The following is a 115,343-nucleotide window of genomic DNA, read 5'->3' on the forward strand; positions in this document are numbered from 1 at the left end:
AGCTTTACCGGGGCTATGCCAACGCTGCCGGAGAAATCGGCTATCTTGTGACTGACAAGAATGATATGAAGAACGAATTTACACCGATTTTCCACCGCTACGGCTATCTTGAAAGTGTTGCCGGCGGTAAAGCAATCGGGAGAGTGTTCACGGAGGAAATCAGGAAAAACCCGGAGCATCCCCTTTATGAACAAGCCCAGAAAGGCGAACTTCCCGGCGAATCTGCCTTTTTACAGGCGAAAGCCGGAGATCCCGCTGCGCTGAAGGTGATTGACAACGCCATTGAGCATCTCGCTTACGGCGTCATCAATACAGCATGTATCCTCAACCCAGAAGTAATCATTTTTGGAGGAGGTGTCTTTAAATCATACGACTATATCTTGCCAAAGCTCAGTGATATCGTAAATCACTATGTTCCCAGTTCAGTAGAGTTGAAGCTCTCCAAACTGGGTCAAAATGCCGGAATACTCGGCGCCGTCTCCCTCTTTCTGCGGGAGCATGAAAGCATCATCCAATATTAAGATTAAGGGGGAAATCATCTTGAAAAAGAAATTGTCTGTATTGACTGCACTGTCTTTGTCCGCGGCACTCATCCTGTCCGCTTGCGGCGGCGGTGGCGGGGAAAAAGAGAAGGCTGGTTCAAACAAGCCGGCCGAAGGGGATAACAAAGATCTTGAAAACAAAGTGGTCGTCTATTCCCCGCATGGAAAAGACATCCTCTCCAAGTTTGCCCAGGAATTCCAGGATAAAACCGGCGTCCAAGTAGAATGGCTGGATATGGGCTCACAGGAAGTACTCGACCGGATCCGCTCGGAAAAGAACAATCCACAGGCGGACGTTTGGTGGGGCGCTCCATCCACAAACTTTGACCAGGCAAAAGATGAAGGTTTATTGAAAGAATACAAGCCGACTTATGCTGATCAGCTTGATGATATGTTCCATGACCCGGACTGGAACTGGACTGGAACAAGCCAGACTCCGGAAGTCATCATGTACAACAGCCAAAAGGTTACGAAAGAAGAAGCACCAAAGGACTGGGATGAGCTGCTTGATCCAAAATGGAAGGATCAGATCATCATCCGCTACCCTCTCGCTTCCGGAACAATGAGAACGATTTTCTCGGCAATGATTTACCGCGACTTTAAAGATTCAAATGACACGGCAAAAGGATATGAATGGCTGGAAAAGCTTGACGCGAATACGAAAGAATATGCCGCCAACCCTGAGATGATGTACAACAAAGTGGCAAAGGGTGAAGGCCTCCTTTCCGTTTGGGCTATGCCGGACGTTGTCATGCTGAAAGAAAATAAAAACTATCCGTTTGAATTCATCGTCCCTGAAAGCGGCACACCTGTCCTGACAGAAGGGATTGCACTTGTGAAAGACAGCCCGAACCCGAAAGCGGCTGAAGCGTTCTATGAGTTCGTCAATACACCTGAAGCGGCAAAATTGCTTGCCGAAGAGTTCTACCGCATTCCGACGCGCAAAGATATAACAGACCTGCCTGACTGGATTACCGACACGGAAATCAAGAGCATGGACATCGACTGGAAAGTATTCCAGGCAGAGAGCGACGGCTGGATGAAATATTGGGATGAAAACATCAAGAACAGGGAGAAAGAAATCAAAGAATAGGAAGTGTAATGGTATGGCGTCAATTCGAATTGAAAATGTCCAAAAAGCATTTGGAAAAGTCATTGCAGTCGATCATCTTGACCTGGATATCAAAAACGGGGAATTCTTCACCTTTCTTGGCCCGAGCGGCTGCGGAAAAACAACGACATTGAGGATGATCGCCGGATTCTACTATCCTACCAAAGGGGTCGTCCGCTTCGGCGATAAGGACATGACGCGTGTACCTCCTGAAAAAAGAAATACGGGCATGGTTTTCCAGAACTATGCCCTTTTTCCTCACATGACCGTCTTTGAAAATGTTGCATTTGGCCTAAAGGTGAGAAAAATTTCTGCTTCTGAAGTGAAAACACGCGTACAAGATGTACTTGAAAAGGTAAGGCTCGGCAAGTATGCAGACCGCCAAGTCAGCCAATTGAGCGGCGGACAGCAGCAGCGGGTCGCTTTGGCGAGGGCCCTTGTCATTGAGCCGCAAATCCTTTTGTTGGATGAACCGCTCAGCAACCTCGATGCCAAGCTTCGGGATGAAATGCGGAATGAAATTCTCCGTCTCCAGCGCGATTATCAAATTACAACCATTTACGTCACTCATGATCAAAGTGAAGCCCTTTCGATGAGCGACAGGATTGCCGTGTTCAATTTTGGTGTCTGCCACCAGGTCGGCACTCCCCTGGAAATTTACAATGAACCTTCAAACAGCTTTGTCGCCAGCTTCATCGGCGAAATCAACATGCTTCCTGTGAAAGTGGAACATGGAGACGGGACGCAAATACACGGGGCTGTCCAGTTCGGCAGCGAGAGCAGAGATCTGGTCATTGACAATAAGCCCTACAATTACAAGAGCGAGTATGCCGGCGATCTCGTCCTCTCTCTTCGCCCGGAATGCCTGAAAGTTACAAAAGAGGATGAAGGGAAGCCAAATACACTACCTGGCATAATTGAAAACATCCAGTTCTTCGGTTCTGTCATTGAGGTCAATGTAAATGTTCTTGGCGAGCGGATTCAAGCCAATCTGTTCAATAATGACAAATCATTCGACCTGAAGACGGGTTCGAAGGTATTCGTAGAGTTTCCTGCGGACCAGCTGCGGGTCATTCCTGTTGTAAGCGGTGATGCGTCATGATTAAGAATCGCGATACGAGGTTTACGATTCTCCTCCTGATTCCGGTCGTTCTTGTCTTGATTGCATATGTCCTGTATCCTTCGCTGAAAACATTAATGGAAAGCCTCCAGCAAGGCGGCAGTCTAACGTTCGCGAACTACTCCGATTTCTTTACGCAGGAATCGAAAACGAACTTGGAAGCACTATGGAATTCTGTCTATATTTCGATTTTGAGCGTATTGCTAAGCGCATTGATCGGTATTCCGCTTGCCTTTATCTTTAACCGCTTCGACTTCCCGGGACGGGGCTTTTTCTCAGCTGCGGCCATCATGCCGATTGTCCTCCCATCCCTCGTTGGAGTCATGGCGTTCATGTTCCTTTACGGCGAATCGGGTCTTGTGCCGAATGCCATCAAAGACCTGTTCGGGCTTGAAAAGGTCCCGTTCAGCATCGGCGGCGTTTCCGGCATCCTAATCGTCCATGCATACACGATGTACGTTTACTTCTACATGACAGTGTCATCCGCGATCAACAAGATCGATCCGTCGCTTGAAGAGGCGGCCTATAATCTCGGCGCCAGCAGGTTTAAAGTGTTCTGGCAGGTTACCTTCCCGCTTTTGACCCCTGCAATTGTCGCCGCATCGCTGCTTGTATTTATGATTTCAATGGCCTCGTTCAGCGCACCATTTCTGCTGGCCGGCGGATACCGCGTCCTGAGCCTGCAGATCTATTTCTCAAAAATCAACGGGGACATGGAAGTGGCCGCAACACAGTCCGTCATCCTGTCCATCGTCTCGATCTCCTTCCTGCTGTTTATGCGCTGGTATCAGAATCGCAAAGACTATAGAATGGCAACAAAGGGGATTGGCGCCCATCGGAGCGAAGTGAAAAATCCAGTTCTGAAGTGGATTATGGTCATCATTGGCGTTCTGGGTGTCATCGTCCTTCTGCTCCCGCACTTTACGATTTTGCTTCTTTCACTCGTGCCGGACGGAACGTGGACATGGCAGACCTACCCGTCTGTATTCAACTTTGAAAACTACCGCCTGCTCCTGCAGGATCCGAATATATTCAAGCCGCTGAAGAACAGCTTGCTTCTGGCCGTCATTGCCACTGCAGGCAACCTCGTCTTCGGAGTGCTTGCATCCTATGTATTGGTAAAACGGAAATTTGTCGGCAAAAGCTTTGTTGACATCCTCGTGATGATCCCATGGGCCCTTCCGGCCACGGTCATCGGGATGAACCTCGTCTTTGCCTTTAACGAGCCGAACGTCTTCTCATTCGGAAAAATACTCGTCGGAACCTTTTGGATCCTGCCGCTCGCCTATTTCGTCCGTCATATCCCGCTCGTCGTCCGGTCGACAAACGCCGTCCTCGAGCAGCTGGATGACTCGATTGAAGAGGCAGCAAGGAATCTGGGGGCAAAATGGTTCTATACGTTCAGGAAAGTCATCTTGCCAATCATCATGCCCGGCGTTCTGTCCGGAACGCTGCTCGCGTTCGTTGAATCGGTTGGTGAGTTCCCTACATCTGTCCTGCTGTATACAATTTCGAACAGGCCGATTTCAATTGAAATCATGAATCAGCTTCGCATGTTCAACATGGGGCAGGCAGCAGCGTACGGAATGATACAAGTTGCGCTCATCGCGCTCGTCATCTTTTTTTCCAACCGGTTCCTCGGCGTCAAGGCGGAAAATTCTTTGTCTTAAATTGGAGATGGTAACATGGATAAATTTGAAGAATTCATCAAAAATGAAGGAGCGTCTTTTCCTGGCAAAACCTATGTGACAGAGCTGCTTCAGCCGGTATTCAACGACCAGCGCGATTATCTGTTCGAGGCGATGTTTGAAATCCATCGGGCCCATGTTATCATGCTGGCAGAACAGGAGATCATCCCTCAAGAAGAAGCAAAAACAATGCTTGCCGGTATCAACAAGGTTGCAAAAACAGACATCGCCAACATTCAATACCATCCTGACTTTGAAGATTTGTTTTTCATGATGGAGGCCCGGATTGGCGAGGAAATCGGTGAGGAGCTGGCAGGCAAGATCCATATCGCGCGGAGCAGGAATGATATGGGGATCGCAATGTACCGTCTCGTTCTCAGGAAGCATCTATTGGAGATTATCGGCCATGCCAATGGTCTGAGCGCTGCGCTGCTCCGGCAGGCGGAAGAGCACGCCGATACAATCATGACTGGCTATACTCATACCCAGCCGGCCCAACCGACAACATTGGGACACTATTTGCTTGCGGTCTATGATGTGCTGCAAAGAGATATCGGCCGGTTCTGGTCTGCCTATAACACAGTAAACAATTCGTCACTCGGCGCAGCAGCCTTAACGACCACCGGTTTTCCAATCAGCCGCAGCCGCACCGCTGAACTGCTCGGATTCGACGGCATCATCGAAAACTCGTATGATTCGATTGCCGGCGCGGACTATCTGCTCGAAACCGCTTCTGCTCTGATGACTTGTATGGTGAATACCGGCCGCTGGATTCAGGATTTCCTCCTCCATGTCACGAGGGAGTTCGGTTCCTTCCTTGTCGCCGATCCATATGTGCAAGTGAGCAGTATTATGCCGCAAAAGCGGAATCCGGTATCGATCGAGCACTCTCGCTCCATCGCCAGCAGTGCATACGGTGAAGCCCTTACCGCCATGAACATGGTTCATAACACACCATTCGGCGACATTGTCGACACGGAGGATGATCTGCAGCCGCATCTTTATCGGTCTTTTGCCAATGCCGGCCGAGTGATGAAGCTGATGTATGCCGTCATTACGACACTGCATGTTGATAAAGAGCACCTGAAAAAGAAGGCTGCAACTTCAAGCATCACAATTACAGAGCTTGCGGATACTTTGGCAAGGGAGTACGGTGTTCCTTTCCGTAAAGCCCATGCAATCGCAAGCACCATTTCGCGGAAGACCGTCGGAGAAGGAAAGGAACTTTACGATTGGGAAGCCGGCGAAATTAACGAAATGATCCAGCCTTTTGCCGATGTCACCCTGACGGACGAAGAATGGAAGAAGATCATTTCACCTGAATACTTCGTCAAAATCAGGAAGATCCAAGGCGGTCCGAGCCCTGACGAAGCAAAGCGGATGATCCGCTTGCGCAAAGAAAAATGGGAAGAGGAATTTACTGCCTACACGGAAAAAGTCAATCAGCTCGAAAAGAAACATGAATCGCTGATAGCATTCACCTTCTAAACAGAAGCCCCGTCTTGTTATGAAAGAACAGGATGGGGCTTTTCTGGGCGCATAATCCCGGGCCGGAAAGCAAAAAGTATCAGTACGCCCGCTTTTTGGGCTGCCAACGACCTTACAGGAGGTTTTCTTTATGTCTAAAAAGCAGAAACAGCAGAAAGAAACAACGCAGCCTGAGCCGATGAGCGGCTCCCATAAGGTAAAACAAAAAAACCACTCAAGACAGAACAAAAACCCCGGTCACGGCATGTAGCAAGACCAAATAAGCGGGCTTCCCCGGAAGCCCGCTATCTCTGTCATCATTTGCTCAATTCATCATGGATGAGATTGATGTTGTAGATCAAGTATTTAATATACGTATCCACTTCCTCGCCCTGTTTCCCGATTTCATCCGAATAGATCGGCTTCTTGCTGAATGGAATGCCGGTTTCTTTGGAGACCGTCTCCATTGGGCGTCGGTCAACGTTGGACTCGATAAAGAGGACAGACACATTATTTTCCTTGATAAACCGGATGAGCGCTTTGATTTGTTCCGGCGATCCATTTTCCTCTGTATCTATCGCCCAAATATACCCCTCCTTCAAGCCATAATGGTTCGCCATATACTGGAAGGCGCGCTCGCTAGTTACCAGAACACGCTTCTCCTCCGGAATTTCATTGATCCTTTGCTCGTACTCCGCATCCAATTCCTTCAGCCTGCCAATATATGTTTCTGCTCTTTTTTCATAATTCGCCTTCCGCCCAGGATCCACTTTCACATACGCATCCCGCATATTTTCCGCCATTTTGATGCCGACTGCCGGGTCGATGAACGCATGGGGATTGATCTCCTCTTCCTTTCCGTTCTGGGAGGTTAAGTACATGGGCTCAACCCGCTCTGTCAGATTAAAAACGTTCTCTTCTTTCTGTCCGACGGAGTTGATCATTTTGAAGAACCAGCCATCCTTCCCGCCTTCAAGATTCAAGCCATTATAAAAAAGGATATCAGCATCGCTCGCTTTTTTGATGTCGTTCGGAAGCGGCTCATACTCATGCGGATCCGTTCCTGTCGGCACTAGATTGTGGATTTCCACATCGTCGCCGCCAATTTCCCTGGCGATGTCCTCAATGATGGTAAAAGACGTAACGACTTGAAGCTTGCCGTCTTTTTCGGCATTCTCTCCCCCAGTGCTATCTTCCTTGCCGCAAGCAGCGAGCAGAATCACGGCCAAGCTCGCCATGAGAAATGAGGAAATAACTTTTTTCAATGGTGTTCTCCCCTTTGCGTTTTTTACCTTTATCGAAAGATCATTTTTTTGCTTTTAAATAAGCGCCAAACAAGCCCTTGTTTCGGCGAGAAAATAAATGCGGCCAAAAAGATGGCAGTCGTTGCCAAAGCGATGACGGGACCTGACGGCAAATTGTAAACAAAGCTGAAATACAAGCCGATGACCGATGACAATGCACCAAAAAGGGAAGCGAGTATAATCATGGTGGAGAGGCGGTTGGTCAGCAGATACGCTGTCGAAGCTGGGGTAATCAGCATGGATACAACCAGGATGACACCGACCGTCTGCAAGGAAGCAACTGTCACGAGCGTCAGCAATACCATAATCGTATAATGGATGAATCGCGTTTTCAGCCCATACGCGGCAGCCATCGTCTCATCAAAGCTCGAAACGAGCAGCTCCTTGTAAAAGAGGACAACGGCCAAGATGACAACAGCTCCAATGGCAAGGGTCAGCCACATATCCGATTGCCTTACAGAGATGACATTTCCGAAAAGAATCTGGGTCAGATCAGTCGCACTGCCCGCCTGTGTAATGAGAATGATCCCAAGGGCAAAGGCCGCCGAAAAAACGATTCCGATGGAAGAATCATTTTTAATGCGGCTGTTCTGGCTGATTGCCCCGATTCCGAGAGAAGCCAGCACTCCGACCGCGACGGCACCGTAAAAATAATTGATGCCTAACATGTATGAAATGGCAACCCCCGGGAGAACAGCGTGCGAAATGGCGTCTCCCATCAAAGCCATGCCGCGCAAAACGATGAAGCTGCCGATAATTCCGCAGATGATTCCGACCATGACAGATGTGATCATCGCTTTTTGCAAAAAACCATAATTCATCAGATCGTGGATGAATTCCATCACACACCTACCCCCAATCTCCAAAGCATGGACAGCGGAGATTGGTATGCCGCTTGCATCAGCTCAGGCTGGAAGACATCGTCAACTGGACCCGCGCCGATCAATTTCTTATTAATCAGAATGAGGTCGTCAAAGTAGTTTTCCACCTTGGATAAATCATGGTGGACAACGAAAACGGTTTTCCCCTCGTTTCGCAAGCCCCTGAGAATATCGATGATGACTTCCTCGCTCGAAACATCGATTCCAACAAATGGTTCATCCAGGAAGAAAAACTCTGCTCCCTGCGCCAAAGATCGGGCAAGAAAGACTCGTTGCTGCTGGCCGCCGGATAACTCACCAATCTGGCTTTTCGCAAATTGCTCCATCCCCACCTTCTCAAGACATTCCATTGCCCAATCTTTGTCAGCCTTTTTGGGACGGTGGAAAAGGCCAAGATTTGGATAAGTTCCGAGAAGGACCGTATCTTTCACAATGATTGGAAAATCCCAGTCAATATTCGACCGCTGGGGGACATAGGCAATTTTCTTTCTCATATCAGTGATTGGCTTCCCGTTTATTTCGACTCCGCCCCGGTCTTTCGGAATCAGCCCGAGCATTGCTTTCATCATCGTTGATTTACCTGCACCATTCGGCCCGATAATGCCGATTAATTTCCCCGTTTCCATGGAAAAACTGATATCCTGCAGTACTTCGTTTCCGTAATAGGAGACATGCAAATGCTCTACTTTTATCGCTTCATCCATCATTGATGACCGCCTTCCATTTGTTTTTTTATATAAACACAGATAGCCCAGCGCAAATAGTTTAGTCCTAGTTTAAAATGTTTCCCTAGCGCAACTTATTAGTTATAATATACAACTTTATTCTCGATGTAAACCATTCTTTTTGTTTTTTTCACTTTTCCGCTCTTTGATCAGAATGGTTCAAAATTCGCGCAACAAAAAAATGCCTCCATGCAAGGAGGCATTTTTTTGGCAAACTTATAGATTGTTGGCGCTGAATGTATCTCCGCCGTCAATGGTTCCAAGTTCATATCCTTTCTCAAACCAACGCTGGCGCTGAGCTGCTGTTCCGTGTGTAAAGCTTTCCGGTACAACATAACCCCTTGCCTGCATCTGGATCGTATCATCACCAACAGCGCTCGCCGCTGTCAGTGCCTCATCGATATCCCCTGGCTCAAGCAAGTCCATCCCTTCGGCATGATTGGCCCAGACACCTGCAAAGTAATCGGCCTGCAGTTCCAGGCGTACAGAGTATTTATTGTATTCCTCTTCGCTCACGCGATTCCGAAGGCTTGCAACCTGGTCGGATATTCCCAATTGCTTCTGCACATGATGCCCCACTTCATGGGCAATGACATAGGCCATCGCGAAATCTCCGGGCGCATGGAACCTCTGGCTTAGCTCATTATAAAAACTTAAATCAATATACAGTTTCTCATCTCCCGGACAGTAAAAAGGCCCCATTGCCGCACCTGCAGCCCCGCAAGCCGACTGGACGTTTCCCGAGTACAGCACAAGCGTCGGCGGTCTATAGGTCATCCCATTCTCCTGAAAAACCTCTGTCCACACATCCTCGGTATCTTTCAGCACTACCGAAACAAACTGGGAAAGCTCCTTCTCCTGCTCTGTTTCCACATAGGCCGATTGACTGCCGCCCGTGTCGTATCCCGACATGCCTGTACCATTGATGATTTCACCCGGATTGCCGCCTAAAAAAGTGAAGATCAGGAGCAGAATGATGCCGCCGATACCGCCGCCCATCACCATGCCGCCACCGCCCATGCCCCTGCGGTCTTCCACATGTGTGCTTCCTGCTTGTCCTTGCCACCTCATTCGATTTCCCTCCCAGCCGCTGCTATCATGTATTTTATATACCCGATTCCCGAATGAATAACAGCTGAAAAAAAAGAACCTCTCAAAGACTTGAGAGGCTGTCCAAATTAGGATTCTATTTTTTTTGCTTGGACAATGAATCGATATCGGCTGGAATTTTCCGGATAACAAGTAACGAGCGAGAGGAGGGAGATGCCCTCCTGCCTGTCCAATACGTGAACGTCCTCCGGTCTGACGATTTTGACCGAAAACACTTCGTATTGCTGAACCTCGGCTTTCGTTTGGAAGGTGAACCTGTCCCCTTCCTCCACCTCATACAAGCGGTTGAAGAAGTGTCCGAACAGGTGGGACTGATGTCCGGCAATGGCATAGCTGCCGTTTTCGGCACCCGGCTTGTCCAGTCCCTCGATTGCGCCGAGAGCAACATCAAGCTGTTCTTTCCCCGCACCTGCCAGTACAGGGGACTCAAGATCAATCTTCGGGATTGAAAGGATCCCTTCGACACTTTCATCCAGGGCAATCTGCCCCTCAGCGTGAACGGTTGAGCCGTTGCCCGCCGAGGCTGCCTGCACTGCTCTAAATGCCTCGAGCAGTTCCTTTTCCTTGCTGCTCTGATGCTGGACGCCGTAAAACCAAAAAGCAACCAGCCCAATTGCCGCAAGGATCAGTACATTTCCTATCATCCTTCTATACGATTTCACAGCCCTCACCTTAACCGTTTCTGCGCAGTCTCATACCTCCGGCCAATAGAACAAGAGCAAGAATAATCAGCATCGCCCCATTCAATATTCCGCCTGTTTTCGGAAAGACGGATGGACTGTTTGGATCGCCGATTTTCTGGTTGCCCACATGTTGGACAGCAACTGGTGAAAACAGGCTGCTCTGGCCCAAACTCCCACGTGAGAGCGAGCCAGAATTTCCTGCGCCAATGACAACAGATAGATCAGCGGTTTCCCCAAGACTTCCTGCTATGCCATCTAATCCGCCAGTTTGATTTCCATCGCTGTCCAGAGGATTCTCGGCGTTGCCATCGACATTCACATCAGGCTCCGTTCCTATGCCTTCAGTATTTCCGTTATTGCTGACATCCCCGCCAGGTGCTCCGTCATTCTCCGGGTTGTTCCCATTTTGGCCAGGAGTTCCATCATTTCCGACTATAGGATCGGACGGCTGCCCTGCAGAATTTTCATCGCCGGGATTTTCCGGCAATCCAGGTACTGTTGGAGTTTGCGGACCGGCTGGGTTCCCCGGATCATTCGGTACGGAAGGATTTTCGGGGTTGCCAGGAGTTTCAGGGTTTTCGGGTGCATTGGGGTCAGGAGTTCCAGTTTCAGGATCTTCTGTTCCCGGCCCGTTTGTCCCATCCTCAATGCCCGGTGTTTCGGTTTGATTTGGAACATAGGACCGGGTCGGAAGAACGACTGCATTGAGTAAATCCCTGTTCGTTCCGGGTACCTTCAATTTGATTGAAGCGGTATCTCCCGTTTCCGTTCTTCCGTTTTCATCAAAGGATTGTTCTCTTCCAACAACACTGACATCTGCACCGTCGAGAAGGCCGTTTTGGCTGTCGACTTTTACAAGCGCACTGCTGGATGTTCCTTCGTTTTCATTGCCTGTTAGATGCTCATCCAAAACACCAATATGAGAGTCTTCAAGAATAGGGAAGCTGTCCGTCATAATATCGAGCAGACCTGAATCTGCCCTATAGGATGAACCGTCTTCCGCTGCACCGGACAAAAGCACATCAGCTTGGAGATTGCCCAAGTTTTCATCTTGAAGCCCGAGGGATACTAACGATTGCCTGTTTTCTTCGCCGTTATCAGAGGACTGGGTCTCCCGATCAAGAAGGGAAACTGACAGCCCATCAACAAGCAAATCTCCTAGACCAAGGTTTAGCAAAGAACCTCGTTCCATAGCTGTATTGCCTTCTCTAGACTGACTTTCCAGCAGTCCCACGTGGATGTTTTCCAAGCCCAGAAGGGGTTTCACATCTAAAGCGAGAACACCCGAATGTTTGGCATCTCCCTTTTCATCCTTGGCGTTCTTGTTAAAAAGAACAGACAGCCCCAGATTGTCGACTAATAAGTTATCCAAAGCAACATCAGCAACAGAGGATGTATCGGAGCTTTCCGATTCGCTAATGGAGTTCTGTTTCGCCAAGACCTTTGCGTCAACACCTTCGCCTAGTATCGTATTTTCAGCTGAGATGTCGACGGCTGCAGAGGATGAACTCACGCCTGTCTCATTCGCCTCCTGCTTTGTCGACAGCACTTCCGCATTTACGCTTTCGCCTAGAATTGTATTATCAGCAGAAACGTCGGCTACTGCGGAAGATGAACTCGCTCCTGCTTCATTCGCTTCTTGCTTTGTCGACAGCACTTCCGCATTTACGCTTTCGCCTAGAATTGTATTATCAGCAGAAACGTCGGCTACTGCGGAAGACGAACTCACGCCTGCCTCATTCAATTCCTGCTTTGTCGACAGCACTTCCGCTTCTACGCCTTCGCCTAGTATCGTATTTTCGGCTGAAACGTCGGCCACTGCGGAAGACGTACTCGAACCTGTCTCATTCGCCTCCTGCTTTGTCGACAGCACTTCCGTATTTACGCTTTCGCCTAGAATTGTATTATCAGCAGAAACGTCGGCTACTGCGGAAGACGAACTCACGCCTGCCTCATTCAATTCCTGCTTTGTCGACAGCACTTCCGCATTTACGTCTTCGCCTAGTATCGTATTTTCGGCCGAAACGTCGGCTACTGCAGAAGATGAACTCACGCCTGTCTCATTCGCCTCCTGCTTTGTCGACAGCACTTCCGCTTCTACGCCTTCGTCTAGTATCGTATTTTCGGCTGAAACGTCGGCCACTGCGGAAGACGAACTCGAACCTGTCTCATTCGCGTCTTGCTTTGTCGACAGCACTTCCGCATTTACGTCTTCGCCTAGTATCGTATTTTCGGCCGAAACGTCGACCACGGCAGAGGAAGAAGCAATCCCTTCCTCAGTATCTGTTTTATCCGCAGACAGTACTCGGGCATCGAGCTGTTCTCCTGCGATCGTATGGTTCCCCGTCACATTCACCAGTGAAGAGGATTGCCCTCCATTTTCTTGACCGTTCAGCACTTTTACGCTGAGGTCCTCTCCCAAAATCGAATCGGAGAGGGTCACATTTGCAAGTGATTCTTCTCTCTGTCCATCCTCATCCTGTTTTTTCGGAATGGACACACTGATATCGCCGAGGATAGGCAGATTTTGCAAATTTATATCGAGGAGGCCTGACTGCTGCGCAGCATCCTCCCCTGACGCGGCTGATTGCGCTGCATACGCACGGTCGCCTGGTGAACCAAGTGAAGTGAACGCCAAACCGAGTAGAACTGCCGACACTGCTGCTATTTTTTTCATTATAAATCCGCTCCTTTTTTTATTGTTTTTAGCTTATAAAAAAAGGAGCAAATTTCGGTGGTTTTCGGAGTGCGGGCGGCTTCCACAGCTGAGCAGACCGTTCCTGGACCCATCCCCAGTCAATCTTTCCTAATTCAATGCGCTGGAAAAGATCAAGGAGTATGCCGCTGCTTCCCCATTGCGACGCCTTGCTTCCGTTAATCGACATTCCCGATTGCTGGACAGGAGGCTGGCTGATGACAACAGGAGGCGTTTCCTTTTTCCCTTCACTCTTTAACGGAGCACCAGGAACGGTTTGTGCTTCCTTATTTGTGTCTGGAGCTCGTCTTTCCTTTGTCCTATCAGCGTTGGGCTTAACTTTCCTTTCTTCCAAAATCGTAAAGAGAGCCGGCTCTGTCATTGCTTGATCCGGTATCAGATCGTTCCTTTCATTTTGAAAAGAATCCGGCTTATCCGGGTTTGCATCTTCTTCTTGCTTAACTGCCGGTTCCTCAGGCTTTTCAGACTGAATCGGAGCCTTCACTCGTTCTTGCTCACTTTCTCCCGGAGTTGCGGGGATTGGCTTCACCGGCATAATCTTATTTTCCTCCGTTTTCTGTCCAACCTGCGGAGCATCCTCCTGCTGTCCGGCAGGGGTTTCCAGCACGGCCTGCGGAGGATTTTTCACCTGTGGAACCGAAGTCTCGGCATCAGGAGCCGTTTCCTCTATATCGGGTGACGGCTGCAGCGGCTTTACCACATGATCAACTGTTTCTTCCAACAGCCCTCCTGCACCTTTCACCGTTCCCTTTACCGCCTCACTTACCCCTCCGACCGTTCCTTCCAGTACGGCACTCGTACCCTCGACTGTCGTTTGTACAACTCCTGTCAGTTCTTTCGAGGAGCTATGTACTTCTTTTACGACAGGCGTGACAACAGGAATCTCCGGCAATGCCTCTGTAACAGAATCGACAGATGTATGGACAGTGTTAACAGTTTCAGAAGTGACGGTCTGGACCGTATTATTCACTCCTTGTACAGCTGTCTCAGCGGTTGGGAGCGTATTGTCCACTGTATCGTCCACTAATTTATTTGTCCGCTTTAAGGCGGAAGTGATTGGTTTGCTGGTCAGCGGTTGAGATAGGTCATTGACCGTTTCCACTGTAAACTCAACGGTATTGCCTACAGTATTTGACAGGCCTTTCGTTGTTTCAGCGGTCACCTTTCCCACTGTTCCGCCAGCTGATTCCAGCGTCTTGCCGACCGTTTTTCCGACCGATTCCAACGTTGTTCCTAGTGCGCTCGCTGTCCCTTTAAGCAGCCCGGGCCGCGGTTCTTCCTTTTCCTGACCATGAGCGGCCACCGGTACTGCTGCCAGCATCAGGATCCCGAGCAACAATGAAGACATCATTCTGCTCATCGTTCTCACCTCCTTCCAGCTGTACATACACCGGTCCTTTTTCCTCTACCCAACTTCCCAACCATAAAACTGACTATTCCTTCTTTTTATAAAATACATGGTTCAGGCTGATTTTCTCTCCTATCTCAAGTACACCGAAAGAGTATTGCTCCTGCCTCCGCTTATCTGTCGGGGAACCCGGATTAAAGAGGATGCAGTCCGCTGATTCCTTTAAAACCGGAATATGAGAATGTCCAAATACAAGCAGATCGATACGGTCGTCCTGAAAAACATCGAGCGCTCGTCTTTCCGTCGTTTTCCCTTTCCCGTCGCCATGCGTGAGGCCAATCGCAAAGTCCCCGATCCGGATGATTTTCTCTTTGCCGAGCATTTCGATCAGCTCTTCGCTGTCGACATTCCCTGCCACTCCCTCTACAGGCCCGTATGAACAGAATTCCTCATACACGTCCATCGTCTGCCAATCACCTGTATGAATGATCAAATCGGCTGTTTTCAATTCTTCGACTAGACGTGAGGGCAGCGCTTTTGCCCTCTTCGGCATGTGGGTATCTCCTGTAATGATAATTTTCATTGACAATCCCCCTTTCTCTTTCAATTCCTTTACCCTTTTGCCGTACAAAAAAAGAGCGGATCATCCGCTCTTCGTTCATTCCACTTTGAATTTTGCCAGACTGCCGATGATGTCGCTCTCTCCCTTCGGCTGGGCGATATAAGCCGTGTTCGAATCATCGCTCCATTTGCCGCTCATTGACACGACTGCATAAAGATCTGCATTTTCCATGATTCTCACCGTATTCAAAAGTTCCCCGTCGACGATTTCCCCCATGTATACATTTGTTTTGTATTCATTCTCCACCTGGACGGGTGTATCGAATAAAATTTTTGTTTCATCAGGAGACAAACTGTATGTCGGAATCCATTCTCCTTCTTCATCCCGGCCGCCTGCTACAAGGCGATTTACCTTCTTGCCATCCTTATCTGTCAGAAAAACGCCGCTTTTCCCTTGATAACTTCCCCCGAATAGAATGGTTCCATCCTGAAGAATATCGTATTGATGGAGAGAAGCATCTTCCTTTTTAAGCGCTACTGCCGTCTTGGGCACTGTGCCCCTGGCAATCTGGTAAATCCCATACTCTCCGTCCTTATTCTCCGCGGCAAAATAGAGCGATCCGTCTTTTTTCAGTGAATTGTAGGTGAAGCTGTTCAAGGAAAAGAAAGAACTGAGATCCCACTCATCTGTTTTCCCGGTTTCCGGGTCGAACAGATCAAAAACAATGCTGTCTTTCTCATCTTCTTCAGAGGAGCGCCACTCCAGCGTGGCAACTGTCCCGTCTTTGTCGGTGAAGTACGTTTTATACGTTTCGTTCCGGGATCCTTTTGTGACGAATTGCTTTTTCCCTGTTTCAAGATTTTGAACGTATATTTCCTCTCCCTTGGAAGAGAGCGCCATTTTCCCCGAATCCAGCACCTCGTATGCCTCCATGTCCGCAACCTTTTCTGTTTCGCCTGTCTCGGCATTCAGCCAGTGCAGCGCACCATTTTCATTGTAATACAGGTCCTGGCCCTTGAATCCCCAATAGGTTGCATTTTTCGACACTTCGAGGTCATCCTCCCGCTGTACGTTCAGCCGGCTGTCGGCAAGTGAGCTTTCAAGCTGCATATCCTCATTAAGGATGATCGTGCTCTGTGTTTGTGCTTCTCCCTGCAATGAACAGCCTGCCCCAAGTAACCCCGCCAATACGATAAGTCCCATTCCTTTTATTCGCATTTCTTTCTCCTCCTTACGTTGATGTCTCCATCATAGCGGGCGGATGTTGCCGATTACCGATCAGATATTGCCATCTTGTTGCCAAGGCGGAAGTCGAACAACAAGGATTGTTTCCCCGTTTTCGTATCCGATTGATACGGTCCCATTATGTGCTGTAACAATTTCACGGCAGATATACAGCCCTAACCCATGGTTGCCGTTTTTTTTCGTATAAATAAAGGGCTCAAAGGCATGTTCGAGCATATAGTCCGACAGCGGGCTGCTCGGGTTCTTCACTGTAATAACGCCTTTTTCAGACTCGACGTTTATGACCCCGCCCCGGGTTCCATGCTTGATCGCATTGTCGAGAAGATTAATGAGTACTTGCTGGACCTGATCCCGGCTTCCGCATACCATCCAATCTGATCCGCTGATCGAAATGCTCACTTCCCTTTCCTCTGCCTGCATCTCCAAGTCCTCACAGACGTCTTTGATAAGCGGTAATATTGGAAGTGGATGATGTTCCTCCAAACCGGCTGCAGCCTGTTTTTTTGCAATGCCGATCAGTTCGACGACCATCCGGTTCAGCCGCTCGCTCTCCTCCGTAATTTTTCTCGCTGCTTTCTGGAGAAATGCCGGATCATCGAAATCCGGCTGTCCCAAAATTTGTGCATAGCCGGAGATGCTCGAGAGCGGAGTCTTTAATTCATGGGTTACATGCTGGAAAAAGGCTGTCCGGTTTTTTTCCAGATGAAGCACTTTCTCCTTCTCTTCTTCCGCCATATCAATATGGTCCTTTACACTTTTCTTCATTCTATTAAAATTGTCGGCCAGCTCTTCCAGCTCATCACCGGTTTTTACAATGACCTCATCCTCATAGTCTCCCTGTGCAACTCTTTTCGTAGCCTTAGAAAGCCGGATCAGCGGCCGGATGATTTGGCTTGTAAGCAAAAAGGAGATGATGAAGATTCCAATCAACAGACAGACGGCGAACAATGAGAAGGACTGAAGGATCCGGTCATTTTGCTGAAATAAGGCTGTGTAGTCTCCAGTAAACCGTACCACCCCGTAAAACTCCTCGTCTATATATAGAGGATAGGCAAAGTAAACAAAAATCCCATGATCATTTTTCTGCAGGGACAAAGCCGACTTGTTATCAAAAGCGGCAGACAGTTCAGGCGCATCGCTGCTGCCCAGATTCTTTTGGAACTGTTGATTCTCCAAGAGACGAGTTTGCTCAATCGGCAGCTCCTCATATAAAAAACGGCCGTCCGTTCCGTAGAGGGCAACGCCGAGATTCTGCAGCCTGCTTAAGTCACGGGCGATGTCTATTCCATAATCTGCAAATAAATGATCATTTGATTCTTTAAGCTTGGAAAACTGTTTGATATGCTCCCTTGTTGTATGCTGCAGCTTTGTCATTTCCGCCTCAATCTGCGCCTGGCTATTCGCCTCCAATGATATTTTCATAAATTGGTGGATAATCAATGCCGCACAGACAAATAACAGGAGATAGCTAAGGAAAAACTTCTTTCGGATTTTCAGTTTCATACTTGCCTTCTCCCCAGCTTATAGCCGACGCCAAACACCGTTTCAATTGAATCCGAACTCCCAAGCTTTTTCCGAATCCGTTGGACATGGACATCGACCGTCCTTACATCTCCTTCATAATCAAAGTCCCACACGGTATCAAGGATTTCCTCACGGGAAAAAACACGGCCGGGATTCTGGGCGAACAAGAGCAGCAGCTCATACTCCTTCGGCTTGAGAGAAAGGGCTTCATCCCCTTTATAGACTGAATGAGAACGAGGCTCGATCCGGATGCCCTCGCCGAGAGAAATTGAGACAGACGCGCTTTGCCCAGAACGGCGGAGCAGTGCTTTCAACCGGGCATTTACCTCTCTTATATCAAACGGCTTTGTCATGTAATCATCTGCTCCAAGCTCAAAGCCCAAAACCTTGTCGACAATATCATCCCTTGCCGTCAGCATCATGACGGGGGAACTCCCTGACTCCTTCATTTGCCTGCATAGATCAAAGCCGCTCGCATCGGGGAGCATCAAGTCGAGAATGACAACGTCCGGATCTGTTCCGGCCGCCAAACGCAGCCCATCCTTCCCCGTCTCTGCACAAAGCACCCGGTATCCCTCCTTCCGCAACGAATAGGAGAGAATCTCGCGAATCGAGTCCTCGTCCTCTATGATCAAAACCGTCCGGTCCATAGCCGTTTCCCCGCTTTCATCTTTTCTATCTATTATTCTACCGGAAAGTTATTGCCGAAATATTGCTGGATGAATAAAAAGGGCATTGCCTGTCCGGCCATCCTCGAAAATTCGAAGAGCTATGCGCTGAAACCGAACGGAAAAAAAGAGCCTATAAATAAGCTCCCTTTTTAAACACTATTAAACCGTTTTAGCATAATAACGAACAATCAGTAACCAAAATTTCATTTACAAGGCGATCCCTTTGAGCATGATGCCCGAAAGAGAGGTTAGGCGTTGTGAGACTTCCACATGATCCCTCCTCTTCCCTTTATTCATACTGAGACCCACCTGACTAGCGACGGTTTCCAGATTCTTATGGACTTCTGCAAAAGAATTGAAATTTTTCTCCTAGTAAACCCGTTATACTGGATGAAGAGAAAACGAACATGCGCATGTTCAGGAAAAACAGGAGGCCGGTATGCAAGAGGAAATCCAATGGGTCGAAGAAATTCTTTCAGGCAATAAACAGGCATTCGGTCTCATTATCAATAAATACAAAAATCCGCTGTACGCCACCGTTCTCCGGATGACAAGGCATCCCCAAGATGCCCAGGATCTCGTCCAGGAGGCCTTTATCAAAGTATACAGCCAGCTCGACAAATATGACCGCCAAGGTTCATTCTCAAGCTGGATGTACCGGGTCGCAATCAACCACTGCCTTGATGAATTCCGGAAGAAACGGTTTAAAATGTCGCAAATCGAAGTGACCGAGGATCTGATGGAAAACAAAGACGGACCGGAAGTCATTTTTTTAAAAAAGGAAAAAAGCCGCCAATTGGAAAAACTGATTTCCATGCTTCCCGAGGATGAACGGATGATCATTCTGCTGCGCTATGCGAATGAACTGAGCTATGAAGAGATTGGGACGCTGCTGGACATCCCGCTCTCGACGGTGCGAAATAAACTGCACCGGGCGAAAAAGAAAATGCGCAGCCAAGTGAAACGCGAAGGAGGGTATTTTTATGACATGTCCAACGGCCGATAAGCTCTCCCGCTTCTATGACGGATTGCTCACTGAGGAAAGGGACGAGTTGGCATTGCATATTGAGCACTGTGCATCCTGCCGCCTCATCCTTGAAGCATTCGGGCAGGAAGATGAATTCATGAAAGACACTTTACAGGCACCTGCTTTGCCTGACGATTTTGCCGATGGCATCCTTGCAGGACTCGATCCCTATCCGCGAAAAAAACAGCGTTCCCGCTTACTATTTTTGAAAAGGACAGCGGTTGCGGCGGCTGGATTGTTCCTAGCGGCCGGAATCATGAGTGCTTTCAACCCGGCATTCGCCCAATGGATCGGCGGGTTCTTCTCTTCTGTCAATGTAGACGAAGGGATACAGATTGCGGTAGAAGAAGGGTTCGCCAAACGAATCGATCAGTCGGTCACCGATCAGGGCCTGACCTTCAAGGTGGAAGATGTCGTTGCCGATTCATCAAGAATCGCTCTCTCCTATCAGTTGCTCGATGCGAGGGGCAAGCGGAAGGACCACGAACTGGAGATTGGGGAGGACTTCAACAAGCTTTATCTTTTGGATGAGCAGGGCAAGGAGATTGAAAGATCCGGACTAAGCTGGGGACGGCAGGATGGTTACGGAACGATTGAATTCTCGCTCCGTGACCAAACATTGACCGATACAATCACGGTCGGCTTTGACTTGACGGAGCTCGCGGGAAAAAAGGGCAGCTGGAAGCTTGAAATCCCTCTTGATATGAAGGAGACGCTGCAAGCAACAAAGGCTCATGACTTAAGCGGCTTCACCCATGAAGCAAACGGGATCGTAATCAAAATGAAAGAAGCGCGCTTCGCCCCGTCTTCAAGTGAAATCTTCTATGAAACAGGTTTTTCCAAGAACCTGCTTCGTGAAGTGGAGAAAAAAACGGAAAGCCTGGAAGCCAAATACGGAAAAGAGGTCGTAGAGCCATTCTCAACCCCTGGTACAGAGATTCAATATCATATCGAAGATGAGAAGGGCCTAACAGTCTACCGCCACTCCAATTATATCGGTGCCCCTTCCTCCGACGATGGCCTGATCCAAGGTACTGGTGATCGTCTAGGTGCGCTCGGCCAAACTGCATGGAATGAATCATTTATCCCTCAAAGAGGTGAGCGGAAGCTCCAATTCGTTCTGGATGGGGTGATCAAGACCGTACCAGCTGACTTTTCCATCACCTTTGAGCCGAAAAAGTTGGGCAAGCAGCCATTAACATTCAAATATGAAGGAAATGAGATGACCATCACAGCAGCTGAGATGGATACTCGGCTGCATTTGAAAAAATCCCTGATGCCGATCGGAGCAGAGAAAACGTTCCAGATTGAAATGGAAGGAAGCAAAACGTTGCTTGCTCCAGAAATGGTGTCATGGGTGCTTGTCGACAGTACAGGAAAGGCGTACGAAACATACCGAAGCGGAGGACGCACACACCCCGACAAGGACGGACGCCAGGAGACGACAACGCTGCTGACCGTCTACGGACTCGAGAAAGCACCAGAAAAACTGACATTGCGCCTGCTGTCAGAAACACGCTATGAACCGCTTGAAAAAGAATGGAGAATCCCGATCAATTAATCGGAGGGCCGCTCTCGATTCGGGGCGGCTCTTCCTTTTGAAAAAACAGCTGTTATGGGCACATTCGAATGTTATAATACTGGAAGCAAATGTTTGAGGAAGAGGGATGCAGATTGAACGAATTGCTGACAATTGACCATATTGACAAGGAATTCGAGAAAGACAGCTTTCTTTTCCAGGAAGGGGATCTGGCGGACACCGTCTATTTCCTTTATTCAGGCAAGGTACGGATCAGCCGGCTGACACCGGATGGCCGGGAAATCACCTATCGGATCTGCGGAAAAAATGATTTTATCAGCGAGCTCACGCTGTATTGCACTCCGCAGAAGTATGCTGTCCATGCAAAAGTGCTGGAGAGCGGCAGCTGTGCGAAGATCAGGAAAGAAGACCTGGAAAAAGGGCTATTGGAGAACCCCAAGCTGAATATCGAATTTTTGAAGCAGATGGGAGAGTACCAGCAAAAAACCCAATCCAAATTCCGCGACCTCGTGCTGCACGGGAAAAAAGGCGCCTTATACTCCACCCTCATCCGCCTTACCAACAGCTATGGCGTTAAAAAAGAGGACGGCATCCTAATCGACATGGCCTTCACAAACCAGGAGCTTGCCAATTTTTGCGGGATGAGCCGTGAAGTTGTAAACCGCCTGCTTGGCGAACTGAAAAAAGAAAGCATTCTTTCCATTAGCGGGGGCAAAATCTCCGTCCATAATGTTCAATATCTTAAGGATGAGATCCACTGTGAGAATTGTCCTGTCCATATATGCAGAATTGATTAATAGATCCGCAAAAATCACCCATGGCCGGGTGATTTTTTTTTGCCCGCTCCCCTTCCCTCCTGCTCTTTTTGTCTATTTTTTGAAAGCATAGGAATCTACCAGCCGATTGTGACATTTATCACAGTAAGCGGCATGTCCAAAGATGTACGCTTTTTACATAATAAAGTGGGAGGTTGCGAGATGGGCAAGAAGTCGAAAGGTTCCGGGGAGCCGAATTTGAAGGGTACCTTCATTAGTGTGCTCGCGGTCGGGGTTTTAATCGCTGCCATGTGGTTCAGTGTTTACGGTATGTACGTAGCAAGATAAAGAAAGCGGGGTGGAGAAAATGCATCTTCATAAATATGAAAAGATTTGGCTGACATTCGGTATTTTATCATTAGTTATTTTTCTAAGCATTGTTGGCGTTACAGCCTTTGCGCAGGGACATACCCCTGCCGGCGGGATGGACACGGTTGATCCTGAAAAACTTGATGAGACTGCTCCCTTTGACGAACCAGGGGTAAGGCAGCTTGATAAAAACACATATGAGGTGGTAATGGTCGCAGAAGCGTTTGGCTACAAACCGGCAAATATTAAAGTTCCGGCCGGAAAAGAAATTATTTTTACATTAACTAGCCGCGATGTCGTCCACAGTTTTACCATTCACGATACGAAAGTCAACATGATGGTCGTGCCCGGCCGGGTAACAGCGAAAAGCTACACGTTCTCTAAACCCGGAAAGTATATGGTGATTTGCAATGAATATTGCGGCACTGGCCACCATTTTATGCAAACAGAGATTGAGGTGTATGAACCATGATCGGTAAACGTGATCGCAATCTGGCGTTATGGAATGTCGGGGTCGCTTATACGGCGTTCCTGATCGGTACGTTCTGCGGATTGCTGCAAGTTTTTATTCGAAATGATGCGTTGCAGCTGCCCGCCTGGCTTGATTATTATCAGATCCTGACAGCGCATGGCGTCTTGCTTGCACTCATTTTCACAACTTTTTTCATCTTTGCCTTTTTCATTTCCGGCATGAGCAAGACACTCGGAAGCTTCGGGCCGAAAGTATGGCTGTTCTCTTGGATCGGCTTCCTCGTCACATTGGCAGGTACAGTATTGGCTACAGCAATGATTATTGCTGGCAAGGCATCAGTCATGTATACCTTTTATGCACCACTAAAAGCAAGCGGCTGGTATTATGTCGGGCTAGCGTTGTTTGTAGTCGGTACATGGATCAGCAGCTTTGCGCTTGTCGGCCATTATATGGTCTGGAAAAAAGCGCATAAAGGTGAATTGAGCCCATTGTTCGCCTTTATGACGATTTCAACGATTATTCTTTGGATCATTGCCTGTCTCGGTGTTGTGGCCACTGTAGTGTTCCAGTACATCCCATGGGCATTCGGATGGGTGGATACAATCAATGTAGAGCTGAGCCGTTCCCTCTTCTGGTATTTTGGCCATCCGCTCGTCTATTTCTGGCTGCTGCCGGCCTATATGGTTTGGTATGTGGTCGTGCCAAAAATCCTCGGAACGAAAGTGTTCAGCGATTCATTGGCCCGTTTTTCCTTTGTTCTGTTCATCTTGTTCTCAATTCCGGTCGGCTTCCATCACCAGCTGACTGAGCCTGGGATTTCAAGCTTCTGGAAGTTCCTGCAGGTTGTCTTAACGTTCATGGTCATCATTCCGTCCTTGATGACAGCCTTCTCGATGTTCGCAACGTTTGAAATCTCCGGGAGGAAAAAAGGCGGCACTGGGCTGTTCGGCTGGTTCACGAAACTGCCATGGAAGGATGTCCGTTTCACCTCCATTTTTATTGCAATGGCCTTTTTCATCCCGGGCGGAGCCGGCGGTATCATCAATGCCAGCTTCCAATTGAATGAGCTCATCCACAATACGCTTTGGGTTGTCGGCCACTTCCATATCACGGTCGGAACCCCTGTTGCCATGACGTTCATGGGCGTTTCATTCTGGCTCATCCCTTATTTGACGGGCCGGACATTTACGAAATCCCTGCAAAAGTTGGCGTTCATCCAGATCATCACCTGGTCCGTCGGCATGCTGCTTATGTCGACAGCACAGCATATTCTCGGCCTGCTCGGTGCACCAAGAAGAACAGCGTATTCGGGCTACAATGGCAATTCAGCCGCATTGGAATGGTTCGACGGCATCCTGTCCAACCATGTCACTATGGCGGCCGGCGGCATGATCCTGTTTTTATCTGCGATGCTGCTTATCTACATCGTCTGCAGCTTGGCGTTCGTTGCTCCTCATGCAAAGACAGAAGAAGAGTTTGAAGAATTTCCAATTGGGGTGAGCGATGCTTCCGCCACACCGAAATTCCTGGAGAATTGGTGGATCTGGATTGCAGTTGCCGTTGCCTTGATTCTTATGGCGTACGCGTTCCCGCTGAGCCACATGATCCAGCACAGCCCTCCGGGTTCCAAAGGCTTTATTACATGGTAGGAGATGATACGCATGTTTTTGCCGATTTTATCAATCATGATTGTTGCGGTTGTAATGACTGTCATACTGGTGGAACTGCAAACTGTTGAAGACGGGGAATAACAAACCGCCTGGCTCTTTTTGAGCCAGGCGGTATTTGATTATACGACGGCAAGGGTGGACCTATTCTTTAGCCAGCAAGGACATGACGGTGTCCAGCAGTACGTTGACTCCCCTTTCGCAATCCTCCCATGGGGTGTACTCTTCCTCGCAATGGCTTTTGCCGCCGATGCTTGGCACAAAGAGCATCACAGCCGGAAGATAGCTTGCCAGGAATTGGGCATCATGCCCGGCGCCGCTTACCATCCGGCGGTGAGAGTAGCCGAGCGACTCTGCGGATTCCTCGTATAGTCCGCAAAGCTCTGGTGAAAACCAGACGGTATCCCGGCCCCATAATTTTTTCGCCTGGATTGTGACTCCGTCTCCTCCCGCTTCCCCCAGCCCCCGGATCACTTCTTCGACGGCTTGGATGACGTCCATATCTTTATGCCGCGCCTCCAGTGAGAAGACGACACGGTTTGGAATGACGGTATGAATATTCGGGTAGACATTCAACCTCCCCGCCGTATAGACAAGGTCAGAATCGAGCGCGTCCAGTTTGCTTCGGATTTCATTCAGCAGATCATTGACCTTGAACAGGGCATCCTTCCTCATCGGCATCGGGGTTGTGCCGGCATGGTTTGATTCACCGATCACCTCGATTTCATAGCAGACCATGCCGACTACGCACTCCACAACACCGATTGAAATTGTCTCTTGCTCGAGGACTGGTCCTTGTTCAATATGGAGTTCAAGGAAAGCCTCCGCCTTTTTCAGCCGGTTGGCCGGATCACCGGCGAAGCCGCTCGCCTGTAATGCTTCTTCGAAAGTGGTTCCGTCCGGATCGCGCTTTTGCAGCATCTCTGTCTTTCCAAACTTTCCCGACAGGACGCCTGAAGCCATCATCGAGGGTTCAAACCTTGCCCCCTCCTCATTCGTGATGTTTACAACAGTGACCGGAACCCGCGGGGTGATATTGTGATCCACGAGTGTCCTCACGACTTCAAGACCGGCTACCACACCAAGAACACCGTCAAAACGGCCGCCCTTTTTTACGGAATCGAGATGAGAGCCCATGACGATCGGCGGTCCGTCCTCCTTTCCAGGCAAGGTGGCATACATGCAGCCCATATCATCAACGGCAACCTTCATCCCGAGCTCTTCACAGCATGAAGCAAAGTGTTTGCGAACTGCAATATCCTCTTCCGACAGGGCAAGCCGCGTCACTCCGTTATTTTCCGTCCTGCCAAAGTCTGCAAATCTCTCAAGCTCCTGTTTCAATCTTTCCCCATTGATCAACAGCTTCTGCTTTTGCATTCCTCATCCCCCTTTGCATACTGGCCGGTTACATTGTAAGCGCAATCATTTTAACGGTGTTTTTATGGACTATTATACAGGGGAGGGATTGAAAGTCATTGGACAGAACATCAAACAGCGCAGCAGGATCATTGGATGTTTTGTAACATGCAATAAAAACAGGGGACGCACCCTGGCGTCCCCTGTCATCTATCAAACTTCAATTTCAATCAGTTTAAACTGAGTAACATCCACAAGTCCCCGGTTTGAGATGCGGATCTCGGGGATGACCGGAAGTGCAATTAGCGAGAAGGTCATAAATGGTGCGTTCAAGGAACAGCCGAGCTCCTGCCATGCCTTTTCGAGCTGCTGCACTTCTTCCACGACCGCCTGAAGAGGCTTGTCCGACATCAGGCCGGCGATTTTCATCGGCACCGCGGCCAGGACCTCTCCATCCTTGACAGCGATCATGCCCCCGCCAATCTTCGCCAGCTCGTTGGCAGCGAATGCCATATCCGCAGGGTTTGCACCCATTACGAGCAGGTTGTGGCTGTCATGGGCAACGGTCGAGGCGACCGCACCTTCTTTCAGCCCGAAGCCGTGTGCGAAGGCAAGCGAAATCTGTCCCGATCCTTTATGCCTTTCAATACAGGCCAGCTGCAAAATATCTTTCTCGATCGATGGCTGGATGACATTGTCGTGCACATCCAGTGTTGCTGTCATTTTCGCCGTTCTCGCACTGTTTTCAATCACGTCGATAACGTTCACTTCCGTCTGGCCGCCCGTCCTTTTCGACTTAAACGCGAAGTCCGCCGGAGTCAGCTCCGACTTCAGGTTGATTGAATCCAGAATATGCGGCGGGTACTGGAATGCCGGGAAGTCGATGGCAAGCCCGCCATTTTCATATACAACCTGTCCATCTGCTATGACCGTCACTGGTGTGATATCCTGCAGGCTCTCAACAAGCAGAATGTCCGCTGCCTTCCCTGGTGCAAGCGAGCCGAGGTCACGATCCAAGTTATAGTATCTGGCTGTATTAATCGTTGCGAGCTGGATCGCCGTAACGGGATCGACCCCTTCTGCGATCGCCCGGTTGACAACATGGTTCATATGGCCGTCTTCAATGATCGTCTGCGGGTATGCATCGTCTGTGACCAGGGTGATATTGCTCGTATCCACTTTATCCTCTGTAATAACCTTAATGACTTCCTTCACATCTTGCCAGGCAGACCCTTCTCGGATCATCACGTTCATGCCGAGACGAAGCTTCTCCAATGCCTGTTCACGAGTCACGGTTTCATGGTCGGAATCAACGCCGGTTGCAATATAAGCCTGCATCATATGCGGATCTTCTGCTGGAAAATGACCGGTCACCGCTTTGTCCGCCCGCAATGTTGCCTCGATTTCCCCAAGCATGAGCGGGTCTCCATAGGCCACTCCCGGAAAGTTCATCACTTCGCCAAGCCCGGCCACGTTGTCCCAAGCCAATCCTTCTTGAATATCGACGACGCCGAGTGCTGCGCCTGCATCTTCCAAGTCGATGGTGGCAGGAACACAGGATGGAATCGTCGTGAACACTTTCAAAGGAAGCTGCTGGCCTTCCTCATGCATAAGCCGCACACCCTCCATGCCAAATACGTTGGCGATTTCATGCGGATCCATGAAGATGCCCGTCGTCCCTTTTGGCAGTGCAGCCTTCGCGAATTCAGTCACAGACAGCATCGTGCTCTCCACGTGCATATGGGCATCAAGCAGCCCGGGAACGAGATATTTTCCGCCTGCATCAATTATGGCCGTTTCTTTACCAATCGTATGGTCAGCGTTTCCCACGTAAGCGATTCTGCCTGCACTGATTGCAACATCTGTATGTTCGATCAGTTCTCCAGTGAACACATTAACAAGGATGCCGTTTTTCAAGACGGTATCTGCTTTTTCAATCCCTCTTGCTACTTTCGACAGCATTCCGCTCACTTCATAAAGCTGCTTTCTATTCGACATTGAGACCACTCCTTTTTTTGAAAAAAAACAGGGAACGCCCATTTAACTGAACATTCCCTTCCAAATTTGATCAAAAATGCTATACAGCCCAACCCAGGTAGGCGACAAATACGAAGAACAGCACATACATAATCGGATGGACTTCCTTCAGTTTCCCCTTAAATACCATCATCAACGGATACAGAATGAAACCTAGGGCAATCCCGGTTGAAATGCTGTATGTCAGCGGCATTGTCACGACGGTCAGAAATGCAGGAAGGGCATACTCAAGTTCTCCCCATTTGATCGATGCGAGCGATGAAGACATAAGCACGCCGACGATGATCAAGGCTGGAGCCGTCACCTGAGGGGTTACGACACTCAAAAGCGGCGAGAAGAACAGCGCAACAATGAACAATCCAGCTGTGACAACCGATGTGAAGCCGGTTCTTCCTCCTGCGGCTACTCCTGATGTGGATTCAACGAAAGATGTTGTTGTCGATGTACCGAGTACAGCTCCAACCATTGTAGCAACAGAGTCGGCGGAGAGGGCTTTGCCGGCACGCGGCAGCTTGCCGTCCTTCAGCAGTCCCGCTTGTCTCGTCACCGCGAGAAGGGTTCCTGCCGTATCAAAAAAGTCAACAAACAAAAGCGTGAAGATAACAACGAGCAAATGCGGATTCAAAATATCGCCAAAATGGCTGAACATGACGCCGAATGTCGGCGAAAGGCTTGGAACCGAAGAGACGATTCCAGTCGGAAGCGGAATTTGTCCAAAAATGATCCCAGCAACCGATGTAGCGATCATTCCGTAGAAAATGCCACCCTTGAAGCCTTTGATCATGAAAAATGCTGTAACGATCAGTCCGAAAAGAGCCAATAGTGTTGTCGGTGCCGTAATGTCACCAATCGTAACGATCGTAGTTCCCGGCTGTGCCTCTGCCACAATTCCTGCGTTCTGGAAGCCGACAAAAGCGATGAACAGGCCGATACCAGCTGCAACCGCGAGCTTAAGCTGTTCCGGGATCGCATTGATGATCGTTTCTCTGATTTTTGTAAGTGTAAGAATAAAGAAAATAAAACCTGAAATAAACGTTCCCGCCAACGCAGTCTGCCATGGAATTCCCATCCCAAGGACTACAGTGAACGCGAAGAATGCATTGATTCCCATTCCCGGCGCCAAGGCAACCGGATATTTTGCAAATACCCCCATAATAAGCGTACCAATCGCTGAAGCGAGCGCCGTTGCCACATATACCGCACCCTGATCCATACCAGTTGCGCTAAGGACAGTCGGGTTGACGAATAAAATATACGCCATTGCCAAAAACGTTGTCAGCCCGGCAACCGACTCTTGGCGGTAGCTCGTATTCAGCTCTTTAAATTGAAAATAACGATCCATTTGGACTCCTCCTGAATTGTGTTTAAATGCAAAAAACCTGGGCGACTTGTTCCACCCAGGTTCCAAAACTCATTCAGGATTGCACCATGCGTCCGGGAAGAGAGGAAATACTCCCATCCGAAGCCTGTCCCTGAATGTAGTCGGGTATTTTACGGTTACCTGGTAGAAACGCTTGAGCCATATTCCCAAGCATATACATTCATAATTTTATTTATAAATTCGATACTCTATTAATAGCATAAAAGTCCTACCACCGTCAACGGAAAAAGCGAACATTTACGCATGAAATTCTTCCTAAGTTCGTCTTCGGCTTATTTCAGCTTTTGCAGAATGACAACCTTCAAGTAATTGAATTCCGGGAAATCGCGGTTCGTACGGAAATCCTTCGGCAGTGACGATTCTTCAAGGATTTTGTATTTTGAGCCTGCTTCCTCAAATGCTTTTTCAATAAAGGTTTTAAATTTCTTCATGCTAAAACTAGCGTTATTCGTAGAGGCGACGATAATGCCGTTTTTTTCTGTAATGGTGATCGCGTCCATCAGCAGAGCCGGATAATCCTTCGCCGAGCTGAACGTATGCTTTTTCGAGCGGGCAAAGCTCGGCGGATCCAGCACGACCATACCGAACTGCAGCTCCTTCCTTTTTGCATAGCGGAAATAGTCGAAAACATCCATCACCCGAATGTCCTGCTGCTCGTAATCAATCCCATTTACGCTGAATTGCTCAATCGTCTTCGGCAAGCTTCGTTTCGCCAGATCGACACTTGTCGTTTTTTCCGCACCGCCGAGAGCAGCAGCCACAGAAAAAGCTCCGGTATAGGAGAACGTGTTCAGCACCTGTCTCCCTTCCGCATACTGATCACGGATCGCCTTCCGGACATCCCTCTGGTCAAGGAAAATTCCAGTCATGGCACCGTCGTTGAGATCAATCGCAAATTTCATGCCGTTTTCTTTAATAATAATCGGAAAGTCACCCGGTTGCCCTTTTACAAAGTCATCCTGTTCAACGTACTGCCCCTTGCCGTCAAACCGTTTCTTTTCGTACACAGCTTTGTACTCCACAAGTTTATCGAGGACACCATACACATGATGCTTCAAGGAATAAATACCTTCGCTGTACCAGCTCACCATATAATAACCGTCAAAATAATCAATCGTCAGCCCGCCGATCCCGTCTCCTTCTCCGTTAAACACTCGAAAGGCGGTCGTGTCCGGATTTTCGAAAAACGATTCCCGACGCTTCAAGGCAGCTTCAATCTTTTTTTCAAAAAAAGAAAAATCGATCGCCTCTTCCTGATCACGGGTCAATACCCAGCCGATCCCTTTGTTCTGATTGCCATAGTACCCTTTTGCGATAAATTTCCGGTGCTTGTCAAGCAGACGGATGATCGCGCCTTCTTCTTTAAGCACATCCGGATTGAGCACGGCATCCTTCAAAATTAGCGGATACCCCTTTTTTATCGCAGCGGCGCTTTGCGCATTCACTTGTATATCAATATTTTTTGTCATAGTTTCATCCCTTACAGATCATTTTTCCCATTATCGCATGGTTTGCGGTAAAATGCGAAGGCTGACAAAGACAAATAGGGCTGACCGCCTGTTGGCAATCACCCCTGCACCCGATTTCAATCGTCCCGGCCATTCATTGTCTTATGGGAAAGTGCCGGAGCATGCTGTCCTTCCTGGATGGTAAATAGAAGGGCATTCTTTTACCATCCATATTGACGAGCACTGGGGTTCCCGCAGTTACGCCGTAAACCATTTTTCCCTTTTGATGGGTATGTGCCCTTTATCATCCCCCGATGCTTTTTATACAACAGCACCGGGTTCCTGGTTCATCCGAGAACCAATCCTCAGCATTCATTCAGGCGCTTCATGAATTCTTCCATGGCGCTGTAACCTTGCTGCTGCAAATACCAATTGTTCGCAGCCGCTTCAATCAGGCCGGCGACATCACGTCCGGGCTGAAGCTGGATTTCAAGGTGGGGAATACGGACGCCCATGTATTCAGCAAAGTCTGGCTTCACTTCCAGCTCGTTATTCAAGGAATCCTCCTTCCAGCGAGTCAGTTCAATATCAAGGGCAATCCGAGTTTCATCCTGGAACGCCTTCCGGCCATACATCCGGACGACATTGATAAGGCCAACGCTTCTCAGTGCCAGAAATTCCTTGTTTTTTTCGTTGTGGCTGCCAAGCAATGTATGCGGCCCCAGTTTGCGCAGGACGACGAGATCATCCGCCACCAGCCGATGCCCGCGGTGAAGGAGGGTGTGGGCCGTCTCGCTTTTGCCGACGCCTGATGCTCCCCTCAGCAATATCCCGATTCCCGATACGTTCACGCAAACCCCATGCTCCGTCATTTCCGGTGCAAGTGCTTTTGCCATGAACACATCAAACTTTGCAATGAATTCAGCTGTCCGCTCATCCGTATGCAAAAGCGGGATCCTTTCTTCGGTACAGTATTTGACCAAATACTCGAGGCCGCTTTGGCCGGAGGTGACAATGAAACATGGCGGATGATATTTCACGATATTGCCGATGCGTAGTTTTCTCTCCGTGTTATCAAGCTTATGAAGGTATGTGATTTCTTTCGTTCCGAGCACCTGTACCTGCTCCATCGGAAAAAAGTCGAAATAGCCGATGAACTCCAAGCCAGGACGGTGCGCCTGGGCATGTGTCACCCTCCGCTTGAGCTGATCCTCCCCGGCCAGAACTCTCATTGCAAACTGCCGGACCAGATCTTCTACCGTAATTGTTTTCATTCCCGTTGCACACTCCTCTCTTTTCTATAACGGATTGTATTCCTTCCGTCTTGCGCAGATGCGGGAATTTCCGTTTCTTCCGTTTCTATAGTATGAATGTTCCACAGCCTGATCTGCAAATCATATGAAACCTTGTTCCATGAGTCTGAGGACAGCCAGTTCCTTCTCTTTTGCCTCGACCATCACATCGGCGTCTTTCCCGTTCAGCTCGTCCAGCAAACGCTCAAAATCCTCCGGCCGGATAAAGTCTGCATGCCGCCTGTCCCTCTCAGATTCTCTGCCGGAGCTGATATGCACCTTCGGCAGACCGGTTCCGCGCCATGATTCCCAAACGTCGGGTAGCAGCGAAGAGAGCTCCTCATCCGCCGGATTACAGAAATGATGGTGAATATCAAAGCAGGCGGGAATACCGGTCTGGCTGCAGACATCAAGAACGTCGCGGAGATTGAAAACCTTGTCATCGTTCTCAAAGCGAAGTTTTGAACGAATCGAGGCGGGCAAGCGATTTGTTTCGCTGACGAGCCGCTTCAGTGACTCCTCTCGATTTCCATATTTCCCGCCAAGGTGGAGAATCATATCGCTTGCACCGGTCAGCTCCATTAAATTCGCATGATAGCTGAGGTCCGCAATCGTATTTTCAACCACCTCATTCCGCGGGGAATTCAACACGGAATACTGGCCCGGGTGCATGGACAGACGGAGATTGTGGACATCCTTCAGGCTTTTGATGCTTCTGCAAATCTCCTGCACCTGATCATCTTTCTGCCAGTCCCACGTATTGACCGGGTGAGTGGCCAAAACAACGATATCACTGCTCATTCGGTAAAACCGGATACCCTGCTCAATATTCCATTCGATGATCCTTTTCGTCAATTGCAGATTCTCAATTGTAAGGGCTCTCAATACTTCAATCCCTTTGCTCTCCGCTGTCGCCACCCGGCAACTGCGGAATTTCTGCCCCAATGTTACATTAATGCAAGCATACCCAATCCTCATCCCCTGCACCTCCCTAAAAAATTTTCCATCCTTCAGGCAATAATAAGCCCATTATACACAGAATCTTACCTGCTCCGCATCTTCGGAGATATCCGTAATGCTGCACAGCATTAACAGGTCAGGTGAAAATTACCTTACGGTTGGATAGTATTCCCTCAAAACGGGTAAAGAGATTGTAATACACTTGATTAAAAGGGGCCATATTTCTATCCGCAGCCCTTCTTCGGGCATCTGCTTCTTTGCCCCAGCAATTGACCTTCGCTGTTGGATATCGGGGTAATCCCCGGACAGCTAAGGTCAACTCCCTTTAAAACGGTTTTCTTAGCATTCCTGCAACTTGTTCGTCATAGGTTTGAAATATAGCAATTTAGTGAATGATGAACAAAAAGAGGGTTTGGGCAGCATGTAGTCAGTTTGAACTAGTTTAAATGCGGGTACAAAGTTGTATGAGGGGGAGAAATATGGAAAATCCATCCGAGAACTTTTTTCTAGAGAGAGAACTCCAACATTTAACAAAGGAATACCGGCAAGCACCCGACCAACTGAGACCCATCATTCTTGATGACATCCAGCTTATAAAAAGAGCCATTCACAAACTAATTGACCAATAAAAGAGGCCTTGTTCCGCGATGCGGAACCAGGCCTTCTGTTTTTTTGGGTCTTCCCCTTGTTCTTCATAAGCAAAATGGAGGAAAATTCCTTAATAGTTCTCATATGACCTGAATTTCAGGATGGCAAACTGGAGAATGGCCAGGGTCAGCAGGACGAAGGCAACAAGCATCAAGAAAAAGAAGTCATCCCATTTCCCTGTCAGCAAATAATGAGTCGCCTGCCCTTGGGCCGCAGCTGGAGTCCAGCCCATGAATCGGGGGAAGAGCGAGCCGCCCAAAGCGACGACCGCCAAAGTCACCAAGCTCACTCCGGCAATCCCGCCGGTCTTCCGGATGAATACTCCGACTGCCAGCGTAATCGTCAGGGTGAAAAGCATCCAGATTCCATATACAGCCAAGCTCCCCCAGAACCTGGCCGGCTCCACATTATTGAATAGCAGATTCGTATAATAATAGCTGAGTCCATAGGCAAAGAGGAAAGAGCCGAGCAGGATGACTGCATTGGCCGCCCATTTGCTTGCAATATACTGAAGTGGCTGAACAGGGCGTGCCATCACAAGGGAGAGTGCCCCGCTATTCCGTTCCTGCGCGATGATTCCCATCATGCTCAGCACTGCAATTGCCGTTCCAAGCGTGCTAAGCTGGGAAAGCGTACCGGCAAGTACTTCTTCTCCTGTCGGCGTGGGAATTTCGATAACCGTCCCTTCAGGCAAATTCCCAGCCATCTCCATAATCTCCGGTAAATAATATTGTGTGATCGGCTGTGATATCGCCAGCAGCGCCAGGACAACCGGCAGCCAAATCAACTTCTTGTCCCTCCAGGCCTCCTGCCATTCCTTCAGTACAAGCACTTGAAAGATTTTCATCGGCTCATCACCTCCATATATGCATCTTCGAGTGAATCATTCTTCTTCTCAAAGCGGTCAATCACCGCTCCGCCCTCCAGACAATCCTTCAAAAGAAGCGTCCGATCCTTTGCACTCTGCAGAACAAACTCACCCTTTGTCGGAGACAGAGGACGAACCTCCTTGATATACTCTTTTTGCTTCAGCCAATCAGGCAGCGGATGGTTTGTCGTCAAAATAAACGTCTCTTTATTCTGCTCGCTGACCAAGTCTCCCAAGGAGCCTGACCACCTCAACTCGCCATCCTTCATAAGGAGGACACGGTCACAAACCTGCTCGGCGTCATGCAATATATGGGTCGAAAATAAAATCGACATCCGTTCTTTCAGTTCCTGCATCATCTGGAGTACATCTTTCCTACCTGAAGGATCCAGTGCAGAGACCGGCTCATCGAGGAGCAACAATTTCGGTTCGTGCAGCAGCGCTTGCGCCAACCCGAGTCTCTGCTTCATTCCACCGGAAAATCCGCTGACCCGTTTGTTCATCGCGGCGCTTAATCCTGAAAATTCCAACATTTCCTCACATTTTTTCCGCAGCTTCGATTTATCGACCCCTGAAAGCCTTCCGGCAAACTGCATGTATTCCAGAGCCGTCATCCAAGGGAAAAATGCCGGATATTGAGGCAGGTAGCCGATATCCCTGCGGTCGACCTTTTTTTCTCCCATAAAAAGGATCTGCCCGGAAGTCGGCGTAAGCAAGCCCGCGAGCATATTCAGCGTCGTTGTCTTTCCTGATCCATTCGGTCCTAACAAGGCAACACATTGACCGTCTTCCATCTCCAAGCTGATGTTATTGACCGCCGTATGGGAACCATACTCTTTCCGTAAATTTCTGACCGACAGCATACCCTTCACCCCTGTTTATCTCTTTTTTCCAAAACTAAAATAAATGACTGGCCCGATAATGGAGATCCCTACAATCACAAGGATCCATACCCATTTAGGCCCATTAGTTTCCTCTTCCTTCAAAAGGCTGACCAAAGCCGACACCAACAGAATCAGTTGTAAAATAATGAGCGGAGCAATCAATCCCCATGAAATACTCATCTGTTCATTCCTCCATTCTTTTTTTCGCCCGGTATGGCCGGATTACTGCAAAGTAATAAATAATCGTCATCATCGGAAAATGAATCAGTCCGAGCAATCCCCATGCCCATGCATAGGCTCCCTTTTTCTTTGCATCAATGAACAGGAGGATGCTCTGTGTCAACAAGATGGGGGCCGCGAACAAAAGAGCAACCAGCGTTTCATTCGCCATCCCAGGTCACCCCATTCCGTCTCCGGATCTGTCTTCTCTCCGCGATGAACAGAACCGGAAAAACAAGGAGAGTTGCGCCCTGAATCCAAAGGAAGGCCGGCGGCAATTTCATCACGATCGTAAAATAGCCGGCCAAGATTGTTAAAGCAGTGGCCAAAAATGCGAAAAGCTCCCGTTTGAATGCCTTTTTTCTCTCAGCTTTGAACTGGTTTAATGTATCCATCAATTGATATTGAGTTGGAATGCCGGGTTCATGAGCAGAATCGATGTTTTCAAGATCGATTTTCAGCTGGCTCAGCCACTCTTCTTCCTTGTGTTCTTTCATTCATGACCACTCCTTTCGTATCTTTTTCAACCCATGATGCACCCGGGTCTTTACTGTTCCTTCTTTCAGATCGAGCATCGATGCAATTTCCGCATAAGTGAATTCATAATAATGCCGGAGAAGGATGGGAGTGCGCACTTCTGGTTCGAGAGCTGCGAATTGGTCCATGTAATCCGACCATTCCTCTCCGTTGAAAGCCGCCTTCCATTTCATCGAGCGGATCGCCTCCTCCTTCACCTTCTCCACCCGTTTCCGTTCCCGCTTTTCCTTGCGCTGATGATCGAGAAAAACCCGGGAGGCGATTGACAGGAGCCATGTGGAGAATTTGGCCTCCCCTTTAAAGGCTGGAAGATTCACATACGCTTTTAGCATCGTTTCCTGGGTTAAGTCTTCCGCCAGATCCGGCCGCAGGCTGAGCTTCAGCAAATACTTATATAAAAATGAATAGTGCTGGCGAAATAGCATCGTAAATGCTTCATCGCTCCCCTTCTTTGCCAATGCAACGAGCTTTATCTCATCGGCCTGATCCATCGGAAGACCCCCCTTTCTTTCTGCTCTACCTATGTGACGTCGCAAGTACGCAATTCGTTCAAAAAAAATAAATAAAAAAATCGGGGCCTGTCCCCCGCTTTAATACAGCACCGCTTCGAGAGACCGCGCCCTTCCAGCTCATGGTTCTTTGCCTGAATCAAGCAGCAAGGTTTCTTTTGTCACAGCAATCGTATTCAGAATCGACCCTGCAGCCTGAATCCAGCTCCCGCAGAATTCAATACGCTCCGCCTCCGGGCTGTCCCCTCCAGTTTGTTCCACTACCCTTTTCTCTAATGCTGCAGCATAAGCCTGCATTGAATTGCCGATCATCTGCAAAAGATTGCCGACTGCGTACACACCGTCAAAGGGTTCATCTTCCCCTTCAAAAGAATCGGCAAATGAGACTCCGCCGCCAACTGCCTGAACAGCGTTCCCATTGCCGAATAACGTTAACTTTGTCTCTCCTTTCAATGGCAGGACAATGGCGGCCACAACAATTGTATTCCCTGTCGCTTGTATCCAATTGCCGTGCATATCAAGTGTCACCTCATCGAAAGTGTCCGCGATAAGGGAATTGCCGCCTGCCTGGAGAACATTTCCCCATAGCTCCAATGAGAGCAGGAACTCCTCGCTCAACCACTCGCCAGGTATCGTGGCAAGGGCGGCAGTGACCGTTCCAATGGACTGAATCCAAGAACCAATTAGCAATTTCATCCGCCCCGCCCCCCTGCCTGCATCGTTTACAGCATCGTATGCCGGCCGGCAATCTCTTGAGCAGGCAATCACATGAAAAAGGGCCCTGCCAGACATCCGGCAGGACCTTTGCATTGTACTTATTTTGTTAAAATGACCGGCCCGTCCTTTGTAATCAGCACTGTATGTTCAATCTGTGCCACAAAGCTTCCCTCTGTCAAAAAGGTCCAGCCGTCACCCTTCTCATAAACTTCTTCTTCATCGGTGGAGATGAACGGTTCGAACGCAACGACCATTCCTTCCTTCAGCAGCTGGTCATCCCATGGTTCATAATAATTGAACACATGATTCGGAGCCTCATGAAGGGAGCGGCCGATGCCATGGCCCGTCAGGTTTTTGATGACGGTAAAACCGTTATCGAGCGCTGTCCGGTGAACAACCTTTCCGACGCCGCTTAGCTTTGCGCCGACCTTCAGCTTGGCAAGTCCCGCTTCGAACGCTTTTTTCGCTGTATCGCACAGTTCCTCGAGTTCCGGATCGCCCTTTCCGACAACAAACGAAAGCCCGGTATCAGCGAAATAGCCATTTTTCGAGCCTGATACATCGATGTTGATCAAGTCTCCTTCCTTGATCACCCGGTCCCCGGGAATCCCGTGAGCCACTTCTTCATTCACACTGATGCAGGTAAAGCCAGGAAAGTCATATTCGGCTTTAGGGCCCGAAACGGCGCCCATCTGCTCGAACAACTCTCCGGCATAATCATCCAATTCCTTTGTTGTGACGCCTGGCTTCGTTCTCTGAATCATGGCGTCCCTGATTTTCCCGACGACTTGGCCCGCTTCTTTCAGGCCATTGATATCCGCTTCTGTTTTTGCAATCACAGATGTTCCTTCTTTCCTATATTTTTATCCTATGGCAATAGGAGAATCGATCGGCTGTGATCCGGCTATTGCTTGGGTTTTGTTCCTGTGTCTTATTATACTACGAAAGGACGTCAAACGTTTGGGAACCGTCCTGGCCATTATCGGTAGGTTGCGTAATAAAGCACGAACGCATGCGGCGACTGGCAGCAAATGCACAGGTGCTTTCCAAAACAAATAAAGCATTGTTGCTTAATTCTCCAGTCAGCCTAGGACATTAATTCTCTAATCCGGGAACAAGCCTCAATCTTTGCGGACTTTTCCCATCAATCCGCTGAAGGACTCCTCTAGCCTCCAAATCAAGCTTGACCGCTGTACAATACCAGGACGGCGAGCCCTGAAATTCAGGAGGAAGATACTGGGGGGATCTCCTCCATCAACTCTTTGAACGTGACCATCCTGTGTTCCTGAAGAACCGTTAAAATTGCTTGTTTGACGGTCTCATATTTCTCCAATCCGATGACGGCCCCCTTCTTGGCCGTATCGGGGTTGAGAAGCTGGATCTTTTCTCCCATTCCGTCACTCCAGTCTCATTCCGCTGATTTTTTATAGCCCTTCTATATGAAAAAATTAGTCTTGGCATGGATATTTATATATGAGGAAGCGCTCGTTTTCGTTTCTTTCATACAATCCGGGTACCGGAACCTCTTTTTCCAGACTGAACGGCGTATTTTCATCCAGAAAGTGAATATAATCCGCAGTCGGGTAATAGAGGATCAGGTCTGCCCTCCGGGGATTTTTCTCCACAGAGAGCAAAATGCGATGAACCACCTTCATGAAAATCTGGACAGAAAAAGGATTGAAGAAATAAAAGCGGTTCTCTCCCGGCCTGATGTCATACTGCTCGGCAGCCATCCGCGAAAAATGGATAGCGCCTGTACGCTGTTTTGTTTTCCGCATATAGGCGGCCTGATTTTCCAGCGCCTCCTGATAAAGCTGCCCGTTAAACTCAATTCCCGTTCCGCTGATGCCGAAGCGATGATGCAAGTAAAAAAGGAGCCGGCCTTTCCCGCAGCCAAAATCAACAGCCTCGTCACTTTTTTCTATTTCATATTCATTAAAAAGAGCATCCAGCGCTTCATAGGGCGTTGCCTCATAACGGTTGTAATGGGCGAGCTGGAGCGGGAATTCCTTCGTGCCCGCCGTTTGAATATGAAGCAGCCGGTCATACTCACTCTCTGTCATTGTTCATTCTCCCTAAACAGACGTAAAAATTCTCCGTATCCCTCTTCAATCAAGTCTTTTTTCGGGATAAACCGGAGTGCGGCGGAGTTGATGCAATACCGGGCCCTATCAGGTCCCGGGCCGTCGTCAAAAACATGGCCGAGGTGGGCATCGGATGTTTTCGTCCTTACCTCAATTCTCCTCATCCCCAGCGACGTATCAAAACGCTCTGTCAGCTCTGTCCGCCGCAGCGGTTTTGTAAAGCTGGGCCAGCCGCAGCCTGCGTCGTATTGGTCTGTTGAGCTGAAGAGCGGCTCACCGGATATAATGTCCACATAAATGCCTTCTTCTTTATTATCCCAGTACTCATTCTGGAAAGGGGGCTCTGTCGCATTCTGTTTCGTCACTTCATATTGGAGAGGTGTCAAATCCCTGCGCAGCTCCTCATCGCTTTTCTGCTTTTTCCAGTGCTCACGGATAAAACCGGCCCGGCCGGAGCCTTCCCGGTACATCTGGTAATGGAACGGGTTCTTTTTATAATAGTCCTGGTGCTTTTCTTCCGCTTCATAAAACGGCCCTGCGGGAAGGATCTCAGTCGCAATCGGCTTTTTGAAGCGGCCGCTTGAAGCTAATTCCGTCTTCGATGCTTCGGCAAGGCGCCTTTGTTCCTCGGTATGATAAAAGATTGCCGTCCGGTATGAAGACCCCCGGTCGCCGAACTGGCCGCCGGCATCTGTCGGGTCAATTTGCTGCCAAAAGAGCGATAGCAGCTTTTCATAAGGGAAGACAATAGGGTCGTACGTGATCTGGACTGCCTCATAATGGCCGGTCGTATCCGAGCAGACTTCTTCATATGTCGGGTTTTCCGTCGCTCCGCCCGTATAGCCGGACACGACCCGTTTGATCCCCGGCTGCTCATCAAAAGGTGAGACCATGCACCAGAAACAACCTCCGGCAAACGTTGCCAACTGTAATTTCTCATCAGCCATACCTATCATCCTCCTCTTTTTTTATACCATACCATTCTGCTCGGAAAACCTCACCTGCGGTGAACTGGTCCGCCTCTCCATCGCGGGGTCAGATTCCAAGGAGAATTTTGAGTTGATCGTCGGTGATCTCTCCCGGATTGAGGAGCTGCTCGGTCATCGATTTTTTTTGAGATTGTAGTTCGTTGATTTTTTCTTCAATCGTGCCGCGGGCGATCAGTTTGATCACTTGGACGGTGTTCGTCTGGCCGATCCGGTAGGCGCGGTCTGCCGCCTGCTCTTCAACCGCCGGATTCCACCACAGGTCGTACAGGACAACGGTATCCGCCCCTGTCAGGTTCAGTCCCGTTCCGCCCGCTTTCAGGGAAATCAGGAATACATCGCGCTCGCCGCTGTTGAAACGGTCACAGATGGCGATCCGCTCCTCGGCCGGCGTCCCCCCGTCCAGGTAGAAGAAAGGAATGCCCTGTTCCGCCATCTCGCGGCCGATCAATTCCAGCATCTTCGTAAACTGTGAAAAAACGAGTATTCTTCTGCCTGAAAGTCTCGCTTCTTTCAGCAGCTGTTTCAGCTGCTCGAACTTGGCCGAGCCGCCCTTATACCCATCCACAAATAGAGCAGGATGGCAGCAGATTTGGCGCAGTCGCGTAATCCCTGCCAAAATCCGGATTTTGTTTTTTCGCCATGTATCTTTGTCCAAATGCTTGAAGGCATCATGGCGCAGCTTCGCTAAATAAGCCGTGTACAGCTTTTTCTGCTCCGGCAGCATGTCTGCGGTCTCTATCGACTCGATTTTCTCAGGCAGCTCCGGCAGAATATCCTTTTTCATTCTTCGCAGCAAAAAAGGCCGTATTCTTTCGGTCACCTCTTTCCGCGTCAGGTTGCTATATGCCTTCAGGTTGGAAAAAAGCTCAGGAAACACGATATGGAAGATGGACCATAGCTCCTCAGGTGCATTTTCAATCGGGGTTCCCGTCAGGGCGAACCGATGCTCCGCATTGATTTTCCGCACGGCCCGCCACGTTCTTGTTACAGGATTTTTGAACGCATGGGCTTCATCGAAAAAGACGGTATGGAACGACTGCTTTTCATACCACTCTATGTCTGCCCGCAATAATGGATAAGAGGTGATGACCACGTCTCCCTCCATTAGCGCATCCCTTTTCCCTATCCTTGCCTCCCGGCTTCCGTCCAAGACAGCTGCTTTCACTTCGGGTGCGAATTTACCGAACTCTGCGAGCCAATTGTAGGTCAGAGAAGACGGGCAGACGACGAGCATCGGCAAACTTTTCCCGCGGGCCGCTGGAAGTTCCGAGACGATATAAGCGATACTTTGCAGTGTTTTTCCCAGTCCCATATCATCGGCCAGAATACCCCCGAACCCGAGAGCCGCCAGCGCCTTCACCCATCTATAACCGGCTGCCTGATAATCACGCATCACTGCTTTAAGCGAAGGAGGAACTTCCTCCCTGACCTTTTTCCGCTCCATCCTTTCACTCATCAGCTGCTGCATCGCACCCGCAAATTCGATCGTACTGCCGCTCCCCGCTTTGTCGAGCAGCCGAAGCCCGCTCGCCAGAGGAAGCAACACTCCATTGCCCAAATCGGCATTTTCATTCGGCAAGGCTTGCAGGAACTGCTGAATTTCGCGAAACTCCCTCGTCTCAAGCGACAGCAGGGAACCGTTCCGCAGCCGGTAATATTTCCTCTTTTCTTCTAAAGCGTGCAAGACATCGCGGATCTGCTTTTCCGGTATATCGTCCATCTCGAATTTAAATTCGAGCCAGTTCGTCCGCTCCCGCTTCGCCTTTATCGATATTTTCGGCGGAACAGCGGTTTTGACGACCCGGCTCCGGACAGCGGAGGTCGCATAAACTCGGACCATCTTTTCAAGCTGCGGGACAAGATAATGGAGGAATTCATATTCAAGCTCCTCATGATGCAAAAAATAACCGCTATCCGTTTTTGTAAAAGATCCTTTCTCCATCAGCGCCAGTATTTCTTCTTCCTTATCCCGGTCGCGCACAGCAAGGGCAGCCCCTCTCGTCATCTTATCCTCGACCGGATTGATGACAAGACGGCCGTAATGGAACTCAAGACTTGCAAGAAGACGATCCTTCACCCGGTCCAAGTAAAGCTTGGCGATAAGCGGTTCCTTCACAAACTGGTCAGTTACAGACTTTGATACTTTCACCTCGCCGAGTCTGCGCAGCTGAGGGATGACACTTTGCAAAAAGATCGGGCCCTTCTCGATGCTGATTGGAATCCTTCCTGTCCCAGAGACGAACAGCAGCCTTTTCAGCTCTGCCAGCCGCCGGCAGTCGCTTTTTTCCAACTGCCAAACCTTCCCGCTGATGACAACGACTCCATACCGCTCCATGATCCTCGCACCATCCAGCCCGGCGGCTTCCAGAACGTATCCAGCGTCTTCCAGGCTGTATTGAAAGCGGAGAAGCGGGAGTTCTTCAGAAAGGTCCAGCGGCATTGCGGTTTCATCCGCCCCCCATGTTACCGTCACTGCCGGGGCGGCGAGCAGGAGAGGGAACAGCCGGTCCCATACAGAAGGGGGAATCGGCAGCTGCCTCTCCTGCCCGTAATCGGTTTTCAGCATTTCTCCATCTTCGGCAATCCCTATCAGCTTTTCGATGACTCTATCCTCAGCCTCTTGGAAATAATGGAGTGCCGGATCATATGAGAACTCTGCGGAGAGCGGATAAGCGTCTCCCTCTTTTACAGCCATCAAGAAACTGCAGATTTGTTCCACCCGGGACGGACCGATCTTAAGAGCGATGGAAAACTGTTCACCGGCTCCCTTCAGTTCGAACTCAACATGAAGTCTTTGCCGGTCCTCAAAGTGGAGCTGCTCCCGGCTTGACCGACTCTGATCCCTTTGGAACAAGTTCAGCAAATCAGCAGCGAGACGATCCTCTTTCATCTCCTCACGACGTTCCTTGGAAAGCGCAATAAGGACGGCCGCGATATGCTGGCAGTCATGTTTGACAGAAGCAAGCTTCGGGCAGCTGCAGGAAGTGAAGATATCGCCTTTTTCATCTATCCGGACGGCCACTTCAAAATCCTCAGCCCCTTCTACCGTTGCCCGCCAAAAGCCGGGATCAGAAGAATGCCATTTCACTTTCCCCGCACGATAAAAAGAATCCCCTCTTTTGAAGGAGACCTGGCCGCACCTGTCAATTATCGATTTATTGTTCAGTTTCTCTTGCATCCTGCTTCCCCCTCACTCAGAAGCGTGTTTAGTTACCATCTTTTCTGTAGAGTTCACGGCTTTTATATCCCGCCCGCAAAATGTCCTTCATCTCGCTGCGGCGCTTTTCTCTCGTCGCCTCCTGCTTCGCGCTGTATACATGGCGTGCCCAATCTTTTTGGTAGCCCGGCGTCAAGGAACGGTAAAACGAAAGCAACTCCGGCTCATCTTCCAAGTCCTTCTCGATATCGGCAATCTTTGTCTCATAGTCGCCTACCCGCTGGCTTGCCTTAGCTGCCTTCTTTGCTTTCCGCGGCTCATGCTTCAGACCGACAACCGTAAAAATATCGTCCAGTCCGACCATTCTGGCAAATTTCACGTCACTGTTGCCGATATAGCCGTCAGCATCCGCCCTCAGTCCGGCAAATAATTCATCGCGATGGATGAAGCCGGGATACACTTTATTGCCCTTCTTTGGATAGGCGATGTAAAGATAGCCGCCAAGAGCAAGCCGCCCATCGCCGACTACACGCCCGACCGTTTTCTGAAGCCCGTCCATATCTGTAACAAAAGCAAAGACCAGATCATATGCCGCCTCTGAAAGCTCCGTATCGAACTGCAAAAGTTCAGGGAAATAATCCATCTCTTCCGGCATATCCAAAATGGCCGCCTTCTCGTATTTTTGTAAATTGAGCTTTTCCACAATCGTCTTTGCCATCATTCAACCGCCTTCCATCGGATACTTCCCTCAATTATACCTTATTTTAAAAGTGGAATCTTGACGGTGAATACGCTGCCTTCGCCAACCTTGCTGGCCACGTCAATCGTCCCGCCATGTGACTCCGCTATCCATTTGGCGATGGAAAGGCCAAGACCGTGACCGCCAATTTTCCGTGTCCGCGCTTTATCCGCCCGGAAAAATCGTTCAAAGATGCGAGCTTGATCCTCAGGCTTAATCCCGATGCCCGTATCCCTCACCTTGATTACGAGCGCATTTCCGCTGTCTTCCAGTTCCAGCATTGCCTCACCGTCTTCTTGTGTGTATTTGATGGCATTGTCCAGCAATATATACAACAATTGAGTCAGCCTTTCTGAGTCTCCCCGGACGACCAGACGTTCAGGTGCCGCCAGAGTCAGCCGCACCTTTCTTGACGCAGCAAGGGGCTGGATGGTTTCCACCGTTTTCTCGGCAAATGAGCGGAAATCAAATACCTCGTCAAACCTCTCGGCCAGACCCGAGTCGGAACGGGCAAGTGTCAACAGATCACTGACGAGCCTGTTCATTCGCTTCACTTCAGCCTTCATATTGGACAGCAGCTTGTCAGAACGGGTCTCTTCTTTTTCCTCCAAAGTCATCTCCATAGCATTGATGGACGACAGCAGAACACTGAGCGGAGTCCGGAGCTCATGCGAAGCATCTGCAACAAATTCCCGCTGACGGTTGAAGGCGAGAAGGATCGGGGCCATCGCTTTCTTGGCCATCCGATTGCTGACAAACAATGCCAGACCCGTAAAGAGCAAAGCGAGCACAGCCAGAATCGTTACAAGCCTTTGAAAAAGCTGATGGGCAATGGTGATATCTATCCCGACATAGACCATGCCAACCCTTTCCATGCCGCTGCTAATCGGATACCCAGACATCATAATTTGCCGATCCCGGTTCTCCGGGGAATTCCGGAAGCCGTGCCGACCCTTTTTGCCTTGCATATCCATACGGGAAAAGTCGATGTGGACCTTTCTTTTTCTCGTCTGGTTCTTTTGAGGATCCCAGCCTTGGACATAGCTAAGTAAATCCGCCCTCAGGCCGCCGATCGTTTCATCTCCCAAAATAAAATTGCCCGACGAATCTGTAATATAGTAGAAAAATTGGTCCGGATCTGCAATCGAAGGTTCCTGATTTCGGAGTGACGACAGATTGCTGAGGTGATACCGAGAAAGATACGTTTCAACGGCCTCAGCCTCCTGACTCACCTTCATCAATAGATCTCGCTCTTGATCCTTGAAGATGAAAGCATACAGCAGAGAATAGACAGCGGCGATAAAGAGGACCAGGAAAATCATGATCAGCCCCGTGTATTGGAGAGTAAGCCGGTACTCTGTTTTTTTGAATACGTCTGTCTTCCTCCACTTTTTTGCGAGGGATAGCCGTTTAACGATCAAACTTATATCCCACCCCTCTGATGCTTTGAAGAAGGTCTTGCTTGCCGAATACACCTAGTTTTTTCCGGAGTAATTTTACTGTAGCATCTATGATTTTCATCGAGACATCTGCATCATAGCCCCAAATCCGGTCCATGATGACGTCCCGAGGAAGCACCTGTCCTTTGTTTTGCACAAGTAAATTGAGGAGCTGGAACTCCCGGGGACTTAGCTGCACCTCCTTGTCTCCTTGGCAGACGGACTGGCTCGTCCTGTTCATCGTCAGCCCGTGAAACGTAAGGGTATCCTCTAGAATCGGAGCATAGTTCCTGCGCATAAGTGCCCGGATCCGTGCGAGCAGTTCGTCGATTTCAAACGGTTTGATCAAATAATCATCTGCTCCAGCATCCAAACCTTCGATCCGGTCTTGGACAGCATCCTTCGCTGTCAGCATAAGGATTGCACCAGAATAACCATTCTTGCGCAAATTTCGGCAGACTGAAACTCCGTCCCCTGCCGGCAGCATCCAATCGAGAATCAGCACTTCATAATGTGAAGCAGAGGCATAATCAAACGCATCTTCGCCCGTCGTCACCCAATCGACCGTGTACGGGCCTTTCTTTTTCAGCATAAACTCGACCAATTCGCCCAGCTGCTCATCGTCTTCAGCCAAAAGTACATTCATCCGATCCCCTCCAGTCAACCCGTAGTTGAATTATATAACAACCGGAAATCTCCCGCGAAAAAACGATTTGAAAAAGGGACGGTGCTCTGTCCGTCCCTCTCCTTATCAGTTGAATTTCCCGAATGGAAGGTGGTCTACTCCTAAATCCTTCAGCTCGGTTTCAGCTTCATCGAGTAGCGCCTGTGCTTTTTCCTTTGTTGCATCGCCCACACCGGCGAACAGATCGCCCCGGCCATGGCCCTTGCCTTCAGGGAGCGTCACACCCAGCGCTTTCAGCTGTGTCTTCGCTTCTTCTCTCGTAATTGTGCCGGCTTTCTCCTTCTCCATAATTGCCTGCGCCTTCTCTTTTGTGGCGTCATCCAGATTGGCAAAGAGGTCGCCGCGGTCATGGCCTTTGCCTTCAGGGAGCGTCACACCCAGTGCTTTCAGCTGCGTCTTTGCTTCTTCTCTCGTGATCGTACCAGCTTTCTCCTTCTCCATAATTGCCTGCGCTTTTTCTTTTGTGGCGTCATCCAGATTGGCAAATAAATCGCCGCGGCCGCCTTCCCGCTCCGGAAGCGTGATGCCCAATGCGGACAATTTTGTTTTTAGTTGGTCCATGATTTCCTGCGCCTTCTGCTTTGTCTCCGTGCTCAGAGAAGCTTTTCCTTTTTCTCCTTGCTGAAAGGCTGCAGCGGCTGTATTTCCGCTCGTCGGCGTGGCCGCAAATGCAGGAATTCCTGCAGCCCCTAAGGCTCCAAGAGACAATGCTCCTGTCAGTACATATCCGGCTAATCTGCTATTCTTCTTCATATTTGAATCCTCCTAGTAAACGAATTTGTCTTGCACCTTCTACAATACTGATCGAAAGTGAAAAAACGGTGAAAAGGAAAAGCCGGCGTCCCTTCCATCGTTCGGCGGAGGACAGACTCCAAATTCCTCTGGCACATGGAAGTTTTCTGGTTTATGATGTGGAAAAGATATGATTATGCACGTTAGGCGGGAACAAGATGTGGGATTTATTTTTAACAATGATTGAAAGACTCGGGATTATTGTCACGATTGCTTTTGTACTGACACGCTTTCCATTTTTCCGTGAGATGGTGTATCAGGGGCAGCTCCACCGCCGCCAAAGGATCAGCGCCATGTGTTTCTTCGGCTTCTTCGGCATCATCGGTACTTACACCGGCCTGAGCTTAAGCACGGACAGTCTCCAGTTCAAAAGCTGGTCTTCCGCCCTCTCCTCTGATGAAGCTCTCGCCAACTCTCGGGTAATTGGGGTTGTGCTCGCCGGCCTGCTCGGCGGATACCGTGTCGGAATCGGAGCCGGCATCATCGCCGGTCTCCATCGGTTCACACTGGGCGGCTTCACCGGCATCGCCTGTGGGGCTTCCTCCATGATTGCGGGCGTCCTGTCCGGGGCTTTCCACAAACGGCAAGGCCAGATTAACTTGCCTTCCGCCTTTCTCGTCGGTTCCCTTGCAGAGACGGTCCAAATGCTTGTCATCCTGCTCATCTCCCGCCCGTTTGAAAAGGCATCCGCGCTTGTCGAAATCATCGGCCTCCCGATGATTCTTGCAAATGGAACCGGCTGCGCACTGTTCCTCCTAGTCATCAAAAGCGTCATTAACGAGGAGGAAAAGGCAGGTGCGCTCCAAGCACAGAAAACATTGCGAATCGCCGATCAGACACTTGCCTATTTGCGCGGCGGACTGACGGAAAAGTCCGCAGAAGCGGTCTGCGCAATCATCCTGAAGGAAATCAAAGCAAGTGCCGTCTCCATCACGAACAAAAGTGAAATTTTGGCGCATGTCGGACTCGGGTCGGATCATCACCGGCCGAACAGCCCGATTCAAACCCAGGTGACAGCGGAGGTTCTCAAAGAAGGGAAAATAATTGTCGCTTCCCGGCACTCCATCCATTGCCGGGAAGAAGGATGCCCGCTCGGCGCAGTGGTGATCGCCCCGCTCAAACAGAGGGGGAAGACGATTGGTACGTTGAAATTTTACTTCCGCAGCGAAAAGGAGATTTCCAATGTCGTGATGGAGCTGATTACAGGTCTTAGCGTCATGATCAGCAATGAATTGGAAATCGCAGCTGCCGACCAGGCCCTTCAGCTGGCAAAGGAGGCGGAGATTAAGGCCCTGCAGGCACAGATCAGCCCACATTTCCTTTTTAATTCGCTAAATACCATCATTTCGCTTGTCAGGATTGATCCGGCGAAGGCCCGTAAGCTGCTTGTTTCTCTCTCACACTATTTACGGCAAAACTTGTCCGTTACGACACATTGCGTTACTGCCCTTGAGACGGAATTGAAGCATGTGAAAGCATACCTAGCCATCGAAGAGGCAAGATTTGTCGAGAGGCTGGAAGTCATTTACGATATAGATGAACAAGCGCTTTTAAAAAAAATCCCGCCCCTTACCTTGCAGCCGATCGTTGAAAATGCAATAAAACATGGTTTTCAAAACAAGGATACCCAATGCACCGTGACGATTTCGATCCAAAGACGCGACCGGTCGACCGTCATCAAGGTGGTTGATAATGGACAAGGGATGCCGCAGGAGCAGGCAGAACAGCTTGGCAGTGAGCTGTTTGATTCACAAGAAGGCGGCGGACTTGCCATCTATAATGTGAACCGCCGGCTGACGATGATGTTCGGTGAAGTGGCGGCCATAAGGATAAAAAGCAGACCGGACGAAGGGACAGAAGTGGTCTTCGTCCTTCCCGACGAGAAGGAGACGATATAGTTGGAGCAAACCATCCGAGCGTTGATTGTTGACGATGAATTGTATAGCCGCGATGAGCTGAAGCATCTGTTGAAACCATTCCCGGCTATTCAAATTGTCGGGGAGGCAGACACCGGCGAGGCGGCCGTCATGAAAGCCTTACAGCTTCAGCCTGATGTTGTATTTCTGGATGTGGAGATGCCGAAAATGAATGGCATGGAGGCGGCGAAGGCTCTGATGGAACTGAAAAAACCGCCGGCCGTCGTATTCGCCACCGCCTACTCCCAATTCGCTGCAGAAGCGTTTCGCTATGACGCGGTCGACTACCTGCTGAAGCCCTATGACGAGGAGCAGCTGCAAGAAACAATCGCCAGGATCGAGAAGAAGCTCAGCATCACAAAAGAGGCCGCCCCCGTACGTCCTTCGGGCAAGCTGGCCGTGGAAAGTGAAGGAGAGATTTTTTATCTCGATCCGGCCGAAATCCGCTATATTTTCAGAGATGATAAAGTAACGAAGATTATGGCCAGATCCAGGGAGTATGAAGTGAAGACCCCCCTCAAGGAACTGGAAAACAAGCTCCAGCGGTTTCACTTTTTCCGCATCCATAAAAGCTATCTTGTCAACTTGCATTATATTTCAAGAATGACACCTTGGTTTAACGGCGCCTATCACCTTAAGCTCGAGGACGTGGAGGAGATGCTGCCGGTCAGCCGAAATTATGTAAAAGAACTGAGAGCGCGCCTCGAACTTTAACGTGCATCTTAATCGTCGATTTGAACATGTCAGCATGGGATTTTCGCCTTTTGGACGAATTCCCCTCTTCCTTCCCTCTCTTACTTTATAATCATTGTAAACGCATTCATTATCTGTGAGGGGGAATACTATGTATACATTTCTAGCTGGAATTGTACTCTTAATTGTCGGTTATTTTACGTACGGAAAATTTATCGAGAAAATTTTTGGGGTACGGGAAGAGCGTGCGACCCCTGCCTATGTCAACAAGGACGGTATCGACTATGTGCCGATGAGCACTCCGAAAAACTCCTTGATTCAGCTCTTGAATATCGCAGGGACCGGTCCTATTTTCGGGCCGATCATGGGGGCGCTTTATGGGCCCGTCGCCTTTATTTGGATTGTCGTCGGCTCAATTTTTGCCGGAGCTGTCCATGACTATTTGACTGGTATGATTTCGATTCGCAACCGTGGAGCTCACTTACCGGAATTAGCAAGTAAATTCCTCGGCAAGGTCATGAGACATGTGGTTAATGCCTTTGCCGTGCTGCTGCTGCTTTTGGTTGGAACCGTTTTTGTTTCCACACCGGCAAGTCTTCTGCATGTGCTGATGAACGGAAAAATTGCTCTGGGCATTATTGTTGCCGCCATTTTCATTTATTATATTTTAGCTACACTATTGCCCGTTGATAAAATCATCGGCCGCCTCTATCCTTACTTCGGCGCCTTGCTTATCATCAGCGCGGTCGGCGTTGGAGTGGGCATCATTGTAACCGGCGCACCGATTCCTGAATTGTCCTTAAAGAATTTCCATCCTGACAACGCACCGGTCTTCCCGCTGCTGTTCTTTACCATCACATGTGGGGCACTTTCAGGATTCCACGCTACACAGACGCCAATCATTTCCCGGACAACTCAAAAAGAGAGCCAAGGCCGGAAAATTTTCTACGGAATGATGATTGCAGAAGGCATTATCGCCATGATTTGGGCTGCAGCCGCAATGAGCCTGTTTGACGGGTATGGCGGCTTGAACGAAGTATTAGCCGCCGGCGGGCCGGGCGCTGTCGTCAGCCAAGTATCGACTTCCATGCTCGGTGCAATTGGCGGAACACTTGCCGTGCTGGGCGTCGTCGTTTTGCCGATCACTTCCGGAGACACGGCGTTCCGAAGTGCAAGGATGATCATTGCCGAATATTTGAATATCGCACAGAAGAAGTTCTCCAGCCGCCTCTGGATTGCAGGGCCGTTGTTCATCATTTCCGTCCTGCTGACGCAGATTGACTTTAATATTCTTTGGCGGTACTTCAGCTGGGCAAACCAGGCGACCGCCGTTATCGCACTGTTTGTCGGAGCTATGTACTTGTATATTGCCAAGAAAAATTATTGGGTATCGCTTGTTCCCGGTACCTTCATGCTTGTCATGGTGATTACCTACATTTTGAACGCTCAAATCGGATTCGGACTCCCGATGACCGCATCCTGGATTGGCAGCTTCATCGGCACCGCCGTCCTGCTCTTCCTTTTCTTCCGTGCAGCCCGGAAAGCGCGAGAAAACGAACTGCCCCTTGAAGAGGACATCTCTGGATGGACCGATGTCGCCTAATTTATTTTGACCTGGTCCCCGCTGCATTGTTATTGCAGCGGGGACCAGGCTTTTTTTCTGAACTTTTATGTAATAGATTGTTCATTTGTTGTTAATGTTGCTAGGATAGGATGATAGAGTAAAAATTTTTGGAGCCATGTTTTTTGAACTGCATGAACTCGGAATAGCGTCCGGAAATAGGCTGTATAAGATAACAGGAAGAAAATCTGCAACATAATTGATATTCAGGGCTAGGAGATGAATCCTTGTATGGCAGATGCAGGTAACAAGAAAAGGAAGGGTTTCGGTTTTTATATTCTCTTGATCGGCGTCTTCATGGCTGCGCTCGACAACGGAATCATCAGTGCGGCGTTGACGACGATCAATACATCCTTTGACGTGTCAACGAAGCTCGGTTCCTGGGGAATCACTCTTTACACCTTAGGACTCGCCGTCACCACTCCGATTGTCGGGAAACTCGCAGACAGATACGGACGCAAAAAGTTATTTATCATCGAAATTATCATCTTTACCATTGGTTCTCTTGGCGTCGCTTTCAGCCCGAACTTCACCTTTTTCCTTGCTTCCCGCTTATTCCAATCTCTAGGCGGCGGCGGAATCTTCATTATTGCCAGCTCGCATGTGCTGAGCACTTTCTCTAAAGATCGGCAAGGCAGCATGCTCGGCCTGCTTGGGGCCATGAACGGGATTGCATCGGTTCTCGGCCCGAACATTGGCAGCTTTTTGATCGACCTGACAGGCAATTGGCATTGGTTGTTCTTGATTAATATCCCGATTGGAATTCTTCTTGTCGTAGCGGGGATCTTCTTTCTGCATGAGACAAAGGAAGCAGCCATGTCGAAGATTGATCTTCTTGGGATTTCTCTATTGTCATTCAGCATTCTGAGTATCATGTTCGCTGTTAACAATCTGGAGACCGGCGGGCGGTTGCTCAATAGCGCCCTAGATCGGAGCGTCCTTGGGCTGCTCATCCTGGCTGTCATCGTATTTGCCGCATTAATTTTTGTGGAAAAACGCAATGAAGCAAAAGGGATCGACCCGATCCTGCCCTATAGCTTAATCAAGAAGCCGACATTTTCCATGACGCTCATCATGGGCCTTCTGTCCGGAACATTGATTGGTGCCGTCATTTTCATCCCGTCATTTGTCGAGCAAATCCTTGGGATCCCTGCGGCTAAATCAGGCTATTGGATGACGCCGCTCGCACTCGCATCTGGCATTGGCGCCGGCGGCGGCGGTTACTTCGTCGATAAAAAGGGACCTGTCAAAACGCTTGTACTGTCTGGTATCATTTCACTGATCGGCTTTGGCGGACTCGGTTATTTTGCCGATACAAAACTGACATTCATTGTTTTTTCCGTTCTTGCCGGTGTCGGTTTCGGCTTTGTCCTTGGTGCGCCACTGACTGTTCTCACATCCAATGCTGCAGGACGTCAAAAGGGATCGGCTATCGGCACGCTGTCCGTGGCCCGGCAAGTAGGACTCACCATCTCGCCGACCATTTATGCGACCTTTATCCAAAACGGTTTCAGCAAAATTGGCAGTTTCATACCGGAGAAACTGAAGGAGCACGGCATCAATCCTGCCGAGATGCCAAAGGATGCCATGATGCAGCTCGGTAACGGCAGCGCCACAGCGAACCTGCAGGAACAGATTGATAAAATCCCTGTTCCGGAAGTTCGTGCCGCCTTGGGAGAAGCGTTCCGCGAAGCGGCCCATGCAGCCTATGAACCGATTTATCTTTTCACCGCCGTCATGGCCATCCTGATCAGCGTAATTGCCATCTCCTTCCGCAAGCAATTCCAGCGGGATGAAGAGCTGTCGGATGAAAATGAAATGTCATCCGCAAAATAATAGAGGAAAACGGCCTTCTTTGTCTAAAGGGATTAAAGAAGGTCTTTTTTTAGGCAAGTTGCATACTAGCAACCAGAGGAACCATTTTGCCTGACACTTTGTCCATTGCGGACAGGAATTTGTCTCGATATAGTTAATGAAAACGTTTACACAAAAGGAGGATGACCATTTGTTCAATTTGCCGGCGGAAACATTCTGGTGGATTGTCCCTTGGCCTATTATCTGGGTCTGTCTCGGAGTGATCATGTATTTCAAGCTGAAAAAGGAAGATGATAGGGAAGAAGATGACCAAGTTGAATAAGGAGGGGGTTCTTAGATGAATTTAGATGCCATTATCTTTGTTCTTTACATACTGACATTGCTCGGGATCGGGCTCTGGTTCTCCCGCCGGTCCTCCCAGTCCACGGAGCAATATTTGCTCGGAGGGCGATCTCTCGGGCCTGCCGTGACGGCGATGACGATGCAGACGACGGCAATGAGCGGCTATATGTTCATGGGGGCGCCGGCGCTTGCTTTCCAATACGGCTGGTATGCGGTCTGGTACGCTATCGGTGATGCTGGCGGATCGATCATCAATCTCTCGGTTCTTGGCAAGAGAATGCGGCGGATGTCCGAGCTGCTTGGCGCCCTCTCCCCGATCGAGTATTTGGAGAAACGGTTTGAAAGTGCCAGCGTCCGTGTTGTCGGTTCGGTCATTTCGATTGTCTTCCTCTTCGCCTATGTCTGCGCCCAATTTATCGCAGCCGGCAAGGCGATGGCGACACTGACCGGGTTCTCTTATGAGCTTTCCCTTATCATCGGCATCAGCGTTATCATCATTTACACAGTCGCCGGAGGGTATTTGGCCGTTGCTTATACCTCGTTCGTCCAAGGCATCATCATGGTGCTCGGTGTTGCCGGAATCGGCTTTCTGGCGCTCTTCCGCGTCGGCGGTCTCAGCGGGCTGAATGCATCCCTGGCAAAGCTTGATCCCACCTATTTAAGCATTTGGGGGAAAGGGCTGGCCTTTTACGGACAGTGGGGTGTTGTGCTCGGCGCCATTCTGATTTTCTCTATCGGATATATGGGCCTCCCTCACGTCGTTGTCCGCCATATGTCGATGAAGAGTACAAAAACAGTAAAAGGCGCCATCATGGTGAGTGCCATCTGGAACCAGTTCTTTATTTTTATCCCGTACATTTTAGGAATGGCGACCATCATCCTCCTTCCGAACATCAGCGATCCTGAACTCGCCATCACAGAGCTGGCCTATACATTATTCCCGGGGATTTTTGCGGCACTGCTCTTATCCGCTGTGATGTCGGCAGTAATGTCCACCGCCGATTCCTTGCTGATGCAGGCCGGAACGATCCTCTCCCGCGACGTTTATCAGCGTTTCATCAATCGCAATGCGTCCCAGAAAACGACCGTGCTTGTTTCCCGTCTCTGCATCTTCGCAGGCGGTATTGTCGGGATCATTGTGGCGATTTATGAGCCCCCGACCGTTGTCGGTCTTGTCGTATTTGCCTTCGGAACATTGGGGAACAGCTTTCTCGTTCCATATGTTGCCTCCGTTTACTCGAAAAAGGCGACAAGTCTCGGCTGCCTGCTCGCCATGATCGGCGGTGCCGTTACAAACATCACCTGGACATCACTGGAACTTGATGCAACGACCGGTCTTCATCCGTTCCTCGCAGGATTGCTTGTTTCGATTTTTGGGATGGTGATCGGCAGCTTCATCGGAAAGAAACCGACTGCACCGATCATCGAGATCTTTGAAAAGTCGAAAGGCAGCAGGAACTACTCCAAGAAGTTTGATAAAAACATTGCCAGAAACCTGGCTCCGGAAGCGAAAAACATTTCGGAGTTCCTCGCGAAAAAACCAGAGGAGGCCGTACTGAAATGAGTGGAATGATAATGCAAAGGCCACTGTTTTCAAAGGATGAAGTGTTAGCCGGCTTAAGGCAAATGGACATAACAAAGGAAGCAAAGATCGAACAGATGCTTTTGTATCCCTATTATTTTTTTGAATTCAAAATCCAGGCCGCGAGCCTGCTGAAGCTAAATGGAAGAATGGCCTGCACGATCGATGCGGTAAGCGGACAGGGCGCAGTGGTCGATGTCCAGCCCGATCCTTTCAACCAGAACAGGGGCACTGGAGAGCCGCTGCCTGTTAAGGTTGAAAGGATGGAAGCGGAAGAAGCTGCAAAACGGTTTATCAGCCAGACCCTTTCCCAAAAAGCAAAGTTCCTTACCGTCCCTTCACTTCGGCTGATCAAGCTATCACTCTTTTACCGTCCCTATTGGCTGGTCCGATTTTCAGAAGTCGAGACGGGGGAACCCCAGCAACAGGTGATTGTGGACGCTATAAGCGGCAGCTATCACCCTCTTTAGGTTAAAAAAAGGATAGCTTGGCATCTCTGCCCGGCTATCCCTTTTTCACAAATTCCGATTTTAGTTTCATCGCTCCGAACCCGTCGATTTTGCAATCGATGTTATGGTCCCCTTCAACCAGACGAATATTTTTCACCTTTGTCCCGATCTTTAAAACGGAAGAACTGCCCTTCACTTTCAAATCCTTGACGATGGTAACAGTATCTCCGTCTTGCAAATGGTTTCCGTGCGCATCCTTGACGACCAACTGATCATCATCGCTTGCAGCCTCTGTCTCCCCATTCCACTCATACGCGCACTCCGGACATACAAACATCCGGCCATCATCATATGTATATTCAGACCGGCACTCTGGACAACTCGGCACACCCATCTCCCACACCCCCATCCTGAGAAAGCAATCACTAAATAATTTGCTGCCTCCCCCTCATCCTACCATGGACTGCAAATAAACAGAAGGGCCCGTCCACGGCAAGAGGACAGGCCTGCTGAATCGCTGTTATAGTGCTTCTTTGATGACTCTTTTATAGTAGAGGACGGATAAGAAGCCGAAGATTGAGTAAAGGGCGGTATAAAGAACCATGACAATGAAAATCGGCGTCCACAATTCGCTCCCGAACAGGAACCAGCCCGATTGAACAGCAAAATAACTATGGCTCAGCCCGATAATGAGCGGGATTCCGAAGTTGAACAGCTGCTTTCGCTGAATCCCTTTCAATAAATCATTCTGTGTGTAGCCCAATTTCCGCAATATCGTATAATTTGGCCTCTCTTCCTCTCCTTCGTCCATCTGTTTAAAATAGAGAATACAACCGGACGTGATCAAGAAGGTCAGACCCAAAAATCCGACGATAAACATGGCAAGCCCCATGTTTTTCTTTTGTATTTCCGTGCTTCCCAGCCGAGTATCATTCCCGGCCCCTTCCATAAACCCTGACGCTTGAAAAAGTTCATTCGCTTTTTTCAGCATTTCTTTATTTTCAATATCGATTCCAATATATTTCGAGATCGGCTTTTGAATTGCAGGATCCGCTTCTTTTTTCACCTCATCAAAAATCTCTTGGCTGACAATGGCGATCGGTCCTCCACTGGTAAAGTAAACGGAAATAAAGTGCTTTTTCTTCATTCCTAAATAGGAAAGGGGAATATCCAGCGTTTTTCCTTTTATTTTTACTTCACCTTTATCCTTCAAGGGCATCATTTTCCCCAGAAAATCGGAATAACCGGAAAGGACAACCTCATCCTTTGATAGAGGAGACCAGCCAACGGAACTATCGCTGACAACTGCCGTTTGCATCGTATACGGATCAGCCCCGCCATCCTCTATTTTGCCTGTCATGATGTCTTTCAGGTAAAGCTGTGCCTGTACGGTTTCAATCTCTATTTCCTTGTAGCCGATTCCGTTTCTTTTTAAAATCACTTCAAACTTCTCAGCATCATCGGCTCTTTTCAAAGTGAAATCATTCGGCACATACTGTTCAGCCATTTTTTCCGCGGAGTAATAGGAGATATAGCTTAGCGACAGCAGCCCGATCGCAAGTGCAGAAACCGTTGTAATGACGGTGAGCAGCACTGCATTGGACTTCATCCGGAACATGATGGAAGACAGGGACAGCACATCATTGATGTTAAGATAGCCGCCTTTCCTTTTGCGGATCACGTTGGCTATGAACGAAACAGAGCCTTTATAGAAAAGATAGGTGCCGAGAATGACAGACGCCAGAATAAAGGCCATTGCCGCAAATAAACTGGTCATGGAGATAAAATCTCCTCCGAATAATCGGGTTGAGACATAGTAGCCCAGTGCAATGAATAAAATGCCGGCTAAGCCAATGGCCACTCCCCAGAATGACATCTTGTTAATTTTTCCTTCTGTAGACGATGTCACCCTGAACAGCGAAAGAACTGTCTGTTTTCGTATAAACAAATAATTCATTGCCATGATAAACAAGTAAATCAAAACAAATACGATGATCGTTTGCACGAATGCCTTTGTAGAAAAATGCAGTGAGGCGACTTCGTTCACCCCGGTCACCTTGAACATGATCATCATAACCAGTTTGGAAAAAGAGAAGCCGATAAAGACTCCGACAAGCATCGATCCGAAGTAGAGAAGGAAATTTTCCGCGGTCAAGATTCCGAAGATCCTGCTTTTCGTCATGCCGATCAGCTGGAAAAGGCCGATTTCCTTGCTTCTCCGCTTGATAAAGATCGTATTGGCATAAAGCAGAAAGATCGTCACGATCGCAATGAGCAAGACGGACGCTGCTCTAATTGCCGCTCCGCCTTTAATGCTGCCCTTCGCTTCATTCATAGCCGGATCGTATTGAAGGGTGACGAAAGAAAAGTAGAGCCCGACACTGAAAACAAGAGCAAATACGTAAAGAAAATAGTTTTTCAGATTCTTTTTCAAGTTGCGATAGATGAGCGTATTAATGTTCATGCTGTACCCCGCCTAACACCGCTTGCGTCTTCATGACATCCTGGAAAAATTCATTCCTTGACTGATCCCCCTTGATCAATTGTGTATAGATTTGACCGTCCTGGATAAAAATGACCCGACTGCAAAAACTTGCCGCTACAGGATCATGCGTGACCATTACGATTGTCGATTCCCGGTTTTTATTGAGCTCACTCAATTTTGTCAGCAGATCGGAAGCCGCTTTGGAATCCAATGCCCCCGTCGGTTCATCGGCGAAAATGATGTTGGGCTCGTGAATGAACGCCCGTGCTGCAGATGTCCGCTGTTTTTGCCCGCCGGATATTTCATTCGGATATTTGTCGCGCAAATCGTAAATGCCCAGTTCCTTTGCCAACGTTTGGAACATCTCTTCAGCCGCCCGTCTCGGCGTCCTCGTAATCGAGAGGGGAAGCATGATATTTTCTTTGACCGTCAGCGTGTCGAGCAAGTTATAGTCTTGAAAGATAAACCCGAGATGATTCTTGCGAAACTCTGCCAGTTGCTTTTCTTTCATGCTCGTCATTTCTTTCTCCTGTATTTTTATTGATCCGGTACTTACCCTGTCAATCGAGGACAATACGTTTAAAAGCGTTGTCTTGCCGGAACCGGATGCCCCCATGATGCCGACAAACTCCCCTTTTTTAATTACAAGGTCTATTCCCTTCAATACCTCCTGCCGATTCAATTTATTTCCGTAGCTTTTATGAAGTTTGCTTGCTTCTAATATGTTCATAGCCTCGCACTCCTTACCGTTGTTAGCTTCATTATAAAAAGCGGGCTGGCGTTTTGCCTTCGATTCAACGAACAATTGCGATATCAAAGTGACATTTCTGTCACATCAGATGTAAGAAGAATGGACATGAGACAAAATGTCACATGTCCATAACCTTTGAAAATTCATTTCTCTCAGCAAAAATCAATGCCGCCGTTGTCCCTTTTTCCAGCTTGGAGTCGATTTCAATCTCGATTCGGAGGGGGAAAGCTGCCTTCCGTGCCAGGTAAAGACCCATCCCCGTTGCCGCTTTGTCGTATCGGGTTGTGGAAGTAAATCCTTTTTCAAATATTCTCGGCATATCTTTCGGATCTATGCCCTTCCCGCTATCCCGAATTTCCAGAATGACGTTTTGTTCCTTGAATCGGCTTGAAATGATAATATCCGAACCACGGCTATATTTCACAGCATTGGATAAAAGCTGGCGGAGGATGAAAGACAGCCATTTTCCATCACTGATCACTTCGGTCACTTGCAGGTCGATTTCAAAACCGATTCCTTTTTGGATACACCACGAACGCAATGTTTTAATCTCATTGAAAATGAGGGATTCCAGGTCGACCTTTTCGATATAAAGATCATTCTCCATAAAAGCAATCCTTTTTTGGTGCAATTGCTGATCCAAGAGTATATGTATACGAAGCCATTCATACAGCAGGTCGGACTTTAATGCCCCGTCATCCATCCGCTCAATCATCAGGTGCATCGCGGTAAGCGGTGTTTTCACCTCATGAATCCACGACAGCAAATCGTCCTTCTCCTGCTCCAGTTCCGTTTGTTGATGTGCCATGTTCTGTTTCAGTTGTCTCGTTTGTTCAATAATCCGTTTTTCAATCAACTCTTCAAACGGGCTGGAAGGCTCGGTTACAGATGAAAGGTCCAGATCGTTTTGCCACTCATTTATACTTTTATAAAATGCCGTTTCTTTCCTGTAGCGGAGAATGAGAAACAAGATGAATAGGATCAACGATAAAAAGACGACATATAAAATCGGCCTTATCGGAATCGCAATGTCCAGAAAGGATAAGAAGATCAGCAAGCCAAGCCAAAAAACAAAAAATGTGATCCAGCTTCGCCTTTCCTTGAGGAAGAGCCTAAACATCGCTGCTCTCCTTTTCTAATGCAATGTACCCTTGTCCGACCTTTGTTTCAATCCACTGGCCAAGCCCGATTTCATCCAGGCGTTTACGCAGCCGATTAACATTCACCGTTAACGTGTTGTCACTGATAAATCGCTCGTCATCCCATAAGCTGTTGATCAGCTTCTCCCGCGTGACAATCTTATTTTTCTGCTCAACCAGCAGCTTTAAAATGAATGTTTCATTTTTCGTCAGCTCTACTGAACCGATCTCATTCTCCACTGTGTTTTTTTCAAAATCAACAGCGGCCCCGCACCATGTCCTGAGGTTTGGTTGTTCTGTACTGTAGTTATACACCCGGCGCAAAATTGCCTGGATCTTGGCGAGGAGCACGTCGAAATGGAACGGCTTTTGCACAAAATCATCCCCACCAAGCTGCATCGACATTACCATATCGGTCGGATGATCTCTAGAAGAGAGGAAAATAATCGGCACATTGGAATGGGCCCGGATGATCCGGCACCAATGAAAGCCGTCGTATTTTGGCAATTGAATATCGACGATGACCAAGTCCGGTTTGATCTCGGTGAATTCCTGCAGCACTTTGTCAAAGTTCTTGATCCCACGGACATCATAGGACCATGAGGACAAGCGATCCTGAAGCTCCGCGAACAATGTCTCATCATCCTCAATTAACAACAATGTAAACATCCGACCACACCCATCTTCACATTTGTACACCAAGTTTAAATCAAAAACTCATATTCCGCTACATAGGAAAAGAGGGCAGAATGCCTCTGACCCTAGCCGCCAATTCTTTGTTTAACCGATCAGTCTTGGGGAATGGTAATTGTATTGATCCAATATCTCAGAGAAGGAGGGCTGAATAATGGCAAAAATAGCTGTAGAACAACCTTTTTCTGATGTAAAGCAAGCGCTTGAGGAAAAAGGCTATGAAGTGAAAATGTTTGAAAGTGATGAAAAGGTGCAAGGGTATGATGTAGGAGTCGTGCGTGCTTTGGGCGATTCGAACGTCGATCAGTTCGACTTCCCTGTCGTTAGCATGGAAGGAAACTCCATTAATGACGTGCTGCAGGCTGTAGAGCAGCGCTTGAACCGATAACAAACGGAAGACCGGCTCCCTGTGTGGAGACCGGTCTTTTTTCTTATTTTATCTCGATGCTTTGGACGATTTTTTCGGCTAAGAGGTGGGTTTGGAGATCTTGCTCTTTCACATTTTGCCCGCGTTCGCCCGTCTGCACAGCTTCCAGGAATGCCGCAACCACATCATAGAAGCCTCTTTTTTTCAACGTCGGTTCCCAATCGTCGCTTCCATAAAGGAGAATATTTTTATCGGCATGTGAGCGGGTTTCATTAACATTGAGCACAGTCCGGGTCTCACCTTCACTCATCACTTCCACTTTTTCCTCTGTTGTACCGGCTTCTCGGTTCATAATCCCGATTGCCGTTCCTTCCGCTGCTTCAAGCTGGAGGACCACATGATGAAGCTTTCCATCTTGTTGATGACCGCGGATCCGGACATCCTCAATCGCATAAGGGAATAAGGTAAGCAAAGTATCAATCACGTGAATAAAATCATCGAAAACAAACGTCCGTGCATCACCCGCCTGATGGCCGCGGTTTTTCTGCATAACAATCATGTTCGGACGCTCGACCTCTTTCAGTTTTTTATATGGCAGGGCATATCTCCGATTGAAGCCGGCCATCAGGATCAAGTTTTTCTCTTCCGCTTTCTCCAAAAGCCGGCGTGAGGATGCGCCGTCGTATGTAATCGGCTTATCCACATATACATGAATGCCCCGATCCAAAAGCTGATCAATGATCGATTCGTGCGACTCCGTCGAGGAATGAACAAATGCAGCCTCAATCCCGCTTTCCATCCACTCCTCCATATTGCTGTATAAATGATGAAGCTTATACTTTGCCTCGATTTCCGACAAGGTCGCCTCATTTCTTGTACATACGTAAAGTTCAACCCCCGCAATCTCCGTTAACACTGGCAGATACGCCTTCTTGGCGATATCACCGATCCCAATCATTCCGACCTTCATCTAACCCCATCCTCCCTTAGAACATATACGAATTTCCATCCATCATACCCCATAATGGGCACCCGCGAAAGTAATCCCTTTTCGTTTCCTCGCCCTGTTACGTAACTGCTTAAAGCGATTCCTTTGTCACTTTTGGACAATGGCCAAGGGAATTTGTTGTATGGAGCGTACATTGTTACGGGGATGGTTCGGTTGTAAAATGAGGTGGAAGCGGTTTCAAATGTCGTTTTCCGCTTATGCCTCCTGTGTGAACACGGAATGACAATCAAATATAAGAGGAGTATGGCTATGGCACTATTAAAGGATGTTTTTATCGGCTTGTCCCAGAATCAGTTTTTAAACAGCGCTGCAAAAAAATATGGTTTAAAGCTCGGTGCTCAGAGCGTTGTGGCCGGCACGAATATTGAAGAAACGATTCAAAGCATCAAAGAGCTGAATGCTCACGGGATCTCCTGTACGGTTGATAATCTCGGAGAGTTTGTATATAAGCGGGAAGAAGCAACGGAAGCGAAGGAGCAGATCCTGGCTGTCATTGAGGCGATCCATGAAAACGGAGCCGATGCCCATATTTCTCTTAAGCCGACACAGCTCGGCCTCGACATTGATTACCGTTTTTGCTTGGAAAACCTGACGGAGATTGTTGCGAAGGCGCATCAATACGATATGTTTATCAACATCGACATGGAGGATCATGGCCATCTTCAGCCATCCTTCGACTTGCTTGAAGAACTCTCCAAGGAATACGACAATATCGGAACAGTCATCCAGGCTTATTTTTACCGAGCCGAGGATGATTTGAAAAAACATAAAGACTACCGGCTCCGGATTGTCAAAGGCGCCTACAAGGAGCCTGCGGAATATGCCTACCAGAACAAAAATGAAATCGATGCCAATTTTATCAGACTGATCGAATGGCACTTGCTGAACGGAAAATTCACGTCCATTGCCACCCATGATCACAACGTCATCGAGCATGTGAAACGATTCGTGGCAGCCCACAACATTCCGAAGGATACATTCGAATTCCAAATGCTGTACGGCTTCCGCAAGGAGATGCAGCTTGAGCTTGCCAAGCAGGGTTATAACTTCTGCACCTATGTACCGTTCGGCAAAGACTGGTATGGGTATTTCATGCGCCGCCTCGCCGAAAGGCCGCAAAACTTGAACCTTGTCGCAAAGCAGGTATTCAACAAAAAGACGAACACCGTTATCGGTGTCGCTGCCGGAGCTTTCCTGCTTGGCAGATTGACAAAGAAAAAATAGATTACGTGAGGAGAATGCAAACATGATTCCATATAAACACGAACCCTTTACTGACTTTTCAAAAGAGGCAAATATGAAGGCGTTCCAGGAAGCTCTAAAGCAAGTGGAAGGCTATCTTGGCCAGGACTATCCACTGACAATCGGCGGAGAGAAAGTCACGACTGAAGATAAAATTGTTTCCTACAATCCTTCCGACAAAAAGGAAGTGATCGGACGTGTATCGAAAGCCGGACGCAAACATGCCGAGCAAGCGATGGATGCAGCGGTGGAAGCCTTTGAAACTTGGAAAAAAGTAAGGCCGGAAATCCGCGCGGACATCCTATTCAAAGCGGCAGCCATTGTCAGACGGCGCAAGCACGAATTCTCCGCCCTGCTCGTAAAAGAGGCAGGTAAACCTTGGAACGAAGCAGATGCGGATACAGCGGAAGGAATCGACTTCCTGGAATATTACGGACGCCAAATGCTCCGCCTGAAAGACGGCATGCCTGTGGAAAGCCGTCCGGGCGAGTACAATCGCTATGACTATATCCCTCTCGGCGTCGGCATCGTCATCTCCCCGTGGAACTTTGCATTTGCCATCATGGCGGGGACAACGGTAGCCGCTCTTGTTTCAGGCAACACGGTGCTGCTGAAACCGGCTTCCACCACTCCGGTCGTTGCTGCAAAATTCGTCGAGGTACTGGAAGAAGCGGGCCTTCCGAAAGGCGTGCTGAACTTCGTGCCGGGCAGCGGGGCGGAAGTCGGAGACTACCTTGTCGACCATCCGAAAACACGCTTCATCTCCTTCACGGGCTCCCGTGATGTTGGCATGCGTATTTACGAGCGCGCGTCAAAAGTAAATGAGGGACAGATCTGGCTTAAGCGCGTCATTGCTGAAATGGGTGGTAAAGACACCATCGTTGTCGACAAAGAAGCAGATCTCGAACTGGCTGCCCAATCGATCGTCAAATCCGCTTTCGGCTTCTCCGGCCAAAAATGCTCCGCTTGTTCACGTGCGGTCATCGTGGAAGACGTGTATGACCAAGTATTGGAGCGTGCGGTAGAGCTGACGAAGGAGCTCAAGGTCGGCAATCCGGTGGATCTCGGAAACTTCATGGGACCGGTGAACGATCAGGCTTCCTTTGATAAAATCATGGGCTATATGGACATCGCAAAAGAAGAGGGAAGAATTTTGACAGGCGGTACTGGGGACAGCGAGACAGGCTACTTTATCCAGCCTACAATTGTCGCTGACGTGGATCCGAAAGCACGGCTTATGCAGGAAGAAATTTTCGGCCCGGTCGTCGCCTTCGCAAAAGCGAAAAACTTTGACGAAGCAATCGAGATTGCGAACAATACGGAGTATGGTTTAACGGGCGCTGTCATTACAACGAACCGTCTGAACATGGAAAGAGCACGCGAAGACTTCCATGTCGGCAACCTGTACTTTAACCGAGGCTGCACAGGAGCAATTGTCGGCTACCAGCCATTCGGCGGATTCAACATGTCCGGCACTGATTCAAAAGCGGGCGGCCCGGATTATCTCCAGCTTCACATGCAAGCAAAAACAACGTCAGAGACATTCTGATCGAGACAGAAAAGGCCCAAGGCAAGGGTATTCCCCCCTGCCTTGGGCCTTTTTTCTTCCGTCTATACTTCCTCTCTTTTTATCAGTATGATAAAAGAATAGAAACGATCTTTTTGCGGAGGGGGAGCCTGATGAGCAAGCTGCTGGATTCGATATTCGCATCGTCGGATATCAATGAGATTACAGAGATGGTAAGCACGCACTTAAAAAAACCGATCGTTGTTGAAAGCGGCCAATTCTCCCTGCTGGCCTACAGTTCCTACTATATTGACCATTTTGACGAAGCAAATCAGCAGACAATTTTTGCAAAACGGTGGCCGATCCCGATATTGGAAAAGTTCATGGACGAAGGGATTGTGGAAAGACTCAGGAGTGCAGAAGGCCCCTTTCGCCTGCCGAAAATCGAAGATATCGGATTGAACCCGCGCGTGGTCGCCAGTACAAAGCATAAAGGTGAGATTTTCGGCTATATATGGGTGCAGGAGACGGATCCGCCACTGACGGAGGAGGAAATGGACTTCCTTACTGAAGTATCCCTCCATATCGGCAAGCTGCTGTATCGGGAGAATCAATTGAAAACCTTGAATGATGAAAGAAAAACCCGCTTTTATAAAAATGTCTTCGATGATATGTACAAAACGGAGAGCCAGATTAAATGGGAGGCAGCCAATGCGAATATCGTTCTTCCGTCGTCCTTTATTGTGACCGCCTTCACCGCTGCCAACCAGGATGAGGATCTATTTCTGGAGCTGGCGGAGACAATCAGGCTTTTCGTTAATGCCTTGAACCGACCTTCACATGTTTTAGTAGCTGAGATGAAAGTCATTGTCATTATCGGTAGCAGCCTGACAGGAGACACTACCCTAACAAGGAGTGCCAGGCAGCTTGCGTCAACGGTGCTGAGCCAGTTCAAACCGTTCACCCTCTATGCCGGCATTGGCAGCCAGTACTCCTCCATTCCGGAACTGCGAAAAAGCTATCAGGAAGCACTGAAAGTCATTGAAACAGCGAAGTTCCTCGGAACTCCCGCTATTCCAGACATTGAATACAGGAATCTTGGCGTCTTCCGCTATTTGGAAGCAATTGCCCGCTATGACGGTGGAAAACCGGAAATCCACGAAGACCTGCTCAAGCTCCAGCAGAAGGACAAGGAAAACCAGTCCAGCCTGCTGCAAACCTTGGAAGCCTACCTGCAGAACAATTGCCGGATCAAACCGACGGCCGAACAGCTTTTCATCCACCCAAACACATTGAAGTACCGGCTCAAACAAATCGCCGACACCACTTCCATCCGGTTCAATAACTTCAACATGAACTGCCGGCTCTATATTGATCTCCAACTCATGAAACGATAAGGATGAAAAATCGAGACTGAAAAAACTCCGGAACAAGAGCCCTGTGTCCCTTGTTCCGGAGTTTTTATTAGATTTTTATCGAGCCGGAAGCTTTGCGGCCGAAAAATAATTCCCGGCAGGCAATTTCCAATGTAGGGACGAATTCACACGGCCAGTCCTTCTGATACTGGTTCATCTGCCTGGAATGCTCCGGCTTCACCCCGGCAATTTTCAGGACAGGCTTGTCCATGCAGCTCAAAATTTGAAAAAGCTCCAACAGCCTTGATATGCCTGAAAGAGTGATCTCGTCTACAGCTGTGAAATCAAACAAAAGTGTCGACTGCTGGCCTTCATATGCTTTTTGGACTACCTGTTCCGTGATGGCCTTCAGGGTCTCTTCGGACAAATCCCCGAACAGCGGGATGAGCGCGATTTCTCTCGAAAGGGCGATATAAGGCCCAGATAATTTTCGCAGCCTTTCCATCGTCAGCTCAAGCTCTTCCTTCTTCTCAAACAGCTCGAAGTTTGTGGACTCGAGCCTCTGGTGCAAAGATAGCAGCTGATCCTCCAGTTTGGAAATCCGGTCCTGCTTGGCAAGAAACACAATTTGCCCATGCTCCGAGGAATCCCAAGAAATCTGCACATCAAAAGCAGCTGCAGGATGATGCTTTGTAATCAAATTTAACTCCAGCTCGCTTGTTTCGCCGGTCTGGAACCCATACCGTAAAAATTTCCCCATGCTTCCTTCGTCGATTAAAGCACTGATATGAGCGGCCGGCAGCGAAAACTCCTGCTTTGCTGCAGCAGAATAGGAAAGGATATTCCCTTCTGCGTCAATTTCTACATAAGGTACTGGTAAAACACGCTCATGAATTGACATTGTCGGCCTCCTGTACATTTGCCGTTTTTAACCACGTGTTCAGTGTGCTGATATCATGCAAAATCACCGTTTGCTCATTGCAATAAGGCTTCAAATCATAAAGACTTGCCAGCCTTCCCCCGACCATGACCAACGGCCGGTCCGGCAGCGAGGATAGTTCGTTCACGTAAGCTTTCAGTTTGATAAGATGATAGGCGATGGACACGGAAAGCGCAACTACATCCGGCTTCCAGCCTGCCGCTGCCTGCAAGGCATACTCAAGCGGGAGATTGGGCCCGAAATACCGGACCTCCCAGCCCTCTTCCAAAAACACATTGCTGGCCATTTTCAAACCGAGATAATGCTGTTCCCCTTCCAGGCAGAGAAGCATTACCTTTTTCCCGCCATATCCCTCTCCGCCCTGCCAATTGTAAAACCGGGACATGGCCATATCGCAAACTGCGGTAGCCAAATGTTCATCCGCTACGGTAATCTTGTTTTCTTCCCAAAGTTGTCCAATATATTGCAATGCCGGTGTGACAAGTTGATGATGAACCTTCCATGCCGGCTCATGCTGTCTCTCAGCCAGCTTCTTCAAGACAGCCCGCTGATCACCCGCCAGTAGGCTTGCGGCCAGATCACGCGCTTCATTTTCCATCAACAGCGCCCCCTCATTGCAGATTAATAGATTGAAGTTCTTCTATCGCTTCGTCGAGAAACAGCCGATAACGGTGGCATTCTGCATGTTCCAACGGTAAGATTTCGCGAATAATGGCGAAGTTTTCAACAAGATGCCTCGTTTCCATTCCATGTTTTATAAGAATCCCGTTAAGCCAAATTGCATAATCGGTAAAAAACTGAGAATTGCCCAACTCATGGGCTGTCCTTAATTGTCTCATATGATGCTCATTATCCTCAAGGCATTTTGCTTTCCCTTTCGTACCGAAACGTTCAAGCAGGGATGGATCTCGCTCATACATGAGGTTTGTCGCCTTTTCAGCCATGCCCAAAAGTGATATAGCTGTCATGTCGCCACCACCTGATATTGGCGGACCTTTGGCACTACCGCAGCCAGTTCCTTGTTTGGATACTTCTTCTCCAAATCATGAATTCTCTTAAAGTCACTGCTTCGCACCCAATTCAGGTATTGCTCCTTTGTTTCAAATACAAGCTGAACGGTCAGTTCCCCCGGCTTCTTGTCATTTTGCAGGAGGAGGAAATCAAGGAAGCCCTCAGCCTTATCAACTGACCGGGACCGACTTTTATAGATGCCGATGACTTCATCCGCCTGATGGTCATCGACTGAAAATGTAGAGTGGACAATATACAAGCGAATTCCCCCTTCGTATATGAAAAATTGCTTCTCCCTTTTTGCAAATTATACACTTTATAAAATGAGAAACAACTGCAAAGCCGATCTCCGGATGTCACAATAGCAGCCAGGCGACGATGGTGCCGACCGATCCATACAGAAGCGCAAACGGCAGATTCAACAAGGTGATTTTATACGGACTCTGCTCTGTGTTCATCGAGGTGAGCGTAACAACAAGTCCATATGTCCCGACCGTCAAGGTGGCAATCGAACTAGAAATCAGGACGATGGCGATGCTGAGCGGGTTCATAATCTCAAGCAGAATCGGGACCACCCCGCCAAGAATGCCGATTGTAGCGACCGGATGCACTCCGAACATGCTCATGAAGATGAAGAAAATCTGGATTAGAAAGAAAATAAGCAACGGATAGTCCGAGAATGCGAGAATCGGTTTCTCCAACATGTTCATAAATCCCGAACCATTCAAGCTATTGCCGAAAAATGCAAGAGAAATAAAAAGCACGACAAAATTCTGCATGCCGTTTGTTTTATCTTTCCACGCACTCCACCCTTCAGCCAAAAAGCGCCGGCCCCTTTTCATGACACCCGACCAAAGGAACGAAAATGGGAAAATCAAAATGGTCACAGCAAGCAAAAAGCCGAAATCAAACCAATTGCCAAGCAAGATGACAAGAAGGAGAAACAGAGCGAGTGCGGCAATCAGATGAACGAGCCGAAGCACTGTCTTTTTCGTCATTACCTGTACATTTTCCTTAGACTCATAGGGATGCCTGCGAAACGCCAACCGCCCCCAGATGGAGTCCGTCATAAATGTCACTGCGGAAATCAGCAAAAGCGATGGCAATAAGGAAACATAATCAACCCCGGTAGTAAAAATGCTGACAGCAAGCAGCAGCTCAAGCGGGCTCCAGAGCAGAGCGAGCGTAAAGCCGCGGAGAGTCGCCGAGGAAATGAACGAATCTCTCAAGCTCTTCGGATATTTCGATAAATTGTTCTTCAGCACATCTTGGGATATGGTAGCAGCGGACAAATTCAAGAAAGCGGCGAGGACGGTTGTCGTCGCCGAACTGCGTGGATAGAGCTGCCCCAAATCCTTCACATTCGCTTCCAGCATTGAAGTGATCGTCCGGTCGAATCCTCCGACCTGAACGGCACTGCTCATCCATGGCAGCATCAGCAGCAGGGCTAGAACCGACAAATTCGAAATCATCAGTTCCGGAATGGCAGAGATCTCCTGCCCTGAGGCAAGAAAAACCCCGGAGCCGATCGTGATAAAAGCCCCGCTCAAAATCTTAAACAGGCGCGTGGCGCCTGGAAAGGAGAGGAAAAGCAGCAATATCGCCAGCCATCCTACCAGCGCGTCGAATCTTCCATCCGTAAAAATCACATTTAAAATATGAAGCAAAAATACCGAACTATAAAGTATGTAAATATACCGTAACACTTTTGAGTAATAACGCATTCAATGCTCCTTTGCAAAGTTCATTCTCCGCGGCCTTCATAGAATCCCTATTGGTTTCCATCCCCTCACTTCTATCTTACCTATTAGGCCCCTTGTTTCCAAAAGTGGCAGATGTGCGGAAAGAAATGCAGGGAAAATGATTATGGTGGTTGCAGTCACGCCCCCTTGCATTGCTCACATCCTTGAGAGTATGGCTGTCTCCTGCCCCCATTTTTTCAAAGGCCCTTAATCCAACAGCACCGCTTTGCTTGGATTTCGGTGCAGCTCAAAAATTGATTTGATTTGCGAGGCGGTATTTCGGCGGCCCGACAGTTCGGGGAGCGCATGCTCTTCAAAGAAGCCGATATTGTTTGTCTCCACCCCGGTTTTTGCTTCGCCTCCTGTAATCTCGCATTCAATGAAAATTTTATAATAATGATAGGGCTCGGGCGGATGCGGATGCTTGTGCATATCCAACAGGGCTAGAAGCCTGAGTGGAATGACATCAAAACCCGCCTCTTCTTTTATCTCCTTGATGATGTTTTCTGAAGGAGACAAACCGACTTCACAAAAGCCGCCCGGCAAAGCCCATTTATCATCCATCTTTTCTTTTACCATTAGAATGCGGCCCTTTCTGAAAACAGCTCCCCGTACATCCATTTTCGGTGTCTGGTAGCCTGTTTCATTGGCGAACAGCTCTTTTATCATACTGAGTTCAACCCCAGTATGCGCGGCCATGATTTCAGCACTGATCTCCCGTAATTCTTCATACCTTTCCCGATCGTACACATCCTTGGAAAATGTAAGCCCCGCCTGGGAAATCGACTGAAGGCGTTTCGCCCAGTCCAGCCATTTTTCATTCATTGCAACACCAATTCCTTTCCTAATGAAAGATCATCCTTCTCCTCATACCTATTCTCCCTAACACGGAGAAACCCTTTAAAACGGGATCTTTCACCATTTTACGCTCAATGGAAAGCAGTGGAGAACAGGCTGCATTTTTTCTTGTTCTTGGATTTGTCGAAATATACCCTGATTTTTTTCAAAGCGGTATTCAGTAGGATTCCGTGTGTTGTATGATAGAGCTACATATCTACCTTAGAGGAGAATACACTGAATGAACCATATGTTGTTTGAGCACGCCCAGCATCATAATCCGCTGCTTGTTGCTCTTTCTTACGTTATCGCTGTTGCTGCCGCATATGCCTCGATTGTGTTAGCAAGGAGGGTGATGTTCACACGAAAAAGAGCCAAGACCGCTTGGCTCTTTTCCGGAGCGATCTCCCTCGGTTTCGGGATTTGGTCCATGCATTTCGTTGCAATGCTCGCCTACCACTTTCCGATTCCCGTTTATTATGATAAATCGCTTGTGTTCTATTCCGTAATCGCAGCTGTCATCGGCTGCTTGATCGGCTTTTATATGAATGCGGTCGGCAAATTCAGTGCCGTCCGTTTTGCAATATCTGGAATTGTGATGGGGCTGGGGATCGCCACCATGCATTATATCGGGATGGCTGCAATCAAACCTGTGACAATAAGCTATAATACCAAACTGTTCGCGGTCTCCATTTTTGTCGCCATCTTTGCCGCCATGGCCGCGTTGTGGATCGGATTCCACTCCCCATATGCAAAGGGAGCGATGTCCCGTAAACTCAAATTACTCGCGTCGCTCATGATGGCGATCGCCATTACAGGCATGCATTACATCGGAATGGCGGCTGCCCATTTTTCGACAGATGCTGCGATGAATGAGTCGATGAAGGCTGGTGCCATCAATCAAACCGCGCTCGCCTGGGTTGTGGCAATCGTCGCTTTCGTCATGTTCTCTCTTCTTTTTCTTTCAATCATCCTGGAAGGGAGATGGCGGAAGCGGGAAGTGATCCAAAGCACATTGCTTGATGCAGCGGAAGATGGAATCGTTGTGACAGACCAGACCGGCCTCATCCTCCATGCCAATCGTGCTTTTCGCCAACTTATCGGCATTGGCGGCGGATCGGCGGCTAATAAAAACTTAGCGGACTTCCATAAAGACCTTAGCCAGGCTGTTCCGCATAACAGGGATTTGCGGATATCATTGGGTGAAGGCATTATCGAAGCAACGAGACATTCGATAAAAGAAGAGGAACTGAACCATTCACTCTGGATTTTCCGCGACATCACCGAAAAAGTCCGTGCGGCTGAAAAAATTGAATTCATGGCCTTCCATGATGCCCTGACAGGGCTGCCGAACCGGCATCGGCTGGAAGCGATTCTCCAGCAGTGGATCGAAGAAGAGCAAGAGGTCGCCTGTATCTTCCTGGATTTGGACAGGCTCAAATTCACCAATGATTCACTCGGCCACCAGGCTGGGGATCAGTTGATAAAAGGGACAGCCGAACGTTTGAAACAAGCTGGCCATGAGAGCGACCTGACTGCACGCGTAGGAGGCGACGAGTTTGTCATCCTCCTTGCCGGAGAACGTGCAAAGCTTGCTCATGCAGTGGCAGAACAGCTTGTAGAGGAAATGAACATCCCTTTTACATTAAATGGGGTGAATATCCGGGTTACCGTGAGTGCAGGCATTTGCGACTATCCGAAAGAGGCCTCTTCGGCCAATGAATTGATCCGTTTTGCCGACCTGGCGATGTACGAATCAAAAAAGAACGGCAAAAACCGGGTTACCCCTTTCAATCTGACGATCCGCGAAAAAATCCGCCGGGATGTCCAATTGGAGGAATTCATGCTGAAAGCGATGGATCAGGAAGAATTCTATCTTGTTTACCAGCCGAAGGTTTGCGTGGAAAGTGGAAAGATCGATGGTGTCGAAGCCCTTTTGCGCTGGAAGAACCCTCTCCTCGGAAACATTTCACCGGTGGAATTCATTCCAATCGCTGAAGATCGGGGAATGATTTACGAGCTCGGGGAATGGGTCCTTAATGAAGCGTGTTGCCAATGGGTAAAGTGGGCAAATGAAGGAATGAAACGTATCACCATGGCCGTTAACATCTCTCCGCTTCAGTTTGCCAAAGAGGATTTTCTTGTGGCTCTTAAAAAAACAATTGAAAAAACAGGCATGGATCCCCGCTACCTGGAGCTTGAAATTACAGAGTCCGCCTCGCTCGCCTTTGACGAGTATACAATTGCAAAGCTGGATCAGCTGGCAGAAATGGGCATACAAATTTCACTGGATGACTTTGGAACAGGCTACTCCTCATTCAAGCATTTAAAGGAGCTGCCGATCAAAGTTTTGAAAATAGATAAGTCCTTCCTTGACCATCTGCTCGGCAACAGCGGCCAGGAAGCAATTGTCCGTTCGATGATACAGCTCGGCCACAACCTGGACCTTCAGGTGCTCGTGGAAGGCGTCGAAACCCAGTCGCAGCTCGATTGGCTCCGGAACGAACGCTGCGATATCATCCAAGGCTACTTTTACAGCAAACCAGTTTCGCCAGAATTGATCAAGGATCTATTCGCCAGCCTGCTGCCCGGAAGAGGGAATCTTGCCGGCGAACTGGTCTGATTTGAAGGAACACTCGGCATGACTCATATTTCCCAGCCCTCCACAAATAATAGGCAGGAAGGAGGGCGTGCATATGAATCGTAACGGAGCAGGCCAGAAAATTGAGCAAACAGCAGAGAACCTAATGAAAAAAGGCATCCCTGCCAGAACAGCTGCCTATGCTGCTTCAATGGGCTATCTCAGACATTTGAAGAAAAAATGAAAAACGGCCGCCGGGTTGGATACCCGGCGGTCTTCGTTTCTTTTCATTTATGCTATATCCTGTTTGACCGGGAAAGAAATACCCGCAAAGGCCCTTCCGACACTCTCACTTGTTGCCTCATTCACCGCGAGGTCTCCAAGCGAAGCCCTAATCATCGTCCCCCCATTCCCGCTCAAGGGGCTACGGGCCCTGCGTGTTTATACCGGCCGGCGGACCCGGTTTCCTGTTTACCTTCCGCTCTCAAAGGTTATTCTGTTTGTATAGCAAGGAGTTGATCATATGGCTGATTTTTGCCCCGTAAGCTGGCCGGAAGAACCGGTACCGGCTGGACAGAAGGATTGCCGGGACTGCGGACTTTACAAGCACGGCTCCCGGATGATCTGGGGAGAAGGAAACCCTGATGCGCCCATCATGGTCATCCTGGACAACCCGGGCTTGCGTGAAGATCGAGAGGGAAATCCCTTTGTCTGCGGAACGAGGGAAACGCTGCAAAAAGCGGTCCACCAGGCCGGTTTGCAGGCCGAGGATTTTTATACCACCTTCATTTTGAAAAGAAGACCGGTGCGGGCGTACGAAAAGGAAACGACGAGGGCAGTTTGCATGCAGCATCTGGAGGAACAGCTCCAAGAAAAGAACCCCCTCCTCCTTCTCTGCATGGGAAACGTGGCGGTCCGCTCCTTTTTCAAAGAAGAGACGGCCGAGGTGAAGTCGCTAAGAGGAAGCTGGCACGATGTGCGCGGCTGGCAGACCACAGTGGCCTATCATCCGCTTGCCGCCAGAAGACGTCCAAACCTGTTGCGCCTGCTCTATGAAGATGTGAGCAGGGTGGCGGCAGAATACCGGAGACTGACAGAGGCTGGGGAGCTTTAACAGGCTCCCTTTCTTTTTAATGGGACTGCAAGCGGGAGAACTGGCTACATCTGTCAGATCCCGCTTTGATACTGGAAGTGCGCTGGAATTCTTTCCTTCATGTGTCTATCCACCTCTTTTACACCGGTAGTAAGCTGGATTCCTTTCCTTCACGTGCCAAAGCGCATCCTGATGCAAAAATCAGATTCCGCCCTCTTCCCTAGCTGATTTCCAAAGCGCCCGCACGTATATTCATGCATCTGCCGCCTAGGCAGATGACGCAGAGTGGTATACTGGCATTGTTGCTTTTTTAAAGAGGGGTGTCAGCTATGGCCATTATATTTACGATGCTCGTGATGGGCACGATTCTCGGTTTCATCGGGGCCGGTGGGGCTGGTTTCATTATTGCGATTTTAACGCTAGTTTTTCATATACCGATTCATACAGCAGTCGCCACTTCCTTGACGGCGATGGCGTTCACAAGCATATCAGGGGCTTTCAGCCATTTTAAAGAAGGGAACCTGTCCGTCAAATCCGGATTGCTTGTTGGTGTGTTTGGAGCGTTGGGTGCATTCGAGGGATCCAAGCTTGCCGCCTTCATTCCAGAGGAGGAACTCCATTATTTTACCGGCGGCATGTTGTTTTTGTCGGCCGCTCTTTTAATATTCCGTCTGTTTTTTCTCAAAAGCAAGGATACCGCCAAACCGCAATCGCCTGCGGCGGTGCTTATCGCCAAAGCCGCGGTGCTCGGATTGCTGACAGGTGTGCTTTCCGGGGCATTCGGCATTGGTTCCACACCGTTTATCCAGCTTGGACTTCTTACATTTATGGGACTCTCTCTCCGGCAATCGGTCGGCACGACGATGCTTGTGATTGTGCCGATTGCAATTGGGGGCGGGGCTGGCTATACGACAGCCGGATTGCTGGATGTGATGCTGCTTGTCAAGGTACTCGTCGGCACGATGATCGGTGCTTATATCGGCGCAAAGTTCACCAACCTCGTGCCAAAACCGGTATTGAAAACGGCGATGGTATTGACGCCGGCAATCAGCGGACTGCTGCTCTTTTTCTAAAACACGATTCATTTTGAAGCAATGGGGTTCAATTTCCCATTGCTTTTTTATTTTGTTCGGTATATTATTATGACAGTAATAGTAATATTATTGATAAGGTAAATGGTCAGTCATTCAAGGTGGTGAGGTTATGCAGGGAAAATTATCTTCGGATTTATTGCGGGGGCATACAGATACGATTGTTCTCGGTATTTTAGCTAAGGGGGACAGTTACGGCTACGAGATTTATAAAACAATCCTCGATAAGACGGATGAGCAGTATGAACTGAAGGAGGCGACCCTTTATTCCAGTTACCGCAGGCTGGAAAAGGACGGCCTGATTATCGCCTACTGGGGAGATGAATCACAGGGGGGCAGACGAAAATACTATAGGGTAACAGAGGATGGCAGACGGCAATATTTGCAAAACAAACTGGACTGGGAGTTCACCCAGGGAATATTAAATAAATTATTGGAGGAGTGATGGTATGGACCGGCAGATTGAAAAATATGTCGATGACCTGTTTCATGGCTATGAAGAAACGCCCGCTCTGCTCGATTTTAAAGAGGAAATCCGGGTCAATCTTTCCGAGAGAGCAAAAGATTTGGAAGGAAAGGGAATGGCAGAAGACGAAGCATTCACAAAGGCAGTGGCTGAACTGGGGGATATCACCTCTGTTGCAGATGAGTTGGGCAAGAAAAAGAGAAATGAGTTCATCAGGCAGATGTACATCCCTCAAAAGACGGAAGTTGGGCTTCCGCATGCCATTGGCTATGTAATTGCTGGCGGTGTATTGCTGTTTGGTATTATCGCTGGCTGTCTCAGCTATTTCTCGACCCATCAGGTTTTCACCGGCGTTTCCTCTTTAATGCCTTTTCTTGTCCTTTCAGGTGCCGCTTTCGTTTTTCTCGGTTTGACACAGGAAACAGCGAACCATTTCCCGATGAATAAGATCCGGGCGCTCATTTATTCAGCGGCAACAGGGCTGTCCCTTTTCGGAGTGACCACTGCTGTCATGCTGTATTTTATGAAAGAAGCAGGTTTGCAAGCTGTGTTCGGCACATTGATCCCTTTTCTTATTCCCGGCTTGGGGATCCTGGCCTTTCTCCTAATTACAGAGAAAAACCGCCTCAAGCCTTGGGTAATTGAAGAACAGAAAATGTTTATGGAGCATTATTATGCGAATAAAGATCCTCATCGAATGGCGCAAGGCGGTCTCTTGTCCGGGGCTCTTTGGCTGCTTGCCATTGCGGTCGTACTCCTTGTCGGTTTCCGGTTTGGATTGATTTATGCGATCGCCGCTTTCTTTGCAGCAATTGCCTGCCAGCTAATGATTGAATTTTGGATCCGGGCAAAAGCCTGACCGAAGCCTAGGAAAGCCGCCGCACATTGATGCCGGCGGCTTTTCATTTGCTCTAAAATGGGTAAGACTGCGCTTTCCGTGGCAAACTAATGGGACGATTTGGGAGGGGTGAAACGTACATGGATTTCTTTCAGAGCCAGGGGCATTTGGCTGCTTTCGAATGGGTTCTCCGAGCGGTTGTAGCCTTCATTTTCTTGATTGTTGTGGCAAAGGTGCTCGGTCAGCGGACTATCTCGCAATTGCGTCTGCTGGATTTTGTCATTGCGCTCGTGATCGGGAATATCATCGCCCATCCTCTGTCTGATGAGAAGCTTGGGATGAAAGGATCCCTCATTACAACCATTGTCCTCGTCGTTTTATACATAGCCGGTGTTTATCTTGTTCTCAAGGCTCCTGCATTCAGAAAAATGGTGAACCATTCTCCTGTTACCGTCGTCAAGGATGGTGAAATACTGTACCAAGGCCTGAAAAAAGCCAGAATCTCAATCGATGTCCTGCTGGAGGAGTTGCGAGAGGAAAAAGTAGCGGACCTCAAGAAGGTCGCCCTTGCAACATGGGAAGCGGACGGAAAACTGTCTTTTTTCCTTGATCCTCAATACGAGCCCCTTACTCCCGCCTCTTTAGGCATTAAGACTGAACCCTTTTCCCTCCCATTGACGGTTATCAAAGAAGGGAAATTCAATACCGAGGAACTTAAGCAAAGCAGCCGTGATGAAGAATGGGTCCAATCCCGGCTCCATTCCGACTATCAGGCAGAAGTAAAAAATGTTCTGCTAGCCACTCTTGATGCAAATGAGACGCTGCGTGTCTTTTTTTATAAATAAACTGTTCGCTTTACAGAGCGTAAACTTTTCCTTATACTCATGTGCAATAAAAGCTTTGGACATTTCAGTTCTGTTGTGCTGGAAACGAGCTTTCAGGAAGGTAAGGTGGAAGCGATGAGTGAACAAATAAACAGATTCCAACGGGATGTACGCGACTATTGGTATGTAAAATACAATCAGAACGGCTATCCTCACGTCCAGCAGGGCTGGGTTCTCCCGCCGGAACGAAAAGAAGAATTCGATCCGTTCATCCTGATGGCGGATGATTGGTTCAAGCGGGGCACGTTCTCCGATCATCCTCACCGGGGTTTCCAAACAATCACCTATGTGATAGATGGACGCCTTGAGCATATCGATAATCATGGAGGCCATTCAATCCTTGAGTCAGGCGATGTTCAATATATGAACGCCGGGTGGGCTGCCAGGCATGCGGAGGAAGCGGTGGGTGACGACTTGATCCATACTCTCCAGCTCTGGCTGAACCTGCCGAAAAGCCTAAAAAGAACAGAGACTTCCTATCAGAACATTTACATGGAAGATGCCCCTGTCGTTCCTTTCGACGGCGGGTATATCCGTGTCTATTCCGGAAACCTTGCGGGGGTGAAGGGACCGATGAACAGTCTTGTACCGATCACCATGGCGGAAATTTCGTTAAAGAAAGGGGCAGCCTTTACCCATATCCTGCCCGAAAATCATAATGCGTTTCTCGTGGTGCGGAGCGGAGAAGTAGAAGTCGGCACATCCCGGACCAAGCTCGGCAAAACCGGAGCGGCAATTCTTACCTTTGAAGAGGGTGGCAGCGACCGGGACAGCGAACTCGCCCTTACTGCGAATGACCGCTCGAAAATATTGATTTATTCAGGTGTACCGCTAAAAGAAGACACCGTCGCATACGGCCCCTTCGTCATGAATACGATGGAAGAGATTCAAGAGGCCTTCCGTGATTTCCATGATGGCAAATTTGGACCGCCGGCAAAATAAATTTCGATAAACCACACCGATCCAGGTGTGGTTTTGTTTTCGGCCTTTCTCCCTTACTTCGCTGCATCTTTCCTCTGATTAAAGCGAACACTAGCGGAGTAGGCAGTCTCGATGCCTTTAAGGAGGGAGAAAGATGGAATCAACCGAAAGAATTCAAGGTCATACACAACTCCCTAAACCGAAGACAACCGATACAGATGAAATCCGGCAATTGGCCCAAAATGACGATATGGTTAATAAGATCGGCTTAAAACAGCTCGATAATCAAGTCATCGTCATTACGGGTGCCTCCAGTGGAATCGGCCTCGTCACCGCTAGAATGGCAGCTGCCCGCGGGGCAAAAGTAGTGGCAGCAGCGAGAAACGAGGACGCACTGCAAGAGCTGGTCGGAGAGCTCCGCTCCAAGGGCCATTCAGCCATCTATGTTAAGGCGGATGTCGGCCGGGAAGAGGATGTAAACAAGATTGCCGAGGAGGCCATCAAGGAATACGGTCATTTCGATACTTGGGTGAACAATGCGGGGGTCGCTATTTATGGTCACGCAATGGATGTAAGCACAGAAGACATGCACCGCATGTTTGAAACAAACTTTTGGGGAGTTGTTTACGGAACAAAAGTTGCTGTTAAACATTTTACTGAGAAGGGCTCCCCAGGGGCGCTGATCAACATCGGCAGCCTTTTCGGCGACAGGGGGACGGTCATCCAGTCGGCTTATTCGGCTTCAAAATTTGCTTTGCACGGCTGGACGGAGAACGTCAGGATGGAGCTCGAAAAGATCAAGGCACCTGTATCCGTAACATTGATCCATCCGGGTCGGATCGACACGCCTTACAACGAGCATGCGAGAAGTTATCTGGACAAGCAGCCTGCCCATCGGGGAATGGTTTATCCCCCAGATGCGGTGGCCGAAGCCATCCTTTTCGCGGCGGAAAATCCAAAAAGGGATTTCTTTGTCGGATCTCAAGCAAAGATTTACAAGCTGCTTGGCGAATTGCTGCCAAGACTGTCGGACAAACTGATCGAGCTCATCATGTATCCGACCCAGCATGCTGACAAACCTTCAAAGCCTAAAGAGGAGAGTGCCCTTTACAGTGCCGGCTACGGCATGCATGAAAGAGGGACGAATCTCGGATGGATCCGCAAGCGAAGCTACTATGTAAAGCTGACGAAAAACCCGCTGTTTACCGCAGCTCTTATCGGGGTTGGTGTTGCAGCCTGGAGGGCCGCCGGAAAAAAGGATGACACGATGTAAAGGATCTCCCCATTTTGGGGCAGATCCTTTTCTTTGCCCCAAACCGGACAGGCTCTTTCGACATAGCATGGCAAAGGGGAGTTTACAAACCTCATTTGCACAGAGATAATGGTTCCAATGCGTGTAAAAGGAGCGGTTTAGATGAACGTGAAATTATATAAAAATGATGCAACTATCATTTCCGGCGTGACATTGAAGGATCCGGCCGAATTCGAAGAGAATAATATGGCGCTCCATAGCTGCAGTTCTCCCGAGCATATACTGGAAAACCGCAGAAAGCTTGCAGAGACAATTGGCTGCACAGTAAATGACTTTGTATGTGCTAGCCAGACTCACGGTGATAGAATTCACCTCGTCACCGCAGCCGACAGAGGTCGGGGTGCCCAGTCCACTGATAACGCAGTTCCAGATGCGGATGCCCTCTACACCTATGAGCCGAATCTGCTCTTATGTACTTTTTCTGCTGACTGCGTTCCGGTAATTTTTCACGATCCGGTTAAAGAACTTATTGGCGTTATTCATTCGGGCTGGCAAGGGACCGTGAAAGAGATTACATGGAAAGTGTTCAGCAAGCTCCTGAAGGAAGAGGGGTGCCACCCGGAAAATTTGCATGTCCAGCTTGGGCCGGCGATCAGCCAGGAAAAGTTTGAAGTGGATCAAGATGTATATGAGAAATTCAAACGGCTGGGCTACGCGGATGAATTCATCTATTTCAATCGCCAAACCAGAAAATACCATATCGACAATCAGCTTGTGGTCAAAAAACAATGTGAACTAGCCGGCATTCCCGTCAAGCAAACGCTGCATGACCGAACATGCACCTTCAAGAGCGCTGAAGGCTTCTCCTATCGTCAGGATAAAAAATGCGGCCGGCATCTGAGCTTTATCATAAGGAAACATCGATAATATTGCAGAGCAGTCGGCAGATTTTGCGATTCTTGCGACAATACCGTCCGGACGACTGACAAAGTAGTCGCCATTTCATTGCAGTTTCTTTTGCAGATTCTCGTTGCTCTTGTGACTCAGCTGGACATTTTTTAAGAATGCCTGTCCTCGTCCTATCACAGGCAAAAAAAATCGCCGCATGCTTTTTTAGCATGCGGCGATTTCCATTTAGCCGAAAACCATCGCCTTTCAGCGCTTTTTACTTGTACTTCTTAAACGTCTTCTGCATGATGCTGTACGACTTCTTCAGCCGTTCATGATACACAGGCTCTTCCCAGTTATCCCATGTATAGTCAATCCATTCCCTTTCGTTCGCCGGGATGCGCTGCTGTTCCTCCTCTCCCGGTCCAGAAACAAGCACTGCTGCAGATACCGACTCGATCGTCTCCGTGCTGCCGATGCCGCTGCCTGCCCACATGTCACCCATGATCTCCTTCTGGCTCGGGTCTTTCACATTCAGCAGCAGCCACGGAAGACGCAGTTCAAGCACACCGTCTTTTCTGTAAAAATCGGCGATGGAATTAAAGTCTTTCTTATCGGGATTGCCGTTTCCGTACAATAGTTTTCCTGTCTCATAATCGGAGAACGGAATCTTCCCTTTCCCCTCTATTTCCAGCTCCTTGTTCAACGAAAGCCGGATCGGATGGTAGACGCCATTATTCTTTTTCCCGGCATACGGCTTCTGTTCGATCATCTTGAGGACCTCGCCATAATGGTAATAGAAGGTGTCGTAATAGCTGTCAACGAGCACCCTGGAATCGTCTTTCCCATTCAGCTCAATCAGGAAGTCGATTCCCTCCTCCTTGGCAGAAGGGATGCCCGGAACAGTGGATTGACCTTGATTTTTGATCGTATCGAGCAGGATGGTCGTCCGAAAATCATCCTTCCATTTCTCCTCGTCATAATCGATTCGGAGATACAGCCCCCGGGCATCGCTCGAGACATAGACAGTTTTGACCGGGCCCTCGCTGCCTCCGCTGTAGAGCGGCTTTTCTCCGCGTGCATCCCAGTCAGCCGCCGTACCGTCAGCGTGAAGCTGTGTTTCTTTCGCATCAGGCTCAAAGCTCAGGAGGCCGAAATGCTGTTCGTTCGTCTGGATATTGTCCCAGAACGGCCTGCGGTCCGGATCGTCGTAATCCATCGTATTCCACGTACGCTTGAACCATTCGTCCTGCCACGTGAAGACGAGGCCGCCGGCCAATTTTTCCTCGATGATGTCCTCGAACAGGCTCTTTAGCATGTTTCCCTGCTCCTGTTCGGAATGCTTGCCTTGGTTAAAGCCGTATACATTTTCATGGGTCATGCCCCTTGAAGCGGGTATGCCGAATTCCGCTACGAGCAGCGGCATGTCATGATGCTTCTTCAAATCATTCAAATAGCCTGCATAGCTGTTCTTCTGCCCGCGATAATCGACATACTCTACGTATTTTTCCTCGTAATTGAGGAAGTCCGGATAGTACGGATAGATATGGTAGGATGCGAACAGCCCAGGATAAAACGTCTCCTTCGCCTTAATACTGTTCGGGTTGACCGCTACCATGTCTTCCTTTTCCGATGGTTCTGCAGGGTGTTCAAGCAGATCGGTCGTCACCCAGTTCGTGAAGCTCATCGGGTGCTGCCAATTGTATTTCTCCGCTTCGTATACGGCCGTATGGTCCATCATTTCAGCCAGCCATACTTCAAACGGAGAGGCACTGTCCGCCTTCACATACTTGCCGTCAAAGCTTGTGCGCTCCAGATTGTTGCTGTTCGTTCCGACAACGCCTTCTGGATCCCATTCGACTCCGATAATCCAGCCAAGCAAATACGGGGACAGATCATAGGCATATTTGCCGCTCGCGTGACCCGGGCGCTCAGGGATCACCGCATTGCCGTGGAGAAGGTCAACGGTTTTCTCGATTTCCGCCTTGAAATCATCCGTCACCGATGGATCGAATGCGTTTTTCTTTTCTAAAAACGTCTCCTCGTTCACCCATACGCCGTGAAAAAGGTAGATCGGATCCTTGCGATTTCGGTTATGCTCATAAAGCGCCTCGTAAAAGGCGGGCGGGTGGATCGTATACACACGGAGCGCATTGGCATGCATCTCGCTGATCTGGTCGAACCAGCGCGCATACTCCTCTTTTGTGATGGCCGTCTCTCCAGGGAAAGAGCCCGGCTTCGCGATTCCCATATTGACGCCTTTAATGACGAGGTCTTTCCATTTGCCATTTTTCAGCACCTGCAAGTATCGATCACCGGCTTTTCCCATTAGCTTCATGCCTGCCTCCGTTTGGGTTTCAGGCACAAATGCGTTCTGTCCGTACTCTCGCTTTCCTTTGCTCGCCAGGATTTCCTTCATCATCGGCACATACGCGTTCCAATAGAATGTGTCGATTCTTCCTTTCTGCTGAAAGGAAAACAGCTTCTGCCACCAGGTGATTCCTTTCATCTGGTAGATGGAAGGCAAATTCTCTTGATCGGCAAAGTCCCCTGCAAAGTAATAGCTTTCATACGACTCTGCCTGATGGTGAATGACGGCAGGAAAAGTTAATGGAATGCCGTTCTCCTTCAAGACCTTCTTCCCCTGTGCTTTGACCTCCAGCTTATAATTCGCCTGTACTTCCCCTTCGCCAAGCGGCATCACGATATCAAACCAATAATTGTACTCAATTGTTCCTCCCCAATTATACTTTTCCGCTTCTGAACCTGCCGGCTTGAACAGAACCGGCGCTCCAGAAATTTCTTTTTCCGTCAGAACGATTACAGACTTTTCTTCCTCACTGACAAATACGAGACCCGGACCTTTATATGAAAACGGTTTGTCATGCTGATTTTCATAGTTTTCCTTCAGCCAGACAGGTACTTCCTTATCTTGAAGATCAGCAAAATAGCGGCCGATCCAGCCCGTCCACTCTACATTCATTAGCCCATAAAGCCCCTTTCGTGCCTCTGGCCCTGTTGGTGAACCGAATGTATTGAACTCTGCAATTAATGTCTGATGGTTCTTCACCAGCGAGGAGCCAATTTCTCTCACTTCTTCAGGGGACATGCCTCCGTACAGCAATGTGGAACGAGTTCCTTCCCTGTTTTCTCCGGTGTATTCGTCGTCGTAAACGCCGTAGGCATCAGTCAAATAAAGAATGTCGTAGGGAGAGAGGTCCTTGGGCAGCTCCCGCGTCTGGAACTTCGGCGGTTCTTTTCCCGGAATGAAACCGGCATAGTCCTCTTTTGGATCATATATCTCCCTTCCTTCCTTTTTAAACTTAAGATGGTTGAGAAGCCAAGTGATCCCTTTATGTTCCCGGTATGATTGGTCCGGGACGGTTTTGTCGATGATCAGCATGTTCAGCTCCTGGGGTTTTTGCAGGAGCCAGAGCCAATAGGGAGATGAAAAAGCCAGGAAGAGGAGCAGGATCCCGGCTGCGATGATTCCATGTTTCCTAGTCATTCGATACACCCTTTCTCACCATTTCTCCCCAGCCCTGCTTTCCTCTCATTGTTTCGACCATTCCTTCCACCCGCCAAATAACCGTCAGCGGCCGATACCAAAGTGTTTCTGTCAGTGAGATGAAAAACAAGGTGACAAAATTCCGGACCGAAGGATACCTTTCCATGCTCCACTCTTCTAGCAAAACGGATGCCATCGAATAGATCGATCCGTAAATCAGCGATAGAAGGAAAAATAACAGGGCGTATTCAAGATGGATGCTCCCAGTAAAAATAGAAAGGATCAATATAATATATCCGAGGAATTCGATCAGGGGCCCTAAAAATTCGATGAAAAAGAAATAGGGCATGGAGAACATCCCGATTGTGCCGTATTTCGGATTGAACATCAGTTTCCGGTGCTTCCAGATGCTGTCGAATAAGCCTCGATGCCATCTTTTCCGCTGCCGCCGCAAAAACTTGATCGATTCCGGCGCTTCGGTCCAGCAGACAGGATCCGGGACATAGATGATTTTCTTTTTCAATTTCCGTTCTTTGACGATTCTATGGAGACGGACGACGAGCTCCATATCCTCCCCGACCGTATGGGCGTATCCGCCGGCTTCGATGACCCATCTTTTTGAAAAGACGCCGAATGCACCAGAGACGATTAAGAGAAGATTGTTCTGGCTCAGGCCGATCCTCCCCGTCAAAAACGCACGTAAATATTCAATTACCTGCATGACGACGAGCGGCTTGCGGGACAGGCCGACCTTGATCAGCTCACCGTTCTGGATATCGCATCCATTCGCAATTCTGACGCTGCCGCCGGACGCAATCACTTCATCATCCGACTCAATGATCGGCTTCAGCACTTTCAGGAATGCATGCGTTTCTATAATAGAGTCCCCGTCCAAAGAACAGAAGTAAGGGTATCTGGAGAGGTTGATCCCCGCGTTCAGGGCGTCCGCCTTCCCGCCGTTCTCCTTGTCAAGAACGATCAGATTCGGATAAATGGAAGATTGATAGACACCCTTAACCGGCTTTGTGTCTAACTGCCTGCGGATCACACGGTTCACCTTCACCAACTTGAAGCGTGAGGTGAGCTTTTCGAGCGTATCATCCGTCGATCCGTCGTTGATGATAATAATTTCATATTCGGGGTATTCGATGCTGAGCAAGGAGCGGATGCTTCCGTATATTCCTGCAGATTCATTGTAAGCTGGCACAAGGATCGATACAGGCTTTGTATATCCGGATTGCAAAAGGGCTTCATATGGCTCAAAATCATCCAGCTGATACGTCTTTCGAATTTGAAAAATGGAATGAAGGAGCATTCCGCCATAAACAAGAATGATCATCAGCATATACAGCAGAATGAGCCAGCTGCCCGCTACAAGTAAATTGGACCAATTAATAGGAATGTTGTCCGCCCTCCTTTTCCAGCCATTCTCTCGCCATATCCTTCGCAAACAGATCCTGCGTCTGGCCCATCACTTTTTTAAGCAGCGCCTGGCCATCCCGGAACCGCACGATTGCTTTTGCCGCTTCGGACCGGACTGAATATTCCCGATCTGACAACTGGCGGACGAGGGTTTCCTTGTACAGCTCCAAGCGCTGGGTGCCGACAACTTTAATTGCCATCATGCGGATTCGCCAATCTTCGGAATCCAGGAACTTTCCGATCATCCTTTCATCGACTGGCATGCCTGAATTGGCGTACGCTTTTAGCGAGCGGATCTTCAATTCGTCATCACTCAGCTCAAGCAGCTTCCGCAAAAGCGGCTCATAACGGGTCAGCTGCTTATCACCGATTGTATCGACAATCGCATACTGCAGCTTCGGGGATAGATTGCTAAAGTCATCAGCCAGGCTCCCAAACCGTTCCTCATGAAGATGGGACACAATCGTCAGAACCGAAAAATTCGACAGCTCCTGGCCATCTCTTTCAATATACGAAATGACATCCGGATGATTGAATTTCGCCAGCAAGAGCAGGATTTGCGCCTTCTCGGCTGCGGTGATTCGCTTCTTTTTATACATCTCGACCAGCTCAGGCTCAAGATCCGCCATATAGAAATCCTCGATAGAATAGAGAGCGTTCATTCTCAGGCTCCACCGTCTCTTTTTCAGTTCTTTCCTGATGAACATAGTCAAATGCCGATTTGCAAAAGAGTGGATCCGCTCCTGAACTTCTGCCCCTTCCAGTACATTGGAATACTCCGCAAGAAGTTCGAGCAGTGCCTGGAGCCTTTCCGGTGAATCGGTCCCCAGGACCTCCCCCTCACCCGTCTGCAGAAAGTGGAACATGTCGAGCCGGGCCTGTTCCTTTAGCCCATCTATTTTTTGTCTCGTCATATTATTGCTGTACTTTCTCACTACCATGTACAAAAACAGACTCATCAAAATGAAGAACAAGCCGAGGAACACAATAAATAAGGTGACCAAACTGATTTCTATCATCTACTTCATCCTTTTGATTAAATGGTTCAGCCTCGTTTCCATCTCGAGCAGCTTGAACGGCTTCGTAAGATAGTCGTCCGCTCCGAGCCGGATTGCCCTAGCTATTTCCTGCTCACTCTTTCTCGATGTAAGCATGATGATCGTAAATCGCTCCTGCCCCGGTAACTGTCTTAGCTTTTGCAGCAATTCAATTCCGTCCATTTTCGGCATGACGCCGTCGAGGATGAAAAGATAAGGATCTCTGCTTTCCAAATACCATTTGGATTCATAGAAGTCCACGCCATCCTTGAATGATCGGATCTCCATATCAAATTCATCGGATAGTTTGCTCTTTCCAATTAAATCGGCAAGCATCGCGCGAATGACTGCATCGTCATCAACGATTCCGAGATGAATTTTCTTTTTGCGCGGCTTTATCATTTGCGACTGTACGGCTTTGACTCTTTTTCTTCCTTCGTTTTTCGCCTCATAAAGGGCTCCATCGGCGGTTTGCAGATTTTTCTTCAGGTCCGCCTCATCCGGTGAAACTTCTTGGACGCCCGCTGAGAAAGAACAATAAAATGGGGCCCCGCCATCTGTTGGATAAAATGGGGTGGCCGAAAACTCGCCAAGTAATCTTTCAAGGATAACGGTCGCTTCCCTTGATGCGGTTTCAGGGAGCAGCAGAAGAAATTCCTCGCCCCCGTAACGGATGACAATATCTCCGTTTCGCAAATTCTCTCCGAGATAGTCAGCAAAACCGACAAGCAGCATGTCGCCCGCTGCATGTCCATATGTATCATTGATTCTCTTAAAATGATCCAGATCGACAAGAGCCAGGCTGAAAGATTTATTTCTTCTTTTCGAATCACTTGTTACATAATCATAGATCCTGCGCAAAGATTTTCGGTTGTAAACCTTCGTCAACTCATCAATGAGCGCCACTTCATCCATCGCCTGCTTTCTTTCCAGCTGGCGATTAACCCGGACGATGAACTCGTCATTGTCAAACGGCGCCTGGATAAAGTCATCCGCTCCCATCCGATAGCTGTTTACCCTCGTTTCTTTTGAGGTATCGCTGCTTGTAACGACAATCGGGACGTATTGCCGCTTTATATTCTCCTTCAGCTTGATCAGCACATTATAGCTGTCATCGGTCTCCAAATTGATGATGACACAGTCGGGATGCATATCGTAATATGTCTGGATTGCTCTGTCCTGATCGGCCACCGCTAAGGCGATCCAGCCATTTTCCTGAAGAACATCCTTCAAATACATGAGCAGAGCTGGTTCGTCATCAACGAGCATAATGAGCTTTCCATCCTCAAGGTTTTTGCGCCCGCCTCCATTCTCGAGGTTGGTAAATTCCTCATAATAGAGGACAGATATGAGCGGAAACAGGAACTTCTGAAGTTCTTCCTTTCCCCATGTCCGCTCCTCGTGTTCCTTCATCTTTCCAATCAGGGCCTTTGCCTCCTTTTCAGCGCTCGGCAACCCGAATGTAGCAGATGCACTGGCGACTGATCGCAGGAACCCGTATAGTTCACTATTGGGTACGACAGCCTGTTCATGAAGCCATGATTCTAGTTTTCCCCTGATGTTTTTGACAAACTTGGATTGATATTTGCTCATGTCCTCCTCCTGCTATTCCTTATGTTGGTGAAATTCCGTGTTTTCCCTTATGATATCGTTCTACCCCTCTTGCATACTGAATATCAAATTATTTGAAAAAATTACTATTCCCAAGCGGCTATAAAATTTTTGTGCCGTTGTGTACCGGCTGATCCGGCATTAAGAGGACGACATCCCCTTCCTCAGGGACTCCGCCGATGACGAGCACTTCTGATTTAAATCCGGCAATCCGTCTTGGCGGAAAATTAACGACCGCGGCAACCTGCTTGCCTGTCAATTGATCAGGTTGATAACGTCTCGTAATTTGCGCAGACGAATGCTTAATACCGATTTCTTCTCCAAAATCGATTTTAAGCTTAATCGCCGGGATTCTTGCCTCTGGAAACAGCTCTGCTTGGATAACCGTGCCGATCCGGATGTCCAGCTTTAAAAAGTCTTCTATCTCTGCCGCTTATATGCTCCTTTCACCAGTCCGCTTCTACTTTGGCCTGATGGATTTATTCTTACCATCACTTCTCCTTTTCGCACGGATTCACCTTTTGAGAAGCGAAAAACCAGTCCTTTGTACCATAATGATCCTTTATCGTACGGATAATCTTTATTCCTGCCACATATATTGAATCAATCAATAACGCAGGGAGGCTCATCATGATCATCCATGTTGTCACAAGCGGTGAAACACTTGGAGGGATTGCCGGCCGGTACGCTGTAAGTGCAGGCTCGATTATACAGGCAAACGGACTGCAAAACCCAAATCAACTTCTCATTGGCCAGGCACTCGTCATTCCTTCTCCCTATTCGAGCTACACCATTAAGAGCGGGGATACCCTTTGGTCAATCGCCCAACGTTTTGGTGTTTCCATACAATCAATCATCCGGGCAAATGGTCTGCAAGATCCGAACCAATTATCAATTGGTTCGTCCATCCTCATTCCGCCGATTACCCATACCGTCCAGTCTGGTGAAACGTTATGGAGAATTGCCAACCGATACGGCACAACAGTCCAGGCAATCCTCACTGCAAACCCGAACATAAACGCAGGATCCATCCAACCCGGCCAGACGCTGACAGTTCCGAGGCGCAGGCCGCTGATCGAAGTGAATGCTTACTCCTATCAGCCTCCCGCTGAAGCCGTACAGTCCATTCAGGATGTCGGCGAATTGCTGACGTATTTCAGTCCATTTGCTTATCTGATCAGGGAGAATGGATCGCTGCAGCCTATTCAAGATGAGGAGATGATCCGGGCAGCTCGGGCCAATAATGTCACGCCGATGATGTCCGTTACAAATTTCACAGCTTCGAAGGCCGGCTCCAATGTCGCCCACACCATTTTGTCTAGCCGGGAAATCAGAGAAAGGGTTATCACGAATATCCTTGGGGTGATGGACCAGAGGGGCTATGTCGGACTGAACATCGACTTTGAAAATGTTCTGCCGGCAGACAGGGAACTGTACAACCAATTTGTTCAGCTTGCGGTCAACCGTCTGCACCCAAGAGGATATTTCGTTTCAACGGCGCTCGCACCCAAAACAGGACCAGGCCAAGCCGGGGTACTCTATGAAGCACATGATTATGAAGCACACGGGCGAATTGCAGATTTCGTCATTCTCATGACGTACGAATGGGGGTACCGGCTCGGACCGCCGCAAGCCATCTCCCCGATCAATCAGATCCGGCGCGTAATTGAGTATGCACTCTCTGTCATGCCTGCCAATAAAATCTTTCTCGGCTTTCAAATCTATGCCCGGGACTGGCTCATTCCCCACGAACAAGGGCAGGAGGCGGAAACGTTTAGTCCACAGGAAGCAATCCGGCGAGCGGTCCGCTATGGTGCCATAATCCAGTATGATACAGCCGCCCAATCGCCATTTTTCCGCTATACCGATGAAAGAGGCCGGGACCATGAAGTTTGGTTTGAAGATGCAAGGAGCGCCCAGGCAAAATTCGACCTTGCGAAGGAATTTAACCTGCGTGGAATCAGCTACTGGGCTCTCGGCTATCCGTTCCCGCAGAATTGGACGCTGCTTCGCGACAATTTTACGATCCGGAAAAGGTAGAGATGACAGCAGGGCAGGCCGTTCTGATCCCGTCTGTATCCTTGGGACTGGGAATAACATGCAAATCCCTTATCATTCTTCGTATCGCCATGGTATGATGCAAGCAATGGGAGGATACGGGAATGAATGCACAAAAATGGATGGGCAGACAGTTTTTTAGTTTTTATTTAACATGGGGCGTTTTTCTCCCTTATTGGACAGGATGGATGATCGATACAAAAGGAATCACGGTAACCGAAGCAAGTCTGATCATGAGTATCGGATTGGCGGCAAGAGGACTTTCTACAATGACGGCCTTCCCTTTTCTGTCGGGCAAGCTCAGCAGCAGGGCGCTGTTGAACTTGATTTCGGTCGTGACACTAGCTGTCCTCTTCCTATACATTCCAGCAAACTCTTTTACCGGGCTTCTATTCGTCACCTTGCTGTTTCACATTTTTTATCCGGCACTGATGCCCGCTTTGGACAGCGCAGCCGGTGTCCTGGTACAGAAGGGGCAACTGCTTCATTATGGCAAAAGTCGCTCATGGGGTTCGATCGGGTTTGTTGCGGCAGGATTGGTTCTGACCATCTTCACAGGTGCCTTCGGGGATGAAGTCATTTTTTGGGCACTGCTTGTCAGTATCTTGGGTTTCGTCATACTCGGATTTGCCAAGGCACCGTCCGCCTTGTCGGGGAAGCCTCCGCAAGACAACCTGAAAAAAGGCGGTATGCTCGGCCTATTCAAAATCAAGCACTTCGGGCTCGTACTGCTAACAGTCATCTTATTGCAAGCGGCACACGCATCGTATTACAACTATGGATACATATATTTGCAGGAAATCCATGCCCCGAAATACATGATCGGCGTCATTCTCAACATTGCGGTACTTGCGGAGATCGTTTTCTTTTCCATTGCCGACAGGTTCTTTCTGAAGTTTTCTGTCGGTTCATTGCTGGCACTGGCTGCACTCGGATCAACGATTCGGTGGATTCTTGTTTTTTCTTTTCCAAGTGTAACTGTGTTTTGCATCGCACAGATATTGCACGCATGCTCGTTCGCAATGGGGCATTACGCCTTCATGAAATACTTGACCGGCAATATTCCGCAAACTGATATTCCGAAGGCACAGGGGCTGTACTCCGCTTTGGCCCTCAGCTGGAGCACAGCGATCCTGACGGTATTCGGCGGCTTTTTATATGATAATGTCGAACCGAGATATGCCTTCCTTGGAATGATTGTCTGTTCTGTCCCGTCCATGCTACTTGCACTCGTTTACCGTAAAAAGGGAAATGCGCAAAAAGCAGAGGCGGTATGAAAAAAATAGCCGGCTTGCCCAATGTAACATGAACTGGCAAGCCGGCTTTTCTCGTCATGCGGTTTGCGGGGACGGCCGGCCAAAAAATACCCTTGGAACAGCTCATAGCCTGACCCTCCTATATCACTGACAAACCCCTAAAGTATAAAAGAACTGAGCCGTGAACCGGGAAATTTCAGGACAAGTACCCCGTGTTGAAATCATCCTTGGGGGAAGAGCTTTTGCCGGCCGTGCTTCCAGACTTCTCCCCCTCGTGCTCCAGATACACTTGCAGACTGGGAGCGCTGGTATAAAGAGAGCCGGACCCGCAACTAAGGGGCCCGGCATTCTTCTGTTATATACGCCTTTCTCCCATGCTGGCTGCAATTACAAGGATCAGCATCAGCAGGGTCAACAATCCATATGTGGAAGTGAACGTATCAATAAGTCCACGCTCCAACAGAAACACATGTGCTCCTGATACAACGACAAATTGTATCAGCCAAAGGGAAAACGCTTGGCCTGCCGTACCTTTTCGGGTGATTGCGAGAAATAACAGTGCCAGACCGATCGCTGTCGTAGAAATGAGCATGATGATCTCCGCATCCATCCGCCAACCCTCCTTCTTCTTCTTTGGGCTTTGGAATAGTTTACGCAAACATCATTGGAAACGGTACAGGGCCGGAGTTTTTTTCTGCACCCAAACTGGTTTCGAACCGAAGAACTCCGAATCTACAAAGATCCGGGGCTCGTTTGCCTTTTTATACTTTTTCAAAAGTCTCTTGCTCTTCTTCTCTCGCTTGGGGCTCTTCCTCCAGAAGCAGCGTTTTCGCGGTGGAGGCAAAGATCTCATTAAAGTAATCAGCATTCTCCGTCAGTGACAAACCGTAAGAAGGGATCATTTCCATCAGTTTCGGTTCCCATTCAGGCAGTCGATCCGGGAAGCATTTTTCCATAATCTGAAGCATGACATGGACTGCCGTTGAAGCGCCCGGAGATGCTCCAAGCAGCGCAGCAATCGAGCCATCAGCCGCACTGACGACCTCCGTTCCAAACTGAAGTGTCCCTTTTCCGCCTGCTTCCGTATCCTTGATTACCTGGACGCGCTGCCCTGCGACAACGAGATCCCAGTCTTCCAGCCTCGCATTCGGAATGAATTCACGAAGCTCTTCAAGACGCTGTTCTTTCGATAAAAGCAGCTGCTGGATCAAATATTTCGTCAGCGGCATTTCTTTTGCACCTGCGGCCAGCATTGTCATGACATTGTTCGGTTTAACGGAAGTGATCAGGTCAAACATCGAACCTGTTTTCAAGAACTTCGGCGAGAAACCGGCAAATGGCCCGAACAGCAAGGACTTCTTATTGTCGATATACCTTGTATCCAGATGAGGCACCGACATCGGCGGTGCGCCGACAGATGCTTTTCCATAAACTTTGGCGTGGTGCTGTTCGATGACGTCCGGATTGTTGCACACCATGAAAATACCGCTGACCGGGAATCCGCCGATATGTTTTCCTTCCGGTATTCCTGACTTTTGCAGCAGATGCAGGCTGCCGCCGCCAGCCCCGATGAAGACGAACTTCGCCGTATGGCGTTCTACGGTACCACTTTCGAGATTCTTCACCTTTAATTCCCAGCGCCCGTCGCCTGTCCGTTTTATATTCATAACATTGTGGTTGTAATGGATACCGACATCGTTTTTCTTCAAGTGGTCTATTAACATACGGGTCAAAGAGCCGAAATTGACATCCGTTCCCGAATCAATTTTTGTCGCCGCAATCGGCTCTGTCACGGTCCGGTTCTCCATCATCAACGGCATCCAATCCTTCAGCTTTTCCGGGTCATCGGTATATTCCATTCCCTGAAAGAGCGGATGTCCTGACAGTGCATGGTAACGTCTTTCAAGAAAATCGACATTGTCTTTTCCGCGTACATAACTGATGTGTGGAATCGGCCTGATGAAATCCTGAGGATTCTTGATCAGATTGTTTTTCACCAAATACGACCAAAACTGCCTGGAAAGCTGGAACTGCTCATTTACATTGACAGCCTTGCTGATATCGATTGATCCGTCTGGTCTTTCAACAGTGTAGTTCAACTCGCAAAGCGCGGAATGTCCTGTCCCCGCATTATTCCATTCATTCGAGCTTTCTTCCCCGGCATTCCCAAGCTTTTCAAAAACCGTGATCTTCCAATCCGGAACCAACTCTTTCAACATCGTTCCCAGTGTGGCACTCATGATTCCTGCGCCAATTAAGATAACGTCTGTGCTTGTCTGTCTGTCACTCATTTTCACCATATCCTTACCCTAAGATTTGCAGAAAGGATGCTGCCGCTCCTGCTACAGCGCCTCATCCAGCACGGCGCAACTTAGGAACACACCTTTTCTGTATATATACTAAAGATCTGACAATTTTCCGATTTCCCTGCCAAACGCAACAGCCAACTACATAACAGGTCATGTGACATTCCCGCATAATCTATTTACAACTGCTAAAGGCCTCGCCTCAATATATGACCCGATTATAAAATTGGTCAATTCAAGATGCCCGAGGTTATTTTCTATGCACTGCTTCAACTTTCTATTATACCACCAAACTTTCACCGTTAAAACAACTAATGCTAGACTAATCCAAAAAATCAAAAGAAAAACCCCACCCCTTGGATCGTTTAATGTTTAAAAGGGATGGGGTCAAACCCCAAATTTGATCAGGAAGGTAGTGCCGGTCTTTTCGGTTTGGATTTCGACTTTTGCTCCGTGGCGGTTGGCAATTGCATAGCAGACGCCAAGGCCGATGCCAGTGCCGGTATCCTTTGTCGTGAAGAACGGTGTCCCCAGCTTTCCCAGGATGTCGTGGCTGATTCCCTCTCCTTGATCGATAATGGCAAGCACAGGGTTGCCTTCCTCCATATAAGTGCGGATCGTCAACGTCTGTCCTTCCTTCATTGCTTCCAGCCCGTTACGGCAAAGATTGATTAGCATTTGCCTGATTTCATTCCGGTTCAGCATCAGCCCTGTGAGCGGCTCGGTCTGAACATCAAGCCATTTATTCTGACTTTGGGCATCGATTCGAATCAAAGGTACGGTGTCATCAATAACTTTATTGATGTTCATCGGCTCCAGTTCCGAGCTTCTCGCACTCCCCATTGACAGAAACTCAGATATGATAGAGTTTGCCCGGTCCAATTCCTCGATCATCAAATCGAAATAGCGCTGTTTCTCTTCGCTCTTCTCATCACTTCGCAATATTTGCATGAATCCCCGGACCGTCGTCAATGGGTTGCGAATTTCGTGACTGATACCTGCGGCCATCTGCCCAATTAGGTCAAGGCTTGAAAGCCGTTTCAGCTCTTCCTCATATTTAATTTGAGCAGTGATGTTTTTAAAAAGGCAGCAGAGACCGCCATCATGCGGAGAGGCAATGACTTCATACCATTCCTCATCATACGGAGAAAACGTCTGAAATTTTTTCGTCTTTCTATTTAAAACAGCAAGATGAAGCATGTCATAGAAGTTCGTTCCGACTGTTTCGGAGAAAACATCCCACATGTATTTCCCCGTTGAATTCTCAATTGTCCTTCCATTCGGCATCCTATGATCCTTATGGATATAGTTAATATTCCAATTCCGGTCGATTGAAAGATAGCCGTCCATTAAACTCTCAATGACTCGGTGCACCATCATATACTCATGATGCGGCAGTTCTTTTTCCCGGGAGGAACCATGCACGGCTATTTTGCTGGGCTTTGCCGATGCTCCGGGTATCTTGTCCACGTGATTGACACGCCTCTGCCTAGCCTGCTCCCTATCCATGCGCATACTCTCCCATACTATAAAAATCTCCCCGAAATCAGGACATTCGCCTTACAATTACCTACCATTTTACCTCGAAAAACACCGACTTAATAGACAAATTCAAAAAAACAAACAAATCCCCTCACTCCTTTAAAGCTGCACGGGTCAAATCTGCGATTGTTTCGCTTGACTTGTTGAATTGATACTATATAATAATTGATATAAACTGATAACAATTACAGTGTGAATTTGCCCACTTTCGGACAAGCCGCCTGTAATTAAATACACTTTAGGAGGAAATGACACGATGTCTCTTATCGGAACAGAAGTGCTTCCATTCACAGCACAAGCTTACAGAAACGGTGATTTTATTGAAGTAACAGAGGAAAACTTTAAAGGACACTGGAGCGTTGTCTGCTTCTACCCTGCAGACTTTACATTCGTCTGCCCTACAGAGTTGGAAGATCTGCAAGATCAATACCCAGCACTTCAAGAACTCGGCGTTGAAGTATTCTCAGTATCCAGAGATTCTCACTTCACTCATAAAGCATGGCATGACACATCAGAAGCGATCGGAAAAATTACTTATACAATGATCGGTGACCCATCACATACACTTTCCCGCAACTTTGATGTACTTGTTGAAGAACTTGGCCAAGCAGACCGCGGTACATTCATCATCGATCCAGACGGCATCATCCAAGCAGTGGAAATCAATGCGGACGGCATCGGCCGTGATGCAAGCACTTTGATCAACAAAATCAAAGCTGCTCAATATGTACGCAACAATCCAGGCGAAGTTTGCCCGGCAAAATGGAAAGAAGGCGCAGAAACACTTAAGCCAAGCCTTGACCTTGTAGGTAAAATTTAAGGAGCGCGACAACTATGATTTTAGATGCAGACATTAAAGCACAATTGGCCCAATATCTCCAAATGATGGAGGGTGACGTGCTGCTCAAAGTATGCGCGGGAGAAGATAAAGTTTCCCGCGACATGCTGGACCTCGTAGATGAACTGGCAACAATGTCGACACATATCAAAGTGGAACATGCTCAATTGAAAAGAACACCTAGCTTCAGCGTCAACCGCATCGGCGAAGATACAGGGGTCATTTTTTCCGGTATCCCTCTTGGCCATGAATTCACTTCTCTTGTTCTGGCACTTCTTCAAGTCAGCGGAAGAGCACCGAAAGTTGACCAGAAGGTGATCAACCAAATCAAGGCGATTGAGGGCGAGTATCACTTCGAATCCTACATCAGCCTGAGCTGCCACAACTGCCCTGATGTTGTACAGGCTCTGAATGTGATGAGTGTTCTGAACCCTGGCATCACTCACACGATGATTGACGGCGCGGCTTTTAAAGAAGAAGTCGAAAGCAAAGAAATCATGGCAGTGCCGACTGTCTTCCTGAACGGTGAAGAATTCGGCAGCGGCCGCATGTCGCTTGAAGAAATACTCGCAAAACTTGGCAGCAAACCGGATGCATCCGAATTTGCCGATAAAGAACCATACGATGTGCTCGTCGTCGGCGGCGGCCCTGCAGGCGCAAGTGCTGCTATTTATGCGGCGCGCAAAGGCATCCGCACTGGGATTGTCGCTGAGCGCTTTGGCGGTCAGATTATGGATACTCTCGGCATTGAGAACTTCATCAGCGTAAGCCGCACGGAAGGCCCTAAGCTGGCGGCAAGCCTGGAAGAGCACGTGAAGGATTATGACATTGATGTCATGAACCTGCAGCGCGCCAGCCGCTTGGAAAAGAAAGACCTGATTGAGGTCGAACTGGAAAACGGCGCTGTTTTGAAAAGCAAGTCTGTCATTCTATCAACAGGTGCTCGCTGGAGAAACGTAGGCGTGCCTGGAGAAGCAGAGTTCAAGAACAAGGGCGTAGCATATTGTCCGCACTGTGACGGTCCTCTCTTTGAAGGAAAAGACGTTGCTGTCATCGGCGGAGGCAACTCCGGCATCGAGGCAGCCATCGACCTTGCCGGCATTGTAAAACATGTGACAGTCATTGAGTTTGCGCCTGAGCTGAAGGCGGATTCTGTTCTTCAGGACCGGCTCAACAGCCTGCCAAACACAACCGTCATCAAAAATGCGCAAACGAAGGAAATTACCGGTACTGACAAAGTCGACGGCATCACATACGTGGACCGCGAAACCGGTGAAGAACATCATATTGAACTCCAAGGCGTGTTTGTCCAGATCGGCCTTGTTCCGAACACGGAATGGCTTGGAGACGAATTCGAGCGTACAAGAATGGGCGAAATCGTCGTAGACAAGCATGGAGCTACAAGTGTTCCCGGTGTCTTTGCTGCAGGAGACTGCACAGACAGTGCCTATAAACAAATCATCATCTCAATGGGATCAGGAGCAACAGCTTCACTAGGAGCATTTGATTACCTTATTCGCCATTGATGCAAAATAAGAGGCGTTTCTGTTCGAAATTGAACAGAAACGCCTCTTTTCCTATCTAGATGGATTTTCAGTTCCCTTGCATCACGCAGGGCTCTTATACATTTTCCTCAACAGCCGGATCGCACGATACAACCTCGTTTTTACGGTTGAAAGCTTGATATTCAAGTGTTCCTCAATTTCTTTCAAGGATCGCTCCTTATAATAGTAGAGTATAATCACCTCTGCATACTTTGAAGGCAGCTGATTCAGTTTGCACCTGAGTTCTTCTTGATCATAATTTAGTATGACCTCCGATTCAGGCGTCCACCCATCCTCATTGCCACGGAGCTCAATTTCTTCAAGAGGGAAATCTCGATGGCGATAACTTTTTCGTAAAAAATCAATACAGTGATTGGCCGCAACACGATGCATCCATGAATGAAAGGAACAATCCCCGTTAAACTTTTTACGGTTTACATAGCATTTCACCAGAATATCATGCGTAAGGTCTTCCGCTAAATAAGTATCTTTCACATAGGAAAGTGCAAGGCGGTACACTTTCCTTTTATATTCCACATAGAGTGCATTTGCTTTGTCCTCATTCAATCTTTGATCAAATCCAGCTAGAAACAGGGCATTGCTTGATGCTGTTTTCATTGTTTCCGTTGATGGATTGCGATAAGCGAAGAGAGCTTCCATTAGAACACCTAGTTCACAATCAATTCATGAATATAGAGGTCAAAAGGATTTTGGTTCTTTTTTGAATCTTCTACAGCTACTTGACCTTTGAAGAGTGTTTCACCATTCTGCAGTTCCACTATGATCACATCCCCGTTTGTACCTGAATCCATTTGTGAATATGCAACATATAATTTACCGTCTTTTATCGTTGTCATATATGAATGGAAGCGATTCTGTTTGACTGGCAAGTTGATACTATAGGATTGACCAACTTGATTGTCCGCTAAAGGATAAGGAGTTACACGGATTTCTTGATCTTTTATACCAGTAAAATAAACAGTAGACCCATCGAAGAAACTTAGATTACTATCATATTGCAAATCCGAAACATTCAGCTTTTCTAATTGTTTTGTTACGATATTATAGGATAAAGCTTCCTGACTAACGACTTCTTCTCTTGTAGATTCTTCATCTTCAACTCTTTTCATTTCCGTTTTTACAATGATAAGATGATCGTTAGCTTTTGTTGAGCTTGTATTTAATAGTTGCATACTGAAATAGTTGCTGCTTTGCCATGCAGGAATCTGAACAATCGATTCATGCTTTTCAATCTTTTTGTTGCTCGCGTCAATTGTATAGATGCGTTTTTCTTCATAGCTCGCCTTCTGATCGCTTACCATGTTATGAGTGATAACGTACAATTCACCATTTATCATCTGGACATCATCCACATACATGTATTCAATTTTTTTATCCTCAGGCACTTCCACTTTAAAAGATGTGGTACGTTTATTTTCTTTGTTTAACAAGCTAATATCCAGCTTGAAATCTCTTGTCCGCAATGAAGAGCTGTAATCCGCATTTGCATAAGCAAGATACTTATCATCTTCAAAGAAATAGTTGTCTATGCCATCTTTTCCTCTCATAAAGCCACGATGTTCTTTCCGTAATTCCTTAATGGCAGCAGGAGGATTCCCGGTTAATTGATTCAGAAAAGATTGACTTTGATAGCTAGAACCTTCTGCATTGATTGATACGTACGTGCTCACATCAGAGAATCTATCTGAATAAAAACCTTCTAACTGTATCGGCTTGAGCTCTGGAAGTTCACCGCTTATCGGTTTGATAACAAAATTCGGTTTTTGTTCCGTTGACGCCAATGAACTTATATAGAAAGATCCGATGCTTAGCACAATCACGATGATTGCCGCCGCACTCTTCCAGTATTTTTTCATTTTCTTCACTCCTTATACGGTGATCTTTTTCTTTAACAGGAAACCACTCACCCAAAAAGACACGATTAGGACGAGCACACCCATGATGATCTCTAAGACAAATAATTCAATAGGATAAAAGTATTCCTTGAGAACAAACACTTGTAAAAGTACTGGCGAAATCGATAAACCGACAGCAGCGGCAATATAAATAAGCCCGGCAAAAATCCCTTTCCACTTGAAACTTCTTTCCAGCAATATTGCGGTAAACAATATGGAAACAGCCAGTAACCCTACTCCATAATAAAGAATGAATTCGACAAAGCTGTTCGGGAGAATGATAGATAATAGCTCCTTGTTGGACACCAGTTCTTTTATCCCCATATCTGTTCTGAATTCGGCGGGAACCATGCCTTTCATCACAAGCATCTCAACGGGCAGAATGATTAGCTGCATTGCAACTAAACCAAATGTCATGATAAGAATTGTCGATATCTTTGCAGAGAAGATATTCAATCTAGTTGTCGGGAGCATTAATAAGCGATAAATAAAAGTGTTTTTTCCAATCCAATCACGATACCAAATAAGAAAGATGTAAAACCCTACACCGGCGACACATAATAGAATCGGGCCTAAGAACCACATGCTATTGGCGATCTTTAAAAAACTCATTTGACCATAGCTTTCCAGAAACTCTGCTTTCGGCACCAAGTCTTCGTATATTTGCTCATTCGCCAGGCTTATATATTTTCTTGATAGAACAATCACTCCAGCAATCTGTGCAATAAAAGTGATTGCAATCAAGGATATAAACAGTTTCGCAACACGGTTAAACTCAAAATTAACAAGCTTTAAGTAAGCTTTCATCGCTGATACACCTCTCTCATTACATCAATGACAGACTTACCTTCGTTTGCACGAGCTTCCTCTGCGCTAAATTCCTTTGTGACCAGCCCGTCATCGAGAAGGACAACCTTATCAATTAAATGTTCAATATCGCCTACTTCATGAGTTGTAATAATAACTCCGCGATTCTCAATCAAATGGCTTGTAAATACATTCGCAATCTCCTCTCGACTGAACATATCAATGCCCGAGAAAGGCTCGTCCATTAATACATAATCGACATCGAGCGCCAAGCCCAATAGCAGATTAACCTTTGCTGTATTTCCTTTTGACAAGGAAGAAATTCGATGGCTTGGATCTAACCTGAAAAAACCTAGTAATTCGGTTGCACGCTCCTGATTCCAGCAAGTATAGAAGTCATCCATAAATTCCATTGCCTCTGCGATCTTCATATGGGGAAGCATCGTAATTGCGTCAGGAATGAAAGTTATTTTTTCGAAAGAATTTTTATTTATCGGTTCCCCGTCTATTAGAATGCGTCCTTTATCAATGGGAGTAAGGGCCATGATTGCATTGAGGATCGTCGTCTTTCCAACTCCGTTGATGCCGATCAAACAAGTGATTTCTCCCTTGTCCGCCGTAAAGGACACGCCCTTTAATATTTTCTTGCGTCCGAACTTTTTTTCAACCGCTTGTACTTCTATCATGTTTAAACCTCCTTATCACCGTTCGTTGTGTATTTAACCCTCACCAAGTCAAGCAGCTCCTCGACTGGTACATTAATGGACCGGACAGAGGTGACAAACGTATCGACCGCTTCAACGAGCAGTTCATCTCTCACCATGCTTAGCATTTTATAATCTGTTGTGATTCTGCTTGGATGATTCTTCTCCGTGTAGATCAACCCTTGTTCCTCCATTTCCTTATACGCCCGCTGCGCAGTATTGGGATTAATTTTCATCATATTGGCCAGCTCGCGTCTAGATGGGATTTCCTGGCCTGGCTCCAACTCCCCAATGGCGATTTTCTCCTTGAAATAACGGACAATCTGTAAATAAACCGGATCACGATTATTGAATGTTACATTCATCGAAACAACTCCTATCAGACCTTTTATATAATTGCAGGTCTTATCTTCAAAGTGTGTGTATTAAGTAGTTCATACATCCCATGTGTATTATATGGTTAATACGCTGTCGTTGTCAATGCTATTCGAAAATTACTTTCAGAGAGTTTTACTGACACAATAGAAAAAGGCAGGAATCGGAATCCGAAACCTGCCTTAGGATTATTAATAAATCTTGATGGAATCGCCATCGACCATGATCGTTTGAGCGGTAATCTAATCAGAATCGGCACTAGCCAAGAATAAAGACGGATCACCAAGACGGCGAAGCGGAAAACGAAGGTGCCGATGCTGAGTTCTAGGCAGCATGTAACTTGCACCTTTCACATATCAATTATTGATTTGACTGTGTATTCTTCATGAACTCATTAAAATCTGCAATGGATGGGTTGCCGATATAATGGCCGCCCTCCACTTGGATTGTCTGGCCAGTAATGTATTTGGATTCATCGGATGCAAGGAATAGGACTGTATAGCCGATGTCCTCCGGATCCCCATTGTATGGAAGCGCATTGTATTTCAAGAAAATATTGCGGACTTCCTCAGGCAGATTATTTTCCGCAGCTGGAGTCAGGATAAGTCCTGGAGCGACAGCATTGCAGCGGATCCGGTCTTTTCCATATTGAGTGGCGATATACTTCGTCAGATGGGCAACAGCCGCTTTAGAAGCACCGTAGGCGGATCTGATTGCATCGGATGCAAATGCAGCCATGGAAGCCGTATTAATGATTGAACCGCCGCCATTTTTCTGCATGTAAGGGATGGCGTAACGGCTGCCGATCAGCACACTCTTCAGATTGACATTCATCAAGCGGTCCCATTCATCAAGATTCATATTGACGACGTCCAGGTCCTTCTTCAAATTCGTAAGACCCACATTGTTGAACAGAATATCGATTTTCCCATAGGTATTGACCGTATACTCGATCGCTTCTTTAATTGATTCTTCTACAGAAGCATCAAGGAACATGGCTGATGCCGCCCCGCCGTCGCTCTCGATACCCTTCGCTGCCTCTTTTGCTCCTTCGATATTAAAGTCGCCGATGACAACTTTGGCACCTTCTTTCGCCAATAGCTGCGCAGTTGACAGGCCAATGCCGGATGCACCGCCTGTAACGAGAGCCACTTTGCCTTCTACTCTACCCATGATACTAACCACCTAACTGTTAATTTATATTGATTGGACTAACCCTTCACGATATGCTCGAACAGCTTTTTTTGGATGGTAATTAATTGCCTGATCTCTTCTTCAGTCAAAATGGAATAATATTCTTTACGCATATCCTGTGCAGCTTCCTGTGCTTCATCCAATATATCAATCCCTTTGTCTGTCAAGGCCAAATAAACAATCCGGCGGTCAGACGGATCATACTCCCTCTTCGCATATCCTTCCTTGATCAGCTTGTTGGAAATCGAAGTCATGCCTCCTGGAGAATAAGAAAGTTTCTTGGCCAGCACAGACTGCATTTGCGGGCCATTTTCCCGAAGTTCAAAGAGGACAAGAATTTGTGATATACCAATATTTCCATTGAAACGTTTTAAAAAGAGAAGGATTGTTTCGTTGTTCAGCAATTCCGCTTGACGGATTAGTTCAAAAAGAGATGTGTCCATATTAAATGAATCCCTTCTGTAATTTATTTTATCACTAAAATATTTAACATCAATATATTTACCGTTAAAGTATTTGTTAAAAATAGCTTTTCAACCGATTAATTCAAGTTTTTTTGCTTTGATGGAACGATACCACTGCCTTTATTATATCACTTTCACTTTTTATCAGAAGGCAGCAGCTTTTTCATTTAGTAAAAAAATCTTTGACACTTGTAGAATTATGCTGTATTTTTATTAATACACGAACGATATTATATAAAAACAAATAAATATTCGTATCCTCGTATAAATTTGGAGATATGGTCCAGAAGTTTCTACCAAACTGCCGTAAATAGTTTGACTATGAGGAAAGACAGAAAACACCTTTAACCGAAGTCTCTTTTGGCTTATTTGGCTACTTTTCGTTTTTTGTTCTTCCCGCAGTCAAACTCTAGTGTCCCAACTAGAGTTTTTTCTTTTTATGGCAGCATAGGCGGTGACTTGGCGATCAGATTTTCCGTTTATGCGAAATTGCCGAAATGGGAGAGGATCATTCAAATGAAAAATAATCAAGAACGTCAACCTCTATCTGCCTATCTAAAAACAAACGCGAGGCTGTATGCCACAGCTTTTGTCATCGTCCTCATCGCTGAACTGATCGGCATGAAAAAAATACAGGCAGGGTCGGCACTCATTATTATTTACCCGATGTTGTTTGCCATCGTCATCAGTATCTTGCTGGGACCAGATATCCTGGGCTTTCTCAAACGAAAAGAATCGAAACAGGCCTCGTCGCTTGTGCTTGTCGCAATCGCGCCTTTCATGGCCAAAATCGGTGTGCTTGCCGGTTCCAACCTGCCAAAACTTGCAGATGTAGGACCTGCACTGGCCTTTCAGGAACTCGGACATGTCGGTACAATACTTCTCGCCTTGCCTGTTGCCCTGATGCTTGGGATCAAGAGAGAGGCAATCGGAGCGACAAGCTCTACTTGCCGCGATAAAGATTATGGCTTGATTTGCCACCTATATGGCGCCAACTCACCGGAAGCAAGAGGAGCGCTTTCCATTTATATTATCGGCTTCTTCATCGGTACGGTTTACATAGGCTTTCTTGCGAGCCTTGTCGCTTCGACTGGCATTTTCCACCCGTTGGCGCTCGCAATGGCGAGCGGTGTCGGCAGCGGTGTCATGATGGCAGCAGCCTCCAGCACGCTTGCTGCCATCTACCCGGAATTTGCTGATCAAATCATCCTGCTGGCAGGGGCAAGTGACATGCTGTCGGCGATTATCGGCATCTACTTCACCCTGTTTATCTCACTCCCGATTACAAAGAAGATGTACAACTGGCTGGAGCCGAGAATCAGCCCGAAAAAAACGAGAATTCCCGAACAAACAAACTCAGTGAAAGTTGGCGGCTAATATGACCATGAGCATGCGTGATTGGACTGTTTCTCTATTATTGACTTCGGTTGTTACAATGCTGCTGGCCAACTTGATTGGCAGCGATGTATCGATTGCAGAATCAATTCCGGGTGTGCTGATTTTGGCAGCCATCGCCTTTATCGGCATCTCTTTGGGAAAGATCATTCCGTTTAAACTGCCGGCGATTGTATGGGTTGTGTTGACAGGCGTTCTGGTTGCCTGTCCTCTTTCCCCCGTCTCTCAGCCGATCATCGACTACACGGCAAAAATTTCTTTTATGGCTCCAATAACGATTGTCGGAACACTGGCAGGTATCGGACTGGATTTCAAAGCTTTTATGAGCCAAAGCTGGAAAATGGTGATCATCGCACTATTGGTGTTCACCGGAACGTTTCTTGTACAGGCGACGTTTGCCGAAGTGTTTCTGAACATGACCCATGCGGTCGACTCACTGGTAAAGTAAGTACCTTGCTTGAATTATACTTGTTCCTGTAGGAGGGCCAACAACATGAACAGCAGAATACTGAACGCTGATTTAGTTATACAGAGTTGCTCCGTCTTAACACCGGACTTTACACTATTGGACGACCAATGCGTTGTCATTACTGACGAGACGATTACCGACATTGGCCATACCGCCTTGACTGCCCCGAAGTACCACGCTAAACAAACGCTGTATGGGAACGGCAAGCTCGTCATGCCAGGACTGATTGATGCCCATACCCATACATGCCAGCAGCTTTTACGCGGGCGCATTACAGATGAGCTGCCTATGATCTGGACACGAATCATGGTACCCTTCGAGAGCAACCTCGAGGAAAAGGATGTCTATATCAGTTCACAGCTGAGCTTTCTTGAAATGATCAAATCCGGAACGACCTCCTTTATTGATGCAGGCGGAAAACATATGCATAAAGTGGCTGAATCTCTAATGGAATCAGGACTGCGGGGTGTGCTCACCTGCTCCACAATGGATACCGGACGGGACATCCCTGATTTGATGAAAATGGGAATAGACGAAAACCTCGAGCAAAATCTTCAGCTCTACCGCGATTTTCATGGTGCAGGTGATGGAAGAATCGATATTTGGTTCTCACTCCGCTCCCTCATCACTTGCACACCCGGTCTGATTACAAAGGTATTTGAAACTGCAGAAGAATACTCGACAGGTGTGCAGACCCATATGAATGAGTATACCAATGAGATCGGTTATTGCCTGGAAAACTTCGGCATGCGCCCTTATGAATATTTAGACTCGCTCGGGATTTTGGATGAAAACTTTCTCGGTGCTCATAGCATTTTGCTGTCGGAAAACGAGATGGACATCATCAAATCCCGCAACAGCAAGGTCGTCCATTGCCCGATCAGCAACTCGGGGAAAGGCATTCCGAAAACGCCAAGCCTTCTGCAAAGAGAGATTTCAGTCGGAATGGGAACCGACGGGGCAGGCCACTCCGGTCTGAGCATTTTTGACCAAATGAAAGTGTTCAAGTCACTGATCCGGGCATTTGCAGGTGTGCCAATTTTCGATCCGGTCATCATGCCGTCCGAGAAAATCCTTGAAATGGCAACCGCCGGTGGAGCAAAAGCGATGCTCCGAGAAGAGGAAATCGGCAAGATTGAAGTCGGCAAAAAAGCGGATATGATCCTCATCAATATCGATCAGCCTCACTTGCAGCCGACGCACAACATGATCAACACGATGCTTGAATCGATGAATAGCAATGATGTGACAGATTGCATCGTGAATGGGAAAATAATAATGAAAAACAGGGAAGTCCTGACCCTGGATGAAGAGAAAATAAAGTACGAAAGCAAACTTGCAATGGAGGAGCTATCGATCAGAGCAAATATATAGCCCTTTAGATGTTGGTGATATGTGGAATTGAGGTTTTTGAATGCAAACGACTTTTATCGTGATTAGTATTGTAGCGATTGCCAATTTGGCAATCGGCATCGTATTAGGGATGTCCGGCATTTCAGGCTTCCTCCTGCCACTGCTTTATGCGGGAGTGCTTGGAATGCCTGTCCATGACTCCCTTGCGCTCAGCTTTCTCGCCTTTGCCGTCTCCGGCCTGATCGGGGCGTACTCCTATTGGAAAACAAAAAACATGGATATCAAGCTCGCCATTCTATTGAGCATTGGGAGTCTGCCCGGCGCCTTTTTAGGCGTTCAAATCAATGTGCTCATTTCAGAATACGCGGCCAAGCTTCTTCTTTATCTATTCGTCCTGCTCGCAGGCTTGTCGATTGTTTTCAAAAAAAACAAGGAAGACGCTGGTGCCCGCCGCTCATCCTTATTGAATCAGCCTGTCCCTGTGCTCCTGCTCGGATTTGGGACCGCCGTCATCTGTGCGCTGACCGGCGCAGGCGGCCCCATTTTATTGGTACCGATTCTCGCATCGCTGGGAGTGGGCATCCGGACAGCAGTCGGCGTCAGCCTCCTTAACTCTGTCGTCATTGCTCTCCCGTCAATCTTCGGCTACTTTGCCCATGCGAGTGCCAGTACAACGCCAGCGCTGATTGTTGCAAGCCTGGCCGGCATTATCATCGGCATGCTTACAGGAGCACGCCTTGCAAACAAAGTGCCGATTCAGCAATTGAAGATGTTCATTGCCATCCTGACGATTGCCACCTCTGTCTATATGCTGTTTACGCTGCTGGTATGAGCATGGCAAGAGTCTTTCAACCTGATAACGAACAAAAGAGCGTCTGATTAAATCCCTAAGAAGAAGAAGAAAAATGTACCGTTTTTCTTCTTCTTCTTTTTCAATTTGATTTCAGGTGTCAAAGAGTGGGATTGGCACCGCAAGGAATCTGGTTTCGCTTCCTTCCGGTGTCAATATAAACTGCACCCGATTTGGTTGCATAAAAAAAGCCTCCGGCGCTGAACCGGAGCTCCAATCAACTTCATCAATATGTTCACATCGTCGGAGGAGGGGCCGATGCTTTTTCATCCGCCTTTACACAATCGATCGCGACCACAATGGCAATCACAACAGCCTCCATTTCCTCATCCGCCACTTCCACCTTGTAGCTGTCGCCCCATGTGAACCATTCCTTGCTCACTGCGCCGGCAAGCTTTCCGTGATGCAGGATCCGGAAGTCCATGTCCCACCAATTGCCCTGCACTTCAATGCCTGCAGCATCAATCGAATACCGGGCTTTGAAGAAAGAGAACTCCTTCCGGATCGTCAGCACTTCCTGCCCGTTCACATCGACGAAAAATCTCGGCAGCAAGCTGAACATTTTTTTCGTGATGAGTGCGATTTCCTTCCTATCAGCGTTCATAATCGTAAAGGTTTTGGGTATCCGCATGAAACTTCCTTCCACATAATAAGCATCTTCCCCTTGTTCGTCCTTCACGGTGAACTTTTCTCCGATACTGAACACCTTCTGCTTGATATAAAGCTTCTTCATCCTGCACCCCCTTCCTCTATTTTCCAAACACGTCTACCGGCTGCTTCGCTTCCGATACAGCGAGATAATGGCCGATAAACTCCTTAAAGCGGCTGAAGGCCTCATCAAAATCCGGCTGGATGACGGATAACTGCACGAGCTTCCGACTGTGCAAATAGGAGCTATCCCCATGCAGGGCCATCCCATTGAGCCGTGCATCCTCATGCAAACTCCCCAACTCCTCTGGCAGCCTCAATGTGACAATCATCGGATACGGGCTCACAGTCATTGCATACTCTTTGACAACCGGCAGCTCCTCTAACCCCCTGAACCGCTCAGCCAGCACTTCATAGCGGGCCGGATAGCTTTCCAATGCTCCAGCCACATTTTTCGTAAGGAACGATGGCACCGTGAACGGAGGTTCTTCCTGCTGATAATTCGCCAAGTCCAAGTATGCGGGCAATCCGGAGGCTTCAGCCCTTTCCTGCGAAAAGACAAAAGCAAGGCCGCCCAGTGCTCCGATTGCCTTTCCGCTGACAGAAGTGGCAAGATACAGGTCCTTCATTGAAAAAGGCAGAGCCCCGAAAGAACTGATGCAATCCATGCAGAGTTTGACACCGTGCCGTTTTGTAATCTCAACCAGCGGCTCAAGCGGGTTCAGCATCCCGGTTGATGTTTCCCCGTGAACAGCGAGCAGCCAGTCATACTTGCCGGTCTCCGTGCACCTCTCGACTTCTGACAGATCAAAAGCTTCTCCCCACCCGAAACGGAGAACATCGAAGTGCAGATCCCAGTTATTCGCTTGCACAGCAAGCCTCTCGCCAAACTCCCCATTTGTCAGGATCAAACCCCGTTTTCCACTGCCTGCCTTCAATTGGCCGAGCATCATCTCATTTGCCAGTGTTCCCGTTCCGACGATGATCGCGGCGGCTTTCGCATCTGACAGCTCAAGCAATTCTTCCTTCAGCCTGGTATACAGATTCCTGAACTCAGGTGAACGATGGGATACATCCGTATGCGACAGTACCCTGTCTTGTTTAACCGGACCGGGGTAAAAAGTATATTGCTCATCTTTCGCAATCCTCTTTTCCAGTTTTTCCTCAAAAACCTTGCGGGTCAGAACCATAGGGATAAATCTTGCATCTTCGGTCCCTACCGCCTCATGAAACGGCACAAAACCCATCCCACTATAAAGTTTCTCCTCCCGGTCCGTTCCCGATATCACTGCGGCAGAGTATCCTTGATGATATGCGTAAGAATAGATCGCTTGAATGAGCCGAAGGAGCACCCGGCCTGTACGGTGCTGCTTTTTCACAGCCAACAGACGAATCTCACACAGCTTCCCGCAGTCTTCCGGGGGAAGGTAATGCTCGACTCTGCCGATTTTCCCGTCAAGAGAGAAAGGCCGTTCATCCCGGAACGCTACCATCCCGACCATTTCCCGCTCCTTATAAACAACCAGATACCGGTTCTCATGGTGAAAACGGTCGATCTTGCGCTTCTCCTCATTCGGCTCATGCTGCGGAATTTCCTCGACAAACGTTTGATAATTTAGGTCTGCAATGTCCGCGAATTCTTTTTCAGTTGCTGCCAGTTTACACCAATACATAATAACCCCTTATTCCCCTTTCTGTGCTGAACGCGCCAGATTGCTCCGGTGCTTCCAAACTATCAGGCATATCGCCAGCATAACAGGGCTGTATACTAATACTTTTCCCGCCCAGATGAACCCCGCCAAGTACAAGGCGAATCCTCCAAGCATTCCCCGCGTTAGATTCCGGAAAATGAGCCATACCGGCAATGTCCCTGTAATCATCCAGCAAAATAGCAAAGGATCGAGTGTCAGGCCCGCTCCTATAAAAGTTGCCACCCCTTTGCCCCCATGGAACTTTGTCCAAGGCGGATACATGTGGCCAGTGATGACAAATAGCATTCCGAAAGCTAAAACACCCTCATCAAGCCCCAGCATCCGGCCGCAAACGATAGCGAGCAGCCCTTTCATCGCGTCGCCAATGAACGTCAAGACAAACGCCGAAGTGCCGAGTATGCGTCCCGCATTACGAGCGCCCAAATTCCTGCTGCCATGCTGCCGCAAATCGGTATTATTCAATTTCCCGATAAGGAAAGCAGTCATCATACTCCCCGTAAAATAACAAGCAAGCCAATAGAGAAAGGCTGAGCCATTCAAAACAAGAACCCCCGTTTTCCTTCTATATCTATTACTATTCGTTCCTGCCGGGCATTTTCCTTTAAATTGCTGGAATCTGCCCACTCTCCCCTTCGTTCTCCACCAGCTGTCATAACAAAAGCCTGATTCCCCCGCAAAGCGACAGGTAACCAGGCTTTTTTTGCTCTTATGGGCTATATCCAGGATAGCTGGACATGTATACTTGAAATTACGAGCAAAGCGGGAGGGATAACATTGAGAAAGAAAGTATTGGTAACAGGGTTTGATCCATTTGGAAAAGATACGGTCAATCCGGCACTGGAAGCTGTAAAACAACTAGATGGCCTTGTAGCAGATGGTGTTGAAATCGTGGCGCAGGAAGTGCCAACCGTTTTTCGAAAGTCGATTGAGGTCATGACTGCGGCAATTGAAAAACACAATCCTGATGCCGTCATCCTCATCGGGCAAGCTGGAGGACGGACACAGGTAACACCTGAACGGATTGCGATTAACATCGATGATGCCCGTATTCCTGATAATCAAGGCAATCAGCCGATCGATGAACCGATTTACGACGATGGACCCGCTGCGTACTTTACAACACTGCCGGTCAAGCGGATGGTCTCTGCGATGAGAAAAGCCGGTGTGCCGGCTGCCGTCTCCAATTCAGCGGGAACTTTCGTCTGCAATCACATCTTCTATGGCCTGATGCACTATTTAACGACGCATGCTTCTGCGGTCCGCGGTGGATTTATCCATATCCCCTATATTCCTGAGCAGGCAACCGAGAACGGAGCACCTTCTCTAAGTTTAGACACGATCGTATGTGGATTGAAGGAGGCTGTCATCGTAGCTGCCAATGAAAAAGAAGATACGAAGGAAATCGGCGGTACCACACATTAAGGACAGGCTCAGCCCCTATAAAAGAGATTCGGCTCCGTCGATAAAGATTTCACTTCCTGTAATATGACTTGACTGCTCGGAAGCAAGAAACAGCACGAGATCAGCGACTTGTTCCGGTTTCCCTGATCTCCGTTCCAACGGCTGGTTTCCTTCCGGGTATTCTACAGGAATTTTGATTTCTTCTACTTTGTCTTGTTCTGGCCATGTATTTTCATCAATGTTCGTATCAATTGCCCCGGGACAGACGATGTTGACTCTGATTCCGTACTGGGCCAGCTCCAATGCGGCCATTTTCCCGAAGCCCATCTGGCCGATTTTCGATGTGCTGTACGCGGACATGCCAAAGTTCTTATAGATCCGATTTCCGTTGATGGAGCTTGTGATAATGATGCTTCCGCCATCCTTCTTCATGTGGGGAATTGCATATTTCACCGTTAAAAAGGTGCTCGTCAGGTTATTGGAGATGGTCAGGTCCCAATCACTCGGATCCATGTCCTCAATTGCCGTCACTTCCCCGTTAATTCCTGCGTTGGCAAAGACAATATTCACCGTGCCCCATTGATCCGCCGTTTTCTTATAACAGTCCTTCATGTCCTCCGGGTTGGAAACATTCGCTTCTAAAACGAGCGCCTCACTGCCCAATTTTTCAATCTGGTCTTTTACCTCGGCCACATTTTCTTTATGTAAATCAACGAGCGCCACTTTTGCCCCATGCTCGGCGAGTTTCAAAGCGGCAGCCCTCCCAATCCCCGAGCCCGCTCCGGTAACAAATGCAACTTGGTTCTGAAGTTGTTTCTCCACGATAAAAAACCTCCTTACAAGTGATACAGGTACTTTATCCAAAATAAACACAAAAAAACATCCATGCCAGCTTTTCAGCCAGACAATGGATGTCCCTTTCACTTTATCATCTTTTTCACCAATTCCCGGTTGCGCAATTTAAACAGGTCATTATGCGAGGAGACCATCGCATATTGGCTCGCGTCCGGCTGGATGTATTGCTTCGCCTTGTTGACAGCATTGGCTGCGTCCTGGAAAGCGCCGGCGATCAAATTGACTTTCCCCTCGTAGGCAAGGATATCTCCAGCGCCATAAAGACCGGGGACGGATGATTCGCTCGCTGCATTACCCGAGATAAAATAGCTATCCTTCATTAAAATATCAAGGTCGCTGTTGCCAAGCAACGCGGAATCCTGTTCAAAGCCGTGATTGATGATCACTTCATCGACCGACAGACAGGTCACTTCCCCTGTCTTCTGGCAGGTCAGTTCCACCGCTTCAATCATATCATGGTCGCTGTTCGCCACCAGCTTCGTGATTGTTGTATTGAGGAAAAGGGATGCCGAGCTGTTCATCAGCTGTGTCGCCTGGGCTTCGTGTCCCTTCAGCCCATCCTTCCGATAAGAGAGATAGACCTTTTTCGCAATCGGCTCAAGCTCATTTGCCCAGTCGATTGCAGAATCTCCGCCGCCCGAGATGAGCACAGTCTTGTCTTTGAAATGCATGAGTGATTTTACCGTATAATTCAAATTCGAAACTTCGAATCTCTCGGCGCCTTCGATCTCCAGCTTTTGCGGTTTCAGAATTCCGCTGCCGATTGCAACAATGATAGCTTTTGAAAGGTGTTTCGCACCGGATGCAGCACGCAGGACGAAAATGCCGTCTTCGCTCCGTGTAATAGACTCAACTTTCTCGTTGAGCACGACCTCAGGGTTGAACGTCAGCCCCTGTGTGACAAGCTGTTCAATCAATTTCGCTCCGGGAATTGGTGTCTGGCCGCCGACGTCCCAAATCATTTTCTCCGGATAAATATGGAGCTTCCCGCCAAGGCTTGGCTGGAACTCAATAATTTTCGTCTTCATCTCCCGAAGTCCGCTATAAAATGCAGAGTACAGCCCTGCAGGCCCTCCGCCGATCACTGTCACATCAAATAAATCCACCGCGAACACCCCTTTTGATGGCATCTTTTTTTCCTTTTACCGTTTTTATTCTCTACCCCTATCTTAATTGATAACGATTATCAATATCAAATAAATTTTATATTAATCCAAAAATCATTGACAACCGATTGTCCCCTCTTTATCATTAAGGATGAAAATGATAATCATTATCAGTTGGAATCACATACACATTTTGGTTAGAGGAGGTACATAATGGTTCGCCTTTATACAGATAACTTGAATATCGGCTATGGAGAACGATTAGTCGTTAAAGAGCTGAGCGTAAAAATCCCTGATCAGAAAATTACCGCCATCATCGGATCCAATGGCTGCGGGAAATCAACCTTGCTCAAGGCGATCACCCGGATCATTTACCAGCAGTCCGGTTCTGTTGTCCTTGACGGAAAGGATATCACGAAGGAAAACACAAAAATTCTTGCGAAGAAAATGGCTATTTTGCCACAGACCCCAGAAAGTGCGAGCGGGCTGACAGTGGGCGAGCTTGTCTCCTACGGCAGGTTCCCCTACCAGAAAGGCTTTGGCCGTTTAACGAAAAAGGATGTGGAAGTGATTGACTGGGCGCTTGATGTAACCGGAACGATCGATTTTAAATACCGTCCGGTCGACGCGCTATCCGGCGGCCAGCGGCAGCGCGTCTGGATTGCCATGGCCCTTGCCCAGGAAACGGAAATCATCTTTCTCGATGAGCCAACCACCTATTTGGACATGGCCCATCAGCTGGAAGTGCTAGAGCTGCTGCAAAAACTGAACATGGAACAGGACCGTACAATCGTCATGGTTCTCCACGACCTGAACCAAGCTGCCCGTTTTGCCGACTATCTTATTGCGTTAAAAGACGGGGAAATTGTAAAAGCTGGAGATTGCGAAGACGTGATGACCCATGAGGTGCTCCGGAAAGTATTCCAAATCGACGCGGAAATAGGCCGGGACCCCCGTACAGGCAAACCGATGTGCATTACCTATAACCTTTTAAAAGGAGAAAGCCAATATGAAAAAATTGCTCATTCCGTTTATCCTGCTCTCAGCGCTGCTCATTAGTGCCTGCGGCAGCAGCGCAACCGAGGACAAAAAAGAAAATGCCGGGAAGAACACCGGCGAGCCTAAGACGTTCACCTACGAGTCGGAGACAGGTCCGGTCGAAGTACCGACGAATCCGAAACGTGTCGTCATGCTTTCCGGCTTCACCGGCAATGTGCTGTCGCTCGGTGTAAACGTTGTCGGAGTCGACACGTGGTCGAAGAATAATCCTACCTTCAAGGATGAAATGAAAGATGTTGCTGAAGTTTCCGATGAAAATCTTGAAAAGATCATTGAACTCGATCCTGACTTGATCATCGGATTATCCAATATTAAAAACCTTGATAAATTGCAGGAGATTGCCCCAACCGTCACTTATACATGGGGGAAATTGGATTACCTTTCCCAGCATATCGAAATCGGCAAACTGCTGAACAAAGAAGAAGAAGCGAAAGCCTGGGTCGCCGACTTCAAAAAACGGGCGGAATCTGCAGGAGAAGAGATTCGCGCTAAAATCGGTGAGGACGCAACGGTTTCTGTTCTTGAAGCCTATGGGAAGGATCTATATGTTTACGGGGACAATTGGGCTCGCGGAACGGAAATTCTCTACCAAACGATGAAGCTGAAAATGCCTGAAAAAGTGAAGGAAATGGCTTTGGAGTCCGGCTACTACACTTTATCTGCGGAAGTGCTGCCGGAGTATGCAGGGGATTATGTCATTCTCAGCAAATACTCGGATGCGGACACCTCATTTGAAAAAACGGAGACGTATAAGAACATTCCTGCCGTCAAAAACGGCCATGTGTTCACCATGGAAGGGAATGGCGCATCTTTCAGCGATCCGGTCACACTCGACAAGCAGCTAGAGTTCTTCAAACAATCATTTTTAGGAAAATAAAGTGCAGCCATGAAGGAATTCTTATTAGAAGGATTCCTTTTCCCCTATTGAGAGAAAAGGAAGATGCGAGAATGAGAACGTACGAAACAAGACGCCCGATTCCATTTATCTATAAATTACTGGCTGCCCTGCTTGTCCTCTGCGGTATGTTCATTGCAGCCTGCTCATTCGGAGCGGCCGATGCAACATTCAAAGACGTCTGGCAAGCCCTCACCTCCACCGTAAGAACAGACGCAACCTTGATGCTCCGTGAGATCC

General features: G+C 48.3%; 111 protein-coding genes, 2 pseudogenes and 2 riboswitches (2 of these 115 cut by a window edge). Of the genes and pseudogenes, 47 read left to right on the plus strand and 66 right to left on the minus strand.

All coding sequences use genetic code 11. The features are described 5' to 3' along the window. The 6 genes from AC0TWI_RS16865 to AC0TWI_RS16890 all read left to right on the plus strand — a co-directional run. A protein-coding gene (locus AC0TWI_RS16865; RefSeq protein WP_488127508.1) for an ROK family transcriptional regulator crosses the window boundary here: on the plus strand, positions 1-521 show its final stretch. 688 nt of this gene lie to the left of the window's left edge; only the last 521 of its 1,209 coding nucleotides appear in the window; its start codon lies beyond the left edge, outside the window; it ends in the stop codon at positions 519-521. A gap of 19 nt (positions 522-540) precedes the next feature. Then, positions 541-1,635, plus strand: coding sequence for an extracellular solute-binding protein (locus tag AC0TWI_RS16870; protein WP_488127509.1), 1,095 nt, complete (start codon positions 541-543; stop codon positions 1,633-1,635). 13 nt (positions 1,636-1,648) lie between these two features. Then, positions 1,649-2,755, plus strand: coding sequence for an ABC transporter ATP-binding protein (locus tag AC0TWI_RS16875; protein ID WP_488127510.1), 1,107 nt, complete (start codon positions 1,649-1,651; stop codon positions 2,753-2,755). Continuing rightward, positions 2,752-4,443 (plus strand): ABC transporter permease, encoded by a 1,692-nt coding sequence (locus tag AC0TWI_RS16880; protein ID WP_488127511.1) that lies wholly within the window; start codon positions 2,752-2,754, stop codon positions 4,441-4,443. The genes AC0TWI_RS16875 and AC0TWI_RS16880 overlap by 4 nt, the downstream gene beginning before the upstream one ends. A gap of 15 nt (positions 4,444-4,458) precedes the next feature. Continuing rightward, the gene (argH, locus tag AC0TWI_RS16885; protein WP_488127512.1) at positions 4,459-5,949 is read left to right on the plus strand and encodes an argininosuccinate lyase; all 1,491 of its coding nucleotides are present in this window, start codon (positions 4,459-4,461) and stop codon (positions 5,947-5,949) included. Between the two features lie 130 nt (positions 5,950-6,079). Continuing rightward, complete coding sequence (locus AC0TWI_RS16890; protein ID WP_488127513.1) at positions 6,080-6,199, plus strand: small acid-soluble spore protein P; 120 nt, start codon at positions 6,080-6,082, stop codon at positions 6,197-6,199. Between the two features lie 46 nt (positions 6,200-6,245). On the opposite strand, the gene AC0TWI_RS16895 is transcribed toward AC0TWI_RS16890, so the two are convergent. From AC0TWI_RS16895 to AC0TWI_RS16945, 11 genes are all read right to left on the minus strand, one after another. Continuing rightward, positions 6,246-7,193 carry a metal ABC transporter solute-binding protein, Zn/Mn family gene (locus AC0TWI_RS16895; RefSeq protein WP_488127514.1) on the minus strand — a complete coding sequence of 316 codons (948 nt, stop codon included), beginning with the start codon at positions 7,191-7,193 and terminating at the stop codon, positions 6,246-6,248. 29 nt (positions 7,194-7,222) lie between these two features. Then, positions 7,223-8,074, minus strand: coding sequence for a metal ABC transporter permease (locus AC0TWI_RS16900; RefSeq protein ID WP_488127708.1), 852 nt, complete (start codon positions 8,072-8,074; stop codon positions 7,223-7,225). Continuing rightward, positions 8,074-8,817, minus strand: a complete 744-nt coding sequence (locus AC0TWI_RS16905; protein ID WP_488127515.1) for a metal ABC transporter ATP-binding protein — start codon at positions 8,815-8,817, stop codon at positions 8,074-8,076. The genes AC0TWI_RS16900 and AC0TWI_RS16905 overlap by 1 nt, the downstream gene beginning before the upstream one ends. A gap of 237 nt (positions 8,818-9,054) precedes the next feature. Then, on the minus strand, positions 9,055-9,909 hold the full coding sequence (gene ypfJ / locus AC0TWI_RS16910; RefSeq protein WP_488127516.1) for a KPN_02809 family neutral zinc metallopeptidase: 855 nt from the start codon (positions 9,907-9,909) through the stop codon (positions 9,055-9,057). A 107-nt stretch (positions 9,910-10,016) separates the two neighbouring features. Continuing rightward, positions 10,017-10,592 (minus strand): class D sortase, encoded by a 576-nt coding sequence (locus AC0TWI_RS16915; RefSeq protein ID WP_488127517.1) that lies wholly within the window; start codon positions 10,590-10,592, stop codon positions 10,017-10,019. A gap of 28 nt (positions 10,593-10,620) precedes the next feature. Next, entirely contained in the window at positions 10,621-13,308 is a 2,688-nt protein-coding gene (locus AC0TWI_RS16920) for a hypothetical protein (RefSeq protein WP_488127518.1), read from the minus strand. Positions 13,309-13,336: 28 nt separating this feature from the next. Beyond that, the gene (locus tag AC0TWI_RS16925; RefSeq protein WP_488127519.1) at positions 13,337-14,707 is read right to left on the minus strand and encodes a collagen-like triple helix repeat-containing protein; all 1,371 of its coding nucleotides are present in this window, start codon (positions 14,705-14,707) and stop codon (positions 13,337-13,339) included. Between the two features lie 73 nt (positions 14,708-14,780). After that, entirely contained in the window at positions 14,781-15,278 is a 498-nt protein-coding gene (locus AC0TWI_RS16930) for a metallophosphoesterase family protein (RefSeq protein WP_488127520.1), read from the minus strand. Positions 15,279-15,353: 75 nt separating this feature from the next. Next, positions 15,354-16,475, minus strand: a complete 1,122-nt coding sequence (locus AC0TWI_RS16935) for a hypothetical protein (RefSeq protein WP_488127521.1) — start codon at positions 16,473-16,475, stop codon at positions 15,354-15,356. A gap of 60 nt (positions 16,476-16,535) precedes the next feature. Then, positions 16,536-18,005 carry a sensor histidine kinase gene (locus tag AC0TWI_RS16940; protein WP_488127522.1) on the minus strand — a complete coding sequence of 490 codons (1,470 nt, stop codon included), beginning with the start codon at positions 18,003-18,005 and terminating at the stop codon, positions 16,536-16,538. Next, complete coding sequence (locus AC0TWI_RS16945) at positions 18,002-18,676, minus strand: response regulator transcription factor (RefSeq protein ID WP_488127523.1); 675 nt, start codon at positions 18,674-18,676, stop codon at positions 18,002-18,004. Before AC0TWI_RS16945 ends, AC0TWI_RS16940 begins: the two co-directional genes overlap by 4 nt. Before the next feature lie 460 nt (positions 18,677-19,136). Here AC0TWI_RS16945 and AC0TWI_RS16950 point away from each other — a divergent pair, with 460 nt between their 5' ends. From AC0TWI_RS16950 to AC0TWI_RS16975, 6 genes are all read left to right on the plus strand, one after another. Continuing rightward, entirely contained in the window at positions 19,137-19,703 is a 567-nt protein-coding gene (locus AC0TWI_RS16950) for an RNA polymerase sigma factor (protein ID WP_488127524.1), read from the plus strand. Then, positions 19,681-21,285: a DUF4179 domain-containing protein gene (locus AC0TWI_RS16955; RefSeq protein ID WP_488127525.1), complete on the plus strand. Its 1,605-nt coding sequence runs from the start codon at positions 19,681-19,683 to the stop codon at positions 21,283-21,285. Before AC0TWI_RS16950 ends, AC0TWI_RS16955 begins: the two co-directional genes overlap by 23 nt. Before the next feature lie 89 nt (positions 21,286-21,374). After that, positions 21,375-22,061 (plus strand): Crp/Fnr family transcriptional regulator, encoded by a 687-nt coding sequence (locus AC0TWI_RS16960; RefSeq protein ID WP_488127526.1) that lies wholly within the window; start codon positions 21,375-21,377, stop codon positions 22,059-22,061. 180 nt (positions 22,062-22,241) lie between these two features. Then, complete coding sequence (locus AC0TWI_RS16965; RefSeq protein ID WP_488127527.1) at positions 22,242-22,367, plus strand: cytochrome C oxidase subunit II; 126 nt, start codon at positions 22,242-22,244, stop codon at positions 22,365-22,367. A gap of 19 nt (positions 22,368-22,386) precedes the next feature. Next, the gene (locus AC0TWI_RS16970) at positions 22,387-22,860 is read left to right on the plus strand and encodes a cytochrome c oxidase subunit II (protein WP_488127528.1); all 474 of its coding nucleotides are present in this window, start codon (positions 22,387-22,389) and stop codon (positions 22,858-22,860) included. Beyond that, the gene (locus AC0TWI_RS16975; protein WP_488127529.1) at positions 22,857-24,509 is read left to right on the plus strand and encodes a b(o/a)3-type cytochrome-c oxidase subunit 1; all 1,653 of its coding nucleotides are present in this window, start codon (positions 22,857-22,859) and stop codon (positions 24,507-24,509) included. The genes AC0TWI_RS16970 and AC0TWI_RS16975 overlap by 4 nt, the downstream gene beginning before the upstream one ends. A 162-nt stretch (positions 24,510-24,671) precedes the next feature. Here AC0TWI_RS16975 and AC0TWI_RS16980 read toward each other — a convergent pair whose 3' ends face one another. From AC0TWI_RS16980 to uvsE, 6 genes are all read right to left on the minus strand, one after another. Continuing rightward, on the minus strand, positions 24,672-25,904 hold the full coding sequence (locus AC0TWI_RS16980) for an allantoate amidohydrolase (protein WP_488127530.1): 1,233 nt from the start codon (positions 25,902-25,904) through the stop codon (positions 24,672-24,674). 192 nt (positions 25,905-26,096) lie between these two features. Further along, positions 26,097-27,881: an adenine deaminase gene (gene ade, locus AC0TWI_RS16985; protein WP_488127531.1), complete on the minus strand. Its 1,785-nt coding sequence runs from the start codon at positions 27,879-27,881 to the stop codon at positions 26,097-26,099. A 79-nt stretch (positions 27,882-27,960) separates the two neighbouring features. Next, a complete protein-coding gene (locus AC0TWI_RS16990; RefSeq protein WP_488127532.1) occupies positions 27,961-29,262 on the minus strand; it encodes an NCS2 family permease in 1,302 nt (433 codons plus the stop codon). A gap of 117 nt (positions 29,263-29,379) precedes the next feature. Then, a riboswitch (purine riboswitch) is annotated at positions 29,380-29,481 on the minus strand. A gap of 92 nt (positions 29,482-29,573) precedes the next feature. Then, entirely contained in the window at positions 29,574-30,770 is a 1,197-nt protein-coding gene (locus AC0TWI_RS16995) for a class I SAM-dependent rRNA methyltransferase (protein ID WP_488127533.1), read from the minus strand. A gap of 344 nt (positions 30,771-31,114) precedes the next feature. Continuing rightward, on the minus strand, positions 31,115-32,023 hold the full coding sequence (gene hprK / locus AC0TWI_RS17000; RefSeq protein WP_488127534.1) for an HPr(Ser) kinase/phosphatase: 909 nt from the start codon (positions 32,021-32,023) through the stop codon (positions 31,115-31,117). Between the two features lie 120 nt (positions 32,024-32,143). Continuing rightward, entirely contained in the window at positions 32,144-33,019 is an 876-nt protein-coding gene (uvsE, locus tag AC0TWI_RS17005) for a UV DNA damage repair endonuclease UvsE (RefSeq protein ID WP_488127535.1), read from the minus strand. Between the two features lie 461 nt (positions 33,020-33,480). On the opposite strand from uvsE, the gene AC0TWI_RS17010 reads away from it, so the two are divergent. Continuing rightward, positions 33,481-33,630, plus strand: a complete 150-nt coding sequence (locus AC0TWI_RS17010) for a hypothetical protein (RefSeq protein WP_488127536.1) — start codon at positions 33,481-33,483, stop codon at positions 33,628-33,630. Between the two features lie 89 nt (positions 33,631-33,719). Here AC0TWI_RS17010 and AC0TWI_RS17015 read toward each other — a convergent pair whose 3' ends face one another. The 17 genes and pseudogenes from AC0TWI_RS17015 to AC0TWI_RS17095 form a co-directional block, all read right to left on the minus strand. Next, positions 33,720-34,496, minus strand: a complete 777-nt coding sequence (locus AC0TWI_RS17015; RefSeq protein WP_488127537.1) for an ABC transporter permease — start codon at positions 34,494-34,496, stop codon at positions 33,720-33,722. After that, on the minus strand, positions 34,493-35,380 hold the full coding sequence (locus AC0TWI_RS17020) for an ABC transporter ATP-binding protein (protein WP_488127538.1): 888 nt from the start codon (positions 35,378-35,380) through the stop codon (positions 34,493-34,495). The genes AC0TWI_RS17015 and AC0TWI_RS17020 overlap by 4 nt, the downstream gene beginning before the upstream one ends. Positions 35,381-35,395: 15 nt before the next feature. After that, positions 35,396-35,581, minus strand: coding sequence for a PLD nuclease N-terminal domain-containing protein (locus tag AC0TWI_RS17025; protein ID WP_488127539.1), 186 nt, complete (start codon positions 35,579-35,581; stop codon positions 35,396-35,398). A 4-nt stretch (positions 35,582-35,585) separates the two neighbouring features. Continuing rightward, positions 35,586-35,792, minus strand: coding sequence for a transcriptional regulator (locus tag AC0TWI_RS17030; protein WP_488127540.1), 207 nt, complete (start codon positions 35,790-35,792; stop codon positions 35,586-35,588). Beyond that, positions 35,782-36,117 (minus strand): YxlC family protein, encoded by a 336-nt coding sequence (locus tag AC0TWI_RS17035; RefSeq protein WP_488127541.1) that lies wholly within the window; start codon positions 36,115-36,117, stop codon positions 35,782-35,784. Before AC0TWI_RS17035 ends, AC0TWI_RS17030 begins: the two co-directional genes overlap by 11 nt. Then, entirely contained in the window at positions 36,118-36,648 is a 531-nt protein-coding gene (sigY, locus tag AC0TWI_RS17040) for an RNA polymerase sigma factor SigY (protein ID WP_488127542.1), read from the minus strand. It lies immediately after the preceding gene. A gap of 138 nt (positions 36,649-36,786) precedes the next feature. Beyond that, a complete protein-coding gene (locus AC0TWI_RS17045; protein ID WP_488127543.1) occupies positions 36,787-37,362 on the minus strand; it encodes a DUF6944 family repetitive protein in 576 nt (191 codons plus the stop codon). A 119-nt stretch (positions 37,363-37,481) separates the two neighbouring features. Next, a complete protein-coding gene (gene map / locus AC0TWI_RS17050) occupies positions 37,482-38,222 on the minus strand; it encodes a type I methionyl aminopeptidase (RefSeq protein ID WP_488127544.1) in 741 nt (246 codons plus the stop codon). Between the two features lie 256 nt (positions 38,223-38,478). Continuing rightward, positions 38,479-38,595, minus strand: a pseudogene (locus AC0TWI_RS17055) (DUF6958 family protein); the annotation flags it as partial. A 10-nt stretch (positions 38,596-38,605) separates the two neighbouring features. Beyond that, entirely contained in the window at positions 38,606-38,776 is a 171-nt protein-coding gene (locus AC0TWI_RS17060) for a DUF6958 family protein (protein ID WP_488127545.1), read from the minus strand. A 55-nt stretch (positions 38,777-38,831) separates the two neighbouring features. Next, entirely contained in the window at positions 38,832-39,446 is a 615-nt protein-coding gene (locus tag AC0TWI_RS17065; protein WP_488127546.1) for a class I SAM-dependent methyltransferase, read from the minus strand. After that, positions 39,443-40,414: a peptide-methionine (S)-S-oxide reductase MsrA gene (msrA, locus tag AC0TWI_RS17070; RefSeq protein WP_488127547.1), complete on the minus strand. Its 972-nt coding sequence runs from the start codon at positions 40,412-40,414 to the stop codon at positions 39,443-39,445. Before msrA ends, AC0TWI_RS17065 begins: the two co-directional genes overlap by 4 nt. Positions 40,415-40,502: 88 nt before the next feature. Then, on the minus strand, positions 40,503-43,634 hold the full coding sequence (locus AC0TWI_RS17075) for a DEAD/DEAH box helicase (protein WP_488127548.1): 3,132 nt from the start codon (positions 43,632-43,634) through the stop codon (positions 40,503-40,505). A 28-nt stretch (positions 43,635-43,662) separates the two neighbouring features. After that, positions 43,663-44,331, minus strand: a complete 669-nt coding sequence (locus AC0TWI_RS17080) for a YdeI/OmpD-associated family protein (RefSeq protein WP_488127549.1) — start codon at positions 44,329-44,331, stop codon at positions 43,663-43,665. 41 nt (positions 44,332-44,372) lie between these two features. Beyond that, entirely contained in the window at positions 44,373-45,773 is a 1,401-nt protein-coding gene (locus AC0TWI_RS17085; protein WP_488127550.1) for a sensor histidine kinase, read from the minus strand. Then, positions 45,763-46,437, minus strand: a complete 675-nt coding sequence (locus tag AC0TWI_RS17090; protein WP_488127551.1) for a response regulator transcription factor — start codon at positions 46,435-46,437, stop codon at positions 45,763-45,765. Before AC0TWI_RS17090 ends, AC0TWI_RS17085 begins: the two co-directional genes overlap by 11 nt. A 105-nt stretch (positions 46,438-46,542) precedes the next feature. Next, positions 46,543-47,229 (minus strand): hypothetical protein, encoded by a 687-nt coding sequence (locus AC0TWI_RS17095; RefSeq protein WP_488127552.1) that lies wholly within the window; start codon positions 47,227-47,229, stop codon positions 46,543-46,545. 197 nt (positions 47,230-47,426) lie between these two features. On the opposite strand from AC0TWI_RS17095, the gene AC0TWI_RS17100 reads away from it, so the two are divergent. The 7 genes from AC0TWI_RS17100 to AC0TWI_RS17130 all read left to right on the plus strand — a co-directional run bounded on the left by AC0TWI_RS17100 (position 47,427) and on the right by AC0TWI_RS17130 (position 55,707). Beyond that, positions 47,427-49,166, plus strand: coding sequence for a LytS/YhcK type 5TM receptor domain-containing protein (locus tag AC0TWI_RS17100; RefSeq protein ID WP_488127553.1), 1,740 nt, complete (start codon positions 47,427-47,429; stop codon positions 49,164-49,166). Further along, positions 49,167-49,898, plus strand: a complete 732-nt coding sequence (locus AC0TWI_RS17105; protein WP_488127554.1) for a LytR/AlgR family response regulator transcription factor — start codon at positions 49,167-49,169, stop codon at positions 49,896-49,898. A gap of 130 nt (positions 49,899-50,028) precedes the next feature. After that, positions 50,029-51,480 (plus strand): carbon starvation CstA family protein, encoded by a 1,452-nt coding sequence (locus tag AC0TWI_RS17110; RefSeq protein ID WP_488127555.1) that lies wholly within the window; start codon positions 50,029-50,031, stop codon positions 51,478-51,480. A gap of 249 nt (positions 51,481-51,729) precedes the next feature. Next, positions 51,730-53,334, plus strand: coding sequence for an MFS transporter (locus AC0TWI_RS17115; RefSeq protein ID WP_488127556.1), 1,605 nt, complete (start codon positions 51,730-51,732; stop codon positions 53,332-53,334). A gap of 169 nt (positions 53,335-53,503) precedes the next feature. Next, the gene (locus AC0TWI_RS17120; RefSeq protein WP_488127557.1) at positions 53,504-53,635 is read left to right on the plus strand and encodes a hypothetical protein; all 132 of its coding nucleotides are present in this window, start codon (positions 53,504-53,506) and stop codon (positions 53,633-53,635) included. A gap of 15 nt (positions 53,636-53,650) precedes the next feature. Then, on the plus strand, positions 53,651-55,219 hold the full coding sequence (locus AC0TWI_RS17125) for a sodium/proline symporter (RefSeq protein ID WP_488127558.1): 1,569 nt from the start codon (positions 53,651-53,653) through the stop codon (positions 55,217-55,219). Continuing rightward, positions 55,216-55,707 (plus strand): hypothetical protein, encoded by a 492-nt coding sequence (locus tag AC0TWI_RS17130; protein WP_488127559.1) that lies wholly within the window; start codon positions 55,216-55,218, stop codon positions 55,705-55,707. Before AC0TWI_RS17125 ends, AC0TWI_RS17130 begins: the two co-directional genes overlap by 4 nt. Before the next feature lie 34 nt (positions 55,708-55,741). Here the strand turns inward: AC0TWI_RS17130 and AC0TWI_RS17135 are convergent, their stop codons facing one another. The 5 genes from AC0TWI_RS17135 to AC0TWI_RS17155 form a co-directional block, all read right to left on the minus strand. Then, complete coding sequence (locus AC0TWI_RS17135; RefSeq protein ID WP_488127560.1) at positions 55,742-56,080, minus strand: zinc ribbon domain-containing protein YjdM; 339 nt, start codon at positions 56,078-56,080, stop codon at positions 55,742-55,744. 126 nt (positions 56,081-56,206) lie between these two features. Then, positions 56,207-58,150 carry an ABC transporter permease gene (locus AC0TWI_RS17140; RefSeq protein ID WP_488127561.1) on the minus strand — a complete coding sequence of 648 codons (1,944 nt, stop codon included), beginning with the start codon at positions 58,148-58,150 and terminating at the stop codon, positions 56,207-56,209. Then, on the minus strand, positions 58,140-58,901 hold the full coding sequence (locus AC0TWI_RS17145) for an ABC transporter ATP-binding protein (protein ID WP_488127562.1): 762 nt from the start codon (positions 58,899-58,901) through the stop codon (positions 58,140-58,142). Before AC0TWI_RS17145 ends, AC0TWI_RS17140 begins: the two co-directional genes overlap by 11 nt. 139 nt (positions 58,902-59,040) lie before the next feature. Beyond that, positions 59,041-60,042, minus strand: a complete 1,002-nt coding sequence (locus AC0TWI_RS17150) for a sensor histidine kinase (RefSeq protein WP_488127563.1) — start codon at positions 60,040-60,042, stop codon at positions 59,041-59,043. After that, positions 60,035-60,730, minus strand: coding sequence for a response regulator (locus tag AC0TWI_RS17155; protein ID WP_488127564.1), 696 nt, complete (start codon positions 60,728-60,730; stop codon positions 60,035-60,037). The genes AC0TWI_RS17150 and AC0TWI_RS17155 overlap by 8 nt, the downstream gene beginning before the upstream one ends. Before the next feature lie 178 nt (positions 60,731-60,908). Between AC0TWI_RS17155 and AC0TWI_RS17160 the strand changes: the two genes are divergently transcribed. Then, on the plus strand, positions 60,909-61,142 hold the full coding sequence (locus AC0TWI_RS17160; RefSeq protein ID WP_488127565.1) for a YkuS family protein: 234 nt from the start codon (positions 60,909-60,911) through the stop codon (positions 61,140-61,142). A gap of 43 nt (positions 61,143-61,185) precedes the next feature. Here AC0TWI_RS17160 and AC0TWI_RS17165 read toward each other — a convergent pair whose 3' ends face one another. Beyond that, on the minus strand, positions 61,186-62,091 hold the full coding sequence (locus AC0TWI_RS17165; protein ID WP_488127566.1) for a Gfo/Idh/MocA family protein: 906 nt from the start codon (positions 62,089-62,091) through the stop codon (positions 61,186-61,188). Positions 62,092-62,379: 288 nt separating this feature from the next. Between AC0TWI_RS17165 and AC0TWI_RS17170 the strand changes: the two genes are divergently transcribed. From AC0TWI_RS17170 to AC0TWI_RS17180, 3 genes are all read left to right on the plus strand, one after another. Beyond that, entirely contained in the window at positions 62,380-63,354 is a 975-nt protein-coding gene (locus tag AC0TWI_RS17170; protein WP_488127567.1) for a proline dehydrogenase family protein, read from the plus strand. A gap of 22 nt (positions 63,355-63,376) precedes the next feature. Then, positions 63,377-64,921: an L-glutamate gamma-semialdehyde dehydrogenase gene (gene pruA, locus AC0TWI_RS17175; protein WP_488127568.1), complete on the plus strand. Its 1,545-nt coding sequence runs from the start codon at positions 63,377-63,379 to the stop codon at positions 64,919-64,921. A gap of 131 nt (positions 64,922-65,052) precedes the next feature. Beyond that, positions 65,053-66,276 (plus strand): PucR family transcriptional regulator, encoded by a 1,224-nt coding sequence (locus tag AC0TWI_RS17180; RefSeq protein WP_488127569.1) that lies wholly within the window; start codon positions 65,053-65,055, stop codon positions 66,274-66,276. Between the two features lie 67 nt (positions 66,277-66,343). Here AC0TWI_RS17180 and AC0TWI_RS17185 read toward each other — a convergent pair whose 3' ends face one another. The 6 genes from AC0TWI_RS17185 to AC0TWI_RS17210 all read right to left on the minus strand — a co-directional run bounded on the left by AC0TWI_RS17185 (position 66,344) and on the right by AC0TWI_RS17210 (position 70,752). Then, positions 66,344-67,135 (minus strand): STAS domain-containing protein, encoded by a 792-nt coding sequence (locus AC0TWI_RS17185; RefSeq protein WP_488127570.1) that lies wholly within the window; start codon positions 67,133-67,135, stop codon positions 66,344-66,346. Further along, the gene (locus tag AC0TWI_RS17190) at positions 67,122-67,772 is read right to left on the minus strand and encodes a cobalamin B12-binding domain-containing protein (protein ID WP_488127571.1); all 651 of its coding nucleotides are present in this window, start codon (positions 67,770-67,772) and stop codon (positions 67,122-67,124) included. The genes AC0TWI_RS17185 and AC0TWI_RS17190 overlap by 14 nt, the downstream gene beginning before the upstream one ends. A 13-nt stretch (positions 67,773-67,785) precedes the next feature. Next, positions 67,786-68,142 carry a hypothetical protein gene (locus tag AC0TWI_RS17195; RefSeq protein ID WP_488127572.1) on the minus strand — a complete coding sequence of 119 codons (357 nt, stop codon included), beginning with the start codon at positions 68,140-68,142 and terminating at the stop codon, positions 67,786-67,788. Further along, positions 68,139-68,444, minus strand: a complete 306-nt coding sequence (locus AC0TWI_RS17200; protein WP_488127573.1) for an antibiotic biosynthesis monooxygenase family protein — start codon at positions 68,442-68,444, stop codon at positions 68,139-68,141. The genes AC0TWI_RS17195 and AC0TWI_RS17200 overlap by 4 nt, the downstream gene beginning before the upstream one ends. A 97-nt stretch (positions 68,445-68,541) precedes the next feature. Then, a complete protein-coding gene (locus tag AC0TWI_RS17205; protein ID WP_488127574.1) occupies positions 68,542-69,909 on the minus strand; it encodes a hypothetical protein in 1,368 nt (455 codons plus the stop codon). Positions 69,910-70,134: 225 nt separating this feature from the next. Further along, on the minus strand, positions 70,135-70,752 hold the full coding sequence (locus AC0TWI_RS17210) for an NUDIX hydrolase (RefSeq protein WP_488127575.1): 618 nt from the start codon (positions 70,750-70,752) through the stop codon (positions 70,135-70,137). A 253-nt stretch (positions 70,753-71,005) separates the two neighbouring features. Here AC0TWI_RS17210 and AC0TWI_RS17215 point away from each other — a divergent pair, with 253 nt between their 5' ends. The 11 genes and pseudogenes from AC0TWI_RS17215 to AC0TWI_RS17265 form a co-directional block, all read left to right on the plus strand. Further along, a complete protein-coding gene (locus AC0TWI_RS17215) occupies positions 71,006-73,387 on the plus strand; it encodes a bifunctional diguanylate cyclase/phosphodiesterase (protein WP_488127576.1) in 2,382 nt (793 codons plus the stop codon). Positions 73,388-73,460: 73 nt separating this feature from the next. Further along, entirely contained in the window at positions 73,461-73,589 is a 129-nt protein-coding gene (locus AC0TWI_RS17220) for a hypothetical protein (RefSeq protein WP_488127577.1), read from the plus strand. A gap of 279 nt (positions 73,590-73,868) precedes the next feature. Further along, positions 73,869-74,459 carry a uracil-DNA glycosylase gene (locus AC0TWI_RS17225; protein ID WP_488127578.1) on the plus strand — a complete coding sequence of 197 codons (591 nt, stop codon included), beginning with the start codon at positions 73,869-73,871 and terminating at the stop codon, positions 74,457-74,459. A gap of 308 nt (positions 74,460-74,767) precedes the next feature. Then, on the plus strand, positions 74,768-75,511 hold the full coding sequence (locus AC0TWI_RS17230; RefSeq protein WP_488127579.1) for a sulfite exporter TauE/SafE family protein: 744 nt from the start codon (positions 74,768-74,770) through the stop codon (positions 75,509-75,511). 130 nt (positions 75,512-75,641) lie between these two features. Beyond that, positions 75,642-75,974, plus strand: coding sequence for a PadR family transcriptional regulator (locus tag AC0TWI_RS17235; protein ID WP_488127580.1), 333 nt, complete (start codon positions 75,642-75,644; stop codon positions 75,972-75,974). Positions 75,975-75,978: 4 nt separating this feature from the next. Continuing rightward, positions 75,979-76,854 carry a permease prefix domain 1-containing protein gene (locus AC0TWI_RS17240; RefSeq protein WP_488127581.1) on the plus strand — a complete coding sequence of 292 codons (876 nt, stop codon included), beginning with the start codon at positions 75,979-75,981 and terminating at the stop codon, positions 76,852-76,854. Between the two features lie 119 nt (positions 76,855-76,973). After that, positions 76,974-77,678 (plus strand): DUF421 domain-containing protein, encoded by a 705-nt coding sequence (locus AC0TWI_RS17245; RefSeq protein ID WP_488127582.1) that lies wholly within the window; start codon positions 76,974-76,976, stop codon positions 77,676-77,678. A 114-nt stretch (positions 77,679-77,792) separates the two neighbouring features. Then, positions 77,793-78,659, plus strand: a complete 867-nt coding sequence (locus AC0TWI_RS17250; RefSeq protein WP_488127583.1) for a pirin family protein — start codon at positions 77,793-77,795, stop codon at positions 78,657-78,659. Between the two features lie 229 nt (positions 78,660-78,888). Then, the gene (locus tag AC0TWI_RS17255) at positions 78,889-79,911 is read left to right on the plus strand and encodes an SDR family oxidoreductase (RefSeq protein ID WP_488127709.1); all 1,023 of its coding nucleotides are present in this window, start codon (positions 78,889-78,891) and stop codon (positions 79,909-79,911) included. Positions 79,912-80,052: 141 nt separating this feature from the next. Next, the gene (gene pgeF / locus AC0TWI_RS17260; RefSeq protein WP_488127584.1) at positions 80,053-80,817 is read left to right on the plus strand and encodes a peptidoglycan editing factor PgeF; all 765 of its coding nucleotides are present in this window, start codon (positions 80,053-80,055) and stop codon (positions 80,815-80,817) included. A 39-nt stretch (positions 80,818-80,856) separates the two neighbouring features. Then, positions 80,857-80,952: pseudogene (locus AC0TWI_RS17265) on the plus strand (spore coat protein); the annotation flags it as partial. Between the two features lie 103 nt (positions 80,953-81,055). On the opposite strand, the gene AC0TWI_RS17270 reads toward AC0TWI_RS17265, so the two are convergent. The 5 genes from AC0TWI_RS17270 to csaA all read right to left on the minus strand — a co-directional run bounded on the left by AC0TWI_RS17270 (position 81,056) and on the right by csaA (position 88,780). Further along, entirely contained in the window at positions 81,056-84,286 is a 3,231-nt protein-coding gene (locus AC0TWI_RS17270) for a hypothetical protein (protein ID WP_488127585.1), read from the minus strand. Beyond that, positions 84,279-85,631: a glycosyltransferase family 2 protein gene (locus tag AC0TWI_RS17275; RefSeq protein ID WP_488127710.1), complete on the minus strand. Its 1,353-nt coding sequence runs from the start codon at positions 85,629-85,631 to the stop codon at positions 84,279-84,281. Before AC0TWI_RS17275 ends, AC0TWI_RS17270 begins: the two co-directional genes overlap by 8 nt. 46 nt (positions 85,632-85,677) lie before the next feature. Next, positions 85,678-86,727 (minus strand): HEAT repeat domain-containing protein, encoded by a 1,050-nt coding sequence (locus AC0TWI_RS17280; protein ID WP_488127586.1) that lies wholly within the window; start codon positions 86,725-86,727, stop codon positions 85,678-85,680. Beyond that, on the minus strand, positions 86,728-88,338 hold the full coding sequence (locus tag AC0TWI_RS17285; protein ID WP_488127587.1) for a GGDEF domain-containing response regulator: 1,611 nt from the start codon (positions 88,336-88,338) through the stop codon (positions 86,728-86,730). It lies immediately after the preceding gene. Positions 88,339-88,456: 118 nt separating this feature from the next. After that, the gene (csaA, locus tag AC0TWI_RS17290; protein ID WP_488127711.1) at positions 88,457-88,780 is read right to left on the minus strand and encodes a chaperone CsaA; all 324 of its coding nucleotides are present in this window, start codon (positions 88,778-88,780) and stop codon (positions 88,457-88,459) included. Positions 88,781-88,986: 206 nt separating this feature from the next. Between csaA and AC0TWI_RS17295 the strand changes: the two genes are divergently transcribed. Further along, the gene (locus AC0TWI_RS17295; RefSeq protein WP_488127588.1) at positions 88,987-90,396 is read left to right on the plus strand and encodes a glycoside hydrolase family 18 protein; all 1,410 of its coding nucleotides are present in this window, start codon (positions 88,987-88,989) and stop codon (positions 90,394-90,396) included. Positions 90,397-90,518: 122 nt separating this feature from the next. Continuing rightward, positions 90,519-91,691 carry an MFS transporter gene (locus AC0TWI_RS17300; protein ID WP_488127589.1) on the plus strand — a complete coding sequence of 391 codons (1,173 nt, stop codon included), beginning with the start codon at positions 90,519-90,521 and terminating at the stop codon, positions 91,689-91,691. Positions 91,692-92,025: 334 nt separating this feature from the next. Here the strand turns inward: AC0TWI_RS17300 and AC0TWI_RS17305 are convergent, their stop codons facing one another. The 3 genes from AC0TWI_RS17305 to AC0TWI_RS17315 all read right to left on the minus strand — a co-directional run bounded on the left by AC0TWI_RS17305 (position 92,026) and on the right by AC0TWI_RS17315 (position 95,485). Next, positions 92,026-92,280 (minus strand): hypothetical protein, encoded by a 255-nt coding sequence (locus AC0TWI_RS17305; protein WP_488127590.1) that lies wholly within the window; start codon positions 92,278-92,280, stop codon positions 92,026-92,028. Between the two features lie 151 nt (positions 92,281-92,431). After that, entirely contained in the window at positions 92,432-93,961 is a 1,530-nt protein-coding gene (locus AC0TWI_RS17310; RefSeq protein WP_488127591.1) for a malate:quinone oxidoreductase, read from the minus strand. A gap of 402 nt (positions 93,962-94,363) precedes the next feature. Further along, entirely contained in the window at positions 94,364-95,485 is a 1,122-nt protein-coding gene (locus tag AC0TWI_RS17315; RefSeq protein ID WP_488127592.1) for a two-component system sensor histidine kinase NtrB, read from the minus strand. 289 nt (positions 95,486-95,774) lie between these two features. Between AC0TWI_RS17315 and ahpC the strand changes: the two genes are divergently transcribed. Both ahpC and ahpF read left to right on the plus strand, forming a co-directional pair. Continuing rightward, a complete protein-coding gene (ahpC, locus tag AC0TWI_RS17320) occupies positions 95,775-96,338 on the plus strand; it encodes an alkyl hydroperoxide reductase subunit C (RefSeq protein WP_488127593.1) in 564 nt (187 codons plus the stop codon). Positions 96,339-96,352: 14 nt separating this feature from the next. Next, entirely contained in the window at positions 96,353-97,882 is a 1,530-nt protein-coding gene (gene ahpF, locus AC0TWI_RS17325) for an alkyl hydroperoxide reductase subunit F (RefSeq protein WP_488127594.1), read from the plus strand. 81 nt (positions 97,883-97,963) lie between these two features. On the opposite strand, the gene AC0TWI_RS17330 is transcribed toward ahpF, so the two are convergent. The 7 genes from AC0TWI_RS17330 to AC0TWI_RS17360 form a co-directional block, all read right to left on the minus strand. Continuing rightward, positions 97,964-98,560 carry an RNA polymerase sigma factor gene (locus AC0TWI_RS17330; RefSeq protein WP_488127595.1) on the minus strand — a complete coding sequence of 199 codons (597 nt, stop codon included), beginning with the start codon at positions 98,558-98,560 and terminating at the stop codon, positions 97,964-97,966. Between the two features lie 8 nt (positions 98,561-98,568). After that, positions 98,569-99,777, minus strand: coding sequence for a hypothetical protein (locus tag AC0TWI_RS17335; protein ID WP_488127596.1), 1,209 nt, complete (start codon positions 99,775-99,777; stop codon positions 98,569-98,571). A gap of 12 nt (positions 99,778-99,789) precedes the next feature. Next, positions 99,790-100,623 carry a hypothetical protein gene (locus tag AC0TWI_RS17340; RefSeq protein ID WP_488127597.1) on the minus strand — a complete coding sequence of 278 codons (834 nt, stop codon included), beginning with the start codon at positions 100,621-100,623 and terminating at the stop codon, positions 99,790-99,792. After that, positions 100,620-101,309 carry an ATP-binding cassette domain-containing protein gene (locus AC0TWI_RS17345; RefSeq protein WP_488127598.1) on the minus strand — a complete coding sequence of 230 codons (690 nt, stop codon included), beginning with the start codon at positions 101,307-101,309 and terminating at the stop codon, positions 100,620-100,622. The genes AC0TWI_RS17340 and AC0TWI_RS17345 overlap by 4 nt, the downstream gene beginning before the upstream one ends. 2 nt (positions 101,310-101,311) lie before the next feature. Continuing rightward, positions 101,312-101,692 (minus strand): GntR family transcriptional regulator, encoded by a 381-nt coding sequence (locus AC0TWI_RS17350; protein WP_488127599.1) that lies wholly within the window; start codon positions 101,690-101,692, stop codon positions 101,312-101,314. 370 nt (positions 101,693-102,062) lie between these two features. Beyond that, positions 102,063-102,875, minus strand: a complete 813-nt coding sequence (locus AC0TWI_RS17355) for an SDR family NAD(P)-dependent oxidoreductase (RefSeq protein WP_488127600.1) — start codon at positions 102,873-102,875, stop codon at positions 102,063-102,065. Positions 102,876-102,913: 38 nt separating this feature from the next. Then, complete coding sequence (locus tag AC0TWI_RS17360; protein WP_488127601.1) at positions 102,914-103,339, minus strand: MarR family winged helix-turn-helix transcriptional regulator; 426 nt, start codon at positions 103,337-103,339, stop codon at positions 102,914-102,916. Between the two features lie 261 nt (positions 103,340-103,600). Next, positions 103,601-103,702: riboswitch (purine riboswitch) on the plus strand. A gap of 174 nt (positions 103,703-103,876) precedes the next feature. Between AC0TWI_RS17360 and AC0TWI_RS17365 the strand changes: the two genes are divergently transcribed. From AC0TWI_RS17365 to AC0TWI_RS17380, 4 genes are read left to right on the plus strand one after another with little or no spacing between them, the layout of a single operon-like run. After that, positions 103,877-104,737, plus strand: coding sequence for a DUF3100 domain-containing protein (locus tag AC0TWI_RS17365; RefSeq protein WP_488127602.1), 861 nt, complete (start codon positions 103,877-103,879; stop codon positions 104,735-104,737). Position 104,738: 1 nt separating this feature from the next. Further along, positions 104,739-105,203, plus strand: coding sequence for a hypothetical protein (locus AC0TWI_RS17370; RefSeq protein WP_488127603.1), 465 nt, complete (start codon positions 104,739-104,741; stop codon positions 105,201-105,203). 45 nt (positions 105,204-105,248) lie between these two features. Further along, on the plus strand, positions 105,249-106,598 hold the full coding sequence (locus tag AC0TWI_RS17375; RefSeq protein WP_488127604.1) for an amidohydrolase family protein: 1,350 nt from the start codon (positions 105,249-105,251) through the stop codon (positions 106,596-106,598). Positions 106,599-106,638: 40 nt separating this feature from the next. Continuing rightward, positions 106,639-107,409 carry a sulfite exporter TauE/SafE family protein gene (locus AC0TWI_RS17380; RefSeq protein WP_488127605.1) on the plus strand — a complete coding sequence of 257 codons (771 nt, stop codon included), beginning with the start codon at positions 106,639-106,641 and terminating at the stop codon, positions 107,407-107,409. 253 nt (positions 107,410-107,662) lie between these two features. Here AC0TWI_RS17380 and AC0TWI_RS17385 read toward each other — a convergent pair whose 3' ends face one another. Genes AC0TWI_RS17385 through AC0TWI_RS17395 form a run of 3 tightly spaced genes read right to left on the minus strand, consistent with a single transcriptional unit; the run spans position 107,663 to position 110,411 of the window. After that, on the minus strand, positions 107,663-108,160 hold the full coding sequence (locus tag AC0TWI_RS17385; RefSeq protein WP_488127606.1) for an LURP-one-related/scramblase family protein: 498 nt from the start codon (positions 108,158-108,160) through the stop codon (positions 107,663-107,665). Positions 108,161-108,176: 16 nt separating this feature from the next. Further along, a complete protein-coding gene (locus tag AC0TWI_RS17390; protein ID WP_488127607.1) occupies positions 108,177-109,748 on the minus strand; it encodes an aminotransferase class V-fold PLP-dependent enzyme in 1,572 nt (523 codons plus the stop codon). A gap of 9 nt (positions 109,749-109,757) precedes the next feature. After that, complete coding sequence (locus AC0TWI_RS17395) at positions 109,758-110,411, minus strand: glycerol-3-phosphate acyltransferase (protein ID WP_488127608.1); 654 nt, start codon at positions 110,409-110,411, stop codon at positions 109,758-109,760. A 150-nt stretch (positions 110,412-110,561) separates the two neighbouring features. Here AC0TWI_RS17395 and pcp point away from each other — a divergent pair, with 150 nt between their 5' ends. Then, positions 110,562-111,209: a pyroglutamyl-peptidase I gene (gene pcp, locus AC0TWI_RS17400; RefSeq protein WP_488127609.1), complete on the plus strand. Its 648-nt coding sequence runs from the start codon at positions 110,562-110,564 to the stop codon at positions 111,207-111,209. Positions 111,210-111,224: 15 nt separating this feature from the next. Here pcp and AC0TWI_RS17405 read toward each other — a convergent pair whose 3' ends face one another. Together AC0TWI_RS17405 and AC0TWI_RS17410 are read right to left on the minus strand one after the other, a co-directional pair. Further along, on the minus strand, positions 111,225-112,010 hold the full coding sequence (locus AC0TWI_RS17405; RefSeq protein WP_488127610.1) for an SDR family oxidoreductase: 786 nt from the start codon (positions 112,008-112,010) through the stop codon (positions 111,225-111,227). A gap of 98 nt (positions 112,011-112,108) precedes the next feature. Then, positions 112,109-113,149, minus strand: a complete 1,041-nt coding sequence (locus AC0TWI_RS17410; protein ID WP_488127611.1) for an NAD(P)/FAD-dependent oxidoreductase — start codon at positions 113,147-113,149, stop codon at positions 112,109-112,111. 213 nt (positions 113,150-113,362) lie between these two features. On the opposite strand from AC0TWI_RS17410, the gene AC0TWI_RS17415 reads away from it, so the two are divergent. From AC0TWI_RS17415 to AC0TWI_RS17425, 3 genes are all read left to right on the plus strand, one after another. Then, the gene (locus tag AC0TWI_RS17415) at positions 113,363-114,208 is read left to right on the plus strand and encodes an ABC transporter ATP-binding protein (protein WP_488127612.1); all 846 of its coding nucleotides are present in this window, start codon (positions 113,363-113,365) and stop codon (positions 114,206-114,208) included. After that, a complete protein-coding gene (locus AC0TWI_RS17420; RefSeq protein ID WP_488127613.1) occupies positions 114,159-115,085 on the plus strand; it encodes an iron-hydroxamate ABC transporter substrate-binding protein in 927 nt (308 codons plus the stop codon). Before AC0TWI_RS17415 ends, AC0TWI_RS17420 begins: the two co-directional genes overlap by 50 nt. A gap of 71 nt (positions 115,086-115,156) precedes the next feature. Beyond that, positions 115,157-115,343 carry the 5' portion of a FecCD family ABC transporter permease gene (locus AC0TWI_RS17425; protein ID WP_488127614.1) on the plus strand. The gene runs 827 nt beyond the window's last position, so only the first 187 of its 1,014 coding nucleotides appear in the window; the start codon lies at positions 115,157-115,159; its stop codon lies off the right edge, out of view.

It is taken from the genome of Lederbergia sp. B243.17 (assembly GCF_057657925.1).

Coding starts and splice junctions, on each gene's coding strand:
- AC0TWI_RS16875 (WP_488127510.1), top strand. CDS start 1,649: ATGGCGTCAATTCGAATTGAAAATGTCCAAAAAGCATTTGGAAAAGTC.
- AC0TWI_RS16880 (WP_488127511.1), top strand. CDS start 2,752: ATGATTAAGAATCGCGATACGAGGTTTACGATTCTCCTCCTGATTCCG.
- argH (WP_488127512.1), top strand. CDS start 4,459: ATGGATAAATTTGAAGAATTCATCAAAAATGAAGGAGCGTCTTTTCCT.
- AC0TWI_RS16890 (WP_488127513.1), top strand. CDS start 6,080: ATGTCTAAAAAGCAGAAACAGCAGAAAGAAACAACGCAGCCTGAGCCG.
- AC0TWI_RS16900 (WP_488127708.1), bottom strand. CDS start 8,074: ATGGAATTCATCCACGATCTGATGAATTATGGTTTTTTGCAAAAAGCG.
- AC0TWI_RS16905 (WP_488127515.1), bottom strand. CDS start 8,817: ATGGATGAAGCGATAAAAGTAGAGCATTTGCATGTCTCCTATTACGGA.
- ypfJ (WP_488127516.1), bottom strand. CDS start 9,909: ATGAGGTGGCAAGGACAAGCAGGAAGCACACATGTGGAAGACCGCAGG.
- AC0TWI_RS16915 (WP_488127517.1), bottom strand. CDS start 10,592: ATGATAGGAAATGTACTGATCCTTGCGGCAATTGGGCTGGTTGCTTTT.
- AC0TWI_RS16920 (WP_488127518.1), bottom strand. CDS start 13,308: ATGAAAAAAATAGCAGCAGTGTCGGCAGTTCTACTCGGTTTGGCGTTC.
- AC0TWI_RS16925 (WP_488127519.1), bottom strand. CDS start 14,707: ATGAGCAGAATGATGTCTTCATTGTTGCTCGGGATCCTGATGCTGGCA.
- AC0TWI_RS16930 (WP_488127520.1), bottom strand. CDS start 15,278: ATGAAAATTATCATTACAGGAGATACCCACATGCCGAAGAGGGCAAAA.
- AC0TWI_RS16935 (WP_488127521.1), bottom strand. CDS start 16,475: ATGCGAATAAAAGGAATGGGACTTATCGTATTGGCGGGGTTACTTGGG.
- AC0TWI_RS16940 (WP_488127522.1), bottom strand. CDS start 18,005: ATGAAACTGAAAATCCGAAAGAAGTTTTTCCTTAGCTATCTCCTGTTA.
- AC0TWI_RS16945 (WP_488127523.1), bottom strand. CDS start 18,676: ATGGACCGGACGGTTTTGATCATAGAGGACGAGGACTCGATTCGCGAG.
- AC0TWI_RS16950 (WP_488127524.1), top strand. CDS start 19,137: ATGCAAGAGGAAATCCAATGGGTCGAAGAAATTCTTTCAGGCAATAAA.
- AC0TWI_RS16955 (WP_488127525.1), top strand. CDS start 19,681: ATGACATGTCCAACGGCCGATAAGCTCTCCCGCTTCTATGACGGATTG.
- AC0TWI_RS16960 (WP_488127526.1), top strand. CDS start 21,375: ATGTTTGAGGAAGAGGGATGCAGATTGAACGAATTGCTGACAATTGAC.
- AC0TWI_RS16965 (WP_488127527.1), top strand. CDS start 22,242: ATGGGCAAGAAGTCGAAAGGTTCCGGGGAGCCGAATTTGAAGGGTACC.
- AC0TWI_RS16970 (WP_488127528.1), top strand. CDS start 22,387: ATGCATCTTCATAAATATGAAAAGATTTGGCTGACATTCGGTATTTTA.
- AC0TWI_RS16975 (WP_488127529.1), top strand. CDS start 22,857: ATGATCGGTAAACGTGATCGCAATCTGGCGTTATGGAATGTCGGGGTC.
- AC0TWI_RS16980 (WP_488127530.1), bottom strand. CDS start 25,904: ATGCAAAAGCAGAAGCTGTTGATCAATGGGGAAAGATTGAAACAGGAG.
- ade (WP_488127531.1), bottom strand. CDS start 27,881: ATGTCGAATAGAAAGCAGCTTTATGAAGTGAGCGGAATGCTGTCGAAA.
- AC0TWI_RS16990 (WP_488127532.1), bottom strand. CDS start 29,262: ATGGATCGTTATTTTCAATTTAAAGAGCTGAATACGAGCTACCGCCAA.
- AC0TWI_RS16995 (WP_488127533.1), bottom strand. CDS start 30,770: ATGACAAAAAATATTGATATACAAGTGAATGCGCAAAGCGCCGCTGCG.
- hprK (WP_488127534.1), bottom strand. CDS start 32,023: ATGAAAACAATTACGGTAGAAGATCTGGTCCGGCAGTTTGCAATGAGA.
- uvsE (WP_488127535.1), bottom strand. CDS start 33,019: ATGAGGATTGGGTATGCTTGCATTAATGTAACATTGGGGCAGAAATTC.
- AC0TWI_RS17010 (WP_488127536.1), top strand. CDS start 33,481: ATGGAAAATCCATCCGAGAACTTTTTTCTAGAGAGAGAACTCCAACAT.
- AC0TWI_RS17015 (WP_488127537.1), bottom strand. CDS start 34,496: ATGAAAATCTTTCAAGTGCTTGTACTGAAGGAATGGCAGGAGGCCTGG.
- AC0TWI_RS17020 (WP_488127538.1), bottom strand. CDS start 35,380: ATGCTGTCGGTCAGAAATTTACGGAAAGAGTATGGTTCCCATACGGCG.
- AC0TWI_RS17025 (WP_488127539.1), bottom strand. CDS start 35,581: ATGAGTATTTCATGGGGATTGATTGCTCCGCTCATTATTTTACAACTG.
- AC0TWI_RS17030 (WP_488127540.1), bottom strand. CDS start 35,792: ATGGCGAATGAAACGCTGGTTGCTCTTTTGTTCGCGGCCCCCATCTTG.
- AC0TWI_RS17035 (WP_488127541.1), bottom strand. CDS start 36,117: ATGAAAGAACACAAGGAAGAAGAGTGGCTGAGCCAGCTGAAAATCGAT.
- sigY (WP_488127542.1), bottom strand. CDS start 36,648: ATGGATCAGGCCGATGAGATAAAGCTCGTTGCATTGGCAAAGAAGGGG.
- AC0TWI_RS17045 (WP_488127543.1), bottom strand. CDS start 37,362: ATGAAATTGCTAATTGGTTCTTGGATTCAGTCCATTGGAACGGTCACT.
- AC0TWI_RS17060 (WP_488127545.1), bottom strand. CDS start 38,776: ATGGGAGAAAAGATCCAGCTTCTCAACCCCGATACGGCCAAGAAGGGG.
- AC0TWI_RS17065 (WP_488127546.1), bottom strand. CDS start 39,446: ATGACAGAGAGTGAGTATGACCGGCTGCTTCATATTCAAACGGCGGGC.
- msrA (WP_488127547.1), bottom strand. CDS start 40,414: ATGGCTGATGAGAAATTACAGTTGGCAACGTTTGCCGGAGGTTGTTTC.
- AC0TWI_RS17075 (WP_488127548.1), bottom strand. CDS start 43,634: ATGCAAGAGAAACTGAACAATAAATCGATAATTGACAGGTGCGGCCAG.
- AC0TWI_RS17080 (WP_488127549.1), bottom strand. CDS start 44,331: ATGGCAAAGACGATTGTGGAAAAGCTCAATTTACAAAAATACGAGAAG.
- AC0TWI_RS17090 (WP_488127551.1), bottom strand. CDS start 46,437: ATGAATGTACTTTTGGCTGAAGACGATGAGCAGCTGGGCGAATTGGTC.
- AC0TWI_RS17095 (WP_488127552.1), bottom strand. CDS start 47,229: ATGAAGAAGAATAGCAGATTAGCCGGATATGTACTGACAGGAGCATTG.
- AC0TWI_RS17100 (WP_488127553.1), top strand. CDS start 47,427: ATGTGGGATTTATTTTTAACAATGATTGAAAGACTCGGGATTATTGTC.
- AC0TWI_RS17110 (WP_488127555.1), top strand. CDS start 50,029: ATGTATACATTTCTAGCTGGAATTGTACTCTTAATTGTCGGTTATTTT.
- AC0TWI_RS17115 (WP_488127556.1), top strand. CDS start 51,730: ATGGCAGATGCAGGTAACAAGAAAAGGAAGGGTTTCGGTTTTTATATT.
- AC0TWI_RS17125 (WP_488127558.1), top strand. CDS start 53,651: ATGAATTTAGATGCCATTATCTTTGTTCTTTACATACTGACATTGCTC.
- AC0TWI_RS17130 (WP_488127559.1), top strand. CDS start 55,216: ATGAGTGGAATGATAATGCAAAGGCCACTGTTTTCAAAGGATGAAGTG.
- AC0TWI_RS17135 (WP_488127560.1), bottom strand. CDS start 56,080: ATGGGTGTGCCGAGTTGTCCAGAGTGCCGGTCTGAATATACATATGAT.
- AC0TWI_RS17140 (WP_488127561.1), bottom strand. CDS start 58,150: ATGAACATTAATACGCTCATCTATCGCAACTTGAAAAAGAATCTGAAA.
- AC0TWI_RS17145 (WP_488127562.1), bottom strand. CDS start 58,901: ATGAACATATTAGAAGCAAGCAAACTTCATAAAAGCTACGGAAATAAA.
- AC0TWI_RS17150 (WP_488127563.1), bottom strand. CDS start 60,042: ATGTTTAGGCTCTTCCTCAAGGAAAGGCGAAGCTGGATCACATTTTTT.
- AC0TWI_RS17155 (WP_488127564.1), bottom strand. CDS start 60,730: ATGTTTACATTGTTGTTAATTGAGGATGATGAGACATTGTTCGCGGAG.
- AC0TWI_RS17160 (WP_488127565.1), top strand. CDS start 60,909: ATGGCAAAAATAGCTGTAGAACAACCTTTTTCTGATGTAAAGCAAGCG.
- AC0TWI_RS17165 (WP_488127566.1), bottom strand. CDS start 62,091: ATGAAGGTCGGAATGATTGGGATCGGTGATATCGCCAAGAAGGCGTAT.
- AC0TWI_RS17170 (WP_488127567.1), top strand. CDS start 62,380: ATGGCACTATTAAAGGATGTTTTTATCGGCTTGTCCCAGAATCAGTTT.
- pruA (WP_488127568.1), top strand. CDS start 63,377: ATGATTCCATATAAACACGAACCCTTTACTGACTTTTCAAAAGAGGCA.
- AC0TWI_RS17180 (WP_488127569.1), top strand. CDS start 65,053: ATGAGCAAGCTGCTGGATTCGATATTCGCATCGTCGGATATCAATGAG.
- AC0TWI_RS17185 (WP_488127570.1), bottom strand. CDS start 67,135: ATGTCAATTCATGAGCGTGTTTTACCAGTACCTTATGTAGAAATTGAC.
- AC0TWI_RS17190 (WP_488127571.1), bottom strand. CDS start 67,772: ATGGAAAATGAAGCGCGTGATCTGGCCGCAAGCCTACTGGCGGGTGAT.
- AC0TWI_RS17195 (WP_488127572.1), bottom strand. CDS start 68,142: ATGACAGCTATATCACTTTTGGGCATGGCTGAAAAGGCGACAAACCTC.
- AC0TWI_RS17205 (WP_488127574.1), bottom strand. CDS start 69,909: ATGCGTTATTACTCAAAAGTGTTACGGTATATTTACATACTTTATAGT.
- AC0TWI_RS17210 (WP_488127575.1), bottom strand. CDS start 70,752: ATGAATGAAAAATGGCTGGACTGGGCGAAACGCCTTCAGTCGATTTCC.
- AC0TWI_RS17215 (WP_488127576.1), top strand. CDS start 71,006: ATGAACCATATGTTGTTTGAGCACGCCCAGCATCATAATCCGCTGCTT.
- AC0TWI_RS17220 (WP_488127577.1), top strand. CDS start 73,461: ATGAATCGTAACGGAGCAGGCCAGAAAATTGAGCAAACAGCAGAGAAC.
- AC0TWI_RS17225 (WP_488127578.1), top strand. CDS start 73,869: ATGGCTGATTTTTGCCCCGTAAGCTGGCCGGAAGAACCGGTACCGGCT.
- AC0TWI_RS17230 (WP_488127579.1), top strand. CDS start 74,768: ATGGCCATTATATTTACGATGCTCGTGATGGGCACGATTCTCGGTTTC.
- AC0TWI_RS17235 (WP_488127580.1), top strand. CDS start 75,642: ATGCAGGGAAAATTATCTTCGGATTTATTGCGGGGGCATACAGATACG.
- AC0TWI_RS17240 (WP_488127581.1), top strand. CDS start 75,979: ATGGACCGGCAGATTGAAAAATATGTCGATGACCTGTTTCATGGCTAT.
- AC0TWI_RS17245 (WP_488127582.1), top strand. CDS start 76,974: ATGGATTTCTTTCAGAGCCAGGGGCATTTGGCTGCTTTCGAATGGGTT.
- AC0TWI_RS17250 (WP_488127583.1), top strand. CDS start 77,793: ATGAGTGAACAAATAAACAGATTCCAACGGGATGTACGCGACTATTGG.
- AC0TWI_RS17255 (WP_488127709.1), top strand. CDS start 78,889: ATGGTTAATAAGATCGGCTTAAAACAGCTCGATAATCAAGTCATCGTC.
- pgeF (WP_488127584.1), top strand. CDS start 80,053: ATGAACGTGAAATTATATAAAAATGATGCAACTATCATTTCCGGCGTG.
- AC0TWI_RS17270 (WP_488127585.1), bottom strand. CDS start 84,286: ATGACTAGGAAACATGGAATCATCGCAGCCGGGATCCTGCTCCTCTTC.
- AC0TWI_RS17275 (WP_488127710.1), bottom strand. CDS start 85,631: ATGCTGATGATCATTCTTGTTTATGGCGGAATGCTCCTTCATTCCATT.
- AC0TWI_RS17280 (WP_488127586.1), bottom strand. CDS start 86,727: ATGATAGAAATCAGTTTGGTCACCTTATTTATTGTGTTCCTCGGCTTG.
- AC0TWI_RS17285 (WP_488127587.1), bottom strand. CDS start 88,338: ATGAGCAAATATCAATCCAAGTTTGTCAAAAACATCAGGGGAAAACTA.
- AC0TWI_RS17295 (WP_488127588.1), top strand. CDS start 88,987: ATGATCATCCATGTTGTCACAAGCGGTGAAACACTTGGAGGGATTGCC.
- AC0TWI_RS17300 (WP_488127589.1), top strand. CDS start 90,519: ATGAATGCACAAAAATGGATGGGCAGACAGTTTTTTAGTTTTTATTTA.
- AC0TWI_RS17305 (WP_488127590.1), bottom strand. CDS start 92,280: ATGGATGCGGAGATCATCATGCTCATTTCTACGACAGCGATCGGTCTG.
- AC0TWI_RS17310 (WP_488127591.1), bottom strand. CDS start 93,961: ATGAGTGACAGACAGACAAGCACAGACGTTATCTTAATTGGCGCAGGA.
- AC0TWI_RS17315 (WP_488127592.1), bottom strand. CDS start 95,485: ATGGATAGGGAGCAGGCTAGGCAGAGGCGTGTCAATCACGTGGACAAG.
- ahpC (WP_488127593.1), top strand. CDS start 95,775: ATGTCTCTTATCGGAACAGAAGTGCTTCCATTCACAGCACAAGCTTAC.
- ahpF (WP_488127594.1), top strand. CDS start 96,353: ATGATTTTAGATGCAGACATTAAAGCACAATTGGCCCAATATCTCCAA.
- AC0TWI_RS17330 (WP_488127595.1), bottom strand. CDS start 98,560: ATGGAAGCTCTCTTCGCTTATCGCAATCCATCAACGGAAACAATGAAA.
- AC0TWI_RS17335 (WP_488127596.1), bottom strand. CDS start 99,777: ATGAAAAAATACTGGAAGAGTGCGGCGGCAATCATCGTGATTGTGCTA.
- AC0TWI_RS17340 (WP_488127597.1), bottom strand. CDS start 100,623: ATGAAAGCTTACTTAAAGCTTGTTAATTTTGAGTTTAACCGTGTTGCG.
- AC0TWI_RS17345 (WP_488127598.1), bottom strand. CDS start 101,309: ATGATAGAAGTACAAGCGGTTGAAAAAAAGTTCGGACGCAAGAAAATA.
- AC0TWI_RS17350 (WP_488127599.1), bottom strand. CDS start 101,692: ATGAATGTAACATTCAATAATCGTGATCCGGTTTATTTACAGATTGTC.
- AC0TWI_RS17355 (WP_488127600.1), bottom strand. CDS start 102,875: ATGGGTAGAGTAGAAGGCAAAGTGGCTCTCGTTACAGGCGGTGCATCC.
- AC0TWI_RS17360 (WP_488127601.1), bottom strand. CDS start 103,339: ATGGACACATCTCTTTTTGAACTAATCCGTCAAGCGGAATTGCTGAAC.
- AC0TWI_RS17365 (WP_488127602.1), top strand. CDS start 103,877: ATGAAAAATAATCAAGAACGTCAACCTCTATCTGCCTATCTAAAAACA.
- AC0TWI_RS17370 (WP_488127603.1), top strand. CDS start 104,739: ATGACCATGAGCATGCGTGATTGGACTGTTTCTCTATTATTGACTTCG.
- AC0TWI_RS17375 (WP_488127604.1), top strand. CDS start 105,249: ATGAACAGCAGAATACTGAACGCTGATTTAGTTATACAGAGTTGCTCC.
- AC0TWI_RS17380 (WP_488127605.1), top strand. CDS start 106,639: ATGCAAACGACTTTTATCGTGATTAGTATTGTAGCGATTGCCAATTTG.
- AC0TWI_RS17385 (WP_488127606.1), bottom strand. CDS start 108,160: ATGAAGAAGCTTTATATCAAGCAGAAGGTGTTCAGTATCGGAGAAAAG.
- AC0TWI_RS17390 (WP_488127607.1), bottom strand. CDS start 109,748: ATGTATTGGTGTAAACTGGCAGCAACTGAAAAAGAATTCGCGGACATT.
- AC0TWI_RS17415 (WP_488127612.1), top strand. CDS start 113,363: ATGGTTCGCCTTTATACAGATAACTTGAATATCGGCTATGGAGAACGA.
- AC0TWI_RS17420 (WP_488127613.1), top strand. CDS start 114,159: ATGAAAAAATTGCTCATTCCGTTTATCCTGCTCTCAGCGCTGCTCATT.